This window comes from Streptomyces sp. C1-1 (assembly GCF_050214755.1).
Classification (GTDB): Bacteria; Actinomycetota; Actinomycetes; order Streptomycetales; family Streptomycetaceae; genus Streptomyces.
Map to the genome: position 1 here is coordinate 7,745,001 of NZ_CP189826.1, position 113,878 is coordinate 7,858,878.

Below are 113,878 nucleotides of genomic sequence, written 5' to 3' on the forward strand. Positions count from 1 at the left end.
GAGTGAGAATGCAGGCATGAGTAGCGATACAAACGTGAGAAACGTTTGCGCCGATTGACTAAGGGTTCCTGGGTCAAGCTGATCTGCCCAGGGTAAGTCGGGACCTAAGGCGAGGCCGACAGGCGTAGTCGATGGATAACCGGTTGATATTCCGGTACCCGCTGTGAAGCGTCAAACATTGAATCCAGTGATGCTAAGCCCGTGAAGCCGCCGGCTGAGTCTTCGGACGAGGTCGGAGTGGTGGAGCCGGTGACCCGAGCTGGTAGTAGGTGAGTGATGGGGTGACGCAGGAAGGTAGTCCATCCCGGGCGGTGGTTGTCCCGGGGTAAGGGTGTAGGACGAGTGGTAGGCAAATCCGCCGCTCATGTGTCTGAGACCTGATGCCGAGCCGATTGTGGTGAAGTGGATGATCCTATGCTGTCGAGAAAAGCCTCTAGCGAGTTTCATGGCGGCCCGTACCCTAAACCGACTCAGGTGGTCAGGTAGAGAATACCGAGGCGTTCGGGTGAACTATGGTTAAGGAACTCGGCAAAATGCCCCCGTAACTTCGGGAGAAGGGGGGCCACACTCGGTGATCCGTTTTACACGGTGAGCTGGGGGTGGCCGCAGAGACCAGCGAGAAGCGACTGTTTACTAAAAACACAGGTCCGTGCGAAGCCGTAAGGCGATGTATACGGACTGACGCCTGCCCGGTGCTGGAACGTTAAGGGGACCGGTTAGCTCCATTTCGGTGGGGCGAAGCTGAGAACTTAAGCGCCAGTAAACGGCGGTGGTAACTATAACCATCCTAAGGTAGCGAAATTCCTTGTCGGGTAAGTTCCGACCTGCACGAATGGCGTAACGACTTCTCGACTGTCTCAACCATAGGCCCGGTGAAATTGCACTACGAGTAAAGATGCTCGTTTCGCGCAGCAGGACGGAAAGACCCCGGGACCTTTACTACAGTTTGATATTGGTGTTCGGTTCGGCTTGTGTAGGATAGCTGGGAGACTTTGAAACGCGGACGCCAGTTCGCGGTGAGTCGTCGTTGAAATACCAGTCTGGTCGTGCTGGATGTCTAACCTGGGTCCGTGATCCGGATCAGGGACAGTGTCTGATGGGTAGTTTAACTGGGGCGGTTGCCTCCTAAAGAGTAACGGAGGCGCCCAAAGGTTCCCTCAGCCTGGTTGGCAATCAGGTGTTGAGTGTAAGTGCACAAGGGAGCTTGACTGTGAGACCGACGGGTCGAGCAGGGACGAAAGTCGGGACTAGTGATCCGGCGGTGGCTTGTGGAAGCGCCGTCGCTCAACGGATAAAAGGTACCCCGGGGATAACAGGCTGATCTTCCCCAAGAGTCCATATCGACGGGATGGTTTGGCACCTCGATGTCGGCTCGTCGCATCCTGGGGCTGGAGTCGGTCCCAAGGGTTGGGCTGTTCGCCCATTAAAGCGGTACGCGAGCTGGGTTTAGAACGTCGTGAGACAGTTCGGTCCCTATCCGCTGTGCGCGTAGGAGTCTTGAGAAGGGCTGTCCCTAGTACGAGAGGACCGGGACGGACGAACCTCTGGTGTGCCAGTTGTCCTGCCAAGGGCATGGCTGGTTGGCTACGTTCGGGAGGGATAACCGCTGAAAGCATCTAAGCGGGAAGCCTGCTTCGAGATGAGGACTCCCACCCACTTGATGGGGTAAGGCTCCCAGTAGACGACTGGGTTGATAGGCCGGATCTGGAAGCACGGTAACGTGTGGAGGTGACCGGTACTAATAGGCCGAGGGCTTGTCCTCAGTTGCTCGCGTCCACTGTGTTAGTTCTGAGGCAACGACCGTTGCCGGTACAGAGCAGAACGCATAACAGAAAAGTGTGCTTGTTCGCTCGAAACCATTAGGGTTTCGGTGGTTATAGCGTGAGGGAAACGCCCGGTTACATTTCGAACCCGGAAGCTAAGCCTTACAGCGCCGATGGTACTGCAGGGGGGACCCTGTGGGAGAGTAGGACGCCGCCGAACAATCTTTGGAGGACCCCTGGTCCCAGCGTTCAGCTGGGACCAGGGGTCCTTTTGTTTTTACAATGCTTGCGGTACCGAAGACAGGAGTCACCCATGTCCACCAACTCTCCCGACGACCGACCGGAGCGCGACCAGCGGCGACGGGACAGTGGCGACCGAGGCAGCCGTGGTGGTTACCGCGGCGGCTCCGACCGCGGTGACCGTGGTGGCTTCCGCCGTGACGACAACCGTGGCGGCGGCTACGGCCGGCGCGACGACCGACGCGGTGATGACCGCGGCGAGCGTCGGGACAGTGACCGTGGCGGCTTCCGCCGTGACGACAATCGTGGTGGTGGTGGTTACGGCCGGCGCGACGATCGTCGGGACGACCGGGATCGTGGTTCCCGTCCCGCGTTCCAGCGTGACGACCGCGACCGTGGACCGCGCCGGGACGACCGCGGCGACCGTCCGGCCTTCCGCCGTGACGATCGCCGTGACGATCGTGGCGGCTTCCGCCGTGACGACAACCGTGGTGGCGGGTACGGCCGGCGCGACGATCGGCGCGGCGATGACCGTGGCGACCGTCCGGCCTTCCGTCGGGACGACCGTCGGGACGACCGCCGTGACGACCGTCGTGATGACCGCGGTGGCTTCCGCCGTGACGACAATCGTGGTGGTGGTGGTTACGGCCGGCGCGACGATCGTCGGGACGACCGGGATCGTGGTTCCCGTCCCGCGTTCCAGCGTGACGACCGCGACCGTGGACCGCGCCGGGACGACCGTGACCGCGACCGGGGCTTCCGTCGCGATGACCGTGGCGACCGTCCGACCTTCCGCCGGGACGACCGTCGGGACGACCGCCGTGACGATCGGCGTGACGACCGCCCCGCCTTCCGCCGCGACGACCGCGGTGAGCGTCGGGACAGTGACCGTGGCGGATTCCGTCGCGACGACAACCGCGGTGACCGCGGTGGCTTCCGCGGCCGGGACGACCGCCGTGACGACCGCCGTGACGACCGAGGTGGACGCCCCGGTGGCTTCCGCGGTCGCGACGACCGTCGGGACGACCGCGGCGGACGCCCCGGCGGCTTCCGTGGCCGCGACGACCGCCGGGACGACCGCCGTGGTGGCGGGCGTTTCCGGGACGAGCGGGATCGGGACCGTGGGGACCGGGAGCCCATCAAGAGGCTGCCGATCCCCGAGGACGTCACCGGCGACGAGATCGACAAGGACGTACGGCAGGAGCTGCAGAGCCTGCCGAAGACGCTCGCCGAGGACGTCGCCAAGAACCTGGTGATGGTCGCCCGGCTCATCGACGAGGACCCCGAGGGCGCGTACGCCTACTCCAAGGTCGCCCTGCGGCTGGCGTCGCGCGTGGCCGCCGTACGAGAGGCGGGCGGGTTCGCGGCGTACGCGAACCAGAAGTACTCCGAGGCGCTCGCCGAGTTCCGGGCCGCTCGGCGGATGACCGGCAGTGCCGAGCTGTGGCCGGTCATGGCCGACTGCGAGCGTGGACTCGGGCGGCCCGAGAAGGCGCTGGAGATGGCCGGGGCGCCCGAGGTGCACAAGCTCGACAAGGCGGGGCAGGTCGAGATGCGGCTCGTCGCGGCCGGCGCCCGGCGTGACATGGGCCAGCTCGACGCGGCCATCGTGACGCTGCAGAGCCCCGAGCTCGCCTCCAACTCCGTCCAGCCGTGGACCGCGCGGCTCAGGTACGCCTACGCCGACGCACTGCTCGCCGCCGGTCGTGAGGGCGAGGCCCGCGAGTGGTTCGCGAAGGCCGTCGAGGCCGACCGGGACGGCAGCACGGACGCCTCGGACCGGCTCGCGGAGCTGGACGGCGTCGAGTTCGTCGATGCCTTCGACGACAGCGACGACAGCGACGACAGCGAAGACACCGACGACACCGACGACAGGGACGCGAGCGACGGCGGCGACGCGGAGCGCGTCGAGGTCGAGGACGACAAGGACTGACCTGTGCCAAGGGGCGGGACCGCATGCGGTCCCGCCCCTTCGTGTGTCAGGACTCCAGCGCGCGCAGCACCAGGCCCGAGGCCGGTTTCGGGCCGAACGACGTCGACTTGCGGGGCATCGTCACGCCCTGCCGGGCCAGGTCGCGGACGACCTCCTCGCGGACGGGATGCATCAGGACCGCCGTACCGCCGTCGCGTTCCGCCTTGGCGACCGTCGCAGCCGTGTCGTGGATGTAGGCGATGTGGGCCGGCGAGTCCTCCGGGATGCGCCAGACGTGGTCGAGGAGCGTGGCGTGCAGGACCGTGGCGTCCAGCGTGCGCCAGGCCGCGGGGCGGTCGGCGGGGATCGTACGGGCCAGGAGGCCCGGGTCCGGGCGGTCCAGCAGGTGGAAGGCGCCGTCGCCGGCCAGGAGGAAGGCGTTGCCCGCGCAGGCGGCGTCGGCGAGGACCTCGAGCGCCTCGGCCAGCGGCACGTCGAGCCGTCGTACCCGGAACAGGCCCTCCACGGCGGCCAGCGCGTCCGTGACCGGGAGGGCGTGCAGGAGGCGGTGGATGGCGCGGACGCGCAGCGGGTAGCGGGCCGTGTCGACCAGGAGGACCAGGCCGTAGTCCCAGGGGCTGGGGGAGGGGTGCTCCGCGCGTAGACGGCGGTAGGTCGCCCAGCGGTGGTGACCGTCGGCGATCAGGGCCTGGTGCCGGGCCAGTTCGGACTGGATGCGGGTCACGTCGGACGGGTCGGTGACCGACCACAGGCGGTGGTTGTAGCCGTCCTCGGTGGTGGTGGACAGCAGTGGGGGCTTGTCGGCGAGGCGTTCCACCACGTCGGCCGTGGTGGCCGTCGAGCCGTTGCCGCGGTAGGTCAGGAGCAGGGGTTCCAGGTTCGCGGAGGTGGCGCGCATCAGGGCCGCCCGGTCGGCGACCACGTGCGGCATGACGTCCTCGTGCGGCAGGACCACGCCCTCCGCGGGATCCGAGACGCGCAGGGCGCCGATGATGCCGCGTTGCAGCATGCCGTCGGCGTGCCGCTGTTCGTAGACGTACAGGCCCGGTTCGGGGTCGGTGGTCAGGACGCCCTCGGCCTGCCAGCGGCGCAGGGTGTCGGACGCCTGCTCGTTGCGGTCGGCGGGGGTGGGGGCCTGCGGGAGGATCAGCCGGACGATGTTGTACGGGTCGGCGTCCTGGAGGTGGTGCAGGCCGTCGGGGCGTACGACGACGTCGTACGGCGGGGACGTCACCGCGGAGAGGCTGCCGACCCGGTCCGGGTCGTAGCGAAGGCCTCGGAACGGGGTCAGTTCCAGGCCCCGGCGCGCCGTCGCTTCCGAGTGACCTGCTGTGTTCATCCCGGCATCGTACGTGTGTCGGTGGCATGAGGGATGATCGGGGGAAAGCCGTCGAACGAGGAGCGATGCGGAATGAGCCAGAGCGTCAGGACGAGTCCCGCGGGCAGTGAGCGGGCCCTGAGCGAGGCGTACGACACGGCGCTGCTCGACCTGGACGGTGTGGTGTACGCGGGTGGCGACGCCATCGCGCACGCGGTCGAGTCGCTGGCGACCGCTCGCGCCGGCGGGATGCATCTCGCCTACGTCACCAACAACGCGCTGCGGACCCCGGACTCGGTGGCCGCCCACCTGACCGAGCTGGGGATACCGACGGGGGCCGACGACGTCATCACCTCCGCGCAGGCGGTGGCGCGGCTGATCAGCGAGCAGGTACCGGCCGGCGCGCGGGTGCTGGTGATCGGCGGCGAGGGGCTGCGGGTCGCGTTGCGGGAGCGCGGGCTGGAGCCCGTGGAGTCGGCGGACGACGATCCGGTGGCGGTCGTGCAGGGGTACGGCGGCCCCGAGTTGCCGTGGGGGCGGTTCGCGGAGGCCTCCTACGCCGTCGCGCGCGGAGTGCCCTGGTACGCCTCCAACACCGACCTGACGATTCCGGGCGCCCGCGGGATCGCGCCGGGCAACGGCGCGGCGGTGGAGGTCGTGCGCATCGCGACCGGCGCCGAACCGCAGGTGGCGGGCAAGCCGTTGCCCCCCATGCACCGGGAGACCATCCTGCGGACCGGCGCCGAGCGGCCGCTGGTGGTCGGGGACCGGCTGGACACGGACATCGAGGGGGCGTTCAACGGGGAGGTCGACTCCCTGCTCGTCCTGACCGGCGTCACCGACGGCGCCCAGCTGCTGGCCGCGCCGCCGCAGCACCGGCCGACGTTTGTCGACGCCGATCTGCGCGGGCTGCTGACGGGCCAGCCGGAGGTCGAGGAGGCGGACGGCGGCTTCCGGTGCGGAGGGTGGACGGCAGTCGCCGGTGCGGAGCGCCTCGAACTGGACGGAGAGGGCGAGGCGTTGGACGGGCTGCGGGCGCTGTGCGCGGCGGCCTGGACGGCGGCCGGTGAGGGTGTGTGCGAGCTGGACCCGGGGAAGGCGCTGGCGCGGCTGGGGTTCTGAACACCGGGAATCGATCGGCGATGCGAGGGTAGGCTAACCTAACCTCGTGTTGGTCGACAGTCCTCCAGAGCAGTGCGCGGAGACCGCCCCCGCGCCCCCAACCCGCCGGGTGGTCCGTGTCTTTGGGCTCCTGGTCGCCGTCCTGGTCCTGGTGCTGGTCGCCTCGGCGAGCATCGCGATCGGGGCGAAGGGGCTGTCCGTGGGGCAGGTGTGGCACGGCCTGTTCCAGGACACGGGAACCTACGGGGACGTCGTCGTCGACGAGCGGCTCTCGCGCACCGTCCTCGGACTGCTCGCCGGTGCCGCGCTCGGCCTGTCCGGGGCCGTGCTCCAGGCGCTCACCCGCAATCCGCTGGCCGACCCCGGGCTGCTCGGCATCAACGCCGGCGCGTCGGCCGCGGTCGTCACTGCGATCACCTACCTCGGTGTCACCAGCCTGAGCGGCTATGTGTGGTTCGCGTTCCTCGGGGCCGCGGCGGTCGGGGCGCTCGTCTGGTTCCTGGGCGGCAGCCGGGGCGCCACGCCGGTGCGGCTCGCGCTCGCCGGCACCGCGATCAGCGCCGCGCTCTACGGCTATCTGCAGGCCGTGATGATCACGGACCAGGCGGCGCTGGGCAAGATGCGTTTCTGGACGGTCGGTTCGCTGTCCTCGGCCACCGATTCGACGATCACCCAGGTGCTGCCGTTCTTCGTGGCCGGCACGCTGCTGGCCCTCGGCCTCGCCCGGCCGCTGAACGCCGTGGCGCTGGGCGACGACACCGCCAGGGCCCTCGGCGCCGACCTCAACCGCACGCGGGCGCTGTCCATGCTGGCGGCGACCGTGCTGTGCGGGGCGGCGACCGCCGCGTGCGGGCCGATCGCGTTCGTCGGGCTCATGGTCCCGCACGCCGTACGGTCCTTCACCGGTCCCGACCTGCGCTGGATCCTGCCGTACGCGACGATCCTGTCGCCCGTGCTGCTGCTCGGCGCCGACGTCGTCGGCCGCGTCGTCGCCCGCCCGGCGGAGCTTCAGGTCGGCATCATCACCGCGCTCGTCGGCGGGCCCGTCTTCATCCTTCTGGTACGACGGCGGAGGACGGCCCAGCTGTGAGGAACCACCGTGTGCTCAGGGCCCCGGGCGGGCTCTCCCTGCGCCTGGACGTCCGTGCCGTCACCGTCGTCGTCCTCCTGCTGCTCGCCGCGCTGGCCGCGAGCGTCGTGCTCATCGGCACCGGCGACTTCCCCATCCCGGCCGGCGACGTCGTGAGGACGCTGCTCGGCGACGGCAACGCGGGCCAGGAGTTCATCGTCAACGAGCTACGGCTGCCCAGGGTGCTGGTCGGGCTGCTGGTCGGCGCCTCGCTCGGGCTCGGCGGGGCCCTGTTCCAGGCCGTCACCCGCAACCCGCTGGGCAGCCCGGACGTGCTCGGCCTCGGACAGGGCGCGACGGCCGGGGCACTGGTGATGATCGTGCTGTTCTCCGGCAGCGCGGCCCAGGTCACCCTCGGCGCGCTCGTGGGCGGACTCGCGACCGGCCTCGCCATCTACCTGCTGGCCTGGAAGCGGGGTGTGCACGGCTACCGGCTCGTACTGGTCGGTATCGGCGTCTCCGCGATCGTCACGGCGGTCAACGGCTATCTGCTCACCGTCTCCGACATCGTCGACGCGGCCCGCGCGCTCGTCTGGATGACCGGGTCCCTCAACGGCCGTGACTGGGACCAGGTCTGGCCGCTGCTCGTGCTGTGCGCCGTGCTCGTGCCGCTCGTCCTCGCCAACGGACGCGGCCTGCGGATGATGGAGATGGGCGACGACGTCTCCCACGCCCTCGGGGTGCGCGTGGAGCGCGTACGGGCGTTGCTGATGGTGGCCGCCGTCCTGCTCGTCGCCACGGCGACAGCCGCGGCCGGCCCGGTCGGCTTCGTCTCGCTCACCGCCCCGCAGCTCGCCCGCCGCCTGACCCGCTCACCGGGTCCGAACCTGCTGCCGTCCCTGTGCATGGGCGCCGCCCTGCTGGTCACCGCCGACTGGGCATCCCAGCGGGCCTTCGGCGCCGACCAGCTGCCCGTCGGCGTGGTCACCGGCGTCCTCGGCGGCGGCTACCTGCTGTGGCTGCTGGTCGCCGAGCGCAGGGCGGGGCGGATATGAGCGGCCCGCAGAACACGTACACCCCAAGGAGCACAGTGAACCGCCTGTCCGCCGAGAACGTCACCCTCGCCTACGACCAGCGGGTCATCGCCGAGCAGCTCTCGGTGGAGATCCCCGACCACTCCTTCACCGTGATCGTCGGCCCGAACGCGTGCGGCAAGTCCACGCTGCTGCGGTCCCTGTCGCGGATGCTGAAGCCGAGCCGGGGCCGGGTGCTGCTCGACGGGCAGGTCATCCATGCGATGCCCGCGAAGAAGGTCGCGCGGACCCTGGGGCTGCTGCCGCAGTCGTCGATCGCGCCCGACGGGATCACCGTCGGCGACCTCGTCGGCCGCGGCCGGTACCCGCACCAGGGCCTCCTGCGCCAGTGGTCGGCCGAGGACGAGCGGGTCGTGCGCGAGTCCATGGCGCGCACGGGCGTCGCCGAGCTCGCCGACCGGTACGTGGACGAGCTGTCCGGCGGTCAGCGGCAGCGCGTGTGGATCGCGATGGCGCTCGCCCAGCAGACACAGCTGCTGCTGCTCGACGAGCCGACCACCTACCTCGACATCCAGCACCAGATCGACGTCCTCGACCTGTGCGCCGAACTGCACGAGGAACAGGGGCGGACCCTGGTCGCCGTGCTGCACGACCTCAACCACGCCGCCCGCTACGCCACCCATCTGATCGCGCTCAAGAGCGGCCGGGTCGTCGCCGAGGGCACGCCGAACGACATCGTCACGGCCGAGCTGGTCGAGGAGGTCTTCGGCCTGCGCTGCCAGGTCATCGACGACCCGGAGACGGGGACCCCGCTCGTCGTGCCCGCGGCGCGCAAGGCACGCGCGTCGGTGACTACAGAAGCTTCCTGAGACGGAACAGGTCGACCAGGCTCGCCTCCAGCCTCACCCGGCCCGAACCCCAGGCGCGCGCGAAGTTCAGCTCGCCGTCCACCAGGCCCACCAGGTCGTCGCCTGCCATCGAGAGCCTGATCTGGGCCTTCTCCCGCGGCGGCCCCTGCAGGACCTCGTCGACGGTGATCCGGCCGCCGGTCATCCGGCCGACGAAGGTCACGTCCAGGTCGGTGATCCGGCAGCTCACCGAGCGGTCCAGGGCGGCGGCCGCGCGGACGTCGCCCTCGGCGCCCCGCATGTTGTCCGAGAGCTTCTCGAGTGCCGTACGGCACTCCTCGATCGTTGCCATCGCGATCGACGGTACCCCAGGGCTTCGATGTAGCGTCTGGGCATGAGCGACTCTGTGCCCGAGGCCGTACCGGAGCAGGAGCGGCCCGAGGTCGAACCGGAGTACGACCCCGCCGCCCCCGCCGCCCTGGACGTGCCCCGCACCCCCACCGGCAACGCCGAGGTCGATGCCCTGCTGGAGCGGCTCGGCGACGCCGACCACCTCGCCACGGACGGACACGTCGAGGTGTACGAGGATGTACACCGAGGGCTGCGCGACGCGCTCACCGCGCTCGACGCGCGCCCGGGACCCCCGGCGCCCTCGCCGTCGTACGACACGAGGACGCCTTCACCCTCGTATGGCAACAGGAGCTGAACCGAACGTGGCAGGAGTCGCACGTCGCCGTCTGGACGCGGAGCTGGTCCGCCGTAAGCTCGCGCGCTCGCGTGAGCACGCGAGTCAGCTGATCGCGGCCGGGCGGGTCAGCGTCGGCAAGACCGTCGCGACCAAGCCGGCCACACAGGTGGAGACCGCGGCCGCGATCGTCGTCACCGCCGACGACGGCGATCCCGACTACGTCTCCCGGGGTGGGCACAAGCTTGCGGGTGCCCTGCGGGCGTTCGTGCCGCAGGGGCTCGTGGTGGAGGGGCGGCGGGCGCTCGACGCCGGCGCCTCCACCGGCGGATTCACAGACGTGCTGCTGCGCTCGGGGGCCGCGCACGTCGTCGCCGTGGACGTCGGTTACGGCCAACTCGCGTGGACTCTGCAGAGCGATGAACGCGTCACCGTCAAGGACCGTACGAACGTACGCGAGTTGACGCTTGAAGCGATCGATGGGGAACCTGTGGATCTTGTCGTGGGCGATCTGTCCTTCATCCCGCTGGGGCTGGTGCTGCCGGCCCTCGTGCGGTGCGTGAAGCCGGACGCCGACCTGGTGATGATGGTCAAGCCGCAGTTCGAGGTGGGCAAGGAGCGGCTTGGAAGCGGGGGAGTCGTGCGGAGTCCGCAACTGCGGGCGGAGGCCGTGCGGGGGGTGGCCCACAAGGCGTGGGAACTCGGGCTCGGGGTGCGGGGTGTCACCGCCAGTCCGCTGCCCGGACCGTCCGGGAATGTCGAGTACTTTCTGTGGCTGCGGGCCGGAGCAGCCGAACTGGACCCGGCCGATGTCGACCGAGCAGTGGCGGAGGGGCCGCGTTGAGTCAGAACCGAGCTCGTACTGTTTTCCTCCTCGCCCACACGGGCCGGCCGGCGGCCATCCGCAGTGCCGAGCTGGTGGTGAAGGGCCTGCTGCGCGAGGGCATCGGCGTCCGTGTGCTGGAGTACGAGGCCGCCGACCTGCCGCTGCCGGACGAGGTACAGCTGGTCAAGGAAGCGACTCCGCAGTGCCTCGACGGGTGCGAGCTGCTGATCGTGCTCGGCGGGGACGGGACGCTGCTGCGGGGCGCCGAGTTCGCCCGCGCGTCCGGCGTGCCCATGCTCGGCGTCAACCTCGGGCGGGTCGGCTTCCTGGCCGAGGCCGAGCGGGACGACCTCGACAAGGTCGTCGACCGGGTCGTGACCAAGGCCTACGAGGTCGAGGAGCGCATGACCGTCGACGTCGTCGTTCACCAGAACGGGGACATCGTGCACACCGACTGGGCGCTGAACGAGGCGGCCGTGCAGAAGGCCGGCGCCGAGAAGCTCCTGGAAGTCGTGCTGGAGATCGACGGGCGGCCCGTCACCGGGTTCGGGTGCGACGGGATCGTGCTCTCCACCCCGACCGGGTCGACCGCCTACGCCTTCTCCGCGGGCGGGCCCGTGGTGTGGCCCGAGGTCGAGGCGCTGCTGATGGTGCCGATCAGCGCGCACGCCCTGTTCGCCAAGCCGCTGGTGACCTCGCCGGACTCGGTGCTGGCGGTGGAGGTGCTGCCGCACATCCCGCCGGGTGTGCTGTGGTGCGACGGGCGGCGGACGGTGGAGCTGCCGCCGGGGGCCAGGGTCGAGGTGCGGCGGGGGGCCGTGCCGGTGCGGCTGGCCCGGTTGCACCACGCGTCGTTCACGGATCGGCTGGTGGCGAAGTTCGCCCTGCCGGTCTCGGGGTGGCGGGGCGCTCCGCACTAGGGCCCGGGCGGTGACCGATCGTCGGCGGGTGCGGGTGTTTTGTGGTCGCTCGCGCAGTTCCCCGCGCCCCTCGGGGCGTGACACTCCCCCGGGTGACAAGGGCACCTCGCACTCGCCCGCCCCGACCTCGTAAGGTCTTCATCGTGCTGGAAGAGATGCGGATACGGTCCCTCGGCGTCATTGATGACGCGGTCGTCGAGCTGTCGCCCGGGTTCACCGCTGTCACCGGTGAGACGGGTGCGGGCAAGACCATGGTGGTCACCAGCCTCGGGCTTCTCCTGGGAGGGCGCGCCGACCCTGCGCTCGTGCGGATCGGGGCCGACAGGGCCGTGGTCGAGGGGCGGATCTCGGTGGCCGCGGGTGCCGCGGCCGTCGTGCGGGCCGAGGAGGCCGGGGCCGAACTGGACGACGGTGCGCTGCTGATCAGCCGCACCGTCTCCGCCGAGGGGCGGTCGCGGGCCCATGTGGGCGGGCGGAGCGTGCCGGTCGGGCTGCTCGCCGACCTCGCCGACGACCTCGTGGCCGTGCACGGGCAGACCGATCAGCAGGGGCTGCTGAAGCTGTCCCGGCAGCGGCAGGCGCTGGACCGGTACGCGGGCGACGCGGTCGCCGGGCCGCTCGCCAAGTACGGCGAGGCCTACCGGCGGCTGCGGGCCGTGTCGGTCGAGCTGGAGGAGATCGTCACACGCGCGCGTGAGCGGGCCCAGGAGGCCGACCTGCTGCGCTACGGGCTCGACGAGATCGCCGGGGTCGAGCCGCGGGCCGGGGAGGACGTCGAGCTGTCCGAGGAGGCGGAGCGACTCGGGCACGCCGAGGCGCTGTCGTCCGCCGCCACGGCCGCTCACGCCGCCCTCGCCGGGAATCCCGAGGACCCCGAGGGCATCGACGCCGCGACCCTCGTCGCGGGCGCCCAGCGGGCGCTGGACGCCGTGCGTTCGCACGACCCGGCGCTGTCCGCGCTCGCCGACCGGATCGGGGAGATCGGCATCCTGCTGGGCGACGTGGCGGGGGAGCTGGCCGGGTACGCCGACGACCTGGACGCCGACCCGCTGCGGCTGGCGGCCGTCGAGGAACGGCGGGCCGCGCTCACCGCACTGACCCGGAAGTACGGCGAGGACGTCAACTCCGTTCTGGCGTGGGCCGAGCGCAGCGCCGCGCGACTGACCGAGCTGGACGGCGACGACGAGCGGATCGGCGAACTGACCGCCGAGCGGGACGCGCTGCGGGCAGAACTGGGCGGGCTCGCCCAGGCGTTGACCGACGCGCGGGCGGAGGCCGCCGAACGGTTCGCGGCGGCCGTGACGGCCGAGCTGGCCTCGCTCGCGATGCCGCACGCGCGCGTGTCCTTCGAACTGCGGCAGACCGAGGACCCGGAGGGCGTGGAGGTCGGCGGACGCACCGTCGCCTACGGGCCGTCCGGCGTCGACGAGGTCGAGCTGCTGCTCGCCCCGCACCCGGGGGCGCCGCCGCGGCCCATCGCCAAGGGCGCCTCCGGCGGTGAGCTCTCGCGCGTGATGCTCGCCGTCGAGGTCGTGTTCGCGGGGACGGACCCCGTGCCGACGTATCTCTTCGACGAGGTCGACGCCGGTGTCGGCGGCAAGGCGGCCGTCGAGATCGGGCGGCGCCTCGCCCGGCTGGCGAAGAGCGCGCAGGTCGTGGTCGTGACCCACCTGCCGCAGGTGGCCGCCTTCGCCGACCGGCAGTTGCTGGTGGAGAAGACGAACGACGGCTCCGTCACGCGGTCAGGCGTGAAGGTCCTCGAAGGTGAGGACCGCGTACGGGAGTTGTCCCGGATGCTGGCCGGCCAGGAGGACTCGGAGACGGCTCGGGCACACGCCGAGGAGCTGCTGGCCACGGCCCGCGCCGACGTCTAGCGGGGCCGGACCTGAAGTGGGCCGATCCGCGGGTGGGCGGGGCGGGCGGCCGGGGGCGTGCGCCGGTGCCGTCGGGCGGCGGCGGTGCGCCCGCGCGATCCGCTCGCCGGGGGCATCCGGCCCGACCGGGCGCCCGCACTGGCTCATGTGCTCCCGGCGGCCCCGACACCGTCACGGATCCTTCACCGCCCCACCCGGAACCACCCCGTCCTCACCCGTGTGAGTGACCCCACCCCGGTTTCCGTGCGTTCTCAAGCACTTTCGCGTTGCCGGAACACCCGTACGTACTGGCATCCTTGGCGTAGAGCGTGGAGGAAACCGCGCGGTACATCCCCTCAGCCCGGTCCTTCTGTACCTTCTTCGTGACCGCCCGACGCCGAACCAGGAGCCCCGGCCGCGTGAGCCCCGTGAGCAGCCATCCGCCGCACGGCCAGTCGCCGCTGCGCACCGTGCAGGTGCTGGGCGGCGGCAACGCCGGCAGCAGCGCGCATGTGCGTTCGCTGGCCTCCGGGCTCGTCGCGAGGGGCGTACGCGTCACGGTGTGCGCCCCCGCCGAGGCCGACCGTCTCTACGACTTCACCGGCGCCGGCGCCGAGCACGTGCACGTGCCGCGCAGCAGCGACCCGGCGTCCGTGGCCGTGCTGCGGGAGGCGTGCAGGAACGCCGACCTGGTGCACGCGCACGGGTTGCACGCCTCCTTCCGCGCCGTGCTCGCGCTCGGCGGCCGGCGCACCCCGTTCGTCGTCACGTGGCACAACCGGGCGCACGCCGAAGGCGCCCGGGCCCATTTGCTGCGCCTGCTGGAGCGGCGGGTCGTGAAGGCCGCCACGGTGGTTCTGGGGACCACCTCCGACCTCGTCGACCGGGCCCGCGGCTCCGGCGCCCGGGACGCGCGCCTGGCCGCCGTAGCCCTGCCCTTGCCGCCCCGGCCGGCGGAGCAGGACGACCCGGAGCGGGCCGGCTCCAAGCTTCGGGCCGAACTCGGCGCGACCGGACGCCCGTTGCTGATGGCCGTCGGATCGCTGGACCGGCACCGCGGTTACCGCACCCTCCTGGACGCCGTGCACGGGTGGCGGCGCCTCGACCCGGTGCCGCTCGTCGTGATCGCCGGAGAGGGCCCGCTGCGCGCTGTGCTGCAGCGCCGTATCGAGGACGAGGAGCTGCCCGTCCGGCTCATCGGGCGCCGCGACGACGTGGGCGACCTCCTCGCCGCCGCCGACCTCGCGCTGCTGCCCAGCAGCTGGGAGTCGCGGTCCGTGTTCGCCCAGGCGGCCCTGCACGCGCGCGTGCCGCTCGTCGCGACCCGCGTGGGCGGCATCCCCGAACTCGTCGGCGACGCGGCCGAACTGGTCCCGTACGGCGACGCGAAGGCCCTGGCCGACGCCGTGACCGCGCTCCTCGCCGACCCGAAGCGCTGCGAGCTGCTCAAGGACAACGGCACCCGGCAGGCGGCCACCTGGCCCACCGAGGACGAGACGGTCGCCCAGGTGCTCAGTGTCTACGACGAGTTGACCCAGCCCCGGCCGCTCGTCTGAGCCCCGTCCAGGCGCCGTCCTAGGGCACGTGCCGACGGGCCCGCAGGGCCAGGCTCAATGCCAGTACCGTCTGCGGGTCGTCGAGGTCGGTGCCGAGCAACTCGCCGATCCTGGCGAGGCGGTTGTACAGGGTCTGGCGGTTGAGGTGGAGTTCACGGGCCGTCTCCGCCTTGCGGCCGGCGTGCGCCAGATAGGTCTGCAGGGTGGGCAGCAGAGGCGGCTTCGAACGGTTGTCGTGGTCGCGCAGGGGGCCGATGGCACGGTCCACGAACGCGGCCAGGTCGGGATGGTCGCGCAGCCGCCACAGCAGCAGGTCGATGTCGAGGCGGCGGGCGTCGTACCAGGGCCGGTCCGTGAGCCCCTGGGCCGCCGTGGCCGTCTCCGCCGCGTGCCGCAGCCCCGCCGAGGCCGCCGCCCAGCCGCCCGCGACGCCGACCACCACCACCGGCGGCTGCGCCCCCGGCCGCCGCATGCCCGCCCGCTCCACTCCCGCCCGCAGCGCCGCCGCCACCCGGTCCGCCACCGCCGACCGCTCCGACTCCGACCGCAGGCCCAGCAGCACCAGGACACGGCCCTCCACGGGCCGTACGCCCAGCAGCACCGGCACCCCGACCGCGGCCAGCTCCTCGGACACGGCGCGCGCCAGCACCGCCCAGCCGCCTCCCGGCGACAGCGTGTCGCCCAGCCGCATCACGACCGGCAGCAGCGGGCTGCCGCCGGGCTTGAAGCCCAGCACGCGCGCCTGCGCGGGCGCGTCCTCGGCGGTGATGCGGCCTTCGGCGAGGTCGGTCAGGAAGTCGCCGCGGCCGCGCGCCGCGAGCTCCTCCTCCTGCCTGGCCTGCATCAGCACGACCGCCAGGATGCCCGCCGCCCGTTCGGCCGCCATCCGGTGCACCGTCACCAGCGGCGCCCGCACCGGAAGCAGCACCAGGCGCGCCCGCACCGAGCCCGTTCCCGGCCCGCCCCCGGGCACGTCCACGAGGACCGAGCCCGACGGCGGCGGGGCGTCCTTGTGCTGGCCGCGCAGCCCCTCCCAGACCTGCAGCGGGTCCGCGCCCTCGGGGCCCTCCCCGGCGGCGTACAGCAGCTGGCCGTCCGGGGTCTCCAGGAAGACCGGGTTGCCGCCGAAGTCCGCCAGGATGCCCAGCACCTGGGGGACCCCGCCGCCGCCCAGCAGGGCCTCGGTGCAGCGGCGGTGCACCTCCTCGGCCCGCTGCAGCAGCGCGTAGTGGCCGTTGACGATCTCGGTGTGGATCTCCTCCGTCACCGTGACGAAGGGCACCTCACGGTGCAGCTGCACCAGCGGCAGCCCCATCGCGCGTGCCGTGTCGACGAGCGTGGCGGGCAGCCGGGTGAACCGGGGGCCGAGTTCCACCACGAGGGCCGCGATGCCGCGCTCGGCCAGGGTGCGCACGAACGCCCGCTGGTCGGCCGGGCGGGTGCCGAGCCCGTAGCCCGTGGTCAGCAGCAGCTCGCCGCCCTTCAGCAGCGAGGCGATGTTGGGCACCTCGCCGGCGTGCACCCAGCGCACGGTCCGCCGCAGCCGGTCGGCGCCCGCCAGGACCTCGGGCAGACCGCTGCGCAGACCGGGCAGCTCCAGCGCCCGCTGCACCGTGATCCCGCCGCCCTGGGTGTCGAATCCGCTGTCCATGCCGCTGTCCATGGAGCGGACGCTACCTGCGCGGATGCCGTCGGGACAGCTCAGGGCGCGCCCCGAAGGAGCGCGGGGCTGCGTTCGCTGCGGCCCCGCCGCGTGGGCGCGACCGGCCACGACGTCGCCGCGGACGACCGACGGCCCGTCGCGGGCTTTCCAGCGGAGCGCCTAGCCCCCGTAGGCTCCCGAGGCCGTCAGGCGCAGGGCCGTGTCGATGAGCGGGACGTGGCTGAAGGCCTGCGGGAAGTTGCCGACCTGGCGCTTGAGGCGCGGGTCCCACTCCTCGGCGAGCAGGCCGAGGTCGTTGCGCAGCGAGAGCAGCTTCTCGAACAGCTTCCGCGCCTCGTCCACCCGGCCGATCATCGCGAGGTCGTCCGCCATCCAGAACGAGCAGGCCAGGAAGGCACCCTCGTCGCCGGGCAGGCCGTCTACGCCCTCGCTGTCGCCCTCGGTCGGGTAGCGCAGGATGAAGCCGTCCGCGGTGGACAGCTCGCGCTGGATCGCCTCGATCGTGCCGATCACGCGCTTGTCGTCCGGCGGCAGGAAGCCCATCTGCGGGATGAGCAGCAGCGACGCGTCCAGCTCCTTGGAGCCGTACGACTGCGTGAAGGTGTTGCGCTCCTTGTCGTAACCCTTCTCGCACACGTCCCGGTGGATCTCGTCGCGCAGCTCCTTCCACCGCTCCAGCGGGCCGTCGGCGTCGCCGGACTCGATGAGCTTGATGGTGCGGTCGACGGCGACCCACGCCATGACCTTGGAGTGCACGAAGTGGCGGCGCGGGCCGCGCACCTCCCAGATGCCCTCGTCCGGCTCGTCCCAGTGCTGCTCCAGGTAGCGGATCAGCTTCAGCTGGAGCAGGGAGGCGTAGTCGCTGCGGGCCAGGCCCGTCATGTGGCCCAGGTGCAGGGCCTCGGTGACCTCGCCGTAGACGTCGAGCTGGAGCTGGTGGGCGGCGCCGTTGCCGACCCGCACGGGCGCCGAGCTCTCGTAGCCGGGCAGCCAGTCCAGCTCGGCCTCGCCGAGCTCGCGCTCGCCCGCGATGCCGTACATGATCTGCAGGTTCTCCGGGTCGCCGGCGACCGCGCGCAGCAGCCACTCGCGCCAGGCGCGGGCCTCCTCGCGGTAGCCGGTGCGCAGCAGCGAGGACAGCGTGATGGCCGCGTCCCGGAGCCAGGTGTAGCGGTAGTCCCAGTTGCGGACGCCGCCGATGTCCTCCGGGAGGGAGGTCGTCGGCGCGGCGACGATGCCGCCCGTCGGGGCGTACGTCAGCGCCTTCAGCGTGATCAGCGAGCGGATCACCGCTTCGCGGTACGGGCCGTGGTAGGTGCAGTGCTCGACCCACTCCCGCCAGAAGTCCTCCGTCGCCTGCAGCGAGCCCTCCGGGTCCGGCAGCGCGGGCGGCTGCTTGTGCGAGGGCTCCCAGGAGATCGTGAACGCGATCCGGTCACCCGGGGCGACGGTGAAGTCCGAGTACGTGGTCAGCGACTTGCCGTAGGTCTCGCACTCGGTGTCGTACCAGACCGAGTCCGGGCCGGCCACGGCGACCGTGCGGCCGTCGTGCTTGTGCACCCAGGGCACGACCCGGCCGTACGAGAAACGCATCCGGAGGGCCGAGCGCATGGGCACGCGGCCCGAGACGCCCTCGACGATGCGGATCAGCTGGGGGGCGCCGTCACGCGGGGGCATGAAATCCGTCACTCGGACCGTGCCGCGCGGGGTGTCCCACTCGGATTCCAGGATCAGCGAGTCGCCGCGGTAGCCGCGCCGGGCCGCCGTCGGGGGCTCGGCGTCGGAGGCGTGGGCGGGGCCCAGACGCCAGAATCCGTGCTCCTCGGTGCCCAGCAGGCCGGCGAAGATGGCATGCGAGTCGAAGCGGGGCAGGCACAGCCAGTCCACCGTGCCGTCCCGGCAGACCAGGGCAGCGGTCTGCATGTCTCCGATGAGTGCGTAGTCTTCGATGCGCCCGGCCACGTGCAACTCCAGTCGAACGGCCACGTCACCCCCAGCAGGGGGCTGTCGCTATTGCGGTCAAGGGGTCGTTGTAATGCGTCGTTGAGCGGTGAAGCAAAGCAGTCGTGCCTGCCGTGTGGCAAAACGACAATTGATGCTCAACGAACTGACGAGCTCTCGTTGTTCCGGTGATTACAGGCGGGGGTGGTGCCGTGTACCCGGCCGGGCTCGGCAGCGAGTGTCCGAGCAGGATACGACGCACGTAGATGATCTGTGTGCCGCTCCGGGCAACCCACGTCGGCCGAACGGGTGAGCAACGAGGGGGAAACAGTTGAAAGCGTGTGCGTCCGTGGCGACCCGTGTGCGGAGCGTGCCCGGAAGCCATCGGCTGCCTTCGCTGATACCCTGGTAGCCCGTGGACCGGTGGGCGAGAGAACCCCGGAACCGCAACCCAAACCGCGACCACGGGAGCCCCCTCTTGGCCATGCCGCCCGCTGCTTTTCGAAACAGCACAGCTTCGACGACCAAGCACATCTTCGTCACCGGGGGTGTCGCCTCCTCGCTCGGCAAGGGCCTCACCGCCTCCAGCCTTGGCATGCTGCTCAAGGCGCGGGGCCTGCGCGTGGTCATGCAGAAGCTCGACCCGTACCTGAACGTGGACCCGGGCACGATGAACCCCTTCCAGCACGGTGAGGTGTTCGTCACCAACGACGGCGCCGAGACCGACCTGGACATCGGCCACTACGAGCGCTTCCTCGACCGGGACCTGGACGGCTCGGCCAACGTCACCACCGGCCAGGTCTACTCGACGGTGATCGCCAAGGAGCGGCGCGGCGAGTACCTGGGCGACACCGTGCAGGTCATCCCGCACATCACCAACGAGATCAAGCACCGCATCCGCCGCATGGCGACGGACGAGGTCGACGTCGTGATCACCGAGGTCGGCGGCACGGTCGGCGACATCGAGTCGCTGCCGTTCCTGGAGACCGTCCGCCAGGTGCGGCACGAGGTCGGCCGTGACAACGTCTTCGTCGTCCACATCTCCCTCCTGCCCTACATCGGCCCGTCGGGAGAGCTGAAGACGAAGCCGACCCAGCACTCGGTTGCGGCCCTGCGGAACATCGGTATCCAGCCGGACGCGATCGTGTTGCGCTGCGACCGCGAGGTGCCCACCGCGATCAAGCGGAAGATCTCGCTGATGTGCGACGTCGACGAGGCAGCGGTGGTCGCCTGCCCCGACGCGCGCTCCATCTACGACATCCCGAAGACCGTGCACGGCGAGGGCCTGGACGCCTATGTCGTCCGCAAGCTGGACCTGCCGTTCCGCGACGTGGACTGGACGACCTGGGACGACCTGCTCGACCGCGTCCACAACCCCGACCACGAGATCACCCTGGCCCTGGTCGGCAAGTACATCGACCTGCCCGACGCCTACCTCTCGGTCACCGAGGCGCTGCGCGCCGGCGGCTTCGCCAACCGGGCCCGCGTCAAGATCAAGTGGGTCACCTCCGACGACTGCAAGACCCCGGCGGGCGCCAAGGCGCAGCTGGAGGACGTCGACGGCATCTGCATCCCCGGCGGCTTCGGCGACCGCGGTGTGCTCGGCAAGGTCGGCGCGATCAAGTACGCCCGCGAGAACCGGATCCCGCTGCTCGGCCTCTGCCTGGGCCTGCAGTGCATCGTGATCGAGGCCGCCCGCCACCTGGCCGACATCCCGGACGCCAACTCCACCGAGTTCGACTCGGCCACCGCCCACCCGGTCATCTCCACCATGGCCGAGCAGCTGGACATCGTCGCCGGCGAGGGCGACATGGGCGGAACGATGCGCCTGGGCATGTACCCGGCCAAGCTGGCCGAGGGCTCCATCGTGCGCGAGGTGTACGACGGCAAGGAGTACGTCGAGGAGCGGCACCGTCACCGCTACGAGGTCAACAACGCCTACCGCGCGGAGCTGGAGAAGAAGGCGGGCATCCTGTTCTCCGGCACCTCGCCGGACGGCAAGCTCGTGGAGTACGTGGAGTACCCCCGTGAGGTGCACCCCTACCTGGTCGCCACCCAGGCGCACCCCGAGCTCCGCTCGCGTCCGACCCGGCCGCACCCGCTCTTCGCGGGCCTGGTGAAGGCGGCCGTCGAGCGTCAGCGGGCCGAGGGCGCGCAGGCGAATTCGGACTGACACAAGAGTTGTACGGTGGCCGGGGCGCGCGCATTCAAAAGGTGGGCGTCCCGGCCGCTTCTTTTTGCACATGGGGAAGGACAGGGCATGACCATCGAGGACACCTCCGCGGAGTGGGAGATCCGGTCGACGGAGATCCCGTTCACGGGCGCCAAGACCGCCGTCCGTACGGACGAGGTCGTCATGCCCGACGGCTCGGTCGTCCGCCGCGACTACCAGGTCCATCCCGGCTCGGTCGCCGTCCTCGCCCTCGACGACACCGGGCGCGTCCTGGTCATCCGCCAGTACCGTCACCCCGTGCGGCAGAAGCTGTGGGAGATCCCGGCCGGTCTGCTCGACGTCCCCGGCGAGAACCCGCTGCACGCCGCCCAGCGCGAGCTGTACGAGGAGGCCCACGTCAAGGCCGAGGACTGGCGGGTGCTGACCGACGTCTACACCACGCCCGGCGGCTGCGACGAGGCCGTGCGCATCTTCCTGGCCCGCGATCTGTCCGAGGCGGACGGCGAGCGCTTCGAGGTCGAGCACGAGGAGATCGACCTGGAGTACGAGCGCGTGCCGGTCGACGAGCTGGTGCGGGGCGTCCTGGCGGGCGAACTGCACAACAACTGCCTCGTCGTCGGCGTCCTTTCGCTCGTCGCCGCGCAGAACGGCGAGGGGCTGGACGCGCTGCGTCCGGCGGAGGCGCCGTGGCCCGCGCGTCCGTTCGAGGCCTGAAGCCGCTCGGGCCATCAGAGACGCCACCGGTGTGACCATCTGCTGATCCGATCGGGGGACCTGCCCGCCGCGCTCCACCTGGACCGTTGCAGAGCGTGAACTAGGCTCTGTTACCGCCCGGACCGGAGTCCCGGCGGGCTCTTGCGTGTGGTGGGACGGGAGTGTGCCCGTGACGGATCAGGCGGTGGACCCAGGCGGCGTACGGCTGTCGGAGCGCGGTGCTGCGGAGCGTCAGTTCCTCGGCCGTACAAGGGAGTTGAAGGAACTGCGCGCCGACATCGCGCGTGCGGGCCTGGACACCCTGTCCGGAAAGAAACCTCCACGCGCGCGTGTGCTGCTCATCGCGGGACGGCCCGGCTCCGGGCGCACGGCCCTGGCCGAGGAACTCGTACGGCAGGTCGCGGACCGTTACGACGACGGGGTGCTGCGGGCGCGGCTCAGCGAGCCCGACGGCACCCCTGTCCCCACCGAGCGCACCGCTCGCGACCTGCTGGCGGCGCTGGACCGGCCGACCCCGGCCGGAGCCGCCGCGGACGAGCTGTCCGAGGCGCTGCGCACGGCCCTCGCCGACCGCCGGACGCTGATCCTGCTCGACGACGCGGCCGACGCCGAGCAGGTCGACGCCCTGCTCCCGGACAGCCCGGACTGTCTGGTCGTCGCCGTCTCCGACGGCCCCCTCACCGGCATCTCCGACGTCCGCCCCTGCACCCTCGGCGGCCTCGACACCAAGTCCGCCATCGAGCTGCTGACCGAGTACACCGGCTCCGTCCGCATCACCGTCGACCCGCGGGCCGCCGAGGGCCTGGTCGAGGAGTGCCAGGGCCAGCCCGCCGCGCTTCGGCTGGCGGGCGGCTGGCTCGCCGCGCGTCCCAAGGCCGCCGTCGCCGACCTCGCCAAGCAACTGCGGGCCGACGGCCAGGAGGGCACCCCGCTCGGCCGCGTCTTCCGGCTCTCCTACGCCTCGCTGCCCTCCGCCGCCGCCCGGATACTGCGACTGCTCTCCCTCGCGCCGGGCGGCCTGATCGACCCGCACAGCGCGTCCGCGCTGGCCGGCTGCTCGGTGGGCGGCGCCCGCACCACGCTGGACGACTTCGTCGCCCTCGGCCTGCTGCGCTCCGTGGACTCGCCGCTGCCGCAGTACGAGGTCCCGGGTTGTCTGCACCCCCTGCTCAAGACCCTCGCCGAGACCCAGGAGCGCCCCGCCGAGCTGCAGCTGGCCCGCGCCCGGATGCTGGAGCGGACGGTGCGGCTGCTGCAGTCGTGCCGGGCCATCACCGAGACCGACAGCGCCGAGGCCCGCGAGAAGCTCCAGGGCATGCCCCGCTCCCTGCGCTTTCCGCACCCGCGCGCCGCCGAGGACTGGCTGCGGCTGCGCCGGCCGGCCCTGCTGGCCGCCGCCCGGGCCGCGGTGGCCGACGGGGAGCTGGACACGCTGGCCCGCCGCCTGATGTCCCAGCTGGTCAGGACGATGGTCGCGCACTTCGGCATGCAGGCCGCCGCGCCGGACCTGTACGGCGTCCACGGGCTGGTCCTGGACGTCGCCGAGCGCCGGAAGCTGCCCCGGGAGGCCGCGGCGGCCCTGCTGAACCTGGGGGACCTGGACGCGCAGACGGGGCGCACGGCGGACGCCCTGATGCGCTACCGGGCCGCGCTGGACGCCGGACGGGAGGCGAACGACCCGTACGCGACCGGACGCGCGATGGAATCCGTAGGCGGCGCGCATCTGGAGCTCGGGGACTACGACCGGGCCGCCGACTGGTTCGGCCGGGCCCTCGCCCAGCGCCTGGCCCGGGACGAGCGCGCCGAGGCCGCCCGGCTGTATGGCCGTATCGCCGCCGCGCACACCTACGCGGGCCGCTACGGCGAGGCGCTGCGCAACTGGCGGTCGGCGGCCGCCGGACACCGCAAGAACGGCGATGTGGCCGCCCAGGCACGGGCGTTGAGCGAGACGGCGCGGGTCCAGGAGTACGCCGGACGCCCGGAGGAGTCGCTGCGAACCTGCCACGAGGCGCTGGACCTCGCGCGCCGCGCCGACGACGTACGGCTCCAGGCGGCGCTGCAGCTGCGGCTCGCCGACACGATGGACCACCTCGGCGATCCCGCCGCCGCGCAGCTGCACCGGGGCGACGCCGAGCGGCTGCTCGGTGAGGAGCCGGACCTGCCGGAACCGATCGATGAAACGAAACAAGACGCTGACGCCTGCGAAATCCGTAGTACACCTGCTGAAGATTGATGCAATGAAAGGCTAGACACCGGGAACACCTTCATTAGACTGGCTCTGCCGCACCTTCTCCTGCGGTGTCTCCCGGTGTGCTCATGCATGCCTGGGTATGTGTTGTATTGCCCCACATCCACTGAGCCAAGGACCGTGATCGACGTGAAGGTCGGCATCCCCCGCGAGGTCAAGAACAACGAGTTCCGGGTGGCCATCACCCCGTCCGGCGTGCACGAGCTCGTGCGCCACGGCCACCAGGTCGTCATCGAGCAGGGCGCCGGTGCCGGCTCGTCGATCCCGGACGAGGAGTACGTCGCCGCGGGCGCCCGGATCCTCGGCACCGCCGACGAGGTGTGGGCCACCGCGGACCTGCTGCTGAAGGTCAAGGAGCCCATCGCGGAGGAGTACCACCGCCTGCGCAAGGACCAGACGCTCTTCACCTACCTGCACCTGGCCGCCTCCAAGGAGTGCACGGACGCGCTCATCGAGTCGGGCACGACCGCGATCGCCTACGAGACCGTCGAGCTGCCCTCCCGCGCGCTCCCGCTGCTCGCCCCGATGTCCGAGGTCGCGGGCCGGCTCGCCCCGCAGGTCGGCGCCTACCACCTGATGCGCTCGGTCGGCGGCCGCGGCGTGCTGCCCGGCGGCGTCCCCGGCACCCAGCCCGCGCGGGCCGTCGTCATCGGCGGCGGCGTCTCCGGCTGGAACGCCACGCAGATCGCCGTCGGCATGGGCTTCCACGTCACCCTGCTCGACCGCGACATCAACAAGCTCCGCGAGGCCGACAAGGTCTTCGGCACCAAGGTCCGCGCGATCATGTCCAACTCCCTGGAGCTGGAGAAGGCCGTCCTGGACGCCGACCTCGTCATCGGCGCGGTCCTCATCCCGGGTGCCAAGGCCCCGAAGCTGGTCACCAACGAGCTCGTGGCGCGGATGAAGCCGGGAAGTGTCCTTGTCGACATCGCGATCGACCAGGGCGGCTGCTTCGAGGACTCCCACCCGACCACGCACGCCGAGCCGACCTTCCAGGTGCACGACTCGGTCTTCTACTGCGTCGCCAACATGCCCGGCGCGGTGCCCAACACCTCCACCTACGCGCTCACCAACGCCACGCTGCCGTACATCGTCGAGCTGGCGAACCGCGGCTGGGTGGAGGCGCTGCGCCGCGACCCCGCGCTCGCCAAGGGCCTCAACACCCATGACGGCAAGGTCGTTTACCGCGAGGTCGCGGAGGCGCACGGCCTGGAGCATGTGGAGCTCGAGTCGCTCCTCGGCTGAGTCCCCCGCCGGCCACCGGAGAACTAAGTCACCTTTTCGTAAAGGCGATACGTCAACAAGACGCGTCAACCCTGCACACACGGCCGGACCTTGCCCCACAAGGTCCGGCCGAATGTGTGTATGGTCACTTTGCGACTCTCGCTCAACTCGCCTCGAACGTAACTCTTCGGTCGATTCGCACACCGGTGAAACCTGCCGTGCGACGGCCGTACGCCCTTGACAGTGGGATGTTTCATTGTCGACACATCGAGCCGGGTCCGGCGGATTGTGTTGCTGTGGACGCCCGACACGCCATAGAGTCGCCAACCGTCGGCATGGTGCCACGCTGACCTGTCTAGAAGTTTCCTGGTCACCAAGGAGGTAAGACGACTTGTGAATGAGTCGACATTTTCTCCCGGGGGTGGTCAACCAGGAATGCCTGTACGGGGCCAGGGCCCCGCGGGGTTCGAGGCTGTCGGCTCCGTTGCTGTGCGCACCTTCGCAGCCCACCAGAGCCCCGGTCCGCAACTTGCCGGGACAGCACACCAGAGCATGGATGGCCATCACGTGAACGCCATGGCCGGCGACGGAAGTGGCGCGCCCCACAACCACTTCGCCGACTACGACGAACTGCCCGACGGGCACTTCTACGACCCGGACGCCGAGTACGAACCCGATCCCGAGTACGCGGCCACGCTCGCGCCCGACGCCGCCCGGCAGCGCCGTGAGCGCGTCGGCCCGACCGGTCGCCCGCTGCCGTACTTCCCGATCCCGGGGCCGCTGACCGACCACGGCCCCGCGAAGATCATCGCGATGTGCAACCAGAAGGGCGGCGTCGGCAAGACGACGTCGACCATCAACCTGGGTGCCGCGCTGGCGGAGTACGGACGGCGCGTGCTGCTCGTGGACTTCGACCCGCAGGGCGCGCTGTCGGTGGGTCTCGGCGTCAACCCGATGGAGCTCGACCTCACCGTCTACAACCTGCTCATGGAGCGGGGCATGGCGGCCGACGAGGTGCTCCTGAAGACCGCGGTCCCGAACATGGACCTGCTCCCGAGCAACATCGACCTGTCGGCGGCCGAGGTCCAGCTGGTCTCCGAGGTCGCGCGCGAGTCGACGCTGCAGCGTGCGCTGAAGCCGCTCATGGCCGACTACGACTACATCGTGATCGACTGTCAGCCCTCGCTGGGTCTGCTGACGGTGAACGCGCTGACGGCCGCGCACAAGGTGATAGTGCCTCTGGAGTGCGAGTTCTTCGCCCTGCGTGGTGTCGCGCTGCTGACGGAGACCATCGAGAAGGTTCAGGAGCGGCTCAACCCCGAGCTGGAGCTCGACGGGATCCTCGCCACGATGTACGACTCGCGCACCGTGCACAGCCGTGAGGTGCTCGCGCGTGTCGTCGAGGCGTTCGACGACCACGTCTACCACACGGTCATCGGGCGCACGGTCCGCTTCCCGGAGACCACGGTCGCCGGCGAGCCGATCACCACGTACGCCTCCAACTCCGTCGGCGCCGCCGCCTACCGTCAGCTCGCCAGGGAGGTGCTCGCCCGGTGTCACGCCGAGTGAGTCTGCCGGGGGCCGACGAACTCTTCCGTACGACAGGGGGAATGGCGCTCCAGCCGTCCACGCCGCGGCGTGGGGCCAACGGTGAGGCCAGGGTGCCCGCGCCCGCCGGCGAGAGCGACCCGGCCGTGGTGCCGTCCGAGGACGCGCCGCAGTCGGTGCCCGCGCAGGGCGGCGACGGCGAGGGCGCCGAGCACGTGGCGGCGGAGCCGGAACAGTCGATCGACGCGGGCGAGTCCCGCAGCCGCCCCGCGCGGCGTCAGACGGCGCAGGAAGGTTCTGCCGCGCCGGCGGCCGCCGCACAGCCCCGCAAGCGCGGACGGGCTGCCAACCGGCGCCCCAGCGGGCGGGAGCGGCACGACGAGAAGATCACCGTGTACGTCTCCGCCGAGGAGCTGATGGACCTGGAGCACGCCCGTCTCGTCCTGCGCGGCGAGCACGGGCTGGCGGTCGACCGCGGGCGGATCGTCCGCGAGGCGGTCGCCGTGGTGCTGGCCGATCTGGAGTCCCGTGGGGACGCGAGCATTCTGGTACGTCGGCTGCGCGGGCGGTAGGCGGTAGCCTGCGGGGGCCATGACCTCGAACGACGTTCCCAGCCCCGGCGCAGGCGCCGGCCGTCGGCGTGCGCTGGGGCGGGGACCGGGCACCGCGCCCGCCGAGGCCCCGGAGACCGCACCGGAGGGTGTACCGGCCGTCGTACCGGAGGTCGTACCGGCCGATGTGGAACCGGAGCCGGAACCTGCCGATGTGGAGCCGGAGCGGGAACCGGCCGATGTGCAACCGGAGCCGGAACCGGCCGTTGTGGAGCCGGAGCCGGAGCCGGAGCCGGAGCCGGAGCCGGAGCCGGAGCCGGAGCCGGCCGTTGTGGAGCCGGAGCCGGAGCCCGAGGTGCTCCCCGAGGCCGCTGCCGAGGCACCCGGCGACGGCGTCTTCAAGGTGCGGCTCTCCAACTTCGAGGGCCCCTTCGACCTGCTGCTCCAGCTGATCTCCAAGCACAAGCTGGACGTCACCGAGGTCGCCCTGTCCAAGGTCACCGACGAGTTCATGGCGCACATCCGGGCCATGGGTCCGGACTGGGACCTGGACCAGACGACCGAGTTCCTCGTCGTCGCCGCCACCCTGCTCGACCTCAAGGCCGCCCGGCTGCTGCCGTCCGCCGAGGTGGAGGACGAGGGCGACCTGGCGCTCCTCGAGGCACGGGACCTGCTGTTCGCGCGGCTGCTGCAGTACCGGGCGTACAAACAGATCGCCGACATCTTCAGCGCCCGGCTGGAGGACGAGGCCCGGCGCTACCCCCGTACCGTCGGCCTCGAACCGCACCACGCCGAGCTGCTGCCCGAGGTCGTCATCAGCATCGGCCCGGAAGGCTTCGCCCGGCTCGCGGTCAAGGCGATGCAGCCCAGGCCCAAGCCGCAGGTGTACGTCGACCACATCCACGCGCCGCTGGTCAGCGTGCAGGAGCAGGCCGGGATCGTGGTGGCGCGGCTGCGGGAGCTCGGCGAGGCCAGCTTCCGGGCCCTGGTGGAGGACACCGACGACACGCTCACCGTCGTGGCGAGGTTCCTGGCGCTGCTGGAGCTGTACCGGGAGAAGGCCGTGGCCCTGGAGCAGGAGACGGCCCTCGGGGAACTGCTCGTGCGGTGGACCGGCGGCGAGGGTGAGGCCCAGCCGAAGGTGACCGACGAATTCGACCGACCGCCCGAGCCGCCCAAGGAGGACAAGGCGTGAGCGATGACACCACCGAACTCCCGGCCGGGCTGCGTTCCGTCGCCGGCCTCGACCTCAAGCCCGCCCTGGAAGCCGTCCTGATGGTCGTGGACGAGCCCGCGACCGAGGAGCATCTGGCGAAGATCCTGGAGCGGCCCAGGCGACAGATCGCGAGCGCCCTGCGGGAGCTGGCCGACGACTACACCGTGCAGGGCCGTGGCTTCGAGCTGCGGTTCGTCGCCGGCGGCTGGCGTTTCTACACCCGCCCCGAGTACGCCGCGGCCGTCGAGCGCCTCGTCCTGGACGGCCAGACGGCGCGGCTCACCCAGGCGGCCCTGGAGACGCTGGCCGTCGTCGCCTACCGCCAGCCGGTGAGCCGCAGCCGCGTCTCGGCCGTGCGCGGAGTCAACTGCGACGGGGTCATGCGCACCCTGTTGCAGCGGGGTCTGGTCGAGGAGGCGGGCACGGAACCCGAAACAGGTGCGATCCTGTACAGGACGACGAACTACTTCCTGGAGCGGATGGGCCTGCGCGGTCTGGACGAGCTCCCGGAGCTCGCGCCCTTCCTCCCGGAGGCGGAGGCGATCGAGGCCGAGACCCAGGAGGGCGTGCCGTCGTTCGATCCGGACGCTCCGGATTCCGAGGACGCAGACGACAAGACGGAACTTTGATGCGAAGCAGCAGCGGCAGGAACAGCAGCGGAAACAACGGCGGGAGCCGTGGTGGCAACAGCGGCGGCCGCGGCGGGAGCAGCGGTGGCCGCGGTAACTACCGCGGCGCCGGCAATTCCCGTGACGACAAGCAGGGGGCCGGCCGGCCGAAGAAGCCGCGCCCGGAGGAGCGGCGCTACGACGTGGGCCCCGGCGCCACCCAGGACGGCCCGAAGTCGGGCCGCGGCGGTTCGGCCCGCGGCGGCGCCAAAGGCGGCCCCAGGCAGTCCCAGCAGGGCGGGCGCGGGCGTACTGCCCCCGGCACCTCCCGCGAGTACGAGGCGCGCGCCGAGGAGCGCAACCGGGAGCGGTACGCGGGCAAGAAGGAAGTGAAGCTGCCCAAGACGTTCCCCGGCGCCGAGCAGGAGGGCGAGCGGCTGCAGAAGGTCCTCGCGCGCGCGGGCTACGGCTCCCGGCGTGCCTGCGAGGAGCTCATCGAGCAGGCCCGCGTCGAGGTCAACGGCGAGATCGTCCTCGAGCAGGGCAAGCGCGTCGACCCGGAGAAGGACGAGGTCAAGGTCGACGGCCTGACGGTCGCGACGCAGTCGTACCAGTTCTTCTCGCTGAACAAGCCCGCCGGTGTCGTCTCCACGATGGAGGACCCGGAGGGCCGTCAGTGCCTCGGGGACTACGTCACCAACCGGGAGACCCGGCTCTTCCACGTGGGACGGCTCGACACCGAGACCGAGGGCGTCATCCTGCTCACCAACCACGGCGAGCTGGCGCACCGGCTGACCCACCCCAAGTACGGCGTGAAGAAGACCTATCTCGCCGCCATCGTGGGCCCCATCCCGCGCGACCTGGGCAAGAAGCTCAAGGACGGCATCCAGCTGGAGGACGGCTACGCCCGCGCGGACCACTTCCGGGTCGTCGAGCAGACCGGCAAGAACTACCTGGTCGAGGTGACCCTGCACGAGGGCCGCAAGCACATCGTGCGCCGCATGCTCGCCGAGGCCGGCTTCCCGGTCGAGAAGCTGGTGCGCACCTCCTTCGGGCCGATCACCCTGGGCGACCAGAAGTCGGGCTGGCTGCGACGGCTGTCGAACACCGAGGTCGGCATGCTGATGAAGGAAGTCGATCTCTGATCCCGCCCGCGGGTCTCGGCCGGTTCCGGATTCGTCCGGGCCGGCCGATTCGTTTTGGCGCCCCCGCCGGTCTGTAGAGGGACGGAGGGAGCGCCATGACCACGACGAGGGACTGCGGTGCACTGCTGGAGCGTTCGCTCGCCTACGCGCTGGGGAGCGTCGCAGCGGTGCCGCCCGGGAGCCTGGAGCGGGCCACGCCGTGCGCGGACTGGGATCTCGGGGAGCTGCTCGGGCATCTCGCCGACTCGCTGGACGCGCTGTACGCGGGGCTGACGGGCGGGCGGATCGGGCTGTCGCCCGCGGCTCCCGCGGCCGTCGACCTCGCCTGCGCGTTCCGCACGCGCGCGTGTGCCGTGCTCGGGGCCTGGGCGGCCGGGCCGGGGGAGCGGGTGCTGGTGGGCGAAGTGCCGCTGGACGTGCGGGTGATGGCCGCGGTGGGCGCCGTCGAGATCACCGTGCACGGGTGGGACGTGGCGCGGTCCTGCGGGCGGCCCCGGCCCGTGCCGCGTGCGCTGGCGGCCGAACTGCTGCCGGTGGCGCGGTGCGTGGTCGCGCCCGAGGACCGCGGCGTCCGGTTCGCCGCGCCGGTCACCGTGTCCCCGTACGCGGGTCCCGGCGCCCGGTTGCTGGCCTTTCTGGGGCGCGACGGCTGATCAGCCGCAGCCCGATCCCGTCCGGCCCGCGCCGTCGAGCAGGCGCCGCATCAGCTCGGCGGCCCGGACGGACGCGGTGCCGCAGCAGTTGTTGAACAGGACGTGCAGCCGGTCGACGCGGGCGGCGAGGTCCCGTAACCGCGGGAGCCACTCGGCGAGTTCGTCCTCGTCGTAGTCGTGCCGGAAGCGGTCCTCCTTGCTGCCCGACCCCCAGGCGGGACTGCGCCCGTGGAAGCGGACGACGGACAGCCGCGACGAGGTCACCGGGGTGACCGGCGGAACGGACGAGGGCAGCGTCCGGTTCATGTCGACGGCCACCGCCGTCATGCCGTACCGGCCGAGCAGGGCGCGGGTCGCCTCCGCCCACTCCTCGCGCCACCATCCGGGGTGCCGGAACTCCACGGCGAGCGGCCATCCGGCGGTCCGCTCGGCGCACTCCTTCAGGAACTGCCCCGCCCGTCGGCCGGGCCGGAACCACGGCGGGAACTGGAACAGCACGCCGCCCAGCCGCCCGGCCTCCCGCAGCGGCTCGATCCCCTCGGTGAAACGGGCCCACACCTCGTCGAGCACCTTCGGGTCGTGCGGTCTCGCGGGAATCCCGTCCGGCAGGGCCGCGTCGCGGGCCGGGTGGCCGGTGAGCAGCGAGAAGGCCTTCACGTCGAAGACGAAGCCGTCCGGGGTCCGTTCGGCCCACAGCCGGCTGTTGCGGGCGCTCGGCAGTCCGTAGTACGTCGAGTCGACCTCGACGACCGGGAATCGCTCGGCGTAGTACCGCAGCCGCCCCTCCGGGTCCCTGCGCCCCGCCGGGTACCAGCCGCTGCCCACCAGCGCGCGGTCCGTCCACGAACACGTGCCCACCAGGATCTCACCCATGGCGTGCCGGTTACCCCCGGAGGGCTTGTGAAAGCACCGGTCCCGTGTTTATAGTCGAAGTGACCATTAAGGGGGTGGGGGCATGGAGTACGACAAGTACGCCTACGAACCCTTCGCCGTCACCGTCGACCTCGCCGTCCTGACCATCCGCGACGGCGCCCTGCACGTCCTGCTCGTCGAGCGCGGACAGGACCCGTTCGCCGGTCACTGGGCGCTGCCCGGCGGCTTCGTCGAGCCGGACGAGTCCGCCGAGACGGCCGCGGGGCGCGAACTCGCCGAGGAGACGGGCCTGCAGGACGTCACCGGACTGCACCTGGAGCAACTGCGGACCTACAGCGAACCCGGCCGCGATCCCCGGATGCGGGTGGTGTCCGTCGCGTTCACGGCGCTGCTGCCGAACGCGCCCGAGCCGCACGGGGGCAGCGACGCGGCGGACGCGCGGTGGGTGGAATGCGACACGGCGCTGCCTCTCGCCTTCGACCACGACCGCATCCTCGCCGATGCCCGCGACCGCGTCGGCGCCAAACTCGAGTACACCTGCCTCGCCACCGCCTTCTGCCCGCCCGAGTTCACCCTCGGCGAGCTGCGGCAGGTCTACGAGACGGTCTGGGGCACCGCGCTGGACCGGCCCAACTTCCGCCGCAAGGTGCTCGCCACACCGGGCTTCGTCGAGCCCGTCGCGGGCGCCGCGCGCCTGACCGGCGGGCGCGGCAAACCCGCCGCCCTCTACCGCGCGGGACCGGCCACCAGCCTCTCTCCGCCCCTCCTCCGACCGTCCCGGGAAGGACGCCCCGCATGACCGCAACCATCGTCGACAAGCGCGCCGCCACCGGGGCGTTGACCGGGCTCGCCCTCGGGGACGCGCTCGGCTTTCCCACCGAGTTCAACGACGTCCCGGCGATCCTCGCCAAGTGCGGGCCCTGGCGGCAGATGCCGCTGCCGACGCCCGCGATCGTCACCGACGACACCCAGATGACGCTGGCGGTCGGGCGGGCCCTGCGGACGGCCATGGACCGCGGAGTCCTCGCGCCGCAGCTGCTTCAGCGACCGCTGCGCCAGGAGTTCGTGGACTGGTACCAGTCGCCGGAGAACAACCGGGCGCCCGGCAACACCTGTCTGCGCGCCTGCGAGCTGCTCAAGGACGACAACCGGGCCTGGCAGGACGCCAGCCAGATCGGATCCAAGGGCTGCGGCGCCAACATGCGCGTCGCGCCGATCGGACTCGTCCCCAACCTGAGCGACGAACAGCGCTCGGGCGCCGCCCAGTTGCAGTCCGCGCTGACCCACGGACACCCCACGGCCCTCGCCGCCTCCGACCTCACCGCCCGTGCCGTACGCCTGCTCGCCCAGGGCGCCGAGCCCACCGGACTCGTCGGACAGCTGCGGTCGTACGCCCTGGAGAACCGCAGCAACTACCGCCACCGCTGGCTCGGTGACCTGTGGGAGCGCAGCCAGGATCCGAGCCCCGAGCACTTCATCGCGCGCGGCTGGGACGAGTGCCTGGAGGTCCTCGGCCGCCTTCAGGACGCGGTGCGCACGGTCTCGCCGGAGACCGACCCGTGCCTGGCCACCGGCGCCGGCTGGATCGCCGAAGAGGCCCTCGCCACCGGCCTGTTGTGCTTCCTGATGTTCGTCGACGAGCCCGTCACCGCGATCCGGCGGGCCGCCTGCACCTCCGGCGACTCGGACTCCATCGCCTGCCTCACGGGCGCCTTCGCCGGCGCGTACCTGGGCGCCGGCGCCTGGCCGACGGAGTGGGCGGACCGCATCGAGTACCGGGGCGACCTGATGACCCTCGGTGCCCTCTGGGACGCTTGAGCGGTGATCGACACCCTGGACATCGACCTGACGCCCGTGGTGGCCGAGCAGCCCGACCCCGTGCTGTTCGCCACCGTCTCCGGTGCGCACCTGTACGGCTTTCCCTCCCGCGACTCGGACGTGGACCTGCGCGGCGTGCACCTGCTGCCCACGGCCGCCCTCGTGGGGCTGCGGGAGCCGGCGGAGACCCGGTCCAGGATGTGGGACCGGGACGGCGTCGAGATGGACCTCGTCACCCACGACCTGCGCAAGTTCGTACGGCTGATGCTCCGGCGCAACGGCTATGTGCTGGAGCAGCTGCTGTCGCCGCTGGTCGTGCACACCACCGACGCGCACCGGGAACTGGCCGCACTCGCGCCGGGCGTGCTCACCGGCCATCACGCGCACCACTACCGGGGGTTCGCGAACACGCAGTGGCGGCTGTTCGAGAAGACCGGTGAACTCAAGCCGCTGCTCTACACGTTCCGGGTGCTGCTGACGGGCGTGCACCTGATGCGCAGCGGCGAGGTGCAGGCCCATCTGCCCACCCTGCTCGGCGAGGTGGACGCCCCCGCCTACCTGCCGGAACTGATCGAGGCGAAGGCGCGGCGGGAGCACGGGGACGCCGACGTCGACCACGCGCGCGTGCGGGCCGACGTGGAGCGGTTGCACGCCGTGCTGGACGAGGCGCAGCAGGCGTCGCCGCTACCCGACGCCCCGACCGTGTACGACGCCCTCCACGACTTCGTCGTACGGACCCGCCTGGAGGGCTGAGGCACGGCGGACGCGGACGAGGAAGTCCTCCACCCGGCGCCGGTCCGGCTCCTCGGGCAGCGGGCTGCGGTGGGCCGCCTCGTCCGCCTCGTCCGCCAGGCGGCCCATCCAGGACTCCACCTCGGCCCACGGGACCTCCCCGCGCTTGACGGCCAGCAGCGGCTCGCGCAGGTCGCCGACGTCGACGGTGAGGGCGCCCGTGCGCAGCAGATCGCGGGAGCTCGTCAGCAGGCGCAGCAGGTGCATGGCGTGCTTCCAGCGCGGGGCGCCGTGGGCGCGGACGTCCGCCTCCAGCTTCTTGCGCTGGCCGAGCGCGTAGCGGGCGAAGGTCTCGTGGGCGCGGCGGGAGAGGAACGCCCCGCGCAGTGCGAGGAGTTCGCGGCCCGTGTCGTCGGCGTACTCGACGAGCGGGGAGTGCAGGCACTCCAGGATGTTCGGGTTGGCGCGCAGCGCGAGCTCGCAGAAGCGCTCCAGTTCCCAGCTGAACTGCTCCTCCGCCGGCCCCTCGACGTGGGTCGGCGGCTTCTCGAAGCGCCAGAACAGGGGAGTGGGGGCGAGGAACACGCCCCGGCGGTCGGTGTCGCTGCCGTCCGTCGCCAGACCGAAGGCGCGCGAACCCATCACGCAGGCGTAGATCGTGTGGTCGCGTACCAGGGTCTCGGGGTGCATGGACCGGAGCGTACGCGGCACCTCACGCCAGGCGGATCGAATTTCCCTTCACCTCGATCTGCTCGGCGGGCAGCGGTTTGGGCGCGGGACCGCCGGCCACCGAGCCGTCGGCGATGCGGTACTTGCTGCCGTGGCACGGGCAGTCGATCGTGCCGTCCGCCACCGTGCTCACCGTGCAGCCGAGATGGGTGCAGATCGCCGAGAAGGCCTTGAACTCGTCCTTCTGGGGCTGGGTCACCACGACCTTCTGCTGGTCGAAGATCTTCCCGCCGCCGACCGGGATGTCGGAGGTCTTCGCCAGCTCCTGACCGGCGGAGGCCTTCGCCGAGGACGATCCGGAGCCGTTGCCGTCGCCGTACTTGCTGCAGCCCGAGGCGAGCGCCGCCGCGCCCGTCGCGAGGATCACCGTGCGCCGAGTCGAGCGGTGGGTCATGTCGTCACTCCGAACGTGCGGAAGAACCAGAAGGCGGACGTCAGCCAGAGGAGGGTGAGGGCGGTGAAGACCAGCCCGCCGACGAGGGGCAGGAGCCAGCCGGGCAGCCGCTCCGAGCGCAGCAGCAGCATCTTGGCACTGAAGACACCGAAGAAGAAGCAACCCAGGAGGGAGTGCCACATGACCCGTGTCGAGTAGCTCTGGTAGCCGAGCGCGTAGAGGCAGTGCACGGCGACCGGGACCGCCACCAGGAAGGCGACCCGGCCCGACCAGCGGTGCAGCGTCGCCGACCAGCGCGGTCCGGGCAGCTTGCCGTACACCATGAAGGCGCTGACCAACTGGACGAGGGCGAAGAAGAACGCGGTCGAGGCCAGCCAGGACTTCACCGCGCCCGTGCTGCTGAACCCGGCGAGGTTGAAGGCGATGCCGCTCGGGTGGTGGGTCCTGCCGTACACGCCGAGGGCGACCGCCACCGCGGCCGCGACCAGGGCCGGGACGAGATAGCGGGCCGGCCCCGGGGCACGGCGGGCCGGCTCCGGTGGCGGGAAGCTTTGCGTGGCGGCGTTCGGGTCGACGGTCATGTCGGCTCCCTGGGCAGGAGAGGCGGGCGGGGGATCAGGGCGTTACGGGACGGGCCGTGAGCTGCTGTCCGTCGACCGTCACCGCACCGGTCCGAGGGTCGATGGCGGGGGCGGCCGAGGGCTTCCCGTCGCGGGTGACCAGACCGACCTGCCGGCCGCTCGGCAGCACGATCCAGCCGCCGACGATCCTGGCGCCGGCCACCTGGCTGTTCGCCCGGTAGAGCCCGGAGGGCTTCTTGGCCCTGGCCAGGGTGAACGTGTAGTGCCCGCCGCCGACGTCGGCCGTGCCGGTCAGCTTCCCGCCGCCCTTCAGGGTGCCGTTCAGCCGTGCGCCGTTCGCGCCGGTCAGCCGCATGCCACCGGCACCTCGTACGTCGCCCTTGAGCCACGACTCGATGTTGTGGCCGTCGCAGAAGTACGCGATCGCCTTGCCGCCGCGCAGCGAGACGGCGACGGCGGAGGAGTCGTCGTCGGTACGGCCCGTGTAGACGCCGGCCGGCGCGGCGGACCGCTTCGGGGTCGGCGACGGGACGGCCGACGTGGAAGCCGCGGACGGCGACGGCTTCCGGGACGACGGCTTCTCGTACGTGGACGAGGCGCTCTTCGTGCCCGTCGTCGAGTCGAGCGTGAGCATGAAAACGGCGAGCAGCAGCCCTGCGAGCAGGGTCAGCAGTGGTCCAGGACGCTTCATGACGGGCCTCCCCCGAGGCGGGTTTCCTGTCATCAGAGCGGACCGGCGGGTCCGGCGTAAAGAGGCGCACGGGGTGTTCACACCCGAAGTGGCAGAACAGAGACAATCGGGTGACATCGCCGTGGATCGCCGGGCCGTCTCAGCGGGCGGGCGGCGAGGACCCCCGCGGCGTGGTCTGACTAGGCTGGACGCTCTCAGAGCCGATACATGAGCAAGGAGCAGCGCCGTGGCGGTACGAGCGGTCCGGGGAGCCGTCCAACTGGAACGGGACGAGGCCGGACACATGGACGAGCAGGTCGGCGCCCTGCTCACCGCCGTCCTGGAGCGGAACGACCTGACCGCCGACGACCTGATCAGCATCTGGTTCACGGCCACGCCCGACCTGCACAGCGACTTCCCGGCGGCCGCGGCCCGCAAGCTCGGCATCGTGGACGTCCCGCTGATCTGCGCCCAGGAACTCGACATCCAGGGCGCCATGCCCCGGGTCGTGCGCGTCCTCGCGCACATCGAGACCGACAAGCCCCGCACCGGGATCAACCACGTCTACCTCGGTGCCGCGGCCGCCCTGCGCAAGGACATCGCCCAGTGAGAACCGCACTCGTCATCGGCACCGGCCTCATCGGCACGTCCGCCGCGCTCGCCCTGTCCCAGCGTGGCGTCGTCGTCCACCTCACCGACCACGACCCCGAGCGGGCCCGCACCGCCGCCGCGCTCGGCGCCGGCACGGACGAGGCGCCCGACGGCCCGGTCGACCTCGCGATCGTCGCCGCCCCTCCCGCGCACGTGGCGACGGTGCTGGCCGACGCCATGCGCCGGGGCCTGGCCCGCGGCTACATCGACGTGGCCAGCGTCAAGGGCGGCCCGCGCCGCGAACTGGAGGCGCTGGGCCTGGACCTGGCGTCCTACATCGGCACGCACCCCATGTCCGGCCGTGAGAAGTCCGGCCCGCTCGCCGCCACCGGCGACCTCTTCGAGGGCCGCCCCTGGGTGCTCACGCCCACCCGGGACACCGACACCGAGGTCCTCAACCTCGCCCTGGAACTGGTCTCGCACTGCCGGGCCGTGCCGGTGGTCATGGACGCCGACGCCCACGACCGCGCCGTGGCGCTCGTCTCCCACATGCCCCACCTGGTCTCCAGCATGGTCGCCGCGCGGCTGCAGAACGCCGAGGAGGCCGCCGTACGGCTGTGCGGGCAGGGCATCCGGGACGTGACCCGGATCGCCGCCTCCGAGCCCGGCATGTGGATCGACATCCTCTCCGCCAACCCCGGGCCGGTCGCAGACCTCCTCTCGGACGTCGCCGCGGACCTGGACGAGACGGTGCGGGCGCTGCGGGCCCTGCAGTCCTCCGACGAGGACAAGCGGCACGAGGGCACGTCCGGCATCGAGGACATCCTGCGGCGCGGGAACGCCGGACAGGTCCGGGTCCCGGGCAAGCACGGTTCGGCCCCGCGGGCCTACGAGGTCGTGGCGGTGCTCATCGACGACCAGCCGGGCCAGCTGGCCCGCATCTTCGCCGACGCCGGACGGGCCGGGGTCAACATCGAGGACGTACGCATCGAGCACGCGACCGGGCAGCAGGCCGGTCTCGTGCAGCTGATGGTCGAGCCGCAGGCGGCGCCCGTGCTGACGGCGGCGCTGCGGGAGCGGGGCTGGGCCATCCGGCAGTGATCTTCCCGATCATCCGCCTGTAAGAGGGGACCCGGGAGGCCGGTAACCTTGTGCGGGGCGCGCTCGCGCCCGAACACCACCCGCCACACGCACCAGGAAGGTGTCCCCCTGTGGAAAACGGCGCCGCCAAGCCCGTGATCGTCGCCATCGACGGTCCCTCCGGCACGGGCAAGTCGAGCACGTCGAAGGCCGTCGCCGCAGAGCTCGGCCTGAGCTACCTGGACACCGGCGCCCAGTACCGGGCGATCACCTGGTGGATGGTCACCAACGGGATCGACATCGACGACCCCTCCGCGATCGCCGCCGTGGCGGGCAAGCCGGAGATCGTCTCCGGCACCGACCCGGCGCAGCCCACGATCACGGTCGACGGCACCGACGTGGCCGGCCCGATCCGCACCCAGGAGATCACCTCCCAGGTCAGCGCGGTCAGCGCGGTGCCCGAGGTACGCGCCCGGATCACCGAGCTGCAGCGCTCGGTGGCCGCCGCCGCCGAGAACGGCATCGTCGTCGAGGGCCGGGACATCGGTACGACCGTGCTGCCGGACGCCGACCTGAAGATCTTCCTCACCGCCTCCCCGGAGGCCCGCGCGGCCCGCCGCAGCGGCGAGCTCAAGGGCGCCGACGTGCACGCCACCCGCGAGGCCCTGATCAAGCGGGACACCGCCGACTCCTCCCGCAAGACCTCGCCGCTCGCCAAGGCGGACGACGCGGTCGAGGTCGACACCACCGAGCTCACCCTCCAGCAGGTCATCGAGTGCGTCGTCACCCTCGTCGAGGAGAAGCGGGCCGGGAAGTGACCACCGTCCCCGTCGCCTCCGAGCGCGGCGCCGAGGTCGGCCGGCGCATCGGCGTCGGCCTGATGTACGGGCTGTGGAGACCGCGTGTGCTGGGCGCCTGGAGGATGCCCGCCACCGGCCCGGTGATCCTCGCCGTGAACCACTCGCACAACATAGACGGCCCGATGGTCATGGGCGTGGCGCCCCGGCCGACGCACTTCCTGATCAAGAAGGAGGCGTTCGTCGGCCCGCTGGACCCCTTCCTGACCGGGATCGGCCAGCTGAAGGTCGACCGCTCGGTCGCCGACCGCGGGGCGATCACGCAGGCGCTGGACGTGCTGTCGGCCGGCGGGGTCCTCGGCATCTTCCCGGAGGGCACCCGGGGCGAGGGCGACTTCGCATCCCTGCGCGCCGGGCTCGCCTACTTCGCCGTCCGCAGCGGCGCCCCGGTGGTGCCGGTCGCGGTGCTGGGAAGTTCCGGGCGCGGCGGACGGTTGATAAAGGGGCTGCCTCCGCTGCGCAGCCGTATCGACGTCGTCTTCGGCGACCCCTTCGAGGCGGGCGACAGCTCCGGACGGCGCACGCGCAAGGCGCTCGACGAGGCGACCGAGCGCATCCAGAAGCAGCTCACCGCGCACCTGGAAAACGCCAGGCGGCTGACCGGTCGCTAGGCGACACTGAGTAGTGGATCAAACCGGGCGACACCGGACGGTCCACCGATCACCACGATGAACGAGGTACGGACTTCATGAACGACCACATCCACTCCGAGGGCTCTGCCGAAGAGCACGACCACGGAGAGCTTGGCGACGCCGAGTACGCGGAGTTCATGGAGCTCGCCGCGGAAGAGGGCTTCGACCTCGAGGACGTCGAGGGTGCCATCGAGGCGGCCGGTCACGGCCCGCTGCCGGTGCTCGCCGTCGTCGGCCGGCCGAATGTCGGCAAGTCGACCCTGGTCAACCGCATCATCGGCCGCCGCGAGGCCGTCGTCGAGGACAAGCCGGGCGTCACCCGCGACCGCGTGACCTACGAGGCCGAGTGGGCGGGCCGCCGCTTCAAGGTCGTCGACACCGGCGGCTGGGAGCAGGACGTCCTCGGGATCGACGCCTCCGTGGCCGCCCAGGCCGAGTACGCCATCGAGGCCGCCGACGCCGTCGTCTTCGTCGTCGACGCCAAGGTCGGCGCGACCGACACCGACGAGGCGGTCGTACGACTGCTGCGCAAGGCGGGCAAGCCCGTGGTGCTGTGCGCCAACAAGGTCGACGGGCCCAGCGGCGAGGCGGACGCCTCCTACCTGTGGTCCCTCGGCCTCGGTGAGCCGCACCCGGTCTCGGCCCTGCACGGCCGCGGCACCGGCGACATGCTGGACGCCGTCCTGGAGGCGCTGCCGGACGCGCCCGAGCAGACCTTCGGCGGCACGGGGATCGGCGGACCGCGCCGCATCGCCCTCATCGGCCGCCCCAACGTCGGCAAGTCCTCCCTGCTGAACAAGGTGGCGGGCGAGGAGCGGGTCGTCGTCAACGAGATCGCGGGCACCACCCGCGACCCGGTCGACGAGCTCATCGAACTCGGCGGCGTCACCTGGAAGTTCGTCGACACGGCGGGCATCCGCAAGCGCGTCCACCTGCAGCAGGGCGCCGACTACTACGCCTCGCTGCGCACCGCGGCCGCCGTCGAGAAGGCCGAGGTGGCGGTCATCCTGATCGACGCCTCCGAGTCCATCTCGGTGCAGGACCAGCGGATCGTGACCATGGCCGTCGAGGCCGGCCGCGCGATGGTCATCGCCTACAACAAGTGGGACACCCTCGACGAGGAGCGCCGCTACTACCTGGAGCGGGAGATCGAGACCGAGTTCGGCCAGGTGGCGTGGGCGCCGCGGGTGAACGTCTCGGCGCGTACCGGGCGGCACATGGAGAAGCTGGTCCCGGCGATCGAGGCCGCCCTGGCGGGGTGGGAGACCCGGGTTCCGACGGGCCGGCTCAACGCCTTCCTCGGCGAGCTGGTCGCCGCCCACCCGCACCCGATCCGCGGCGGCAAGCAGCCCCGCATCCTCTTCGGCACCCAGGCGGGCACCAAGCCGCCGCGGTTCGTGCTCTTCGCCTCCGGCTTCATCGAGGCGGGCTACCGGCGCTTCATCGAGCGCCGGCTGCGCGAGGAGTTCGGCTTCGAGGGAACGCCGATCCATATCTCGGTGCGGGTGCGCGAGAAGCGCGGCAACAAGAAGAAGTAGCGCCGACGGGCCAGAAGAAGTAGCGCCGACCGGCAAGCGGAAAGGGCGGCCCCGACCGGGGCCGCCCTTTCGCTTTCCTCAGCTGTTTCTCAGCGGGCCCGGTGGCAGGGCCGCCGGCACATGGTGCATCCCCGTGTGGCCCTGCTGGCCGATGTGCCCGACACGCTGCCACTGCGACTGTTGCCGGGCACTGTGGGCCCCCGCGCTGTACGCGCCGTACGAGCTGCTGAACGACCCCGGGCGGTGCGCGCTGAACTCCCCGGAGCTGTGCGGGATGTTTCCGAAGGAGATGAAGCCCAGCTCCTCCTCGCCGCTGCGGTCACCCGGCAGCGTGCGGAAGGACTTGACGTACTCCGCGTAGAGCGCGTCGTAGATCGGCGTGGCCGATGGGCCGCCCGGGAAGTCCGGAGCCGACGACCGCGAGGACGGGATCGGCGGATAGGACGAGCGGCGGGGAACGTCGTAGGTGTGCACGTACGTCCAAACGACCTCAGGCCACTTGGGATGCGGCTTCCCCCGCCGGGCGCGCTCAGGTGCCCGCGAGCGGCATGGCCGCGGCGACCAGTTTCCCGTTCGCCGCCGCCTTGTCCAGCGCGTCCCGCAGCAGGTCCTCGCGGGGCTGACGCCCGATCGACCCCACCGGCGCGGCGAACATCAGCACCTGCTGGTGCTTGTTCGCGGCGGCCCGCCAGCTCTCCGTGACCTGGAGCGGCTGGTGCGCCTGCCACCAGGCCACCGGCTGCCCGCCGTTGGCGTTCGGCTGCAGTACGGCGTGCAGCTGGCCCACGGCGAGCAGCACCGACCAGCCGTGCAGCACCGGAGGGACCTCGGTGATCTGCGTCAGCGGCATGAACCCCTGCTCGATCAGCAGCGGCAGGAAGTCGTCACCGAGCCCCGTCGCGCCCGGACGGACGATCGGCCCCGTCGGCTCGACCACCAGCGCCGGGTGCAACTCCCCGGCGATCAGCACGAGTCCGCTGGTCACGCCGAGCACGGCCTGCTCGGGGACGACCTTGTCGGGGTCCATGTCGACCGTGGCGCCGGAGATGGACCTCACGGCGCCCTGGAGCTGCTCCTCGGTGACCTGGACGACCTGCGAGGGCAGGCAGGTGGCGTGGGCGAAGGCGAGGACCGCGGTCTCGTCGCCGATGAACAGGACGGTGCTGGTGCGCTCCTGTTCGGAGTCGCCCGGGGTGCGGCAGGACGTGCAGTCGTAGCTGCCGGGGGCGTTCTCGCCGGCGAGCAGCCGGTCGGCCTCTTCGTCGCCGATCTCGGCGCGTACCTCGTCGCTGACATCGAGCATGCGCGGCACGGGTGGCTCCCCTCGGGAAGTGGTGAACCGGGCGGGTCCCGGGCTCATGAAGAAGACAACGGGCGATCTGTGGCGAGAGTCACGCTCCAGGGCGAAGGGAATCAATCCGTCCGACGCGCATGGTCACCACTCGTGCGGAATTGGTCACTCATGGTCAAATGCTCGGAAGTGCAAGGGAGTTGGTTGCGTGAAGTGAGTCACAGATCAAAGGAGCCACTGGTCGACAAATCCTGAAATCAGGGAATGAAGTGGGTGTCCCAAATTCACTGATACCCGCGGTAACAGCGAACTGGCCTGGAATGACGAGGAGTTGGTTGCTGACGCCTCGACAGGCTCTTTAGATTCCTCGGCCGTGTGCAACGAGCACCGCTCGGGAACGTCCGCCGATCGCGCCGGCCGGCCATGCAAGGCCGGTGCGAGCACGGCGGACGGGACGGAGCGCGGCGACCGGCCCAAGTGCCGCGAGCGCGCCCCGTCCTGGGGGACCCCGGGTGTCGGGAGAGGGAATTACATGTCCGAGTGTGCCGATACCAACCGCCACAACGGTCGCAAGACGCGTACGACGGTGGCCCTCGCCGGGGCCGCACTGCTCGCCGCCCCGCTGGGACTGCTGGCCGCGTCCGGCAACGCAGCCGCGGCCGACGGCGGAGTCTGGGACCGCATCGCCCAGTGCGAGAGCGGCGGCAACTGGCACATCAACACCGGCAACGGCTACTACGGCGGGCTCCAGTTCTCCGCCGGCACCTGGCGCGCGTACGGCGGCTCCGCCTACGCCTCGACCGCCGACAAGGCCTCCAGGGAAGCGCAGATCGCCGTGGCCACCAAGGTCCAGCACGCCCAGGGCTGGGGCGCCTGGCCGGTCTGTTCGGCTCGGGCCGGCGCGTCCGGAAGCGCCCCGGCCTCCTCCGGCTCGGTGACGACGAAGTCCGCCGAGACGACCAAGTCCACCAAGGCGGCCCCGTCGAAGAAGGCGCCGACGCGTTCTTCGGGCCACACCAACCGCAGTGCCTCCCGCGGTGACTACACCGTCCGCGAGGGCGACACGCTGAGCAAGATCGCCGCCCGGCACGGGACCACCTGGCAGCGGCTGTACGCCGCCAACAAGGCCGTCATCGGCGGTGATCCCGACATGATCCTGCCCGGGCAGCGGCTCGTCGTCTGAGGCGCTCCCGGTCACGCCCTGGGGCCCCGCCCGGTCGTCCGACCGGGCGGGGCCCCGCCGTCATCCCGGGAACTGCCGCCGCCCCCCGCGACGGCCCGGCGGTGTCCGTCGTCCCAGCTCGCCCGCCTGTCCGCCGAACGCCACCGAACCGCGCCGCAGTTCGTACACGAAGACGGCGTCACGGCCCTCCAGCGCAGGCGGCAGGCGCTGCTCGGCGACGACCACGCACGCGTCGAGACCGGCCAGCAGCTCATACGTACGGGCGGCGACCGGCGGTGCCATGCCCTGCGCGGGTTCGTCGACGAGCACCACGCGCGCGGGTGCCAGCAGGGCGCGGGAGAGCGCGAGCATGCGCTGCTCGCCGCCGGAGAGGGTGCCGGCGCGGCGCGGCAGCAGGCTCTCCAGCGGGGGGTAGGCCTCCAGGGCGAGGGCGAAGTCCCGCGCGGCCAGTTCGAGGTTCTCGCGGACGGTGAGGGAGCCGAAGACCGCCTGCCGCTCGGGGACCAGGCACAGGCCACGCCGGGCCCGTTCGTACGCCGGCAGCCGGGTCACGTCGGTGCCGTCCCACACCACCGCCCCACCGGACAGCGGCACGGCTCCGGCGATCGCGCGCAGGACGGTCGTACGGCCCGAACCGTTGCGCCCCAGCAGCACGGTGAGGCCGGGGCCGGGGGCGGCGAGGGTGACGCCGTGCAGGGCCTCCAGGGGGCCGTAGCGCACGCGCGCGTGGCGCAGCGAGATGCCGGCGCTCATGGGCCCGCCTCGTCCAGGACGTGGCCGGGCGGCCCGGAGGCGACGATGCGGCCCGCGGTCATGACGTGCACGACGTCGGCGAGGTCGGCGACCAGGTCGAGGTCGTGCTCGACGACCAGCAGGGCGGTGCCGTCGGCGGCCAGGGCTTTGAGGACGCGGGCCATCGCGGTGACCTCGGCGCTGTCGAGACCGGCGGCGGGTTCGTCGAGGAGCAGGAGGCGCGGGCCGCGGGCGAGGGCCCGGGCCAGCTCGACCCGGCGCAGGGTGCCGGTGGGCAGGGCAGCGGCGGGGAGCGTGCGGAGGCCGTCGAGGTCGAACAGGCGCAGGGCGCGGTCCACGGCGCCGGGGTCGGTGACCCGGCCCTGTTCCGCACCGACGCGGACGTTCTCGGCCACGGTCAGGGACGGGAAGACGGACAGCTGCTGGAAGGTGCGGGCGATCCCGAGGCGGGTGCGGGTGTGGGCCGGCAGGCGCGTGATGTCCCGGCCCGAGAGGAGAACCTGTCCGTGTGCGGGGCGCAGGGTGCCGGCCAGACAGTCGAAGAGGGTGCTCTTGCCGGCACCGTTGGGCCCGATGACGGCGGTGACCTGCCCCGGGCGGACGTCGAGCGAGACGTCGTCGAGAGCGGTGAAGCCGCCGTAGCGGGCCCGAAGCCGACGCACCACGAGAACGGCCGGGACCGCCCGCCGACGCCCCGAGGGCCCCGCCGCACCACCGGTTCCCGGCGCCCCCTGCAGGGACCGCCCGCCAACGGCCGCACGCCGCCCACGTGGGGCCGCGGGATCTCCTACGGCCGAGCGGGGGGACGCCAGGCCCTCCCCGGCCGGCGTCGCGACAACCCCCGCGACCCCAATGCCCGTGCCGGGACCAGGCGTTGCCGTCGCCCCCACCGGCATCCGTCGCCCGGCCGTCGGCGGCGTCCAGGGACGTGCCCTCGCCCGTACTCGAGCCCCCAGCTCCGTCGGTTCCGTCGGCCGCCGCGACCGCAGGTGCCGCGTCGCCGTTCGCCAGGCCTCGTACGGGCCTCCGGGGAAGCGGCCGATCAGTACCGCCAGGACACCGATCAGGGCCGCCGCCACCCCGCCCCGCGCGCCCGCGTCCAGGCCGACCAGCAGTGCCGCCGCGGCCAGGGCGCCCAGGGTGCTGTCCGCGCCCAGGACCACCACCGCCGCGAACCACAGCAGGCCGCGTACGGGGTCGTAGGCGCCGGGGTCGAACGCGCGCAGGCCCATGCCGAGCATGCCGCCGCCGAGCGCGGCCAGCGCGGCGCCCGCGACGAAGGCCAGGAGCTTCAGGGACGGGACCCGCACGCCCGCCGCCGACGCCCCGGCCTCGTCGTCGCGCATGGCGGCCAGGGCACGGCCCGTACGGCCTCTGCGCAGGGCCCGGGTCGCCAGCAACGCGGCGAGGAGCAGGACGAGTTCGAGGACGTAGTAGGCGCGGTCGCCGTCGAAGCCGGCCGGGCGGCCCAGGCCCAGGTCCGAGGTGGCGTACGGCTGGGCGAAGACGAAGCGGCTCACCCCGACGCCCACCGCGAAGGTCGCCAGCGCAAGGGCGAGCCCCCGGCGGCTGATCGCCGGCCAGCCGGTCAGCAGGCCCAGGGGGGCGACCAGGACCACCGAGACGGCGAGCGCGGCCAGTCCCGGCAGGCGCGGCAGGCCCGGGAAGCGGCCCGCCGCCAGCAGGGCGGTGAACAGGGCGCCCAGGCCCGCGTAGGCCGCCTGGCCGAGGGAGATCTGACCGCTCCGGCCGGTGACCACCACCAGGGACAGCAGGACCACGCCCAGCGCCGGCACCTGGACGGAGGTGTGCAGGTCCGAGCCGGCGAAGCCCAGCGGCAGCAGGAACAGGACGACCGCCACGATCCACGCGCCCGGCGGCGTCGCCACGCGCGCGCTCGCCGTGCGCGGCAGGGCGTCCCGGGTGCCGACGCGCGGCAGCGCCAGGGCCGCGACCAGCAGCGCCACCACGAACAGGTTCGCGCCCGCCGTCTGCAGCAACGGCCCGCCCCAGCCCGAGGGATGCAGCCGCGTCAGCTGACTCTGCGCCACCCCGACGCCCAGCGCGACCAGCACCGCGACCGGCAGACTGCGCATGCGTGCCGCGACCGCCACGGCAACGACCTCCATGACCAGCAGCGGCAGACCGTACGGGTCGAGACGGACGTACGGCGCGAGCAGCACGCCCGTCAGCCCCGCCGTGAAGGACCCGAACGCCCACCCCGCCGCCGCCACCCGGTCCGCGTCGATCCCGCCGAGCACCGCCAGCCGCCGGTCGTCCACGACGGCCCGCAGCTCCCGCCCGAACCGCGTCCAGCGGATCACCGCGCCGACCCCCGTCGCCAGGACCAGCACGACCGCGAGCTGCCCCCACGGATCGGCCGAGACCAGCTCCGGCGCGTCGTCGCGCGCCCCCTGCCCCCACAGCAGCGCCGCCCCGCCGACCAGCAGCACGAACACCCCGATGGACGCGACGAGGGTCTGCGCCGGGTCGCCGCCCCGGACGGCGAGGGGACGGAAGACGAGCCGCTCCAGCGCCACGCCGATCGCGGGGGCCAGGAAGACCAGCGTCAGCGCCGCCGCCGGCCACAGCGGCCAGCCCCACTCGACCACGCACTGCCGCAGCACGAAGGCGCACACCATGGCGATCGCCCCGTGCGCGAAGTTGAGCACACCGGTCGCCCGGTACGTCACGATCAGGCCGATCCCGGTGAGCGCGGCGGCGCTGCCGACCGACAGACCGGCCAGCGTCAGGTCGTACGTGAGCGAGGACATCAGTCGGTTTCTTCGGACGGCTCACAGATGGGGCACGGGCCCAGCTCGCCGCCCGCCAGGACCTTGGCGTCCACCGGGACCGCCTCCGCCTTCCCGGCGACCAGCGGGCAGTCGGCGCGGTGCCACAGCGTGCCGCCCGGCACCATCCGCAGCTCCCCGCTGACCGCGAGGGGCGCGGTGACCGCCTGCCCGGACTCGCCGTCCTCCTCGGGTTCGGCGACGAGGAGGCCGTAGAGCTCCTCCACGCGCGCGGCGGCGAGGGCGCCCCGGCCGTGGGTGAGCAGCACCGCCCCGGCGACGATCAGCGCCGCGCCGGGGATCGTGCAGGAGGCCAGGTAGGGAAGCTGCCGCTCGGCGTAGCGCTCGCCGGAGACGCCGTACCAGCCGATGACGCACAGCACCGCGCCCGCGGCGAGCGCGGCCCAGCCGGCCCACAGGACGGGGTGCACGGTCCGCAGTCGCGCTGTCCGCATCTTCGGCTCCTCGTCCGTTCACACACGTCGTGTGTCTGTCCATGTCAGCCAATGGCTTGCACTATGCCTTTTGGAAGCTGACCCTGAAAGCACCGGGCGCACCCTGCCCGGATGGACACCCGGTGGTGAGCCAGATGGTTCTCGGGAGCGACCTCAGGCGGGGGAACGCGGCGAGGGGGCACGGCCCACGGGCGGCGGGACGGGGGACGGCGGTACTGGCCGCCCTCGTTCTCATCTTCGCCCCGGTCCTCGCCGCCTGCAGCGACAAGAGCGGCGGCGGCAGCTCCAGCCCGCCCCCCACGCCGTCCGCGCAGAAGACGGCGAGCGCGCCGGCCACCGCGCCCGCCGACCCCGCGGTGGCCAAGCAGCAGATCAGCGGCAACTGGCAGAAGTTCTTCGACCCCAGGACGTCCCTGGCCGAGAAGCAGAAGGTCCTGGAGAACGGCACCAGGATGGCCCCGGTGCTGAAGGCCTTCAGCGGTGACAAGCGCGGCGGGCAGGTCCAGGCGAAGGTCCAGAAGATCGAGTTCACGTCGCCGAGCCAGGCGACGGTGACGTACGCGCTGACCCTGAACGGCGCCACCGCCCTGCCGAACGCCTCCGGTACGGCAGTCCTGCAGGGCGGCACCTGGAAGGTGTCCGTCAACACGCTGTGCGCGCTGGTCAAGCTGAGCGGCGATGCGTCCGGCTCGCCGGCGCCGGGCTGCTGAGCGCGCGGCCGCCGCGGCGCTGCTCCTCGTCGTCGGCACCGCCTGCGGCAGCCGGCTGCCCGAGAGCGACTTCGAACACGACACCCGCACCCCGACGCCGGGCGGCGGCGCCCCGATCCCCGTCGGCATCGTCACCAGCGCCACCAGCCCCGTCGGCGGCGACACCTTCACCGGCCCGGGCCAGGGCGCCAAGGCGTACTTCGACCGCCTCAACGCGCGCGGCGGCATCGACGGCCGCCGCGTCGAGGTGCACGAGTGCGACGACGGCGGCAGCGGCGTCGGCGACAACACCTGCGTGCACAGACTGATCGAGGAGGACGGGGTCGTCGCCCTCGTCGCCACCACCGCCCTTGACTACGCGGGCGCCCCCCGCGTCTCCCAGGCGCGCGTGCCCGACATCGGCGGCCAGCCCATCGGCGCCGCCTACGACACCTGGCCGCACCTGTACGGCATCTACGGCAGCTCCGCGCCCCGCGACGGCACCCCAGGGTGGGGCGGCAAGCTGTACGGCGGCACGGAGGTCTACCGCTACTTCAAGCGCGTCAAGGGCGCCCGTACGGCCGCCGTCGTCTCCTACAACCAGGCCGCCTCCGCCGCCTACGCGCGGCTCGTGCAACGGGGCCTGCGGGCCGAGGGCTACAAGGTGGTCACCGAGCAGGTCGACTTCGCCCTGCCCAACTTCCGCGCGGCCGCGGCCGATCTGAAGGAGCAGGGCGCCGACCTGGTCTTCGACGCCATCGACGGCCACGGCAACGCCCAGCTGTGCAGGGCGATGGACGAGGTCGGCGCGAAGGTCGTCGCCAAGGTGACCAACGTGCAGAACTGGACGTCCACCGTCCCCGACGACTACAAGGACTCCCCGCGCTGCCGCAACGCCCTGTGGGCGACCGGCGCCAGCCGCGACTACGACGACACCCGCAACGCGGCCGTAAGGGAGTTCCGGGACGCCACCAAAGGCCTCAAGACGCACTCCCAGTGGCAGCTGGAGGGCTGGGCGGCAGCCATATGGTTCACGGACGCCGCCAGGTCCTGCGCCGGCACGGGCATCACGCGCGCGTGCGTCGACACCTTCGTGAACCGCAGCCGGGACTACACCGCCGACGGCCTCCTCCTCCCCGTCTCCTTCGAGCCCCTGCCGCAGCCGCCGAAGACCCGCAGGACCTGTCTGTCGGTGGCGCGCTGGCAGGACGGCAGGGGATGGGTGGCCCAGGGAGACATGAACAGCACGTGTTTCGAGGTGCCGCAACTGCCGTACGAACCCTGATACGGGCTGTGCCCGTGCCACAGACCTCGGCACGAGTCCTGCGCCTGCTCCCGCTGCCGCAGGCGCACCGCCGGCATCTTCGGCGGGTGCGTGACGTCCTGCCGCCGCGCGTGCGCGGTCCGGGTCGGTCGCGGCGCGCCCTCGGCAGGGGTGTGCGGCGGTTCTGTGCCGGATCCGCGCATTTCCTATGCGGTGTCAGCTCCCGCGGCCCGGGTCCGGAATGGGGCCGGATTCGAATCCTCGGGCGTCCGCTGGCGGTTCTCACGGAGCTTTCCGACGGGCTATTCGACAAGGCCTCGCGGCACGCGGGAATTACGGTCGAATGCCTGCGTAAGGCGTAGGGAACCGCTCGTACGTGTGACGCAGCGCGGTCGAAACACGTGTCGTGATCCTGTGACAGAAGTGTGACCGCGGGGGGATGTGCGACTCCTGGGACCGGCCCGGCCTTCCCCGGCCGGGAGGCAGCGCCTAGCGTGGCCGTATGGCACCGAATCCCGCTCCGCATGCGGAGCCCCAGGACAGTCCGGAGGCGTACGTCGGCCTCGACGCGGCGGACGCCGAGCGGCGCGCGCGCGAGCGCGGGTGGACCACGGTGCGCCCGCTGCCGCCGGGGGCGATCATCACCATGGAGTACCGCGCCGGCCGGCTGAATTTCGAGGTGCGGGACGGCCGCGTGGTGCGGGCCTGGAAGGGCTGACACGGCACGAGGGCCCCGATTCCCATGGGAATCGGGGCCCTCGTGCCGAGCGGGGGGTGGCTGTGCGTACCGGACCCCGCCGTCCTCGGCCGGTCAGCCGCCCGTCAGGGGGCGGGCCGGTGTCGGCGCGCCGCGCGGGACGCGGTCGGAGTGCGGTGGCCGGCGGCTGCCGATCGGGGTGACCGGCGTGCGTTCCGAGCGGGCCGTGTGCGGGCCGGGGGCCAGGTAGGCGGGCGCCGCCCGCGGGGCGCGGGCCGGGTCGCGTGCCGCGGCCTCCTCCGTCGCGTTCGCGCGCGGCTTGAGCAGCACCGGTGACCCCACGGGCGCGGGTGCGGGCGCCGGGACGCCGCCACGGGCGCGTCGGCGGTCGCGCAGATCGAGGATGCGGGCCTCGGCCAGGGCGATCAGCGGCTCGCACCAGGGCAGGGCCAGCAGGATCAGCAGGCCGGCGGCCCAGCCCAGCAGGACGTCGCTCAGCCAGTGCGTACCGAGATAGACGGTGGCCATGCCCACGCCCAGCGAGGTCACCGCGGACACCGCCGACAGCCAGCGGCGGGCTCTCGGGGTGGAGGCCAGGTAGGCCAGAATGCCCCAGGTCACGACGGCGTTGGCGGTGTGGCCGCTGGGAAATATATCGCCGCCCAGACCCATCTCGTTCGAGCCGATGACGGTGGCGTAGTGCGGCCCGAGGCGGCCCATGCCGTACTTGGCGGCGCCGACCGTGATGTTCAGCAGCAGCAGCGCGACGCCCAGCGTCAGCAGCGGGCGCAGCGTGTGCTGCCGCCAGGAGCGCCAGCCCAGCCAGGCGGCGACCATCACCGCGGTCGGGCCGCGCTGGCCCAGAACGACGTAGTAGTCGACGAACCAGTGGATGCCCGACCACTGCTGGTACGGGCGGAAGAACATGACCTGCCAGTCCAGCCGGACCAGCCACGAGGTGGTCACCACGGCCCACACGATCGCCAGGTAGAACGCCAGGGTCCCGGTGAGCAGCGCCACCCGGTGCCGGCTCATCCTGGGCACATCGAGGTGGGCCGGTCGTTCCGGCTCCCTGTCGAGTCTGGCGAACACCCGGTCCAGACGGGTGAGCTTTCGTTCGGTACGCACCCAATCGACGTTACAGCGAGTGAGGTCGGTTCTCCCTCGATACCGCGTCTTTGTGATGACGATGTGATGTGGGATTCCTCTCAGGAGTGGCCTGAATTCCGAGGAATCCGCAATGCCGACCGGCCGCCTCCTTCAATTCCTTTGATCATTCCGCGAACCAGTTCTGTTGCACTTTTGAATTCGTTCACCGAATGCTGGGGCGGATTTGCCCCGGGGCTCACCGGGACCCGCGAGTCGATCATGGCGGGCCGGTGCCGTTCAGCCAGAACGCTCCGTAACCGGCCGACAGCACCGCCGCACCGGCCACCACCAGCACCGCCCTGGACGCACGAGAGCGGGCGAGGATCAGGGCGAGCGGCAGCAGCAGCGGGAACGCGGGCAGCAGCAGACGCGGTTTCGAGCCGAAGTAACTCGACGCGCACAGGGCGAGCGCGGTGACCGCGCCGGCGTACACCAGCAGCGCGAGCGGCTGGCGCTGTCGGACGCAGACGGCGTACAGCCAGAGCACCAGCGTGACCCCGGCGATGATCGCGGCGCCCGCGAAGGCGCCCGGAACCGACTGGAACCTGTCGGCGACGAAGCGGGCGAACGCGGCGCCGCCGTCGAAGCCGTTGCGCCAGCCCGCCTGGACGTCCAGATAGCCCAGGGGACCCTTGCCGGTGCGGTGGCCCACCCAGAGGACGTAACCGGCGGCGCCCAGCGGGGCCAGCACCATCCCCAGGGCGACGGGGACGACCGCGGGGGCGCGGGGCGTGCCCGGTGCGCCCTCGGATGATCCGACGCGCTCCGTGCGGGCGTCACGGGGCGACGCGGGGGCGTGTGCGCCCGCACGGGCGCCGTGCGGGTCCGGCGCGCTTCGCCTGTGCACGAAAGAGACGATCCCGGCCGCCCACACGGCCGCGACGACCGCGAGCCCCACCGGCCGGGTCAGCCCCGCCAGCGCGGCCAGCGCCCCCGCCGCCGGCCAGCGGCCGGTCAGCACCGCGTACAGCGCCCAGGCCGCCAGCGCGGTGAACAGCGACTCGCTGTACGCCATGGACTGCACGATCCCGACGGGCAGCACGGCCCACAGCAGTACGGCGTACACCGCCGTCCCGCGGTCGTACACCAGCTCCACGACCGCGAAGATCCCCCAGGCCGCGGCGAGCGAGGCGACGAGACTCACACCGAGGCCCGCGCCCGCGTACGACAGCGGCGTGACCGCGTGCAGCAGCCGCTCCAGCCAGGGCAGCAGCGGGAAGAAGGCCAGGTTGGAGTGCACGTCGCCGTTCGGCAGCCGTACCTCGTAGCCGTATCCCAGCTCGGCCACCCTCGTGTACCACAGCGCGTCCCAGCGGGCCGTCAGCAGCGTGTACGCGCTCTTGCCGCGCGCGGCGGTCCACACCGCCAGGACCGCCAGGCCCAGGGCGCGCACGGCCACGTACCCGAGCAGGGCCGGGGCCGCGCGGCGCAGGGCCGGCGCACGGGGCTGCGCAACGCGCGTCACAAGGTCGGTCACGGGCTCGATTATCGACGGCCGGCGCAACCGGGGAGCCGGACTGCGCGTCGTCCCCCGCGCGGGGGAGTGGTGTACGCCACACGGATTCTCTGCGCGTGTGAGAGGTCCGCCACGTGACCGTGGCGTGAACTCGCGTACGCTGACGAGTCACTCGCCTTCGTTTGCGCGGGCCGGAGACAGCCGCTCCTCTCCGGCCGAGATCATGGGGAGTCCCCACCCCATGTGCCCGCCGAACGCGAGGAAGCATCTGGGAGGTACGTACATGTCCGGGACGACCACGGCCGCCGTCGCGCTGCGCCGTCGGGCGGCCGGGGCCGGTGCCAACCGCTGGGTCGTCCTCGTCGTCCTCTGTGTGAGCCTGCTGCTGGTCGCGCTCGACGCGACCGTGCTGCACGTGGCGGTCCCCGCCGTCACCGAGGACCTCAGGCCCGGCGCGATAGAACTGCTCTGGATCGTCGACGTCTACCCCCTCGTCTGCGCCTCGCTGCTGATCCTCTTCGGCACGCTGGGCGACCGGGTCGGCCGCAGACGGATCCTGCTCCTCGGCTACACCCTCTTCGGCCTCGCCTCCGGCGTGGCGGCGCTCGCCCACGACCCGCAGGTCCTGATCCTCGCCCGCGCGCTGCTCGGCGTCGGCGGCGCGATGATCATGCCCGCCACGCTGTCGATCCTGCGCCAGGTCTTCCCGGACCGGCGCGAGAGGGCTCTCGCGATCGGCGTCTGGAGCGCCGTCGCCGCGGTCGGCGCCGCGGTGGGGCCGCTGCTGGGCGGCTTCCTGCTGGAGCACTTCTGGTGGGGCTCGGTCTTCCTCGTCAACATCCCGCTGATGCTGGTCAGCCTGCCGGTCGGACGGCTGCTCCTGCCCGAGTCGCGGGGCGCGGTCGACGGCCCCTGGGACGTGGTCGGCGCGCTGATGGCGGCGGCCGGGCTGTTCGGCGTGGTGCTGGGCGTCAAGCGCCTGGGCGGCGGGGAGCCGCCGCTCAGCGTCTTCACGCTGGTACCGCTGGTGGTCGGCGCGGTGCTGCTGGTCCTCTTCGTACGGCGGCAGCGGCGGCGTACGCATCCGCTGGTGGATCTCGGGATGTTCGCCCGGCCGGCGTTCAGCACGTCGGTCGGCTGCATCGTGCTGGCGATGCTCGCGCTGGTGGGCCTCGAACTGATCGCGGCCCAGTATCTGCAGCTCGTGCTCGGGCTCTCCCCGCTTCAGACGGGCCTGCGGCTGCTGCCGCTGACCTTCGCGGCGATGGCGGCGGGGCTCGCGGGCGCCCGCATGCTGCGCCGCTTCGGGCCGCGCCGCATGGTGTCGTTCGGGTTCTGCCTGACGGCCGGCGCGGTGCTGCTGCTGACGATGATGGGCGGCACGGACAACGCGGGGCTGCTGGTGTCCGGGTTCGTCCTGCTGGGCTTCGGTCTGGAGACCACGCTCTTCGGCGCCTACGAGTCGATGCTCAGCGAGGCGCCGCCGGCTCAGGCCGGCGGGGCGGCGGCCATCGGGGAGACGTCGTACCAGCTCGGAGCCGGCATCGGTATCGCGCTCCTCGGCAGCGTCATGAACGCGGCCTACGCGCCCGGCCTGTCGTCCGTCCCCGGTGTACCGGCGTCGGCGTCGGCCGCGGCGGCGCACTCGCTGGGCGAGGCGTACGACGTCGCCGGGCGGCTGGGCGGACCGGTCGGCGTGGCCCTGCGCCGGGCGGCCATGGACTCCTTCGTGCACGGACTGCACGTGACCCTGCTGGTGAGCGCGGGCCTGTTGCTGCTGGGCGCGCTGATGGCGCTGCGCCTGCCGCGGACCATGCAGTGCGCGGAGCTCCCGGCACCGGTGGAGCTGCCCGCGCCACGGGAGGTCGCCGAGTCCCGCGTCTCCGCGTAGGGCCGGCCGGTCCTGGGCCGGTCACTGGACGTGCGGGACACTGCGTCGTAACGTCGGCCCCAGAGTCGTAACTAGCGCTGCTAGTTTTTCGCGTGCCGGAGGGTGTTCTGATGTCCGCGTCCTCGAAGTTGCCCCCGTTCGATCCCGCCGATCCCCTCGGCATCGACGACCTGCTGGAACCGGAGGACCTCGCCGTACGGGACACCGTGCGGGCCTGGGCCGCGGACCGGGTGCTGCCCCATGTCGCCGACTGGTACGAGAAGGGTGAACTGCCCGTCATCCGTGAGCTCGCCAAGGAGCTCGGGGGCATCGGGGCCCTCGGGATGTCGCTCGACGGGTACGGCTGCGCGGGCGCGAGCGCCGTGCAGTACGGGCTCGCGTGTCTGGAGCTGGAGGCCGCCGACTCCGGGATCCGGTCCCTCGTGTCCGTGCAGGGCTCCCTCGCCATGTACGCCGTCCACCGGTTCGGCAGCGAGGAGCAGAAGCAGACGTGGCTGCCGCGGATGGCCGCCGGCGACGTCATCGGATGCTTCGGCCTGACCGAGCCCGACCACGGGTCCGACCCCGCCTCCATGCGGACCTACGCCAAGCGCGAGGGCTCCGACTGGGTGCTCAACGGGCGCAAGATGTGGATCACCAACGGCTCCGTGGCCGGGGTCGCCGTGGTGTGGGCGCAGACCGACGAGGGCGTCCGGGGGTTCGTGGTGCCCACGGACAGCGCCGGGTTCTCCGCCCCCGAGATCAAGCACAAGTGGTCCCTGCGGGCGAGTGTGACCAGCGAACTCGTGCTCGACGACGTGCGGTTGCCCGCCGACGCGGTGCTGCCGGAGGTCGTGGGGCTCAAGGGGCCGCTGAGCTGTCTGTCCCACGCGCGGTACGGGATCGTGTGGGGGGCGATGGGAGCCGCCCGGTCCTGTTTCGAGACCGCCGTCGACTACGCGAAGGCACGCGAGCAGTTCGGCCGGCCCATCGGTGGCTTCCAGCTCACCCAGGCCAAACTCGCCGACATGGCCGTCGAACTGCACAAGGGGATTCTGCTCGCCCATCACCTGGGGCGGCGCATGGACGCCGGCCGCCTGCGTCCCGAGCAGGTCAGCTTCGGCAAGCTCAACAACGTACGGGAGGCCATCGAGATCTGCCGGACGGCCCGGACGATCCTCGGGGCCAACGGGATCTCCCTCGAATACCCCGTCATGCGGCACGCGACCAACCTCGAGTCGGTGCTGACGTACGAGGGCACCGTCGAGATGCACCAGCTCGTGCTGGGCAAGGCGCTCACCGGGCTCGACGCCTTCCGGTGAACCCTGCGCGGGGGCAGGGCCGGTGAGCGGCCCTGCCTCAGCTCTGGTTGAAGAACCCGTCCTCCCGGCGCCCGGCCGGCTCACCGCTGACGATCTCGGTGTTGGCGGGGGTCAGCAGGAACACACGGGTCGCGACCCGCTCGATGGTGCCGCGCAGGCCGAAGGTCAGCCCGGCCGCGAAGTCGACGACGCGCTTGGCGTCGGCGGCCTCCATGGCCGTGAGGTTCACGATGACCGGCACGCCCTCGCGGAACAGCTCGCCGATGGCGCGCGCGTCCCGGAAGCTGTCCGGGGTCACCGTGCCGATGCGGCGGCCCTTCTCCTCGGCGACGTCCGAGGCCACCTTGACCCGCGGGTCGGTGACCCAGGCATCCCCGGGCTGCTCGGTCCCCTCGGAGTAGTCGTCGTCGTAGTAACGCTCGTCATCGTTGTCGTCGACGAGGCCAAGCCAGGCGCTCGCCTTGCGTACCGATCCCATGGACGCCTCCTCTCACAGCGGTCTTTCTTGCTTCCGCATCCCTATCGTCATCCATGATGCGGATGCCGCGCCAAGTGGATAGACGCCGCGCGGGGGGTTTGTGACGGTACTGGTGCACAGCGAATACGTCGAGAGCCCGGGTGCCCCAAGGGTCCTGCGGTAAACGGCTGCTGACTGTGAGTGAAATATGATTCTTCCCGGCGTACGGGTGACGAGCGGTGCGTACGGGTGAACGAGCGGCCGCTACGATGCGGCAGCTCACGCATATCGGATGGCACACGCGCCACGGGGGGAACGTCGTGTTCGGAATCGTCAGGCCCTGTATCCATCGGCTCGGGGAGAGCCTGAAAGTCCAGTGGACAGCGCATTTGTGCGGACTGTGTCTCGCTCTGCGCAAGGATCACGGGCAGTTCGCTCGGCTCGTGACGAACTACGACGGGCTGCTCATATCGGTTCTGACGGAGGCTCAGGCCGAGCGCTCGGGCAACCGGCGGCGGACGGCCGGGCCCTGTCCGTTGCGCGGGATGCGCACCGCCTCCGTCGCTCAGGGTGAGGGCGCCCGGCTCGCGGCCGCCGTCTCGCTGGTGCTCGCCTCGGCCAAGGTGCGTGACCATGTCGCCGACGGCGACGGACTGCTGGCGCGCGGGCCGGTGGCGTTCGCCGCCCGCCGGGTGGCCGCCAACTGGGATGCCGCGGGGACCCGCAGCGGCTCCGGCGTCGGCTTCGACACGGCGGTGCTGACCGAGGCCGTGGACCGGCAGGCGGGCATCGAGGCGCTCGCCGGACCCGGAACGCCGGTCCTGACGGTCACCGAGCCGACCGAGACCGCGACCGCCGCCGCCTTCGCGCACACGGCGGTGCTGGCCGGGCGCCACGAGAACGCCGTACCGCTCGCCGAGGCCGGACGGCTCTTCGGCCGGCTCGCGCATCTGCTGGACGCCGTGGAGGACCGGGAGGCCGACGCCGCGTCAGGCGCCTGGAACCCGCTCACCGCGACGGGGACCCCGCTCACCGAGGCCCGGCGGCTGGCCGACGACGCCCTGCACGGGATACGGCTCGCCCTGCGGGAGGCGGAGTTCACCGACGGCAGGCTGGCGCACCGGCTGCTCGTGCACGAGCTGCGCACCTCCGTCGACCGGGCCTTCGGGACGGCGTCCTGCGCACACGGCGCGGCGCCCTCGCTCGCCGGGCCGTACGCGCCGCCCGGTGGTCCGGGCGGTCCGCCCCCCGGGCCGCCCCGGCGCGACCGCCGCGGGCTGCTCGCCGGATGCGCGGTGTGGGCGGGGCTGGCCTGCACGTGCCAGTTGTGCTGCGGCCAGTACGAGGACCCGTGGAGCCGCGAGCGCAAGGACGGTCTGTGCACCGGCACCGACTGCGGTGACTGCTGCAACTGCTGCAACTGCTGCGACTGCGACTGCTGTGATGGGTGCGACTGCTGCGACTGCGGCTGCGACTGCTGACTGGTCGACAACTTCGGCCGCTACGGCTGCGACTGCTGACTCGTCGACAACTGCGCCGCTACGGCTGTGACTGCCGAGTCGTCGACGACTGTGACTGCTGTGACCGCCGGGTCCTCGGCGGCTGTGGTGAACGGCGGCGCGCCCGCGGACGTACAACTCGTCGGGGGGCGGGCGACGCTGACGTTCGAACGGCGGCACATGGAGGATCAGGGATCATGTCCGGGCGCTGTGACAGGGCCGTGCCGCTTGCCGTGAAGATCGTGGTCAGTGGGGGGCTCGGGGCCGGCAAGACCACGTTCATCGGGGCGATCTCGGAGCTCGAGACGGTGGACTCGGAGGCGGCGATCACCCAGGTCTCGGTCGGCGTCGACTCACTGGACGGGGTCGAGTCCAAGACCACCACGACCGTCGCACTGGACTTCGGTCGCATCACCCTCGATCCGACCATCGCGCTGTATCTGTTCGGGACGCCCGGGCAGGGCCGGTTCTCCTTCCTGTGGGACGACCTGGTGGAGGGCGCGCTCGGCACGGTCGTCCTCGCCGACCCCCGCCGGATCGAGGAGAGCTTTCCGGCGGTCGACTACTTCGAGACCCACGGCACGCCCTTCGTGCTGGCGGTCAACCGCTTCGACGGCGCCGAGCGGTTCGAACTGGAGGATGTACGGGAGGCGCTGGGCCTGCACGTCGAGGTGCCGGTCCTCGAATGCGACGCACGCGAACGCGCGTCGGTGCGCAATGTGCTGGGGGCGTTGATGGACGAGGTGGTCGGGTCCCGGGCCGCGCCCTTGGGAAGGCAGGCGGCCGCGGGGGACGGGGCACGCGCCGTGACGACGAGGTGAGGTGCGGACGAACCGGAAAGCGGATCCGGACGGGCGACTTCCGGACATCCCCGGGTATCTGAAGAGCCACAGTGCCGACGGTCGACGGGGCACACGCCGCCCGGGTACCGCCGGCCTCCCCGACTCCACCTGCGGCAAAGGCAGTTGACGCCCCACAAGCCCCCGCTCCTCCGGGGTCGCCGCCGAGCGGGGTACGACGGTCGGCCGTTCCCCGCCCAACTGCCCCTCGCCCGCCCCACCTGGCCTTTCCGGTCTCCGGACGACATCCGGGACGCGGCGATCGAGGCAGGGCGGCGCAACCTGGTCTGAACCAGGGCGCGCGTGGCCAAAAGGCATGGTCCGTACACCGTTCGACGGCCGAAAGGCGCCCTTGCGGCTACCGGTCGTTCGGCCGAATACTCCCGGCAAGCGCTTGTCAGGGGCATGTGTGTCCGCAATCCGGACGACGGTCCCGGGCTGCGCCTCACGGGGCCCCGACCCCACGCGGGCCCCCCGACTTCCCCTTGGGAGGAACGAACGTGAGGATCAAGCGCACCACCCACGGCATTTCGAGACGGAGCCGGCTGATCGCCGTCACCACCGGCCTCGTGGCCGCCGCAGCGTTCGCGGTCCCCAGCGCGAACGCCTCCGAGACCCCCACCACCTTCAGCGCCTCCGCCCTCAAGGGCGTGAGCGGCTCGGTGCTCAAGGCAGACGTCCCGGGTACCGCCTGGGCCGTCGACAGCACGACCAACCGTGTCGTCGTCACCGTCGACAGCACGGTCTCCAAGGCGGAGATCGCCAAGATCAAGCGTGAGGCCGGCGGCAACGCCGGGGCCCTCACCATCAAGCGCTCGGCCGGGCAGTTCAAGCCGCTGATCTCCGGCGGCGACGCCATCTACGGCGGCTCCTACCGCTGCTCGCTCGGCTTCAACGTGCACAGCGGCAGCACCTACTACTTCCTGACCGCCGGTCACTGCGGCGAGGTCGCATCCACCTGGTACTCCAACTCCGGTCACACCACGGTGCTGGGCAGCAACGTGAGCTACAGCTTCCCGGGCAACGACTTCGCCCTGGTGCGCTACACCAACACCTCCATCTCGCACCCGAGCACGGTCGGCAGCCAGACCATCACCAGCGCGGCCACGCCGAGCGTCGGCACGACCGTCTACCGCCGCGGCTCCACCACCGGCACGCACAGCGGCCGGGTCACCGCGCTGAACGCCACCGTCAACTACGGCAGCGGTGACATCGTCTCCGGTCTGATCCAGACCACGGTCTGCGCCGAGGGCGGCGACAGCGGCGGTCCGCTGTACGCGGGCACCGTGGCCTACGGTCTGACCTCCGGCGGCAGCGGCAACTGCACCTCCGGCGGCACGACCTTCTTCCAGCCGGTCACCGAGGCGCTGAGCTACTACGGCGTGAGCGTCGGCTGACGTCCCCCCTTCCAGTGGCCCCCGTACGCAAACGGCGTGCGGGGGCTCCCTCTTGTCCGGGCCCGGAGTTACCGTCGAGTGACGGGTAGGGCTCAGCTCAGTCCCCTGGGGGGCCGGCATGGTCGAGGCGCTGGTGGCGGCGGGAGTGACCCTCGCGTCCGCCGGAGCGGTGTACGTGATGGCGGCGGCGCGGGTCGTCAAGCAGTTCGAACGGGGTGTGGTCTTCCGGCTCGGGCGGCTCAGGCCCGAGGTGCGCGGACCCGGGTTCACGATGATCGTGCCGTTCGTGGACCGGCTGCAGAAGGTCAATATGCAGGTCGTGACCATGCCGGTGCCCGCGCAGGAGGGCATCACCCGGGACAACGTCACGGTGCGGGTGGACGCCGTCGTCTACTTCAAGGTGACCGGGCCGGCCGAGGCGGTCGTCCGGGTGGAGGACTACCGGTTCGCGGTCTCGCAGATGGCGCAGACCTCGCTGAGGTCCATCATCGGCAAGAGCGAGCTGGACGATCTGCTCTCCAACCGCGAGAAGCTCAACCAGGGGCTGGAGCTGATGATCGACAGCCCGGCCATCGAGTGGGGCGTCACCATCGACCGCGTCGAGATCAAGGACGTGTCCCTGCCGGAGACGATGAAGCGCTCCATGGCCCGGCAGGCCGAGGCCGACCGCGAGCGGCGGGCCCGGGTCATCAACGCGGACGCGGAGCTGCAGGCGTCGAAGAAGCTCGCCGAGGCGGCCAAGGAGATGTCCGAGCAGCCCGCCGCGCTGCAACTGCGGCTGCTGCAGACCGTGGTGGCGGTGGCCGCCGAGAAGAACTCCACGCTCGTCCTGCCCTTCCCGGTGGAGCTGCTGCGGTTCCTGGAGAGGGCGCAGCAGGCGGTGCCGACGGCTCCCGCGCAGCCACCGCAGTCGGCACCGCAACCGGTGCAGGAGCAACTCCCGCCCGCCGAGCCCCGGATGGAACCGGACTCCGAAAGGTCGGTTTCAGGACAGGACTAGACCTCACGGAGTGCGCACGGGTCACTCGCTCGTGGTGTTTGCACTGCGAAGGCCTGGGGTGACCGTGGACTGTCAAGCAGGGAGGGGGCGTGCGAAGCGCGTTCTACGCGCGTCCGGAACACGCCCTTGTGTGCTCCCCGTCGGCCTCGGAATAGTGAACGCCGTTCAACGCCTTCCGGCCCGCCGCGGTCCCCACAACCTCGGCCGGGTCCATCCCCCCACAGGAGGACGTGAGTTGAAGCACCGACGCATATCCAGGCGGCGTGCGGCCCTGACCGGGGCGGGCATCGCCGCGCTGGTGGCCGCGGGAGTCACCTTCCAGACTGCGAACGCCAGTGAGCCCGCGAAGAGTTCCGCGCCGCGGACACTGTCGCTCGCCGCGGCCGGAAAGCTCGCCTCGACACTCGGCGACGACCTCGGTTCGGCGGCCGCGGGAACGTATTACGACGCGAAGACCAAGAGCCTCGTCGTCAACGTCCTCGACCGCGGTGCCGCAAGCACGGTCGAGGCAGCCGGCGCCAGGGCCAGAGTCGTCGAGCACTCCCTCGCCCAACTCGACGCCGCCCGCACGACACTGACGAAGGACGCCTCCATCCCCGGTACGTCCTGGTCGACCGACCCGGTCGGCAACAAGGTCGTCGTGACCGCCGACAGGACGGTGTCGGGCGCCGCGTGGGCCAAGCTGTCCAAGGTCGTCGACGCTCTCGGGCCCAAGGCCGAACTCAAGCGCTCCAAGGGGGAGTTCAAGCCCTTCGTGGCCGGAGGAGACGCCATCACCGGCTCGGGCGGGCGCTGCTCGCTCGGCTTCAACGTGACCAAGGGCGGCGAGCCGTACTTCCTCACCGCCGGGCACTGCACGGACGCGATCTCGACCTGGTCGGACTCCAGCGGGAAGCAGATCGGCACCAACGCCGACTCGCAGTTCCCGGGCAACGACTTCGGGCTGGTCAAGTACGCGGCAGGCGTGGACCACCCGAGCGCGGTCGACCTCTACGACGGCTCCACGCAGGCCATCACGCACGCCGCCGAGGCCACGGTGGGCGAGAAGGTGACGCGCAGCGGCTCCACCACCCAGGTCCACACCGGCACGGTCACCGGTCTGAACGCCACCGTCAACTACTCCGAGGGCACGGTCAGCGGGCTCATCCAGACCGACGTGTGCGCCGAGCCCGGCGACAGCGGCGGCTCGCTGTTCGACGGCGACGCGGCGATCGGGCTGACGTCCGGGGGCAGCGGCGACTGCACCTCGGGCGGCGAGACGTTCTTCCAGCCGGTCACCGAGGCCCTGTCGGCCACCGGGACGCAGATCGGCTGAGCGCGGCCGCACGTGAGGTCCCGCCCCCTGTGCGAGGGGGCGGGACCTCGCGTTTTCCCCCGGCGCCCACCGGGACCTTCCGCCACACCTGCAGGGACCTTCGTCCTTTCATTGGGGCCGTTCTCGTATCGATGATCGATCGCCGCCGATATCGAATGGAGGTGTCGGAGAAGGCTGGGACGAAGGAGGCCTGACATGCAGGTCGTGGACCGGGTGAACGAACTGGTGGAGAGCGCCCTCGACGCGCTGGGCCGGTTCGAGTCGTACGACCAGGAGCAGGTCGACCACATCGTCAAGAAGGCGTCCCTCGCGGCGCTCGCCGCTCACGGGCAGCTGGCGAGCGCGGCGGTCGAGGAGACCGGGCGCGGACTGTTCGAGGACAAGGCGGTCAAGAACATCTTCGCCTGCGAGCACGTCACCCACTCGATGCGCGGTCTGCGCACGGTGGGCGTCGTCCACCGCGACGAGCTCACCGGCGTCACCGAGATCGCGGAGCCGGTCGGTGTCGTGTGCGCGATGACGCCGGTCACCAACCCGACCTCCACCACCGTCTTCAAGGCCCTCATCGCCCTCAAGACGCGCAACCCGATCATCTTCGCCTTCCACCCCAACGCCCAGAAGTGCTCGCGCGAGGCCGCCCGCATCGTGCGGGACGCGGCGATCGCCGCCGGTGCGCCGGAGGGCTGCGTGCAGTGGATCGAGGAGCCGTCGATGGAGGCGACGCGGCTGCTGATGAACCACGACGGCGTCTCCACCATCCTCGCCACCGGCGGCAACTCGATGGTCCGGGCCGCCTACTCGTGCGGCAAGCCCGCCCTGGGCGTCGGCGCCGGAAACGTGCCCGCCTATGTCGCCGCCGACGCCGACCTCGCCCGGGCGATCCACGACATCGTGCTGTCCAAGGCCTTCGACAACGGCATGATCTGCGCCTCCGAGCAGGCGATCGTCCTGGACGCCGAGGTGTACGAGGCGGGTGTCGCCGAGATGAAGCGGCTCGGTGCCCATGTCGTCACCGCGGCGGAGAAGGAGAAGCTGGAGGAGTTCCTCTTCGGTGTCGCGGCCCACGGCGCCAACTGCGCCACCGCCAGGCTGAATTCGACGGCGGTCGGCAAGTCCGCCTCCTGGATCGCCGAACAGGCCGGGTTCGCCGTGCCCGAGGGCACCTCGATCCTGGTCGCCGAGTGCGCGGAGGTCGGCGAGCGCGAACCGCTGACCAGGGAGAAGCTGTCCCCGGTGCTGGCCGCGCTGAGGGCCGAGGACACCGAGCACGGAATCCGGCTGGCCATGCAGATGGTCGAGTTCGACGGACTCGGGCACTCCGCCGCCATCCACACCGAGGACGAGGAACTGGCGGAGGAGTTCGGCAAGCGGGTCAAGGCGATCCGCGTCATCGTCAACGCGCCGACCAGCCTCGGCGGCATCGGCGACGTCTACAACGCCTTCCTGCCCTCGCTCACCCTCGGCTGCGGCTCGTACGGGCACAACTCGGTGTCCAACAACGTCTCCGCGGTCAACCTGCTCAACATCAAGCGGATCGGGCGGCGCAACAACAACATGCAGTGGTACAAGGTGCCGCCGAAGATCTACTTCGAGAAGGGCGCCCTGCGCTATCTGAAGGCCATGCCCGACGTGCACCGCGTCACGATCGTCACCGACCGCACCATGGAGCGGATCGGCTTCGTCCGGCGGGTCACCGAGATCCTCAACTCCCGTGAGGAGCCGGTGCTGCTGCAGTACATCGACAACGTCGAGCCCAACCCGGAGCTGGCCACCGTACGGGCGGGCGCGGCCGAGATGCGGGAGTTCCGGCCGGACACCATCATCGCGCTCGGCGGCGGCTCGCCGATGGACGCGGCGAAGGTCATGTGGCTGATGTACGAGCGGCCGGAGGTGGAGTTCGCGGACACCAAGGAGAAGTTCTTCGACATCCGCAAGCGCGCCTACCGCTTCCCCCAACTCGGCGACAAGGCCAAGCTGATCGCCATCCCCACCACGTCGGGCACCGGCTCCGAGGTCACCCCGTTCGCGGTCATCTCCGACCCCTCGGCCGCCCAGAAGTACCCCCTCGCCGACTACGCCCTCACCCCGCACGTGGCGATCGTCGACCCGGTCCTGGCGATGAACCTCCCGCCGACCGTCACCGCCGACTCCGGCTTCGACGCCCTGACCCACGCGACGGAGGCGTACGTCTCGGTGTACGCCTCGGACTTCACCGACGGCCAGTGCCTGCAGGCCATCAAGCTGATCTTCGAGAACCTGGAGGCCTGTGTGAAGGAGGGGGCCCGGGCGCCCAAGGCGCGGGAGCGGATGCACAACGCGTCGACCATCGCCGGCATGGCCTTCGCCAACTCCTTCCTCGGTCTCGTCCACGCCATGGCGCACACCCTGGGCAACACCTTCCACGTCGCCCACGGCCGGACGAACGCGCTGCTGCTGCCGCACGTCATACGGCACAACGGCGAGGTGACCCACAAGGCCACCCCGTGGCCGAAGGCCGAGACCTACCGCGCCCCGGAGCGCTACCAGGACATCGCCCGCATGCTGGGTCTGCCGGCCGCGACCCCCGAGGAAGGTGTGGAGTCGTACGCCCGCGCGGTCGAGGACCTCCGCGAGCGCTGCGGAATCCCGGCCTCCTTCCAGGAGGAGGGAGTCGAAGAGGAGGCCTTCCTCGCCGCGATCCCGCAGCAGGCCCTGAACGCCTACGCCGACCAGTGCGCGCCCGCCAACCCGCGGATGCCGATGATCGACGACATGCGGGAGCTGATGCGCAGGGCGTATTACGGCGCCTGAGCCGGCCGGGGCCCGCCCCGACGTCTCGTCCGCAGCACCGCCGCCACCAGCGTGATCGCGATCCCGGCCGCCGCCCATGCAGAGAGCACCAGCAGGGCGGCGGTCGTGTCGTTGCCGTCGAAGTAGGCGATGGACCGGGCCACCCAGGTGCCCGCGCCCGGCGGCAGCGCCGGGCCGATCGCCTTCCAGAACGGCGGCAGCATCGGCAGCGGGAAGGCGCCGCCCGCGCTCGGGTTGCCCGCGATCACCACGAGCAGGATCGCCAGACCGATGCCGACGATCCCGAAGACCCCCTGGAGCGCGAGCGTCGCCGCCCCCACCGCGAAGGTCACCAGCGCGCCCAGCCCCCACAGGGCCGCCACACTCCCCGGCAGCGCGCCCAGGATCGGTCCCACGATCACCGCGCCCCCGAGCCCCCCGACCACCGACACCAGCACCATCACGGCCAGCCGGATCGCCGCCCGGCTCGCGTTGGCGGGCCGGGCGCCCGTGCTGATCGCCAGGATCGAGGCGCACAGATAGCCGCCCACGCACCAGCCCACGACCAGGTAGAAGGACGTGAGCCCGTCGAAGTCCTGGGAGGACGCCGGTGCCACGTCCACCGTCCGGACCGTCCGCTGCTGGGAGGCCTCCAGGACGGTGAGGTACTTCTCCAGGGTGGTCGCGAGGACCGTGCCGCCGCCGGAGGCGACCAGGAGCGTGTCGGTGGTCCGGGCCGGGTGGACGATCAGCGCCCCGTCGAGGTCCCGGTTCATGATCTTCTTCCGGGCCGTCGCCTCGTCGGCCACCGCGCGCGGGTCCAGCGGCGAGCCCGGCAGCCTCTGAAGCCGGGCCACCGCCTGCTGGGACGCGGCCGGCGGCGCGACGACCCCGAAGGGCACGTCCCTGGGCTTGGGATCGTGCAGCGCGCCCACGTAGGAGGCGATGAACAGCAGCTGCAGGGCGATCACACCGATGACCAGCAGGGTGGCCCGCGGGGTGACGGCGTCCTTCACCTCGGAGAGGAAGGAGGACGAGCGGGGAGCTGGGGGAACGCCGGCACCGGTGGTCTGCGTCATGCCCCCAACGTCGAGGCTGCCGGACGTTTCCGCAGGTGGGACACGCCCGAACGGATGCCGTACAAGTGTTCGAGAATGGGGGTATGGTGGGTGTGTCGTCGGGAACTGATGTTCGAGAGCCGTTCGGGGCTCGCGAGTGCGGGAGGTGCGTGTGCCGGGTTTCACGCATCTGCACACCGTCTCCGGGTTCTCCCTGCGCTACGGCGCCTCCCACCCGGAGCGGCTGGCCGAGCGCGCCGCCGAGCGGGGCATGGACGCCCTCGCCCTCACCGACCGTGACACCGTCGCCGGCACCGTCCGCTTCGCCAAGGCCTGCGCGAAGGCGGGTGTCCGTCCGCTGTTCGGCGCGGAACTGGCGGTGGAGCCGCCCGCCCGGGTGCGGGGGGACGATCCGGTACGACGGGACAGGCGCCGTACCCCCGTACGCGGCGGCGCCTTCATCGACGAGTCGACGCCCCGCGTCACCTTCCTGGCCCGCGACGGCGCCCGCGGCTGGGCCGACCTGTGCCGTCTGGTCACCGCCGCCCACACCGCCGAGGCCCTGCCCCTGCTGTCCTGGGACGCCAACCACGCCGACGGTCTGACCGTCCTGCTCGGCCCCGCCTCCGACGTCGGCCGGGCACTGGCCGCCGGCCGCCCCGACCGCGCGGAAAGGCTCCTCGCCCCCTGGCGGGAGATCTACGGCGACGCCCTGCGCCTGGAGGCCGTCTGGCACGGCCGCACGGGCACCGGACCCGGCTCCCTGCGCCTGGCCGCCCGTACCGTCGGCTTCGCCGCCGAGCAGGGCGTCCGGCCGGTGCTCAGCAATGCCGTCCGCTACGCCGACCCGGGCCTCGGCCCGGTCGCCGACGTCCTGGACGCGGCCCGCCGGCTCGTCCCGATCGACCCCGCCGGGGAGCTGGACTCCGGTGCGGCCTGGCTCAAGGGCGCCGACGACATGTCCCGGGTCGCCGAGCACGTCGTCGAGGCCGCGGGCTTCCGGCGCGAGACCGCCCGCAGGCTGCTGGAGCAGACGCGGGTCACGGCCGCCGAGTGCCTGGTGGACCCCGAGGACGACCTCGGCATGGGCTCCGTCCACTTCCCCGAGCCGCACCTGGTCGGCGCGGGCCGCCGCACCGCCCAGCGGGCGCTCGCCTCCCGGGCGGCAGCCGGGATGGTGCTGCGCGGCCACGCGGGAAAGCGTGAGTACTGGGAGCGGATGCACCACGAGCTGGACATCATCGCCCACCACGGCTTCGCCTCCTACTTCCTGACGGTCGCTCAGGTCGTGGACGACGTACGGGACATGGGCATCCGGGTCGCCGCGCGCGGCTCCGGGGCCGGTTCCCTGGTCAACCACCTCCTCGGCATCGCGAACGCCGATCCGGTCGAGCACGGGCTGCTGATGGAGCGCTTCCTGTCCAAGGAGCGGGTCGTGCTGCCCGACATCGACATCGACGTGGAGTCCGCGCGCCGGCTGGAGGTCTACCGCGCGATCATCGACCGGTTCGGCGAGGAACGGGTCGCCACCGTCGCGATGCCGGAGACCTACCGTGTCCGTCACGCCATCCGGGACGTGGGCGCGGCCCTGTCCATGGACCCCGCCGAGATCGACCGGGTCGCCAAGTCCTTCCCGCACATCCGGGCGCGCGACGCCCGCGCGGCGCTGGCGGAGCTGCCCGAACTGCGGCGGCTGGCGGGGGAGCAGGAGAGGTACGGCCGGCTCTGGGAGCTGGTCGAGGCTCTGGACGCCCTTCCGCGCGGGGTCGCCATGCATCCGTGCGGGGTGCTGCTGTCCGACGCGTCCCTGCTCGGCCGTACGCCGGTCATGCCGACCAGCGGTGAGGGGCTGCCCATGTCGCAGTTCGACAAGGACGACGTGGAGGACCTCGGCCTGCTCAAGCTCGACGTCCTGGGCGTGCGGATGCAGTCGGCGATGGCGCACGCGGTCGCCGAGGTGGAGCGGGCGACGGGGGAGCGGATCGACCTGGACGCACTGGCGCCGGACGACCCGGAGACGTACCGGCTCGTCCGGTCCACCGAGACGCTGGGCTGCTTCCAGATCGAGTCGCCGGGCCAGCGGGACCTGGTGGGGCGGCTGCAGCCGGCCACCTTCCACGACCTCGTCGTCGACATCTCCCTCTTCCGGCCCGGACCGGTCGCCGCCGACATGGTGCGGCCGTTCATCGAGGCGCGGCACGGGCGGGCGCCGGTCAGGTATCCGCACCGGGATCTGACGGAGCCGCTGAAGGGGACGTACGGGGTCGTCGTCTTCCACGAGCAGATCATCGACATCGTCGCCGTCATGACCGGCTGCGGGCGCGGCGAGGCGGACCGGATCCGGCGCGGGCTGTCCGACCCGGAGTCGCAGGGGCGGATCAAGGTGTGGTTCGCTCAGCACGCGGCGGCGAACGGATATGACGCAGAAACGATTCAGCGCACCTGGGGGATCGTCGAGGCCTTCGGGTCGTACGGCTTCTGCAAGGCGCACGCGGTCGCTTTCGCCGTGCCGACGTACCAGTCGGCGTGGCTGAAGGCGCATCACCCGGCGGCCTTCTACGCGGGGCTGCTCACCCACGACCCCGGGATGTACCCGAAGCGGCTGCTGCTGGCGGACGCGCGGCGGCGCGGGGTGCCGGTGCTGCCGCTGGACGTGAACAAGTCGGCGGTCGCCCACCGTATCGAACTGGTGTCTGAATCTGAGGGGGTGTGGGGTCTGCGGCTGGCGCTCTCCGACGTGCACGGCATCAGCGAGGCCGAGGCCGAGCGGATCGCCCAGGGGCAGCCGTACGCCTCACTGCTGGACTTCTGGGAGCGGGCCCGGCCGAGCCGGCCGCTGGCCGGGCGGCTCGCCCAGGTCGGCGCCCTGGACGCGTTCGGCGCCAACCGCCGTGATCTGCAGCTGCATCTGACCGAGCTGCACCGGGGCGCCCGGAGCGGGGGCGGCGGCCAGCTCCCGCTGGCGGGAGGGCGCAAGACCGCTCCGGCCGGGCTCCCGGACCTGTCGGAGGCGGAGAAGCTCAGTGCCGAACTGGGGGTGCTGTCGATGGACGCCTCGCGCAACCTGATGGACGACCACCGGGCGTTTCTCGACGAGTTGGGCGTGGTCTCGGCGCGCCGGCTGCGGGAGGCGCGGCACGGGGAGACGGTGCTGGTCGCGGGCGCGAAGGCGGCCACCCAGACACCGCCGATCCGGTCCGGCAAGCGGGTCATCTTCTCGACCCTGGACGACGGCACGGGCCTGGTCGACCTCGCCTTCTTCGACGACTCCCACGACACCTGCGCCCACACCGTCTTCCACTCCTGGCTGCTGCTGGTGCGCGGGGTCGTGCAGCGGCGCGGGCCGCGCAGCCTGAGCGTGGTGGGCGCCGCCGCCTGGAACCTCGCCGAACTGCTGGAGGTGCGCGAGGAGGAGGGGCTCGACGGCGTCGCGGCCCGGCTCGCGGAGCCGCCCGCCGGGGACGGCTCCGCCTCGGCGGACGGCGGTGGTTCCTCGTCGGCGCGGCTCGCCGGTTCGGACGGGCGGCCGGCGGCCGCGGGCTCCGCGGCCCGCGACTCGATGGAGGACCGGAGGATCCGCATGCCCACGGGGTACGAGATGCACCCCTGGGCGGATCTGCGCCCCGCGGGCGAAGGGCCCGCGGTGGGAAGGAAGTTGTGGCACCAGAGTCCGGGGAGTGCGGGATGACCGTTCTGTGCGTACGTTTCCAGCTGCCGCCGGCGCGCGAGGCGGCTCTGCCGGGGCTGCTCGGCCTGCTGGAGGAGTTCACCCCGGTCGTGGAGGCGCTCCCGCCGGACGGGGCGCTGGCCGATCTGCGGGGCGCGGAACGGTACTTCGGGCGCAGCGCCGTCGAGCTGGCCTCGGTGATCCGCGTCCGCGCCCTCGCCCTGCACGGCGTCGACTGCGTGATCGGGGCCGGGCCGGGGCCGATGCTCGCCCGCGTGGCCCAGCGCGACGCCCGGCCCGGGGAGACCTGCGCGGTGCCCGAGCACGCCGTGGTGGATTTCCTCGCGGACCGGCCGGTGGCCGCGCTGCCCGGTGTCGGTACGGCGACGAGCCGCACCCTGTGCGAGTACGGCCTCGACACCCTGGGCCGGGTGGCGGCCGCCCCCCTCTCCACGCTCCAGCGCCTGATCGGCGCGCGGGCGGGCCGCGAACTGCACGAGAAGGCGAACGGCGTCGACCGCGGCCGGGTCGTCCCGAACGGCGTCTCGCGCTCCCTGGCCACCGAACGCCCCTTCCCTCTCGACGAGTTGGACCCGGACCGCCATCGCCGTGCCCTGCTGTCGGCCGCCGAGGAGCTGGGCGCCCGGCTCCGCGCCCTCGACAAGGTCTGCGGCACCCTCACCCTCACCGTGCGCTACGCCGACCGCACCGCGACGACCCGCACCCGCACCCTGCGCGAGCCGACCGCGCATTCGGCCGCCCTGACGAGGGCGACGTACGACATGTACGAGGCGCTCGGTCTGCAGCGCGCCCGTGTGCGCGCCCTCGTCCTGCGCGCCGAGTCCCTCACCCCCGCCGAACAGGCCTCCCACCAGCTCACCTTCGACCCCGTGGACGAGAAGGTACGCCGCGTCGAGGAGGCCGCGGACCGGGTGCGGGCGAAGTTCGGGCCGGGGGCGGTGATCCCGGGGGCGCTGGCGGCGTGACGTCCCCCGGGCGGAGGGTCAGTTGGCCCACGGCGGAGTGAGCCGGGTGCCGTCGGCCAGCTCCGCCTCCAGGCCGATCGACGTGGTGACCCAGGAGATCGCCGTCTGGTCGGTCGGGTTCTCCACGGTCAGGGTCGCTCCGGGGTTGACGATCAGCGTGTCGCCCGCGCTGATCCGGTCGGTGCGGTCGTCGAGCGTGACGAGCAGTTCGCCGACGAGGAGGTGGAAGATCTCCTCGCGGCTGACGGTGTGGGCGGGGGCCCTGGTGCCGGGCGGGATCTCGCCGCGCCAGGCGCACAGCTCCTTGCTGCCGGTGCGCGGGGTGGCGTACGAGACGAAGCGGGCGCCGTGGATCTCGTGGGTGACGGCTTCGGACGTGCGGACGACGGGCATGGGTCTCCTTCGACAGAAGATGGTCAAGCTGCTTGACCATCTGGGATGACTCTATGGTCAAGCTGCTTGACCAATTCGTCAAGGGTGTTTCAATGCCTCCGTGCACAACTCCGAGGCCATGGCCCTGTCCGCCGCCCTGCTCGCCGTCGCCGGCGAGCTCACTCAGCGCATCAACGAGGGCGTCGTCGCCCGCGGCTTCGAGGGGATGCGGCCCGCGCACGGTTTCGCCTTCACGCGGCTCGCCCCGGACGGGGCGACGGTGACCGAACTCGCCGTCCATCTCGGCGTCACCAAGCAGGCCGCCAGCCAGCTCGTCGACGAGGTCGTGCGCAAGGGGTACGCCGAGCGGCGGGCGCATCCCGCCGACGCGCGGGCGCGGCTGATCGTGCTGACCGAGCGGGGGTGGGCCTGCACCCGGGCCGCGGAGGCGGCCGCGGCGGAGGTGGTGCGGGAGTGGGCGGACGTACTCGGTGAGGGTGAAGTGCGGGTGTTGCGCGAGCAATTGGGGCGCATCGCACCCTATGGTCCGATCAGGCCCGCCTGGTGACGGTTCATCGGCAGCTACCGGCGAGTCGGTTATCACTGGAAGTTTTTACTGACGCGTAACTTCACACTTCCACTACTCGTCCGTAACTTGACGAGTGAACAGCATCCTTCGTGATCCGGATCACAGGGCGTAAGGCCATCGCAACTCCCTTGAGCCGCAAGGAGATCACACGATGCTGCCCTGGAAACGAGTGCTCAGACCCCTGGCCGCGGTGCTGCTGACCGCCGCGGTCGCCCTCGTCCCCGCCACCACCGCCCACGCCGCCACGGCACCCTCCAGCGGGTGGAACGACTACTCCTGCAAGCCCTCCGCCGCCCACCCCCGCCCCGTCGTCCTGGTCCACGGCACCCTCGGCAACTCCGTCGACAACTGGCTGGGCCTCGCGCCCTACCTGGAGGACCGCGGCTACTGCGTCTTCTCCCTGGACTACGGCCAGCTCTCCGGCGTCCCCGTCTTCTACGGCCTCGGCCCCATCGACAAGTCGGCCGGGCAGCTCTCCGCCTTCGTCGACAAGGTGCTCACCGCCACCGGCGCCGCCAAGGCCGACCTCGTCGGCCACTCGCAGGGCGGCATGATGCCCCGCTACTACCTCAAGTTCCTCGGCGGAGCCGCCAAGGTGAACGCCCTGGTCGGCATCGCGCCCGACAACCACGGCACCGACCTCGACGGACTGATCAAGCTGCTGCCCTACTTCCCGGGCGCCGCCGACCTCATCTCCGCCGCCACCCCGGGCCTCGCCGACCAGATGGCCGGTTCCGCCTTCCTCACCAAGCTCAACGCCGGCGGCGACACCGTCCCCGGCGTCCACTACACGGTCATCGCCAGCAAGTACGACGAGGTCGTCACGCCGTACACGAGCCAGTACCTGAGCGGCTCCGACGTGCACAACGTCCTCATCCAGAACCTGTGCTCGCTGGACCTCTCCGAACACGTTCTGATCGGTCTCACCGACCGGATCGCCTTCCACGAGGTGGCCAACGCGCTCGACCCCGCGCACGCCACCGCGACCACCTGCGCGTCGGTACTGAGTTGACGCACGAGCGGGGCTCGTCCGGCCTGAGCCGCCGGACGGGCCCCGCTCTTTCGTGGCCGTACTAGCGGCCGTGCCGTCCGCCGTCGTTCGCGCGGCGGCGGACCGAGGCGAACAGGGCGGCCGAACCGAGCGCCAGAGCGGCCGCACCGCCCACGGCGAGGTACGGGGTCTCGCCGCCGCCTCCCGTCTCGGCGAGGCGCTCCGAAGCACCGGCCGCCTGCGGGGCGTTGACCGCGGTGGGCTCCGCGGACGTCGCGGCGTCCTGGTCGCCGTGCCCGTGATGCTCCACCGTCGACTTGTCGGCACCCGCCTCGATCTGCTCGTCGGAGGGCGCGGAAGCGGTGGGCGCGGGCGATGAACTGTTCGTCGTACCCCCGCCGGCCGGCTTCGCCGCATTCCCGCCGAAGGTCACGTCGGAGCAGGAGTAGAACGCCTCCGGGCTGTCCGAGCGCTGCCAGATTGCGTACAGCAGCTGCTTGCCGGCACGCTCGGGGAGCGTGCCGGAGAAGGTGTAGAAGCCGCCCGAGGGAGCCGGGTCGGTGGCCGTCGCGACCGGGTGCTCCAGATCCAGGTCGGACCAGGCCAGGGGCTTGGCCGGGTCGTATCCCGCCTTGGTGACGTACACCTTGAAGGTGCCCTTGTGCGGGGCCGTCACGCGGTACTTGAAGGTGTACGACCCGCTGTGCACGCTCGTCGCCGGCCAGTCCGCGCGCGCCAGGTCCAGGCCCTTGAACTCCTCGTTGTTCGCGCTGCACAGCTTGCCGTCCGGAATCAGTTCCTGGTGGCGGCCGTTCGCGTCACCGATGCGGATGCCGTTCCAGTCGTAGAGCGCCTGGGTGCCGCCGGCCGCGACAGCCGCCTTGCAGGCGTCCGACTTCGGGCTCTCCGGGTTCTCCGCGTAGCACTGGGCGACCCGGCTGACCGGGTCGCCCATCGTCCCGTGCGCCGACGCCGGGGTGGCGGCCAGGGCGGTCAGGGCGAGCGGAGCGGCGCCGAGGGCGGCGATCGTGGCGACCGTGCGGCGGCGTGCGGGCATGCGGAATCTCCTCGGAACGGTTCCGGTCTGGTCGGCACCGATCACAAGCGATCGGGAGCCGTATCCAAGAAACCGTGAAATCACCTGCTGGGGGCGGGTGCGAGAGATCCTTATGCTCGCGTTAAGGGAGTGCTGAGACGGAGATCAGGTAGGTACCGTGTCGGCATGGGAGATGAGCGGATCCGGGCGGCCGTCGACTCCGACGTGGCGGCCGTGAAGGCCGTGACCGACGCCGCGTACCACCGCTACATCGAACGGATCGGGGTGGTGCCGGTGCCCATGGAGGCGGACCACGCCGCGAACGTCGCCGCGGGAAAGGTGTTCGTGACGGGAGAGCCCGTCATCGGCCTCGTCGTCCTGGAGGAACACGACGACCACCTGTTCCTCGACAGCATCGCCGTCCACCCCGACGCGCACGGCAGGGGCGTGGGGCGACGACTGCTGCACTTCGTGGACGCACGCGCGCGTGCGCTCGGTCTTCCCGAGGTCAGGCTCTACACGAACGCCCTGATGCACGAGAACCAGCAGATCTACCCGAAGTTCGGCTACGAGGTCGTGGGGCGGTGGGCAAGCGGCCCGTACGACCGCATCCACTACCGCAAGCGGCTGGACTGACGACCGGCACCGCCGGGCGGCCTCAGCCGTCCGGCCACCACGTTCGCGCGATGTCCTTGCGCACCTCCGGGCGTCCCGCGGGACGCTCGTCGGCCTCTTCCCGGACCCTGCGCGAGTCCGTCTTCTTCAGGGGCTTCTGCACAGTGGTCCGGCGCATGGCTGCCTCCTTCAGTGCCTACCAAGTTCCGCGTTCTCACGGAGGTAGACCTTTCCCGGGAGGGTGACTCATCGGTGCGGGTCTGTCAGTGGCGGCTGTCACGATTCGACTGTCAGTGGCGGGTGTCACTCTTGGGCTCATGACGGATCACAGTGAAGGTCTGAACAGGGCGTCGACCGGGACGGACACGGCCGCCGGCGTGGACTGGGACGCGCAGGCCGCCTCCTTCGACGACGAGCCGGACCACGGCCTGCGCGACCCGGAGGTGCGGCGGGCATGGGCGCGGCGGCTGAGCGCCTGGCTGCCGCAGCGCGCCTGCGACGTCCTGGATCTCGGCTGCGGCACCGGCAGTCTGTCGCTCCTCGCGGCCGAGCAGGGACACCGCGTCACCGGCGTGGACGGTTCTGCGGCCATGGTCGGTCTCGCGCGGGCCAAGCTGGCCGGCCGTGACGCGGTGTTCCTCCTCGGTGACGCGGCGGCGCCCCCGGTGGGCGAGCAGCGCTTCGACGTCGTCCTCGTACGGCACGTGCTGTGGGCCCTGCCCGACCCGGGCCGGGCCCTGCGGCACTGGCGCGGCCTGCTGCGTCCGGGCGGCCGGCTCGTGCTGGTCGAGGGGGTGTGGGGGACGGTCAGCCCCGCCGGCATACCCGCCGACGACCTCACGGCCCTTCTCGCGCCGCTCACCGGGCACGTCCGGCTGGAGCGGCTGTCGCAGGAGACGGCGCTGTGGGGCAAGGAGGTCGAGGACGAGCGGTACGCGGTGGTGGCGGTCCCGGAGTAGGACTCAGGCCAGAAGCGCGCCGAAGCCGTCGCCGCGGGCCAGCGCCTCCAACTCCTCCAGGGCGGCCACCGCGGCGGCCGCGGCCGCCGGGTCCGTATCCCGCAGGCCGCTGTCCGCGAACTCGTCCTCGTCCAGACGGCGCACGTCCGTGCCGTCGGCGGACCGCCACAGGTCCAGGTCGAGGTCCTCGACGACCAGCTCCGAGCCGGAGAGGACCGCCGGGCGGGTGATGTCGCAGTACCAGCCCTTCAGCGCCCCCGCGCCGTCCCGGACCTCCTTCACCGCGTACCACCGGTCCCGCCAGTAGTACTCGGTGAAGACGTCACCCTCCTCGAAGCGTACGAAGCCGAAGTCGCGGGTGCCGGTGCCCGCCCAGGCGGCGCGCACGGCGATCCGGTTGCCGTCGTCACCGAGCAGCCCGGCGTCGTAACGGATCTTCGTACGGCCCGCCTTGACGAGGACGACGGTCAACCGGCCCTCGGGATCAGCCGAGTTCGCGGACATAGCGCACCTCCGACGCGACGATCTCGTACCCGAACCACTTGTTGATCGCGAGCATCGGGCCGTTGTCGGTGTCGTTGCCCGTGTGGGCCTCCCGGAAGCCGGCCGCACGGGCGCGGTGCAGCGAGGCGTTCTTGGCGAGCTTGGCCAGTCCCCGGCCGCGGTGGGCGCGGGCCGTGCCGGTCATCGCGGTGGCGTAGCGGCCGGTCGCACGGTCCGTGTAGGCGATGCTGAAGGCGGCGGGACGTCCGTCGACGAACGCGACCGACGTCAGCTCCCGGTCGAGCGAGGGGTGGTTCCAGGTCTGCTCGACCCAGGCCTCGTAGTCCGTCAGCTCGGTGTCGACGTCGCTCGGCTCGTCCGACACCGTCTCCGCGTCCAGTTCGAACAGCGGCCGCGGATCGTCCGCGAAGTCGGCCGCCGAGCGCAACTCCACGCCCGGCGGCGGCGACTGCAACGGCGGCAGCGTGCCGGTGGTGAGGTCGAGCCGCAGGAAGTGGGCGGAGCGGCTGGGCCGGTAGCCGTGCCCCTCGGCGAAGGCGCGGTTGGCCGGCTCGTCCAGCACCCAGGCCAGCAGCTTCGTGGCGCCGTGTTCCGTCAGGTGCCGCTCCGCCGCGCGCACCAGGTGCGTGCCCGCGCCGCGGTGGACGCGGTCGGGGCGTACGTAGATGTTGAGCATGCCCTGGCCCGGCTCCGGACTCTCGTGCGCCAGGTGCACCTGGGCCGTGCCGATCACCTCGCCCTCCTCCTCCGCCACCAGGGACCTGAAGCGGGCCTCGGCGGGGGTGTGGGCGAGGTTGTGGAGGATGGCGGCCGGAGTCCACAGGATGTACGGCAGGGCGAGGTGCCGCACCCGGGAGAAGGCCTCGACATCGGTGGGGTCGTCGGGACGCAGGTCGCGCACGTTCACTGTCATGTGGGCGCACGCTACGTGGGGGACACCACCGGCGCGCCCCATTTTCCGGCGGGTGCGGGACAATCGGGGACGTGACATTGAAGATCCACATCGACGACAGCGCGCCGCCGTTCGAGCAGGTGCGGGTGCAGATCTCCGAGCAGGCCCGCTCGGGGGTGCTGCCGGTGGGGTACCGGCTGCCGACCGTGCGGGGGCTCGCCGAGTCGCTGGGGCTGGCGGCCAACACGGTCGCCAAGGCGTACCGGGCGCTGGAGAGCGACGGAGTGATCGAGACGCGCGGGCGCAACGGAACGTATGTGGCCGCCGCCGGCTCGGCCGCGGAACGGGAACTCGCGTCGGCCGCGCAGGCGTACGTCGAGCGTGCCCGCCGGCTGGGGCTCGCGGAGGCGGACGCCCTGGCGGCGGTGCGGGATGCCTTGCGGGCCGGGTACGGGGAGGGCTGAGGCGGGTTCGGCACCGCCGGAGTACGCCGTCGTGCCGGAGAGTTCAGGGGGTGCGGGTGACTGCCAGTTCCCTCGCGCGCGCCACCCTCGCGAACGTCGCCGCGTCCTGCACCGCCGCTCCCGTCGGGTCGTTGTTGAAGTACGCGTAGACGTCGTCGTCCGGCGGCCAGGTCGCGGCGATGCGGTCCACCCAGGTCTCCAGCGCCCGCCGTCCGTAGTGCGGCCACGCCCGGGCGCGGCCCTGGTGGAAGCGGACGTAGCCCCAGTCGGCGGTGCGCCACAGCGGGGTCGACGGGCGGGAGAGCACGTCCGCCCAGCACAGGGCCGCGCCGCGCGCCTGAAGCACCTTGCGCACCTCCGGCGTCCACCACGACTCGTGCCGTGGCTCCACGGCCACCCGGGTGCCCGGCGGGAAGCAGTCCAGACAGGCGTCCAGCAGCCCTGCGTCGGCCTTCAGCGTCGGCGGGAGCTGCAGGAGCACCGGGCCCAGCCGGTCGCCCAGGCCCGCCGCGTGCGTCATCAGGCGCTCGACCGGTTCCTCCGGGTCACGGAGCCGCTTGATGTGGGTCAGGAAGCGGCTGGCCTTGACCGCGACCACGAAGTCCGGCGGGACGCGCTCGCGCCAGGCGGCGAAGTTCTCCCGCGTCGGCAGGCGGTAGAACGCGTTGTTGATCTCCACGGTGGCGAAGTGCCCGGCGTACTCCTCCAGCCACAGCCGCGTCGGACACCCGGCGGGGTAGAGCACACCCCGCCAGTCCCTGTACTGCCACCCCGACGTTCCGACCAACAGGGTCATACGTCCATCAAAACACTAGAGGTACAGACCCGCGTCGGCTCCGTCCCGCTGGTCCGGCAGGGACGTCGGGGACGTCCCGCGGCGCAGTGCGTACAGCTCGGCCAGGGTCGCGCCCTCACGGCCCACGCCCTCCTCGGTGCCCAGCCAGCCGACCGCCTCGCGGTGGGTCAGCCGGCCGACCTCGATACGGGCCAGACAGCGGCCGGGGCGCACCACGGCGGGGTGCAGACGCTCCAGGTCCTCGTTGGTGGTGACGCCGACCAGGACGTTGCGGCCCTGGCCCAGCAGACCGTCGGTCAGGTTGAGCAGGCGCGACAGGGCCTGGCCCGCCGTGTGCTTCGCCTCGCCGCGGATCAGCTCGTCGCAGTCCTCCAGGAGCAGCAGCCGCCAGCGGCCCTTGCCCGTCCCGTCCTCCTCGCCGATGGCGATGTCCATCAGATAGCCGACGTCGCTGAACAGCCTCTCGGGATCCAGGACGCAGTCCACCTGGCACCAGTCCCGCCAGGAGCGGGCGAGGGTGCGCAGCGCGGAGGTCTTGCCCGTGCCGGGCGGGCCGTGCAGCAGGAGCAGGCGGCCCGCGATGTCCTCCGGCGTCGTCTTCATCAGACGGTCCATCGCGTCGGCCACCGGCGCGGTGTAGTTCTCCCGGACCTCCTCCCAGGTGCCCGCGGAGATCTGCCGGGTCGTGCGGTGCGGGCCGCGCCGGGGGGAGACGTACCAGAAGCCCATCGTCACGTTCTCCGGCTGGGGTTCGGGCTCGTCCGCCGCACCGTCGGTCGCCTGGTCCAGGACCTGCTCGGCCAGGTCGGCGCTGGTGGCCGTGACGGTGACGTCGGCACCCCGGTTCCAGCGGGAGATCAGCAGGGTCCAGCCCTCACCCTCCGCCAGGGTGGCGCTGCGGTCGTCGTCGCGGGCCACCCGCAGCACACGGGCGCCCGGCGGCAGCAGTGTGGCGCCGGAGCGGACACGGTCGATGTTCGCCGCGTGCGAGTACGGCTGCTCGCCCGTCGCGAAGCGGCCGAGGAACAGCGCGTCGACGACGTCGGACGGCGAGTCGCTGTCGTCGACGTTGAGCCGGATCGGCAGCGCGTCGTGTGGGTTCGCAGACATGGCGCCCATGATCCGGCACGGGGCCGCCCCGTGCACCCGGTTTCCGTGGTGCGTCGGGTGTGTCGCGAGTGATCCGAGGGGGTCGTTGTGTCGCTTCCGTCCTGTTACAGGGCTGTGGATTCACGACATCTGCCCCAGGTGGCGTTCATCCCGTTACTGTTGCCCTCGATGGGACGTCATGGGTGGACTTCGGGGGCTCGGCGGTGGCGGCTCACCGCGCTGCTCGGCGTGGGCGTGGCCGCACTCGCGCTGATCGTCACCCTGATCAACACGCTTCCGGACAGCGGCGGCAGCACCAAGGGCACCTCGAAGAACGGCGCCACGGTGCACGGCACCCCGGTGACCCCGAAGAACCGGGACGACCCCGCGGTCGGGTGGGGCTTCACCCACACCCAGTACAGCGCCGACGAGGGCAGTTCGACGGCCACGGACCGGGTCGAGAAGCTGATCTCGAACGCCGGGGGACTGCCCCAGGACCAGGCCCTGATGGGCTGGGGGGCGGACAACCCCGAGCCGGTGGAGGGCCGTTACGACTTCGGCGCCATGGACCGCCGTATCGACTTCATCCGCAGGTCGGGCGGCACCCCGGTCGTCACCCTGTGCTGCTCCCCGGACTGGATGAAGGGCGGCAGGGCCGGCGTCGACAACACGGACTGGAGCCGGTCCGCGCTGGAGACCGCACCGCTGCCCGAGCACTACGCCGACTTCGCCGCGCTCGCCGCGACCGTCGCCCAGCGCTATCCCGACGTACGCCACTTCGTCGTCTGGAACGAGTTCAAGGGCTTCTGGAACGACGCCGAGGGCCGCTGGGACTACGAGGGTTACACCAAGCTCTACAACCTCGTCTACAAGGCCCTGAAGAAGGTCGACAAGGACATCATGGTCGGCGGTCCGTACCTGGTGATGGACAGTGTCGACCCGCGTGCCGGCGAGGCATCCTCGACAGTCAAGGGCAGTTGGGGAGCCATGGACCAGCGGGTCCTGGACGCCTTCGACTACTGGAACAAGCACAAGGCCGGCGCCGACTTCGTCGTGGTCGACGGCTCCAGCTACACCAACGACGACGACATGCTGCCGAACGAGTTCGGGGCCACCGACAAGTTCACCGCCGTCGGCCGGTGGGTGCGGCAGCGGACCCACGACCTGCCGCTGTGGTGGGCCGAGTACTACGTCGAGCCCGCCGACGGCAACGACGAGCGCAAGGGCTGGTCCGAGACCCGCCGCGTCGCCGTCCAGGCCGCCGGGATGATCGCCATGGTCAAGGGGGGCGCCTCCTCCGGCTTCTACTGGAACCCGGAGGACGAAAAGGGCGACGGCTGCGCGGGGTGCCTGTGGACACCGACGGACAGCGGGAGCGGGGGCGCGAAACTCCCCATGTTCGATCTCGTCTCCCGCTTCGGCCAGGAGTTCCCGCCCGGCACGACGTACACGAGCGTGTCCGTCGCCCCGGACGACGTGCCCAACGTCCGCGTCCTCGCCACCGGCCGGTCCGTTCTGGTGGTCAACACCCTGGGCCGGTCCATCAGCGCGAAGATCGACGGCAAGCGGTTCGACATGCAGGCCTACGAGGTGCGGTGGCTCGGGCGCTGAGCCACCGCACGGTCACTTCATCGTCAGGAACCGCTGGACCAGCGAGGCCAGCAGCACCGCCAGCAGCGGCAGCGAGAACCAGAAACTGCTCTGCAGCCGTCGCAGTTGGCGCACGCTCGGCCGCGTCGCGACCCGGACGACCTCGCGGGCCGTCAGCAGCACGATCAGCGCCAGGGCGGCCAGGGCGCCGACGATCGACCACGGCGTCCAGGTGATCTGCGGCCCGATCGGACCCGGGTCGGGCTTCGGCACCGCGCCCGCGGGCTGCTTGCCGAGGGCGTAGACGGTGGCGTCGGAGTTGACGTACACCTTCTTCAACTCGGGCCGTTGATCGAGGTTCTGGATCAGCCGGGGCCCCCAGGTGGGGGAGTAGCCCACGTCCATCCGCAGGTACGTCAGCTGGCTCTCGTTGATCATCAGATACGAGTTCGGGCCCGCGTCCTTGAGCGCCTTGACCAGACCGGACACCAGGACCGGGTCGGCCGGTGCCGGCGTCGGCACGTAGTTCACCCGTTCCATGTCCTTCGTGCCCCACGGCATCGCGGGCGTCACGTCGTTGACGGTGTCGTTGCTCAGCCACAGCAGGCGCACGGTCGGCTTGTCGTGCGCGTACACGTAGTCCATGGCCGCGACCTCGCCGGGCCGCACCCGCTCGAACGGCTCGTTGCCCCAGCGGGCCACCAGGAAGCCGCCCATCAGCAGCAGGCCCGCCATCAGCGCGGCCAGCGGGGCCAGGCTCACCCGGTCCTTGTCCCGCTCCTCGGCGGTGACGCCGGTGCGCGGGAACAGGGCGAGACCGGCCAGCAGGGCGGCGCCGGGCACGGCGAACATGAAGACGCGCAGCGCCATCTCACCGCCGTAGGACTGCATCCCGAAGCCCAGGAACGGCACGAACGTCAACACCAGCAGCGACCGTTCGCGGTACTTGTGGTCGCGCCGGCGCCACCAGCCCCAGCAGGCGAACGTCATCACACCGCCGGCCAGCAGCACCCGCGTGTACAGGACCAGCTTGTGCGTGGAGTCTCCGCCCTGGATACGGCCGGAGACGGACGTGGACACATTGCTGCCGACGCCGCCGACGCCGCCGAACAGGTCGTCGAAGTGCCCCGACCAGTAGGGCTCGGCCATGAAGCCCACCCAGACGGCGACCAGCACGGCGAACAGCACGGGCAGGCCGCGCAGTTCCGACCTGCCGATGAGGACGAGCGCCGCGAGCACGCCCAGCATCACGAACGGGGTCAGCTGGTGGGCCGGGACGCTCGCCGCGAACAGGCCGATCAGCACCCCGAGCAGGACCGCCTTCTGACGGCGGTCCGTCGGCTCGACCTCCGCCTCGCCGGGCCGCTTCTTCGTCCAGATCACGCGCGGCGCGCGGAACCAGACGAGCAGGATCGCGACGAAGGCCAGGTAGAGGAGGTACGTGAAGCCCTGCGGGGAGAAGTAGTCCTGGCCGACCCAGCCGCTGAGCACGAAGATCCAGATACCGGTCCACTTGGCCCGCCAGCTCGCCCGCATCGAGCGCACCAGCAGGAACATCGGCGCCAGATAGAGGAGTTGTATGGTCAGCGGCCACCAGCGGATGACCTCGGTGAAGTCCGTGACCCCGCAGGCCCGGCCGACGAACGCGGCCACCGCGAAGAAGCCCGGCCAGCTCCAGCGGGCGTCCAGGTCGGGCACGGCCGAACCGGTGCGGTCGATGTAGTCCAGGAAGCCCAGGTGCTGGTAGGCCGTCGGGAAGCGCGGCTCGGTCTCGAGCACCGCGGGCAGCGCGTGCAGGGACACGACGGTCGCCAGCAGCGTGATCAGCAGCAGCGCCTTGTGCTCGCGGCCCAGCCACAGCAGGGAGGCGAACACCGTGACCAGCAGGGCGGCCCCGACGAGGGTCGGCAGGGGCAGGACCGAGATCAGGCCCAGTCCGCCCATGCCGTCCAGGTCCGCCTCGCCGAGCCCCAGCGCGGGCACCCAGTACAGCAGCAGCGCGGCGACCAGCGCGCCACCGAGGACGAGCCCGACGCGGCTGGGGTGCAGGCGCTCGCGCCAGGGGAGGGCAGGCGGTCGGGGCGCCCGCGCCGACGGCTCCTCCCGTGCGGCCCGCTCGGCCGCCTGCGCCGCGAACGCCGCCCCGAACGGCGCGTCCACCTCCACCTCGGCCGGCCCCACCGAGGCCTCCGAACCGGGCTCCCTGCCCCACGCCCGGCTCGGCTCGCCCGCAGGGGCCCCCGGCTCCACCGGCGGCCCGACTTCCGGCGTCCTCGCCCAGGTCGGCCGGTGATCGGCCCGCGCCACGGGCGTCCCCGTCGGCGGTGTCCCCGGCCCCGGCCGCACGTCCGGCCGGCGCTCCTGGTGGTCGAAGTCGACGTGGATGCCGAGCGCGAGGGTGTCGGTGTCGAGGGCCCAGGCCGGGCCGCGCCGGCGCGGCTTCTCGCCGACGGGGACCTCGCGGGCTCCCAGGTCGGCGAGGTCCCCGTCGGGCGCCGCGTCCTCGGGCACGTCGGCGGCCGGTCCCGCCTTCAGGGTGCGGTACAGCTTCGGCGCGGCGATCGTGACGATCACCGCGAGCGAGGAGATCTCGGCGACACCGGCGCCGGTCAGCCCCATGCGGGGCAGCAGGAGCAGCGTCAGGCTCAGCACCAGGACGCACAACAGGCCCTGCATCCAGGCCAGTCCGGCGGTGCGGCTCTGCGCGCGCAGGACCGCGAAGTACGTCTCCATGACGACCCGCAGCAGCGCGCCGACCGCGAACCAGCGCAGCAGCGGGGTGGCGGCGTCCGCGTAGCCCTGTCCGAAGACGCCGAGGATCCACGGCGCCCCGACGAACATCAGGCCGCAGATCGGCAGCATGATCCGCGCCATCCGCTTGAGTGCCGCACGGGTGTTGAGGGCCAGCCGGGCCGGGTCGTGCGAGCCTTCGACGGTCAGCGAGGCGCCCATGTTGATGGCGAGCAGGTTGACCGTGCCGCCGATGGTGGTGGTGATGTAGAAGTAGGCGTTGTCCTTGGAGCTGACCTGCGAGGCGATGATCACCGGGACGAGGTAGACTACGGCGAGCGAGAACAGCGAGCCCGTGTAGTCGCCCGCGAGGAACCTGCCGATCTCCTTCACGGACGGCGGACGGGCGTGGTCCTTCGTCGTCTCGATGTGCCGGGGCACCAGACGGCGGAAGACCAGCCAGCCCAGTGGCACCACAGAGAAGGCGATGGCCGCGACCCAGGAGGCGAAGACACCGGTGGTGGGGATCGCCGCGGCGAGGCCGACCAGCAGGACCAGCTTCACCCCGGAGAACACGGTGTTGCCCACCGGCACCCAGGGCGCGCTGCGCAGACCGGTCAGCACACCGTCCTGCAGCGTGAGCACGTTCCAGGCGACGACGGCCGCGATGAAGCCGAGGCCGTGGACCGGTCCGTGCAGGAAGCGGTAGGACGGTCCCCAGATGTTCAGCGTGAGCAGGAAGACGATCGCGGCGAGCGAGACGACCAGCGAACTGCCCGCGTAGGTACGGAAGATCAGGCGGCCGGTGCTCCGGCCGGCCACGGGGATGAAGCGGGCCAGGGCGCCCGTCAGGGTCACCGCGGTCAGGCCCGCGAGGAGCTTCATCGCGGCGATCGCGGCCGAGCCCTGCCCGACGGCGGAGTCGGAGTAGTAGCGCGCGGCGATCAGCCAGTAGCCGAGGCCCAGGACGGCGGAGATGCCCGTGTTCAGCATCAGCGCGTAGGCGTTGCGGAACAGTTGGCTGCCACCGCCCCTGCCCATGCCGGGCAGGCGAAGACGGCGCCCCGACTGCTCGGGCGCCTCGCTCGCGGACTGCGGCTCGGTTGTCGTGGTCGTCGTGTCAGACACGGGAACGGCTGGCCTTCCGGCGGACCTGGCGTGCTCTGCGGACCATGGCGTACCCCTTGGTGAGGGCACGGTCCCTGGCGAAGGTGCGGGCGATCGAACGGCCTTCGACCAGCCGCTCGAACTCCTCGATCCCGGTGCCGCGGCGCACGGTGACCCGCTGCAGGGCGTACGGGCCCTGGCGGCGGCGCGCGAGGCCGTTGCCGACGGCGAGTGCCTGGGCGTACCCCGTCTCCCGGACGGCCTCGCGCACCCGGCGGCTGGAGTAGCCGTAGGGGTAGGCGAAGGAGACCGGGGCGGCGCCCAGTTCGTCGGTCACGATGTCCCTGCAGTGGATCAGCTCGTGCCGCAGCCGCTCGTCGTCGAGCTGGTCGAGCTGCGGGTGGGTGTGGCTGTGGCCGCCGATCTCCACACCCGCGGCGGCGAGTTCGCGGACCTGGTCCCAGCCGAGCATGGTGTCGAGGGCGCCCCCGGTGTCGTACGCGCCCCTGATCCAGCCCGTGGAGACGAACAGGGTGGCGGCGAAGCCGTGTTTTGCGAGCACGGGCAGCGCGTGCCGGTGCACGCCCTCGTAGCCGTCGTCGAACGTGATCAGCACCGGATGCGGCGGCAGTGAGCGCCCCGAGCGCCAACCCGCCGCCAGATCACCGGTGTCGACCGGAGTCAGTCCCAGGTCGTCGATCAGCGCCATCTGCTCGGCGAACGCCTCGGGCGCCACCGACAGGGCGCGGGTGGCGTCGTTCGGCGCGGTGGCGACCGAGTGGTACATGAGAATCGGCACGGGCCCTTCGGTCATGAGCTCCCCCCTCGGTCATCGTCCGCTCCCTCGATCGCGGCGACGGTGAAGGCCGCCCCACCGCGCCTGGCGCGCACGCTGCCCACCACGTACCCCCCGGCCGCGGTCAGCACCCCGGCGACGATCGCCCCCGCCCGGCCGGCGCCGCCCGGCCTGGCCAGCGCGGCGTCGCGCAGCCCGCGCGCCACCCCGGCCGGCAGCACGCGCGTCGCGTACCGGCGTTCGGACTCCAGTCCCTTGTCCGCGCCCACACTTCGCGCCACGAGCGCCTTCGACAGGCCCTCGGCGTACGCGCGCGTGCGGAAGTACCCGAAGTGCTCGCGCGCCTCGGGCACCCGGTGATGGATCACCGCACGGTCGTCGATCAGCAGGATCGCGTCGGGTCTGGCCCTGGTGAGCCGGATGCACAGCTCCGTCTCCTCGCAGCCCAGCGGGCGCTTGTCGCCGTCGCGTCCGATGCCGGTGGCGAAACCGCCCGCCGCGTCGAACGCCGTTCGACGGAACGAGGCGTTGCCGCCGAGGACGTTGCGCACCCGGACCAGGCCCGCCGGCAGACCCTTGTACGTGCAGCCCACCACCCAGTCGAACTCCTCGGGGAACCAGGCCGGCCGCCGCCCCGACGCCCATATGGGCATCGTCCGGCCGCCGACGGCCATCACCCGGGGATCGGCGTATCCCTCGGTGAAGCGGCGCAGCCAGTCCCGTTCGGCGACGGCGTCGTCGTCGAGGAAGGCGATCACCTCGCCGTGCGAGGCCGCGATACCGGTGTTGCGGCCGGCGGACAGCCCACGGGGGCCCGCGTTGGCGAGCACCCGCACCTCGTCGGCCTCCTTGTACTCCTTGGCCAACCGCTCCAGCAGGGCCGGATTGTGGTCGACGACCAGCAGGGTCTCCAGAGCGGGCCGGGACTGCGCCCGCACCGACGAGACCGCGGCGAGGATGTCCTCCCAGCGGTCCTCGGTGTAGACGCAGATCACGACGGAGACGCCGAGATCGCTCAAGACACCTCTCCCCGCTCCGAGTCGAGCAGCGGCGAGTGGTGCTCCTGCCGGCGCAGCTCCCGGCGGTTGGACCGCTCCTTGAGGATCACCTTCAGCACCCGGATCCCGTCCCGCACGGCCCGCAGATTGCTGGTGCCGTGGATGCGGAGGTACTCGTGGCTGGGTATCTCCTGCACCTTCAGGCCCGCCTTGACCACCCGGATGTTGATCAGGGTCTCGATCTCGAAGCCGGTGCAGTCGAGGGAGATCTTGTCGAGGCAGTGCCGCCAGAACGCGTTGTAGCCGTAGCAGAGGTCGGTGTAGCGGGCGCCGAACTTGCGGTTGACGATGGTGCACAGCGCCCAGTTGCCGAGCTTGCGGATGAAGGTCATGTCGTCGGTGCCGCCGCCGTTGGCGAAGCGCGAGCCCTTGGCGAAGTCCGCGCCGGAGACCAGGGCGGAGACGTACGACACGATCTCGTTGCCGTCCGCCGAGCCGTCCGCGTCGACCATCACGATGATGTCGCCGCTGCACGCCTCGAACCCGGTGATCAGGGCATCCCCCTTGCCCTTGCCCCGCTGCTCGACGACCTTGACCTTGGGCCACAGCTCGCGGGCCACTTCGACGGTGCGGTCCGTGGAGTTGCCGTCCACGAGGACGACCTCGTGGATCCAGTCGGGAAGCGTCTTGAAGACGTAGGGAAGGTTCTCCGCCTCGTTCATGGCGGGGATCACCACGCTCACCGGTGGCGCGATGGCCAGGTGAGTGGAGATCGGCCGGTACTTGTCGGCGGTTGACGGCCCGTGATTCGTGGCCGCCGGCCGAAGAACAGAACTCATGAGTCTTGGTCCCTCTCGTCCGGTGGACCGCCCGCCCCCGGGCGGCCCGGCTATGTATCCGGTTCGAAAGGGGGGTTCACGCCTGTGGCATGACGAGATGGATCTACGTGCACGCCGAGGCGAGCTGGCAAAGCTGGCCGCCTGCCGCAGGGCAGCAGCCGGTCGCGCGGCACGACTCGGTCACAGTTCGCGGTCACCGAGCACGGCACCCCCCTACCGCGCCCCACGCCGGCAGCCATCGCGGTCCTTGAGCCCTCCCCTAGAGCCGCTTGATGATGGTCCGATGCGGGTGAGATGTACGACGGTATTGATGATTGAACCCCTATGGCAAGGCCTGGAACCAAGCCTCACGTTTTTGTTGGTTTGACCGTTACACAACTTAGAAGGAGAAGAAGACAGCTGATCACGGTTACGGCGATGATCCCGCCGCGCCAGGACCAGCGATGGACGGCCAACATGCCCTGTGATACGAGCATGTCGAGGACGACCGCGCCCGCGAGAGCGGTGAGGACACGGCCGAAGGGTTCCAGCCCGCGCAGCGCCGCCCAGATGGCGGTCGCGGGTGCCGCGAGCAGGAAGAACAGGGTGCACGGGCCACGCAGGGGTGAATCCGCGTCGACGAGTGCGAGCAGCGCACCGAAGCCCCCCACGGCCGTCGCGGCGCCCGCGAGCAGCGGTGTCAGGTCCCCCTCCGGGCCCTGCCGCACCTGCTCGGCGCCGTCGGACGAAGGCGTCTTGACGCGTCTTCTGATGTGAATCGTCTGCATTGGCGACTTCGCCCCCCAGCGCGCCGGATGCCGGTCTTCAATGTCGCGCAGCGCAAGAGGGGGCGTCAAGGGACCAAACGGCCTACAGCCGTTTCTCGTCCATTCTTGAACAAATTCCCTCGGAACCGTTCAGGCACGGAAGTTGAGGGTTCTTCAACAGGTTTGACATGGACACTTCCCATCAACACGCGTAGTTGGTACGACGGTTATGGCAGAGATCCTGCTAAAGGGAGGTTCCATGAGACGTTCCCGAATTGCGGTTTTCGTGAGCTCCATCCTCCTCGCCGTCGGCACGGCCCTCACCGGGGCCACGGCGGCGCAGGCGTCCCAGCAGGCCGCCACGGGCGGCTATGTGGCCCTCGGCGACTCCTACTCCTCCGGGGTCGGCGCGGGCAGCTACCTCAGCGCCAGCGGCGACTGCAAGCAGAGCACCAAGGCCTACCCCTACCTGTGGGCGGCCGCGCACTCACCCTCGACGTTCGACTTCAAGGCCTGCTCGGGCGCCCGTACGGGTGATGTCCTGGCCAACCAGCTCGGCACCCTCAGCTCCGCCACCGCCCTAGTCTCCATCACGATCGGCGGCAACGACGCCGGCTTCGCCGACGTCATGACCACCTGCGTCCTCCAGTCCGACAGCACCTGTCTGTCCCGTATCAACACCGCCAAGGCGTACGTCGACTCGACGCTGCCGGGCCAGCTCGACAACGTCTACTCGGCGATCAGCGCCAAGGCCCCGAACGCCCGCGTCGTCGTCATCGGCTACCCCCGCTTCTACAAGCTCGGCACCACCTGCCTCGGCCTGTCCGAGACGAAGCGGACGGCCATCAACGGCGCGGCCGACTACCTGGACACCGCGATCAACAAGGCCGCGGCCAACCACGGCTTCGCCTTCGGCGACGTCCGTACGACCTTCACCGGTCACGAGATCTGCTCCGGCAGCTCCTGGCTGCACAGCGTGAACTGGCTCAACATCGGCGAGTCGTACCACCCGACCGCGTCCGGCCAGTCCGGCGGCTATCTGCCGGTCCTCAACGGCGCGGTCTGATCACCCGGAGGGTGATCCCGAAGTACTGGGGGAGGCCCCGCCCGACGGGGTCTCCGCCTGGCAGGTCAGCGAGAACGGCACCGAGTTGGACGTGGCGTGCACGGGATCGCGGACCTCCACACCGATCACGTCCTGGAACGTGCCGCTGCTGTCGCGCGTGGTGATGAAGTTCCTCTCCTGCTGCGTCCGGCCGCCATTGGCCGGGAAGGACAGCGTCTTCCACTCCCCGGACAGCGAGCCGTTCTTCGTCACCCAGCGGTACGTCACCGTCGCCGGTACCCGGCCCACCGTGAACGTGGCCGTGAACGTCGGCGCCTGCGACCTGTCCGGCGGACAGGTCCCGGAGTACGTGGTGTTCGCCCCCGCCAGCGAGACGCGCACGGACTGGGGCGTGCTCGAACTGCTCGCGCTCGCGCTCGGCGTCGGGCTCGTCGGGCTCGTGCCGGGCCCGGTGTCCGTGGCGGGCGCCGAGGTCCGCGTCCCCGAGCGGGGACTGCCCGAGTTGTCCGGGCTCTTGCCGCCGCTGTCGTGGTTGAGCAGGGCGTACGTCAGCCCCGCAATGGCCAGCGCCAGGACGGCCACGCCGACGACCAGCACGAGGCCGGCACGGCGGTTGCGCTCCGGCGGCCGGGTGTCCGCGGCCGTGGTGTCCGGCCCGGGCACCGGCCCGGTTCTCGCCGCCGTCGGATAGGGCATCGCCGGGGTCGGCGACACCGGCTGCGGGAAGGCCGCGATCGTCGGCGCGTACGGCGACGCCTGGGCGCCGGCGCTCGGCGTGCCCCCGGCCGCGACGATCCGCAGGTCCTGCTCGGCCCGGTCGGCCGCGATCCGCTCGGCCGGCTCCTTGCGCAGCAGACCCTCGATCACCGGGGCGAGCGGCCCGGCCCGGTGCGGCGGCGGCAGCTCCTCGTCGACAATGGCGCGCAGGGTGCTCAGCGGGGTGGCCTGGCGGAAGGGGGAGTTGCCCTCGACGGCGGCGTACAGCAGCACGCCGAGCGACCACAGGTCGGACTCGGGGCCCGGTGTGCGGCCGAGCGCCCGCTCCGGCGCCAGGAACTCGGGCGAGCCGATCACCTCGCCGGTCATGGTCAGTGCCGAGCTGCCCTCGACCTGTGCGATGCCGAAGTCGGTGAGCACCACCCGGTCGTCGTTGGACAGCAGCACGTTGGCGGGCTTCACGTCCCGGTGCAGCACACCGGCCTCGTGCGCGGCCCGCAGCGCGGACAGCACCTCGGCACCGATGTGCGCCGCCCGCCGGGGCTCCAGCGGGCCCTCGGCGTCCAGGAGGTCGGCCAGCGAGATGCCGCGGACCAGCTCCATGACGATCCAGGGTCGGCCGTCCTGCGTGGCCACGTCGTACACCGTGACGACGTTGCGGTTGGCGACCCGCGCGGCCGCCCACGCCTCGCGTTCCAGCCGGGCGTACATCCGCTCCACGTCCGAGGCCGCCAGCCCGGCGGGCGCGCGCACCTCTTTGACGGCGACCTCGCGGTGCAGCACCTCGTCGCGGGCCCGCCACACCGTCCCCATGCCGCCCTCGCCGAGGGGGGACAGCAGACGGTAGCGGCCCGCGATCAGACGGTCACTGCCAGGAACTTCGGACACCGACGCCCCCCACGGCATCTCACCTGAGTCATTCACAAAGTAACTCATCCGAGTGCCGAAGCCGCCCCCTTGAGGACCAGACCGGCCCCCAAGGCCACCACGACCAGCGCCGACGCCAGCGGTGCGCTCCTGCGCACCAGGGCCGCCACGGGATGCGTGGTCCAGCGCGGACGGTTGTCCAGCACCCGACTCATTCCCGTACCCAGCTTCACGACGGCGAACCCGGCCGCGGTGAGGGTCAGCGCCAGCCCGACGCCGTAGGCGACGACGAGCAGCAGACCGAACCACGCCTGGCCGAGGGCCGCGGCGCCGACCAGGACGACGACGGCGGAGGGGCTGGGCACCATGCCGCCGGCGAAGCCGAGCAGGAGGGTGCCGCGGAGGGTGGGAGCGGTGGAGTGGGTGTGGGTGAACCCGCCGTGGGTGTGCTCGACCTCGTGCGAGTGGTGGGGGTGGTGATCGTGACGGTGACCGTGGTCGTGGTCGTGACCCTCGCCGTGGTCGTGACCGTGGTGATGGTGGTGCCCGTCCCCGTGCTCGTGCTCGGGTCCGTGCGCGTGGTCGTGCCCGGGGCCGTGATCGTGCGCGTGGCCGTGATCGTGGTGCCCGTGCCCGTGCCCGTGCCCATGCCCGTGCTCGGCCGGGGCCGGCGCGCCGTGGGCGCCCACCAGCTCCAACTGCCGTTCGGGGGACGCCTCTCGATGGGCATGGTGGTGGTGTGCGTGCCCGTGCGCGCGGTTGCGCCAGGCCCGGCGTACGAGGTTCACGCCCGCCGCCAGCACCAGGACACCGCTGGCCAGGCCCAGCCAGGCGATCACCGAGGGCGTCGCCGCAGAGCCGGCCGTGACCAGCAGGCCCAGGGCGACCACGCCCAGGGTGTGGGTGACGGTCACCGAGGCGGCCAGTGGGAGGACGTCCTTCAGGCGGGCCCTGCCGCCCCGGGCCGCCGCGGTCGCCGCCATCAGGGTCTTGCCGTGGCCCGGGGCGAGCGCGTGCATCGCGCCCAGCACGATCGCGATCAGCAGGGAGAGCGCGGCGAAGCCGGCGGTGAGGTGGTGGCGGGCGACGAGGTTGTTCAGGGCCTCGGTCCAGCGGTCGGCGCCGCGGGGCAGCACGGAGGCCGCGGGCGCGTCCTGCCGGTCCGCGGCCAGGGCCGGCCCGCCGGGCCGCACCCGCAGGGTGGCGGACGAGGTGTCGGCGGGGGAGGAGAGCAACTGCTTCGGGTACGTGGTGAGCTCGTGCGAGACGGACTTCTTCGGTACGTCCGTCGCGGTCAGCGTCATCCGGTCCCCGCGCGCGGTGATCTCCCGCCAGCCGGGGCCGGTGGAGGCGCCCGCGCTGTGGAAGCCGAGGCTCACCGTGTCGCCCTTGGGCAGCGGCGCGGTCAGCCGGCACTCCACACGCAGGGTGTGCAGGCCCGCCTGGCCGGGCCGCAGCCGGGCCGTGGCGCTCCCGCTCGTGAGCGTGGTGGCTCGGCCGTCGACGACGACCCTGCTGCCCTCGGCCGCCTTCGCGCACCGCTCCTTCGCCCACTCGGCCATGCCGAGCCGCGCGATGTCGGGCTTGGCCTGGGTCGCCGGGATCTCGGCGAGGTCCTCGACGTGGTCGACGCGGAGCTCGCCGGGGGCGGCGACGAGGCCGTCGTAACGGTTGACGGTGAAGTTGCCGAGGGGGTGCGCGCTCGCGCCGGTGGAAGGAACCAGCGCGAGCGCGCATGCCGCCGTGAGGACGGCGGCACCGGAGGCGAACAGACGACGGCAGTTCACTTGGTCGCCTCCAGGTCCTTGAGCGCCTTACGGGCCTCGCGGGAGCCCAGGGGCGAGAAGCCGGGGTTCAGCCTCAGCGCCGCCTTCAAGGAGGAGCGGGCGTCCTTCGCGTGGCCGGCGGCGCGTTCGATCATGCCGCGGTGGTAGAGGAACGAGGCGTTGCGGTAGCCCGTCGCGGTGGCCTGCCTGGCGTAGGGCAGTGCCTGCGCGTCCTTGCCGTTGACGTGCAGTGCCCAGGCCAGGGCGTCCGCGGTGTGCACGGTGTGGCGGCGGGCCCACTCGGCGCGGGCGGCGCGCAGGGCCGCGGCCCGGTCGCCGTGGTCGGCGGCCGCGAGGGCGGTGTCGAGGTCGGCGTTGACGCCGTTGGCGCGGGCGAGGGCGATCCAGGCGTCGACGAGGGCGTACTGGTCGTGGGCCTTGGCCCGGTCGCCCTTGGCGTCGCGGTCCTCGTACAGCTCGCCGAGCTGGACGAGGGGCTGTGGCAGCGGGTAGCGGGCGACGACCTGCTCCATGCCCTCGATCGCGGCCGCCCGGTCCCCGCTGCCGTACTGGGCGAGAGCGCGGCCCTCGAGCGCGGGGAGGTAGTTGTCGTCGGCGGCCAGGGCACGGGCGTAGTACGTGAGCGCCGTCTTGTAGTCGCCCTGGTTCCATGCGAGTTGGCCCAGCTGGGCGGCGACGTAGGAGATGTCGCCGGGGGTGCTGGAGGTGGCCAGGGCCTGCTCCAGGACCCGCCGGGCCGTCTTCACGTCCCCGCGCAGTTCGTGGACGTAGGCGTACCGGGTGAAGACCGGGACGCCCGGGCGGCGGGAGTCCGCGGTGTCCGCGGCCTTCGACGCGTCGGCGTAGCGGCCGAGTTCGACGAGGGCGTCGATACGGGAGGAGAGGGCGTTCTGGCTGTAGGGGTTCTCCTTCAGCACCTGGTCGGCGTACTTCAGGGCGTCCTTGAAGTCGTGCCGGGCGGCGGCGAGGGCGGCCTGTCCGGTGACGGCCTGCTCGTTGCCGGGCTTCAGGGCCAGGGAGCGCTTCAGCGCCTTGCCGGCCTGCGGATAGCGGGAAGGGTCGCCCTTGGTGCGGGCCTGCTCCACATAGGCGAGGCCGAGGGTGGCCCAGCTGCCGTAGTCCCGTGGCTGCGCCCGCAGTTGGGTCTGCAGGGCGGTGATGCTGGAGTCGATGTCCCCGCTGTTCAGCAGCGCCGGTGACATGGCGTTCGGCGCGGCGGCGACGGTCGTTCCGCCGTGGTCCCGGATGGCGCCGTAGGCGATGGAACCACCGGTGAGTGCCACGGCCAACAGGGCGGCGACACCGGCGACTTGCGCCGAGCGCCAACGCCGGCCGGCGGCGGCGACCCGGCGCAGGGCGGTGACCCGCTCATCACCGGACGCCTCCGCGGAGGGGCCACTGCCGTTCCCGGCGCTCTCCGCGGAGCGGTCCGTGTCGTTCGTGTGCGGGGCCATGCCCTCTCCTCAGGTGCCGTGCGGTGAACGGAAGTCGTGGGGCGGCGCGGCCCGCACCGTGGGGGATGAGTTGTGCGGGCCGCGCCAGTCGGTGGGCGGGCCGCGGACCGGGCGGGGCCGCTCCGAAGAACCGCCCGGTCCGCCGTAGAGGGTGGCCTAGTAGACCCGGCTCCGCATCCGGCGCCACCACATCAGGCCGGCGCCGATCAGTGCGATGCCCGCCGCGCCGCCGCCCGCGGAGGCGGCGATCAGACCGGTGTTGCTCATCCCGCCGGCCCCGGCCGGCTGCAGCGCGTCGCCGAGTTGGTTCTTGACGTCGCTGCCGCTGCTGACACCCTTGGCGGTGGCCCCGCGGGAACCGGCGGTCGGGTTGGCCAGGTACGGGAAGTACTTGCCGAAGCCCTTGTCGTTCGCGTTCACCGCGTCGCCCAGGTCGTTCTTGGACCCGACCAGTTCGCCCTCCACGACCTGCAGGGCCTCGTCGATCACGTCGTCGGTGAGACGACGGCCGTTCGGGAAGCCCGCGTTGTCGCCGTCGAGGACACCGAGCCGCTTGGGGCTGGCGGCCGGCTTGATCGAGGTGTTCAGGCGCAGCTCCTCCGCCGGCTTCACGTACGGCGGCTGGTTGAGGCCCTTGACGCCCTTGAGGAACACGTCGACGAGGTCGTTGCGCGGCTCGGACGGCGCCTTGATCTTGTAGATCGACTCGATGAGCTTCGGCAGCTCCGGGTTGGTCACGTTCTTCAGGAACTGCCCGTCCTCCCACGGCGAGGACGCGTTGAACTTGTCCTTGTCCTTCAGCGGGTTGACGACCTCGTTGACCAGCGGGTTGCCCAGGCGGGAGACCTGCTCGTAGTAGCCCTGGGCGTTCCTGCGCTGGGTCGTCGCCCAGACGCCGATCACCGGCTGGTTCTTGGACTCGGTGAGCATGTCGGTGGGCAGCTGCAGGGCGATGGAGTTGACGTTGTAGCCCTTGAGCGTGTCGCGGCCGACCTCGGAGAGGTTTCCGCCGTACAGCAGGTCGAAGACGCGCAGGTCCGCGAAGAACGGGTCGTCGGCCTGGCCGGCGAAGGTCTGACCGCCGTTGGAGAGCTTGTAGATCGCCTGCTCGCGCAGCTTGTTGTAGTCGGGCATGGACGCCTTGCCGACGTCCGAGGGGGCCACCGGGATGTCGTCGGCGAGCCTGGTCTTCGACACGGCCCTCTGGTGCTTCAGCTTGACCAGGTCGATGTCGTACGTCTGCGTGATGTTGAGGTCGGGGTCGGTCAGGTTGCTGACCACGCCCGTGTTGTAGAGGAACGACTTCTTGTTCTTCGTCTGCGTGTGGAAGGTGTAGCGCAGCAGCAGCTCGCCCTGCGCGTCACCGTTGTTGTCGATGTGGATGTCGTACTGGGCGTCGTCGGCGAACTGGTAGAAGTTCGGGCCGCCGGCCGGATCCTCGAAGGGGATGAAGTTGGCGATGATCGTCGTCGTGTCCGGCTTGTCCGGGCTGACGAACGCGTACAGGTCGGTGTTGTCGTACTGCGGCTGCCCCGAGATCAGTGGGGCCTCTCGGTGGCTGGAGGCGGAGGCCGCCCCCGGTTCCAGCGTGGCCACGCCGGCGGCCGCGAGCCCGCCGGCGGCCAGCGCACCAGCTATGAGGGTCGCGATGCCCCTGCGTCCCGCGCCGCTCCTGGAGTCAGTTGTCATGCCGTCCGTCCTCAGTCCCAACTTGCCTGACGAACGCTGATTCGGAGCGATCGCCAGGGTGGATTGGTCGAATCCCAAACGTCTTTACGGCAAACCCCTGATCTTGTTTCAGTCGAACCACGATTCTTGTTCCGTGACGTGCCGACCCGCGTTTCGGGGCTGTTGATCCGTAACCCCATCCGGAGGTGCGTTCGTTGCGAATGCCTGGTGTGACGGGACGGGGCCCTTGCGGCCGGGGAGGGGACCGAGTGGAGGCGGACGAGCTTCTGGTACTCGTGGCAGGCGGCGACCAGAAGGCATTCGAGGAGCTGTACGGCCTGGTGTCCGGTCCGGTGTTCGGACTGGTGCGCCGGGTCGTGCGGGATCCGGCGCAGTCGGAAGAGGTGGCGCAGGAGGTGTTGCTCGAACTGTGGCGGTCCGCCGCGAAGTTCGACCCCGGCCGGGGCAGTGCCCTGTCCTGGATCCTCACCGTGGCCCACCGCCGGGCCGTCGACCGGGTGCGCAGCGCCCGCGCGGCCGTCGACCGCGAGCAGCGCGAGGCCCGCCGGGCCCACCACCCCGCCTTCGACCACGTCACCGAGGAGGTCGAGGCGGGGCTCGAACGCGAGTGGGTGCGCCGCTGCCTGGACCGCCTCACCGCGCTGCAGCGCCAGTCCGTCACCCTCGCCTACTACGACGGCTACACGTACCGTGAAGTGGCCGAACGGCTCTCCCTGCCACTGGGGACCGTCAAGACCCGGATGCGCGATGGACTGACCCAGCTGCGCAAGTGCCTGGGAGGTGTCGCATGAGTCTCCTCGACCGTATGCTCCGTCGCGAGGACCTGCACTCGCTCGCGGCGCCCTACGCGCTCGACGCGCTGGAGCCGGCCGAGCGGATCCGCTTCGAACGGCACCTCAGGACCTGCGCCGCCTGCGCCGCGGAGGTGCGCGTCCTGTCCGAGGACGCCGTCCGGCTCGCCTGGTCCACGGCCGCCCCGCCGCCGGCCGCGATGCGCGACCGCGTGCTGGCCGCCGTACGCACGACCCCGCAGGAGTCGGCGCCGATGCCGGAGCACACCCCCCAACTGCCCCCGCACGTCTGGGGCACGCAGCCACCGCCGGCACGCACCCGTGCGCCCCGCGAGCGCCGCCCGTTCTTCGTCCCGCTCGCCACGGCGACGGCCGCCGCGGCCCTCGTGGTCGCCTCCCTCTTCGCCGTGCAGGCCAGGCACACCCAGGACAGGCTGGACGCCGCACAGTCCCAGTCACGTGAGATCAACCACGTTCTCGCAGCTCCCGACGCCCGCGCGACGACCGGTCAGGACGCTCAGGGCCGCAGTATCGGAGTGATCGCTTCCGCATCCCGGGGCCAGGCGATCGTCACCCTCAGCGGATACGCCGCTCCGACGGGTGGACGGGTGCACCAGCTGTGGCTCATGCGCCCCCATGCGCAACCACGCTCCTTGGGCCTGTTCAAGGGCGGCGACACGCCCTTGGTCGCGAACGGTCTCGGCAGGTCCGCCACGTCACTCGCTGTGACCGTCGAACCCGACGGGGGCTCACCACAGCCCACCAGCCAGCCGATTGTCCAACTCGCCCTGAAATCGGTCGGATTCGGAGAGTGATCGAGGAGGGGTCGTCAACGCCCTTACGGGGAAGGTGAATCCTGTGACCGCGATACACGAGTGCCCGGTTGGGACGATAGGGTTACCCTGCCCGGGCCGGGTGGACTCGTACGGGTGGGGAGTGACATGGAACAGATAACAGTGCGCAGCAGGGCGAGGGTCCCTGCGATCACCTGCGGGAGCAGCGCGACCAGTTCGCGCCTCGACCGCCATCTCTCGGTGCTGGCGGGTCCCGCCGTGCCGCAGCAGAAGACGGCCGAGGCCACCTCGCTGATGCGTGAGCTGACCGCGCGTGACACCACGCAGAACCGCAGCGACAGGGGTGCGCGCGTCCGCCGCGTCTCACTCTTCGCGCCGCTGCGCCGGCTGACCCGTTCGCTGTTCGGCGGGCGCTGAGCCGTACCGGCGTTCCCGCGTCCGGTGCGGTGCCGCGCCTCGATGGAGGGCGTCTTCGGTACGTTCCACCCGCTCGGTACCGAAGACAACCCCCGCCCACCACTCGCGGTCGTTGAGGTCACCGCTCCCCGTAGGTGTATCTCCGCACCGCGAGCGGCATGAACACGGCGATCAGCACGAGGCACCACGCCAGTGATCCGGCGACCGGATGCGTCACCGGCCATGCGCCGTCCGTCGGCACCGGCGCGTTGCCGAACAGGTCCCGCAGGGCCGTGGCGACCGCGCTGATCGGGTTCCACTCGGCCGCCGTGCGCAGCCACCCGGGCAGGCCGTCGGTCGGGATGTAGGCGCTGGACAGCAGCGGCAGCAGGAACGTCGCGCCGCCCAGCTGGCCGGCCGCCTCCTCGTTCCGGGTGAGCAGCCCGAGGAAGATGCCGATCCACGTCGTGGCGAACCGGAACAGCAGCAACAGCCCCACGGCGCCCACCGCTTCGAGCGCGCCGCCCTCGACGCGCCAGCCCACCGCGAGCCCCACCAGCAGGAACGGCACCGTCCCGGCCGCCGTCACCACCAGATCCGCCGCCGCCTGCCCGAGCGGCACGGCCGACCTGCTGATCGGCAGCGTCCGCAGCCGGTCCATGACGCCCCGGTGGGTGTCCTGGGCCGCCTGGAACATCCCGGTCATGATCCCGCCCGCGGCGGTCGCCACCAGCAGCCCCGGCACCAGGAAGGACCGGTACTCGCGGCCCGGCACCGCCAGCGCGCTGCCGAAGACGTAGCCGAAGAACAGCAGCATGCTGATCGGCATCGTCTGGGTCAGGATCAGCAGCCCCGGGTTGTTCCGCATCCGCCGCAGCTGCCGGCCCAGCAGCGCCGTCCCGTCGTACGCCACCGTGCTCATGCCGCGCGCTCCTCGTCCTTCTCGGTCAGTCGCAGAAAGGCCTCGTCCAGCGTCGGCGGCCGCAGGCTCACGTCGAGCAGCGGCACACCCGCCCCGTCCAGCTCCCGCACCAGGCGCGGCAGCGTGAGCGTGTCGTCGCGGGTGACGGCGCCGACCGCGCCCCGCTCCGGGTCGAACGACGGTTCGGCGCCGGTGAGCCGGTCGAGGACCGCGGCGGCCCGCACCATCACGTCCGCGTCGGCGACGACGACCTCGACATAGGCCCCGACGAGCGCCTTGAACTGCGCGGGCGACCCCGTGTGCGCCACCCGCCCCCGGTCCACCAGGGCTATGTCGTCCGCGAGCCGGTCGGCCTCCTCCAGGTACTGCGTGGTCAGCAGCACGGTGGTGCCGTCGGCGGTGAGGTCGCGCACGGCGTCCCAGATCAGCGCGCGGCTGGCCGGGTCGAGCCCGGTCGTCGGCTCGTCCAGGAACAGCACCTCGGGGCGGCGGATCAGGCTCGCCGCGAGATCCAGCCGGCGGCGCATCCCGCCCGAGTAGGAGGACGCGGGCCGGTCGGCCGCCTCGGCCAGCCCGAACCGGTCGAGGAGCTCGCCGGCCCGCCGTCCCGGCGCGCGCACCCGGTGCAGCCGCCCGAACAGGCAGAGGTTCTCCCGGCCCGTGAGGTCGCCGTCGACCGACGCGTGCTGTCCGGTGACGCCGATGCTGCGGCGTACGGCCGCCGCCTCCCGCACCAGGTCGTGCCCGGCGATCCGCGCCGAGCCGGCGTCCGGCCGCAGCAGCGTCGTCAGCAGCCGCACGGCGGTCGTCTTGCCCGCCCCGTTCGGCCCGAGGACACCGCAGACCGTGCCCTGGGCCACCACGAGATCCAGCCCGCGCACCGCGCGCACGTCGCCGAACCTCTTCTCCAGACCTTCACTAAGTACAGCGTACGTAGTTGCCATGCCCCGACCATAGCGCACTACGTACGGTGTACGTAACTACGATGGTGGGCGAGGTGATGATCGATGGCGGGCCGAGCGGCGGTACCCGAAGTGATCTGGGCCCGGCCCGAGCGGGCGGGGCGCGGGCCGAGGCCGGCGTTCACGCGCGCCGACATCGCGGCGGCGGCGGTGCGGATCGCCGACGAGGGGGGCCTGGACGCGGTGTCGATGCGGCATGTCGCGGCCGAACTGGGCTGCGGCACCATGTCGCTGTACAACTACGTCCCCCGTAAGGAGGACCTGTACGAGCTGATGGTGGACGCGGTCAGCGCGGAGCACGAGAAGTGGGAGCCGTCGGGGGACTGGCGGGCCGACATGATGCGGGTGGCCCGGCAGACCCGTGAGCTGATGCACCGCCACCCCTGGCTGCCCCGCCTGATGTCACCCGTCTACGGGTTCAGCCCCAACGCGCTGCGCTACCTGGAGCACTGCCTGGCCTGTCTGGACCCGCTCGAGGACATGAAGTACGGCATGAAGATGCAGCTCGTCGGGCTGCTCAACGGTGTCGTGACGATGTACGTCGTCAACGAGCTGGCCACGGCCGAGCGGACCCGGAACCTGCCGTGGTCGGAGGAGCAGGAGAACGCGGCGCGCATCGCGTATCTGGGCAGTCAGGTCGCGACCGGCGCCTACCCGCGCATGGCCGCGGCGTTCATGGAGGACCCGGGACCGATCGACCTGGACGCCGTCTTCGACCTGGCACTGGAGAGGGTCCTCGACGGCTTCGACCCCGAGCGGTAGCGCTCCCCGCGCCCCTTTTGGGGCGTTCAGATCAGCGTGAACTGGCCCTCGGGGCCCTCCTCGTGGTGGTCCAGTACCGAAGCGGGTCTGCGTGCGGCCTCCGGTACCGGAAGGACGCCCGCCTTGCGCAGCTCTGTCGCCGTGATCGGGTCCGTCACCGTCAACTCCTGCTGCTGTGGCCGCAGTTCCGCCAGCAGGGCCAGGACCGTGATCAGCTCCAGCAGCTCCGAGGTCCAGGTCTGCGGCCAGGTCGCCGGGCGGATCGCGGCCAGGGTGCCGGGCTCGGCCGGCGCGGTCCGGGCGGTGAACCAGTGCTCCAGGACCCGGACGCCCCCCGCCTCGAAGTCCCAGGCCTCGGGCGGCACCGGGGAGATGCGGCCCTCGTCGAGCAGCAGGGTCTCCTCGTCGCGGTCGTAGTCGAGGGTGAGCGGGCGTGAGGGCAGCGGGGCGCGGACGTACGGGCGGCGGCCGCCCGGCAGCTTGGGGCGGTCGCCGTCGCGGCGCATCAGCCACAGCAGGCGGCGCCCCAACTCCACACCGTGCCACCACAGTTCCGGATCCGCCGTGAGGGGGACGGTCAGGTCCGGCCGGACGGTCGCCGTGATCCAGGCGAGCGTGTCCGGCGGGGTCGGCGCATGGCCGAGACGGGTGCCCAGCCGGTCCAGCAGCCCCGGCGTCAGATTGGGCTCCGTGCCGCCGGGGCGGCGGTACAGGGGCCGGATGCGTCCGGGGCGCAGAAGCGGGAGGCGGGAGGTGGCCGTCAGGGGCGATCCGCCCGTCTCCGAAGGCGTCTCGACCACGAAGACCTGCTGCTCGTCCGCCACCCGCCACAGTTCGGGGCGGGCCGTGTCGATCAGGCGGTGGTCGGGGATCAGCCACTGCTCGTCGAAGGGGGCGTGCAGGACGCGCACCGGCTCGGGACAGGGCCCCGTCGCCCGCAGGAGCTTCTCCGTACCGCTCGACTGGCCCGGGAGCTGTCCCACCGCGGAGTGCAGCGTGCGGGAGCGCGTCGGCTCGAACAGGGCTTCCCGGTCCGGTCCGTCGGCCTTGAGCAGGGCGTCCCAGCGGGCCTTCAGGGATGCCGCGTCGGGGCCCGCCGGCCACCCCCGGCCGAGCCGCGGCGGTGCGACGGACCACGGCATGAGGTCCGCCAGCGGCGGAGCGTCGTCGTGCGTCACGCTGGGCATCGTACGACCTGCGGCCGAAGGGGAGGTCACGTGGCGTCCAGAGTCACCGTGAAGGAGAAGCGGTCCCCGCGGTAGTGGATGACCGCCACGTCCAGGACCCGTCCGGCGGCGTCGTACGTCACCCCCGTGTAGTGCAGGATCGGGCTGAGCAGCGGGACTTGGAGCAGCCGGGCCGTCTCGGGGTCGGCCAGCCGGGCCTCGACGGTGTCCGTGATACGGCTGATGTCCGCCTGGACGACGTCCCGCAGCACCTTGGTCATGGGCCAGCGCACCAGGTCCGCAGGGTCGACGCGCGCGGCCACCTCCGGACGCACCCAGTTGCGGGCGTGGTTGGTCGGCTCACCGGTCTTCTCGTCGCTGCGCAGCCGGTGGTACGCGGCCACCTCGTCGATCTCCGGGAAGTACTCGACGAGTTCGGGCGGCACGGGGGCGCCGCCGTGCTCCAGCAGCTCGGTCGTCATGCCGGACTGCTGGGCCACGATCGCGTCCACCGAGCCCAGCAGCCGCACCGGGGCGCCCCGGCGGGCGTCGGGCTCGATGAAGGTGCCCCGGCGGCGGTGCCGGGTGATCAGCCCCTCGTCCTCCAGCTCCTTCAGCGCCTGCCGCATGGTCAGCACGCTCACCCCGTAGTGCTCCGCCAACCGCTCCTCGGTGGGCAGGCGGAGGGGGTCCTGGGGCGAACGGCCGAGTATCGAGGCCCGCAGGGACTGCGAGACCTGGTACCAGAGCGGCAGCTTGCGGTTCAGGACGATCGAGTCCGGGGCGAAGGAGGTCACGGGACCATCCGTACCGGTCGGCCGCGATCAGTGCAACGGGCGGAAGTGGCGTTCGAGCCCGTTCCACACGTCGTCGTAGTGCGGTTGCAGGTGTTCCGCCTGGGCCGCGTGCGCGCTGAGGGTGACCGGCCAGCGGGTCTCGAACATGAACGCCAGCCCGTCGTCGATCTTCTGCGGCTTCAGCTCGGCGGCGCTCGCCCGGTCGAACGTCTCCCGGTCCGGGCCGTGCGCGGACATCATGTTGTGCAGCGAGCCCCCGCCCGGCACGAAGCCCTCCGCCTTCGCGTCGTAGGCGCCCTCGATCAGCCCCATGTACTCGCTCATCACGTTCCGGTGGAAGTACGGCGGCCGGAAGGTGTCCTCGCCCACCAGCCAGCGCGGTGCGAAGACCACGAAGTCGACGCCGGCCAGTCCGGGGGTGTCCGACGGGGACGTCAGCACCGTGAAGATCGACGGGTCGGGGTGGTCGTAGGAGATGGTGCCGATGACGTTGAAGCGGCGCAGGTCGTAGACGTACGGGACGTGGTTGCCGTGCCAGGCGACGACGTCGAGGGGGGAGTGGCCGTACGTCGCCCGCCACAGGTTGCCGCAGAACTTGTTCACCACCTCCACCGGGCCCTCGACGTCCTCGTAGGCGGCGACCGGTGCCCGGAAGTCGCGGGCGTTGGCGAGGCCGTTGGCGCCGATCGGGCCGAGGTCGGGGAGGCGGAAGGGCGCCCCGTAGTTCTCGCACACATATCCGCGGGCGGAATCGTCCAGCAGCTCCACACGGAAGCGCACCCCGCGGGGGATCAGCGCCACATGTGCCGGCTCCACATGGAGCATCCCGAACTCCGTGTGCAGCAGCAGCCCGCCGCGCTCCGGGACGATCAGCAGCTCGCCGTCGGCGTCGCTGAAGACCCGGTCCATGGAGGCGTTGGCGTGATACAGGTGCACGGCCATGCCGGTGCGCTGGGTCGCGTCGCCGTTGCCGCCGAGGGTCCACAGGCCGGCGAGGAAGTCGGTGCCGTCGGCCGGCTCCGGGAGGGGGTTCCAGCGCAGGCGGTTGGGGTCGGGGACGGACTCCGTGAAGGGCGCGGTGCGGATCCAGCCGTTGTGCGTCTCCGTGAACGGCGGGTGCGCCGCGGAGGGGCGGATGCGGTAGAGCCAGGAGCGGCGGTTGGTGGCGCGCGGCTCGGTGAAGGCGGAGCCGCTCAGCTGCTCCGCGTACAGGCCGAGGGGTGCGCGCTGCGGCGAGTTGCGTCCCTCGGGCAGAGCGCCGGGCACCGCCTCGGAGCCGTGCTCGTTGCCGAAACCAGAGAGATAGGTCAGTCCCTCGGCGGTCTTCCGCGCTCCCCCGCGCTCGAACCCGCTCGCGCGGGTGGTACCCCCATCGCTCATGATCGCTCCCTTGCGACTTCGATTCCTATGTATCACCGTAGGATTGCGGTTTCCCGTGCGCAAGGGGTACACCGCTCCTCCTCATCAGGGAGGAAGCAGAACCAGCCTTCAGGGGGATCCGCCTGTCGGACCGGTGTTCTAGTCTCCGGACATGTCGTGGACGCGGGGACTTCTCGCCGTGCTCGCGGTCTGTGTCCTGTTGCTGGCCGGATCCGTGGGCTGCGGCACCAGTGATGCGCATGAGGGCAAGAACGGGGAGTCGACGTCCCCCGTGGGCAAGGTCCTCGACGACACCGACCAGGAGGGGCGGCATCTGCGCGAGGTGGAGAAGAAGGGCGCGCCCGAGGTCGGCATCGAGGTGCAGCCGGACGCCGACGACACCTGGGACGTACGCCTGAGCGTGCACCACTTCCGCTTCTCGGCGGCCGGCGCGAAACGGCAGGCGGTGGCCGGCCGCGGCTATGTACGCCTGTACGTCGACGACCGTCCGGTGACCCGGCTGCGCTCGACCGCCTACCGCCTCCCGGCCCGGCTCGTCCCGCGCGGCACCCACCACGTCACCGCCCGGCTGTACGCCGACGACGGCACGGCCTGGGCCGTGAAGGGCCGGCCCGTGCAGAGCACAGCCGACATCACGGCGTCGGAATCCTCGCCGAGCGGCACGGCCCGGCCGGGCGCCACCTCCGGCGCCACGACGGACACGACCGGAATGAGTGCACCAGGCATCGATCTCCGTACCTGGGGGCGAGGTTCACCGGACCGCGTCGGAAAGGCATCATGAAGCCCGTGCCCCACGCGACATCGCTACGCCGAGCGCCCGTGCAGCGGCGCAGCGCCGAACGGCTCACCAGAATCCTCGACGCCTGCGCCGAGCTCCTCGACGAGGTCGGCTACGACGCCCTCAGCACCCGGGCCGTCGCCCTGCGCGCCGGCGTCCCCATCGGCTCGGTCTACCGCTTCTTCGGCAACAAGCGGCAGATGGCCGACGCCCTGGCCCAGCGCAACCTCGAACGCTTCACGGAGCATGTCACCGAGCGCCTGAAGGACTCCGGCGAGGGCGGCTGGCGCACCGCGATGGACGCCGTCCTCGACGAGTACCTGTCGATGAAGCGCACCGCGCCCGGCTTCTCACTCGTCGACTTCGGCAACCAGATCCCGGTCGGCGCCCGTGACGCCGAACCCAACCACCGCGTCGCCGACCGCCTCACCGAACTGCTCTCCGGCTACCTCGACCGCGAGCCGGACGAGGACCTGCGCCGCTCCTTCCTCATAGCCGTCGAAACCGCCGACACCCTGGTCCACCTGGCCTTCAGGATGGCACCGGAGGGAGACGCGAAGATCATCGAGGAGGCACGGGAGATGCTGCGGGCGTATCTGGCGAGAGTGCTGGACTGACGCCCGCGGCGTGCGCGCCCCCGGCCGGCCCCGCGGAATTCCGACCTCACCCCCCGGAGGGCCTCCCCTCCGTCCATACCGGTCGGTATGCTCACCCTCGTCCATGAGCGCCACCCCCGCCCCCGGGAGGACCCGTGTCCCGCACCGCCCTGCGCATCTGCCCCCTCTGTGAGGCCACCTGCGGGCTGACCCTCACCATCGAGGGCACCCGGGTCACCGGCGCCCGCGGTGACCGCGACGACGTGTTCAGCAAGGGCTTCATCTGCCCCAAGGGCGCCTCCTTCGGCGCCGTGGACGGCGACCCCGACCGGCTGCGCACCCCGCTCGTGCGCCGGGACGGCGAGCTGCGCGAGGCCACCTGGGAGGAGGCCTTCGACGCGGTCGCGGCCGGCATCCGCGCCGTCGTGGACCGCCACGGCCCGCACGCCGTGGGCGTCGTCCTGGGCAACCCCAACGTCCACACCGTGGCCGGCGGCCTCTACCCGCCTGTGCTGCTCGCCGGACTCGGCACCCGCAGCATCTTCACCGCGTCCACGGTCGACCAGATGCCCAAGCACGTCTCCAGCGGGCTGCTGTTCGGCGACGCCAACGCCATCCCCGTGCCGGACCTGGACCGCACCGACCACCTGCTGCTGATCGGCGCCAACCCCCTGGAGTCCAACGGGAGCCTGTGCACCGCACCCGACTTCCCCGGCAAGCTCAAGGCCCTCAAGGCGCGCGGCGGCACCCTGGTCGTCATCGACCCGCGGCGCACCCGCACCGCCAAACTCGCCGACCGCCACATCCCCATCCGGCCCGGCACCGACGCGCTGCTCCTCGCCGCGATGGCGAACGTGCTCTTCGACGAGGGCCTGGTCGACCTCGGCGCACTGGCGCCGCACGTCGACGGCGTCGACGAACTCCGCGCCGAACTGCGGGACTTCACTCCCGAGGCCGTCGCCGGCGCCTGTGATGTCGAGCCCGCCCTGATCCGCACCCTGGCCCGCGACCTCGCCGCCGCCCCGACCGCCGCCGTGTACGGGCGGATCGGCAGCTGCACCGTGCCGTACGGCACCCTCGGCAGCTGGCTCGTCGACGTCCTCAACATCCTCACCGGCAACCTCGACCGGCCCGGCGGCGCCCTCTTCCCGCAGGCCGCCACCGATCGCACGCCGCGGCCCGCCGGGCCCAGCCACGGTTTCGCGCTGGGCCGTTGGCACTCGCGGGTGAGCAAGCACCCCGAGGCGAAGGGGGAGTTGCCGCTCTCCGCGCTCGCCGAGGAGATCGACACCGCGACCGAGGAGGGCGAGCCGGTCCGCGCCCTGATCGCGGTGGCCGCCAACCCGGTGCTGTCCGCGCCCGACGGCGACCGGCTCGACAAGGCCCTGGACGGCCTGGACTTCATGGTCAGCGTCGATCCCTACCTGAACGAGACCTCGCGCCACGCGAACGTCGTGCTGCCGCCGCCCCCGCCCTCCCAGAGCCCGCACCACGACTTCGCCTTCAACACCCTCGCCGTGCGCAACCAGGTCCGCTACACCCGCCCCGCGGTCCCGCTGGAGCCCGGCCGCATGGCCGAGACCGAGATCCTCGCCCGGCTGGTCCTGGCCGCGACCGGCATGCACGGCGCCGACCCGTCGGCCGTCGACGACCTGGTCGTCGGCCAGACCCTCGGCAAGGCGGTCAAGGAGCCCCACTCACCCGTCCACGGCCGCGACCCGAAGGAGCTCGCCGCGCTCCTCACCGGTGAGAACGGCCCCGAGCGTCGGCTCGACATGATGCTGCGCCTCGGCCCCTACGGCGACGGCTTCGGCGTACGACCGGACGGGCTGTCGCTTCAGAAGCTGCTCGCGCACCCGCACGGCATCGACCTCGGACCGCTGGCCCCCCGCCTCCCGCAGCCGCTGAAGACCCGCAGCGGCAAGGTCGAACTGCTGGCGCGGCCCATCGCCGACGACCTGCCCCGGCTCAGGCGCGCCCTCGACGAACTCCCCGACGGCCTGGTCCTCGTCGGCCGCCGGCACCTGCGCTCCAACAACAGCTGGATGCACAACGTCCCGGCCCTGACGGGCGGTTCCAACCGCTGCACCCTGCACATCCACCCCGAGGACGCCGAGCGGCTCGGGGTGCGCGACGGGGACCCCGTGCGGGTGAAGGGCGCCGGGGGAGAGGTGACCGCGCCGGCCGAGGTCACGGACGCCGTGCGCCGGGGTGTGGTCAGCCTGCCGCACGGCTGGGGCCACGACCGGCCCGGCACCCGGATGACCCACGCCGCCACCGATCCCGGAGTCAACGTCAACCAGCTCCTCGACGGCAGCCTCCTCGACCCCCTGTCCGGCAACGCCGTCCTCAACGGAGTGCCGGTGGAAATCGCCGCCGCGCTGCCCGCCTGACCTGAGCAAAGCCGTGACCTGCGGTTTCGCGCTTATTGCTCACAGGTCAACCACTTGTTAACGCCGATTGAACGGACCTAACGTCATCGCACCGCCTGCCCGGTGGGATGTTCAAGGGCGAACGTTAGGTATCCATTCATGCTGACCATCCTCGGCTTCGCCATGATCGCGACCTTCCTGGTCCTGATCATGCTGAAGAAGATGTCGCCGATCGCGGCGCTCGTGCTGATTCCCGCGCTGTTCTGCGTGTTCGTCGGCAAGGGCGCCAAGCTCGGTGACTACGTCATCGACGGCGTCACCGGCCTCGCCCCCACCGCGGCGATGCTCATGTTCGCGATCGTCTACTTCGGTGTGATGATCGACGTCGGCCTCTTCGACCCGGTCGTGCGCGGGATTCTGAAGTTCTGCAAGGCCGACCCGCTCCGGATCGTCGTCGGTACGGCGGTCCTCGCCGCGATCGTCTCGCTCGACGGCGACGGCTCCACCACCTTCATGATCACCGTCTCGGCGATGTACCCGCTGTACAAGCGCCTGAAGATGAGCCTGGTCGTGATGACCGGTGTCGCCGCGATGGCCAACGGCGTGATGAACACGCTGCCCTGGGGCGGCCCGACCGCACGCGCGGCCACCGCGCTGAAGCTCGACGCGAGCGACATCTTCGTGCCGATGATCCCGGCGCTCGCCATGGGCCTGCTGTTCGTCTTCGCCCTCGCCTACGTCCTCGGCCGCCGCGAGCGCAAGCGGCTCGGCGTGCTGACGCTGGACGAGGTGCTCGTGGAGGAGCCCGCCGAGCAGGAGACGGTGCTGGTCGGTGCGGGTACCGGCAAGGGCCCCAAGGGCGGCGGCGGTTCGGGCGCCGGGGCCGGCCTGCCCGACGCGCCCGAGGACGAGGGCTTCCAGGGCCTCGACCCCGACCGGCCCACCCTGCGCCCGAAGCTGTACTGGTTCAACGCGCTGCTCACGGTCGTCCTGCTCACCGCCATGATCATGGAGTGGCTGCCGATCCCGGTGCTGTTCCTGCTCGGCGCGGCCCTGGCCCTCACCGTCAACTTCCCGCACATGCCCGATCAGAAGGCCCGTATCGCCGCGCACGCCGAGAACGTCCTCAACGTCTCCGGCATGGTCTTCGCGGCCGCCGTCTTCACCGGCGTCCTGCAGGGCACCGGCATGGTCGACCACATGGCCACCTGGCTGGTCGACAACATCCCCGACGGCATGGGCCCGCACATGGCCTTCGTCACCGGCGTCCTGAGCATCCCGCTCACCTACTTCATGTCGAACGACGGCTTCTACTTCGGCATCCTCCCCGTCCTCGCCGAGGCGGGCCAGGCACACGGCGTCTCCTCCCTGGAGATCGCCCGCGCCTCCCTCGTCGGCCAGCCCCTGCACATGTCCAGCCCGCTCGTCCCCGCCGTCTACGTCCTGGTCGGCATGGCCAAGGTGGAGTTCGGCGACCACACCAGGTTCGTGGTCAAGTGGGCCGCGCTCACCTCGCTCGTGGTCCTGGGCGCGGGCATCCTCTTCGGCATCGTCTGACCGCACCGACGGAGGTTCGTCCCATGAGGCCCGGTGGGAACCGAGGCTGGCTGCTCCGCCTCGTCATCGCCTTCTCCTTCGCGCAGGGGGCGGTGTCGATGGCACGGCCCGCCGTGTCCTACCGGGCCCTCGCGCTGGGTGCCGACGAGCGGGCGGTCGGCGTCATCGCGGGCGTCTACGCCCTCCTCCCGCTCTTCGCCGCCGTACCGTTGGGCCGTCGCACCGACCACGGCCGCTGCGCGCCCCTGCTGCCCGTCGGCGTCGCGCTGATCGCGGGCGGCTGCGCCCTGAGCGGGCTCGCCGGCTCCCTGTGGGCGATGGCGGTGTGGAGCGGTGTGATGGGCCTAGGCCACCTCTGCTTCGTGATCGGCGCCCAGTCCCTGGTCGCCCGCCAGTCCGCGCCACACGAACAGGACCGCAACTTCGGCCACTTCACCATCGGCGCCTCCCTCGGCCAGCTCGTCGGCCCGATCGCGGCGGGCGCGCTGATCGGCGGCCCCGACATGGCGGGCACGAGCGCGCTGGCGCTACTCGTGGCGGGCGCGGGCGCCGCGGCCGCGTTCACCTCGCTGTGGCGCATCGAGGACCGTACAGCGGTCAACTCCCTTACAGCGCAAGGGGACCGGGTCGCCGTGGGCAGCATCCTGCGCGCCCGGGGCGTCCCCGCCGGCATGCTCATCAGCCTCTCCGTGCTGTCCGCCACCGACATCCTCACCGCCTATCTCCCGGTGGTCGGCGAGCACCGCGACATCGCGCCCCCGGTGATCGGCGTGCTGCTCAGCCTGCGGGCGGGCGCCACCATCGCCTGCCGCCTCGTCCTGACCCCGCTGCTGCGCCTGCTCGGCCGGCCGGCGCTGCTGACCGTGACGTGCCTGCTGGCCGCCGTACTGTGCGCGGGCATCGCGCTGCCCGTGCCGGTGTGGGCACTCGGCCTGATGCTGACCGCGCTCGGCTTCTGCCTGGGCGTGGGCCAGCCGCTGTCCATGACGACCGTCGTCCAGGCCGCCCCCGACGCCGCCCGCTCCACCGCCCTCGCCCTGCGGCTGACCGGCAACCGCCTCGGTCAGGTCGCCGCTCCCGCGACGGCGGGCCTGGTCGCGGGCCTGGTCGGCGCGGCCGCGCCCTTCGTCATGCTCGGCGGGCTGCTGTTGCTCTCGGCCGGGGTCGCGCTGCGCTCGCCCGCCCCGGGCGGAGGAAGGGTGACGGGGCGTCGGGCGACGCTCCCACAGTCCTCGCGCCGTATGTGAAAGAGAGCCAGAAGAACTTCGGTTCATTCGAAGATCATCCGACTCGGAGGACTCGCATGCCCACCATGCCTCCGCAGCGCCGTGCGGGAGCGCGCACCACCGCGGCGGCGGCCCTGACCCTCGCCGGGAGCGCGCTCCTCGGCTCTCCGGCGCTCGCCGCGCCCACCCCGGTCCCGGGCGACAACGGCGACGTGAAGATCCACATCGACGGGGGCCGGACGTACGAGAAGGAGCACTTCCACAACGCCGAGGTCTACGGCGCCCGCGGCCGCCCCGAGCTGCGGCTCATCACCTGCGGCGGCGCCTATGACCGCCGGACCGCCTGCGCGGGCGACACCGTTGTCTTCGCGCACCTCACACGCACCCGATGAGCGCGGACAGCGCACTGAACGGGATCGTCCGCTTTCTCACTGGCTGAACACCGGCGTCCGGACTCTTCCCTCGACCGGGCACATTCCGTTAATTTCCGTGACCCACAGGCCTCGCGCGAACCGCACGAGGTGTTCGGCATCGCGGAGCACCAGCGCCCAGCAGCCCCCGGGGGCATCAGTCATGACACGCGCCATCTCCCTGCAGGACGTGAGCAAGACCTACACGCGAGGCGTTCGCGTGGTGGACCGGCTGTCGCTGGACATCGAGCCCGGCGAGTTCCTCGTCCTGCTCGGGCCCTCGGGCTGCGGCAAGTCCACCGTGCTGCGCATGATCGCCGGGCTGGAGGAGATCACCGAGGGCACGCTGCTGCTCGACGGTGAGGAGGCCAACGACCTGCTTCCGTCGGAGCGGAACATGGCGATGGTCTTCCAGAACTTCGCCCTCTACCCGAACATGACGAGCCGCGGGAACATCGGCTTCCCGCTGCGGGTGGAGAACCCGGGCGAGGACCCGCGCCCCCGTGTCGACGCCACCGCCCGCATGCTCGGCATCGAGGACCTCCTGGACCGCTTCCCCGGTCAGCTCTCCGGCGGCGAGCGGCAGCGCGTCGCCATGGGCCGGGCCATCGCCCGCCACCCGTCCGCGTTCCTGATGGACGAGCCCCTGTCCAACCTCGACGCCAAGCTCCGCAACCACCTGCGCGCCGAGATCTCCAAGCTCACCCGGGAACTGGGCGTCACCACGATCTACGTCACCCACGACCAGGCCGAGGCCATGTCGCTCGGCGACCGGGTCGCCGTGCTGCGCGGCGGGGTCCTGCAGCAGCTCGGCACCCCGCGCGCGGTGTACGCCCTGCCCCGCAACGTCTTCGTCGCCGCCTTCATCGGCACCCCGCGCATCAACCTGCTGCGCGGCCTGGTCCGCGCCCCGCTCGACGGCGCGATGACCATCAGCCTGGGCAAGCAGTTCCTGCGACTGCCCGAACCCCTCTCCCTGGACCACCAGTTGCTCCGCGTCCAGCAGGGGCGCGAGGTGATCGTCGGGCTGCGCTCGGAGGCCATCCGCATCGCCAAGCACAGCTCCGCCCGGCCCGGCGAGGTGCCGCTCACCGGTCTGGTGGAGCACGTGGAGTTCCAGGGGCACGAGATCCTGGTCCACTTCGACACCGGCTCCCAGCCCGCCGTCGTACCGGACCTGGAGGCGCCGCGTCCCGGCTCGCGGCCGTCCCGGCGGCGGCGCAGGGACGGCGGGGCGACGGTGCTGGGGCGGCTGCGGGAGCGGGCGGGCGCGATGCGGGCCGGACCGGTGGTGGTCCTGGACGAGCCGGCCGAACCGGACCCGGCGGCGACGCCCTCGGAGCCCCGGCTCCCCGGCGACCTGGTGGTCCGCACCACCCCCGACATCGACCTCCGCCGCGGCCTGCAGGTTCCCCTCCTCGTCGACATCGCCCACCTGTTCGTCTTCGACCAGCACGGCGAGAGGATCTGCCCGGCTCCGGCGCGGCTGCCCGACCTGGGCGAGTGACGGGTCTTCCGCGGCCTCCGCAGGGGGCGTCTGGCGTCCGAAAACTATCGCCGCTAGTTTATGTGGCTGTCGGTAGGTTGTGAAGCGGACGACGCCCCGCCCGAAGGAGCACCATGAAGGCACACGACGGCATGTACATCGACGGCGCCTGGCGCCCCGCCGCGGGTACGGACGTGATCGAGGTCGTGAACCCGGTCGACGAGCAGGTCATCGGCCACGTGCCCGCGGGCACCGCGGCCGACGTCGACGCCGCCGTGCGGGCCGCCCGGGCCGCGCTCCCGGCCTGGTCGGCCACTGCGCCCACCGAGCGGGCCGCCCGGCTCACCGCCCTGAGGGACGCCCTGCTGGCCCGCAAGGACGAGATCGCGGAGACCGTCACCGCGGAGCTCGGCGCGCCCCTGCAGTTCTCGCAGAACGTGCACGCGGCCGTACCCATCGCGGTCGCCGGCTCGTACGCCGAACTGGCGGCGACCTACGCCTTCGAGGAGAAGGCCGGCAACTCGACCGTCTACCTGGAGCCGGTCGGCGTGGTCGGCGCGATCACGCCCTGGAACTACCCGCTGCACCAGGTCGTCGCCAAGGTCGCCCCGGCGCTGGCGGCCGGCTGCACGATCGTCCTCAAGCCCGCCGAGGACACCCCGCTGGTCGCCCAGCTCTTCGCCGAGGCGGTCCACGAGGCCGGCGTACCGGCCGGTGTGTTCAACCTGGTCACCGGGCTCGGCCCGGTCGCGGGACAGGCCCTCGCCGAGCACCCGGACGTCGACCTGGTGTCCTTCACGGGCTCCACGGCCGTCGGCCGGCGGATCGGCGCGACCGCGGGCGCGGCAGTGAAGCGGGTCGCCCTGGAGCTGGGCGGCAAGTCCGCCAACGTCATCCTGCCGAGTGCCGACCTCGCCAAGGCCGTCAACGTCGGCGTCGCCAACGTGATGTCCAACTCCGGCCAGACGTGCAGCGCCTGGACCCGGATGCTGGTGCACCGGGAGCGCTACGAGGAGGCGGTCGAGCTGGCCGCCGGCGCCGCCGCGAAGTACGGCCCGCGCATCGGCCCGGTCGTCAACGCCAAGCAGCTCGCACGGGTGCGCGGTTACATCGACAAGGGGGTCGCGGAGGGCGCGAGGCTGGTGGCCGGCGGCACCGAACCTCCGCACGAGCAGGGCTACTTCGTCGCCCCGACCGTCTTCGCCGACGTGACCCCCGAGATGACGATCGCCCAGGAGGAGATCTTCGGCCCGGTCCTGGCGATCCTCCCGTACGAGGACGAGGAGGACGCCCTGCGCATCGCCAACGGCACGGTCTACGGCCTCGCGGGCGCCGTCTGGGCGGGCGACGAGGCGGAGGCGGTGGCCTTCGCCCGCCGCATGGACACGGGCCAGGTCGACATCAACGGCGGCCGCTTCAACCCCCTTGCCCCCTTCGGTGGTTACAAGCAGTCCGGCGTCGGCCGGGAACTCGGCGCGCACGGGCTCGCCGAGTACCTCCAGACCAAGTCCCTGCAGTTCTGAGGAGCGTTCACAC

General features: G+C 71.7%; 101 protein-coding genes and 2 rRNA genes (1 of these 103 running past the window's edge). 64 read left to right on the top strand and 39 right to left on the bottom strand.

Annotated elements, in window-relative coordinates; genetic code table 11:
* The 4 genes from ACQF4J_RS35200 to ACQF4J_RS35215 form a co-directional block, all read left to right on the top strand.
* Positions 1-1,762: ribosomal RNA gene (locus ACQF4J_RS35200) — 23S ribosomal RNA — on the top strand (it extends 1,360 nt beyond the left edge of the window).
* A 104-nt stretch (positions 1,763-1,866) separates the two neighbouring features.
* Positions 1,867-1,983 (top strand): 5S ribosomal RNA (gene rrf / locus ACQF4J_RS35205).
* Positions 1,984-2,131: 148 nt separating this feature from the next.
* The gene (locus tag ACQF4J_RS35210) at positions 2,132-3,259 is read left to right on the top strand and encodes a hypothetical protein (protein WP_427168659.1); all 1,128 of its coding nucleotides are present in this window, start codon (positions 2,132-2,134) and stop codon (positions 3,257-3,259) included.
* Positions 3,151-3,936 (top strand): hypothetical protein, encoded by a 786-nt coding sequence (locus ACQF4J_RS35215; RefSeq protein ID WP_427168660.1) that lies wholly within the window; start codon positions 3,151-3,153, stop codon positions 3,934-3,936. Before ACQF4J_RS35210 ends, ACQF4J_RS35215 begins: the two co-directional genes overlap by 109 nt.
* 46 nt (positions 3,937-3,982) lie before the next feature.
* Here ACQF4J_RS35215 and ACQF4J_RS35220 read toward each other — a convergent pair whose 3' ends face one another.
* The gene (locus ACQF4J_RS35220) at positions 3,983-5,275 is read right to left on the bottom strand and encodes a DUF1015 domain-containing protein (RefSeq protein ID WP_427167627.1); all 1,293 of its coding nucleotides are present in this window, start codon (positions 5,273-5,275) and stop codon (positions 3,983-3,985) included.
* 72 nt (positions 5,276-5,347) lie between these two features.
* On the opposite strand from ACQF4J_RS35220, the gene ACQF4J_RS35225 reads away from it, so the two are divergent.
* The 4 genes from ACQF4J_RS35225 to ACQF4J_RS35240 are packed head-to-tail and all read left to right on the top strand — an operon-like array spanning position 5,348 to position 9,348.
* Positions 5,348-6,376 carry an HAD hydrolase-like protein gene (locus ACQF4J_RS35225; protein WP_351574434.1) on the top strand — a complete coding sequence of 343 codons (1,029 nt, stop codon included), beginning with the start codon at positions 5,348-5,350 and terminating at the stop codon, positions 6,374-6,376.
* Between the two features lie 46 nt (positions 6,377-6,422).
* Positions 6,423-7,466 carry a FecCD family ABC transporter permease gene (locus ACQF4J_RS35230; RefSeq protein WP_427167628.1) on the top strand — a complete coding sequence of 348 codons (1,044 nt, stop codon included), beginning with the start codon at positions 6,423-6,425 and terminating at the stop codon, positions 7,464-7,466.
* An 11-nt stretch (positions 7,467-7,477) separates the two neighbouring features.
* A complete protein-coding gene (locus tag ACQF4J_RS35235) occupies positions 7,478-8,500 on the top strand; it encodes a FecCD family ABC transporter permease (RefSeq protein WP_427167629.1) in 1,023 nt (340 codons plus the stop codon).
* Entirely contained in the window at positions 8,497-9,348 is an 852-nt protein-coding gene (locus ACQF4J_RS35240; protein ID WP_427167630.1) for an ABC transporter ATP-binding protein, read from the top strand. Before ACQF4J_RS35235 ends, ACQF4J_RS35240 begins: the two co-directional genes overlap by 4 nt.
* On the opposite strand, the gene ACQF4J_RS35245 is transcribed toward ACQF4J_RS35240, so the two are convergent.
* Complete coding sequence (locus tag ACQF4J_RS35245; protein ID WP_351574446.1) at positions 9,332-9,679, bottom strand: SCP2 sterol-binding domain-containing protein; 348 nt, start codon at positions 9,677-9,679, stop codon at positions 9,332-9,334. The two genes, ACQF4J_RS35240 and ACQF4J_RS35245, sit on opposite strands and share 17 nt — an antisense overlap.
* Positions 9,680-9,721: 42 nt before the next feature.
* Here ACQF4J_RS35245 and ACQF4J_RS35250 point away from each other — a divergent pair, with 42 nt between their 5' ends.
* The 5 genes from ACQF4J_RS35250 (at position 9,722) to ACQF4J_RS35270 (ending at position 15,167) form a co-directional block, all read left to right on the top strand.
* Positions 9,722-10,033, top strand: a complete 312-nt coding sequence (locus ACQF4J_RS35250) for a hypothetical protein (RefSeq protein ID WP_351574449.1) — start codon at positions 9,722-9,724, stop codon at positions 10,031-10,033.
* Between the two features lie 7 nt (positions 10,034-10,040).
* On the top strand, positions 10,041-10,856 hold the full coding sequence (locus tag ACQF4J_RS35255) for a TlyA family RNA methyltransferase (RefSeq protein WP_351574452.1): 816 nt from the start codon (positions 10,041-10,043) through the stop codon (positions 10,854-10,856).
* Positions 10,853-11,758, top strand: coding sequence for an NAD kinase (locus tag ACQF4J_RS35260; RefSeq protein ID WP_058926191.1), 906 nt, complete (start codon positions 10,853-10,855; stop codon positions 11,756-11,758). The genes ACQF4J_RS35255 and ACQF4J_RS35260 overlap by 4 nt, the downstream gene beginning before the upstream one ends.
* Before the next feature lie 155 nt (positions 11,759-11,913).
* Entirely contained in the window at positions 11,914-13,632 is a 1,719-nt protein-coding gene (gene recN / locus ACQF4J_RS35265; protein WP_351574662.1) for a DNA repair protein RecN, read from the top strand.
* 398 nt (positions 13,633-14,030) lie between these two features.
* Entirely contained in the window at positions 14,031-15,167 is a 1,137-nt protein-coding gene (locus ACQF4J_RS35270) for a glycosyltransferase family 4 protein (RefSeq protein WP_351574455.1), read from the top strand.
* 19 nt (positions 15,168-15,186) lie between these two features.
* Here the strand turns inward: ACQF4J_RS35270 and ACQF4J_RS35275 are convergent, their stop codons facing one another.
* Both ACQF4J_RS35275 and ACQF4J_RS35280 read right to left on the bottom strand, forming a co-directional pair.
* Positions 15,187-16,830: a PucR family transcriptional regulator gene (locus ACQF4J_RS35275; RefSeq protein ID WP_351803561.1), complete on the bottom strand. Its 1,644-nt coding sequence runs from the start codon at positions 16,828-16,830 to the stop codon at positions 15,187-15,189.
* Positions 16,831-16,989: 159 nt separating this feature from the next.
* A complete protein-coding gene (locus tag ACQF4J_RS35280) occupies positions 16,990-18,792 on the bottom strand; it encodes a glycoside hydrolase family 15 protein (protein WP_351574665.1) in 1,803 nt (600 codons plus the stop codon).
* Between the two features lie 463 nt (positions 18,793-19,255).
* Here ACQF4J_RS35280 and ACQF4J_RS35285 point away from each other — a divergent pair, with 463 nt between their 5' ends.
* The 10 genes from ACQF4J_RS35285 to ACQF4J_RS35330 all read left to right on the top strand — a co-directional run bounded on the left by ACQF4J_RS35285 (position 19,256) and on the right by ACQF4J_RS35330 (position 30,851).
* Positions 19,256-20,944, top strand: a complete 1,689-nt coding sequence (locus ACQF4J_RS35285; protein WP_351574668.1) for a CTP synthase — start codon at positions 19,256-19,258, stop codon at positions 20,942-20,944.
* 87 nt (positions 20,945-21,031) lie between these two features.
* Positions 21,032-21,658: an NUDIX hydrolase gene (locus tag ACQF4J_RS35290; protein WP_351574461.1), complete on the top strand. Its 627-nt coding sequence runs from the start codon at positions 21,032-21,034 to the stop codon at positions 21,656-21,658.
* Positions 21,659-21,827: 169 nt separating this feature from the next.
* Positions 21,828-23,891 (top strand): tetratricopeptide repeat protein, encoded by a 2,064-nt coding sequence (locus ACQF4J_RS35295; RefSeq protein WP_351574464.1) that lies wholly within the window; start codon positions 21,828-21,830, stop codon positions 23,889-23,891.
* A gap of 144 nt (positions 23,892-24,035) precedes the next feature.
* Positions 24,036-25,151, top strand: a complete 1,116-nt coding sequence (gene ald / locus ACQF4J_RS35300; RefSeq protein ID WP_351574670.1) for an alanine dehydrogenase — start codon at positions 24,036-24,038, stop codon at positions 25,149-25,151.
* A gap of 414 nt (positions 25,152-25,565) precedes the next feature.
* Positions 25,566-26,699 carry a ParA family protein gene (locus ACQF4J_RS35305; protein ID WP_079078189.1) on the top strand — a complete coding sequence of 378 codons (1,134 nt, stop codon included), beginning with the start codon at positions 25,566-25,568 and terminating at the stop codon, positions 26,697-26,699.
* Entirely contained in the window at positions 26,684-27,250 is a 567-nt protein-coding gene (locus tag ACQF4J_RS35310) for a hypothetical protein (RefSeq protein ID WP_351574467.1), read from the top strand. Before ACQF4J_RS35305 ends, ACQF4J_RS35310 begins: the two co-directional genes overlap by 16 nt.
* 19 nt (positions 27,251-27,269) lie before the next feature.
* Complete coding sequence (locus ACQF4J_RS35315) at positions 27,270-28,424, top strand: segregation and condensation protein A (RefSeq protein ID WP_427167632.1); 1,155 nt, start codon at positions 27,270-27,272, stop codon at positions 28,422-28,424.
* Positions 28,421-29,074, top strand: coding sequence for an SMC-Scp complex subunit ScpB (gene scpB, locus ACQF4J_RS35320; protein ID WP_351574473.1), 654 nt, complete (start codon positions 28,421-28,423; stop codon positions 29,072-29,074). Before ACQF4J_RS35315 ends, scpB begins: the two co-directional genes overlap by 4 nt.
* A complete protein-coding gene (locus ACQF4J_RS35325) occupies positions 29,074-30,198 on the top strand; it encodes a pseudouridine synthase (RefSeq protein WP_351574475.1) in 1,125 nt (374 codons plus the stop codon). Before scpB ends, ACQF4J_RS35325 begins: the two co-directional genes overlap by 1 nt.
* Positions 30,199-30,293: 95 nt before the next feature.
* Entirely contained in the window at positions 30,294-30,851 is a 558-nt protein-coding gene (locus tag ACQF4J_RS35330) for a TIGR03086 family metal-binding protein (protein WP_351574478.1), read from the top strand.
* Here the strand turns inward: ACQF4J_RS35330 and ACQF4J_RS35335 are convergent, their stop codons facing one another.
* On the bottom strand, positions 30,852-31,724 hold the full coding sequence (locus tag ACQF4J_RS35335) for a DUF72 domain-containing protein (RefSeq protein WP_351803554.1): 873 nt from the start codon (positions 31,722-31,724) through the stop codon (positions 30,852-30,854).
* Between the two features lie 82 nt (positions 31,725-31,806).
* On the opposite strand from ACQF4J_RS35335, the gene ACQF4J_RS35340 reads away from it, so the two are divergent.
* Genes ACQF4J_RS35340 through ACQF4J_RS35350 form a run of 3 tightly spaced genes read left to right on the top strand, consistent with a single transcriptional unit; the run spans position 31,807 to position 34,295 of the window.
* A complete protein-coding gene (locus ACQF4J_RS35340; protein WP_351574484.1) occupies positions 31,807-32,523 on the top strand; it encodes an NUDIX hydrolase in 717 nt (238 codons plus the stop codon).
* Entirely contained in the window at positions 32,520-33,542 is a 1,023-nt protein-coding gene (locus ACQF4J_RS35345; RefSeq protein WP_351574487.1) for an ADP-ribosylglycohydrolase family protein, read from the top strand. The genes ACQF4J_RS35340 and ACQF4J_RS35345 overlap by 4 nt, the downstream gene beginning before the upstream one ends.
* A gap of 3 nt (positions 33,543-33,545) precedes the next feature.
* Positions 33,546-34,295: a nucleotidyltransferase domain-containing protein gene (locus ACQF4J_RS35350; protein ID WP_427167634.1), complete on the top strand. Its 750-nt coding sequence runs from the start codon at positions 33,546-33,548 to the stop codon at positions 34,293-34,295.
* Here the strand turns inward: ACQF4J_RS35350 and ACQF4J_RS35355 are convergent.
* The 4 genes from ACQF4J_RS35355 to ACQF4J_RS35370 are packed head-to-tail and all read right to left on the bottom strand — an operon-like array spanning position 34,227 to position 36,669.
* Positions 34,227-34,964 carry a nucleotidyltransferase domain-containing protein gene (locus ACQF4J_RS35355; RefSeq protein ID WP_427167635.1) on the bottom strand — a complete coding sequence of 246 codons (738 nt, stop codon included), beginning with the start codon at positions 34,962-34,964 and terminating at the stop codon, positions 34,227-34,229. The genes ACQF4J_RS35350 and ACQF4J_RS35355 overlap by 69 nt on opposite strands.
* Before the next feature lie 22 nt (positions 34,965-34,986).
* Positions 34,987-35,397 carry a Rieske (2Fe-2S) protein gene (locus tag ACQF4J_RS35360; RefSeq protein WP_351574496.1) on the bottom strand — a complete coding sequence of 137 codons (411 nt, stop codon included), beginning with the start codon at positions 35,395-35,397 and terminating at the stop codon, positions 34,987-34,989.
* Entirely contained in the window at positions 35,394-35,978 is a 585-nt protein-coding gene (locus ACQF4J_RS35365) for a DUF6529 family protein (protein WP_351574499.1), read from the bottom strand. Before ACQF4J_RS35365 ends, ACQF4J_RS35360 begins: the two co-directional genes overlap by 4 nt.
* 34 nt (positions 35,979-36,012) lie before the next feature.
* Positions 36,013-36,669, bottom strand: a complete 657-nt coding sequence (locus ACQF4J_RS35370; protein WP_351574502.1) for a hypothetical protein — start codon at positions 36,667-36,669, stop codon at positions 36,013-36,015.
* 226 nt (positions 36,670-36,895) lie between these two features.
* On the opposite strand from ACQF4J_RS35370, the gene aroH reads away from it, so the two are divergent.
* The 5 genes from aroH (at position 36,896) to der (ending at position 41,346) form a co-directional block, all read left to right on the top strand.
* Positions 36,896-37,258, top strand: a complete 363-nt coding sequence (gene aroH, locus ACQF4J_RS35375; RefSeq protein ID WP_351574505.1) for a chorismate mutase — start codon at positions 36,896-36,898, stop codon at positions 37,256-37,258.
* The gene (locus tag ACQF4J_RS35380) at positions 37,255-38,340 is read left to right on the top strand and encodes a prephenate dehydrogenase (protein ID WP_351574507.1); all 1,086 of its coding nucleotides are present in this window, start codon (positions 37,255-37,257) and stop codon (positions 38,338-38,340) included. The genes aroH and ACQF4J_RS35380 overlap by 4 nt, the downstream gene beginning before the upstream one ends.
* A gap of 110 nt (positions 38,341-38,450) precedes the next feature.
* On the top strand, positions 38,451-39,137 hold the full coding sequence (cmk, locus tag ACQF4J_RS35385; RefSeq protein ID WP_351574510.1) for a (d)CMP kinase: 687 nt from the start codon (positions 38,451-38,453) through the stop codon (positions 39,135-39,137).
* Positions 39,134-39,787, top strand: a complete 654-nt coding sequence (locus ACQF4J_RS35390) for a lysophospholipid acyltransferase family protein (protein ID WP_427167636.1) — start codon at positions 39,134-39,136, stop codon at positions 39,785-39,787. The genes cmk and ACQF4J_RS35390 overlap by 4 nt, the downstream gene beginning before the upstream one ends.
* Positions 39,788-39,864: 77 nt before the next feature.
* Positions 39,865-41,346, top strand: coding sequence for a ribosome biogenesis GTPase Der (gene der, locus ACQF4J_RS35395; RefSeq protein WP_351574515.1), 1,482 nt, complete (start codon positions 39,865-39,867; stop codon positions 41,344-41,346).
* A 78-nt stretch (positions 41,347-41,424) separates the two neighbouring features.
* On the opposite strand, the gene ACQF4J_RS35400 is transcribed toward der, so the two are convergent.
* Both ACQF4J_RS35400 and ACQF4J_RS35405 read right to left on the bottom strand, forming a co-directional pair.
* Positions 41,425-41,820: a hypothetical protein gene (locus ACQF4J_RS35400; RefSeq protein ID WP_351574517.1), complete on the bottom strand. Its 396-nt coding sequence runs from the start codon at positions 41,818-41,820 to the stop codon at positions 41,425-41,427.
* A gap of 55 nt (positions 41,821-41,875) precedes the next feature.
* Entirely contained in the window at positions 41,876-42,658 is a 783-nt protein-coding gene (locus ACQF4J_RS35405; protein WP_351574520.1) for a hypothetical protein, read from the bottom strand.
* A gap of 511 nt (positions 42,659-43,169) precedes the next feature.
* Here ACQF4J_RS35405 and ACQF4J_RS35410 point away from each other — a divergent pair.
* Positions 43,170-43,820, top strand: coding sequence for a transglycosylase family protein (locus ACQF4J_RS35410; protein WP_351574523.1), 651 nt, complete (start codon positions 43,170-43,172; stop codon positions 43,818-43,820).
* Between the two features lie 60 nt (positions 43,821-43,880).
* Here ACQF4J_RS35410 and ACQF4J_RS35415 read toward each other — a convergent pair whose 3' ends face one another.
* The 3 genes from ACQF4J_RS35415 to ACQF4J_RS35425 are packed head-to-tail and all read right to left on the bottom strand — an operon-like array spanning position 43,881 to position 47,820.
* Positions 43,881-44,573 (bottom strand): ATP-binding cassette domain-containing protein, encoded by a 693-nt coding sequence (locus ACQF4J_RS35415; protein WP_427167637.1) that lies wholly within the window; start codon positions 44,571-44,573, stop codon positions 43,881-43,883.
* Positions 44,570-47,347 (bottom strand): ABC transporter permease subunit, encoded by a 2,778-nt coding sequence (locus ACQF4J_RS35420; RefSeq protein ID WP_427167638.1) that lies wholly within the window; start codon positions 47,345-47,347, stop codon positions 44,570-44,572. Before ACQF4J_RS35420 ends, ACQF4J_RS35415 begins: the two co-directional genes overlap by 4 nt.
* A complete protein-coding gene (locus ACQF4J_RS35425; RefSeq protein WP_351574532.1) occupies positions 47,347-47,820 on the bottom strand; it encodes a hypothetical protein in 474 nt (157 codons plus the stop codon). The genes ACQF4J_RS35420 and ACQF4J_RS35425 overlap by 1 nt, the downstream gene beginning before the upstream one ends.
* Before the next feature lie 134 nt (positions 47,821-47,954).
* Here ACQF4J_RS35425 and ACQF4J_RS35430 point away from each other — a divergent pair, with 134 nt between their 5' ends.
* The 3 genes from ACQF4J_RS35430 (at position 47,955) to ACQF4J_RS35440 (ending at position 50,491) form a co-directional block, all read left to right on the top strand.
* A complete protein-coding gene (locus tag ACQF4J_RS35430; RefSeq protein ID WP_427168661.1) occupies positions 47,955-48,530 on the top strand; it encodes a hypothetical protein in 576 nt (191 codons plus the stop codon).
* Positions 48,499-49,794, top strand: coding sequence for an ABC transporter substrate-binding protein (locus tag ACQF4J_RS35435; protein WP_427167639.1), 1,296 nt, complete (start codon positions 48,499-48,501; stop codon positions 49,792-49,794). The genes ACQF4J_RS35430 and ACQF4J_RS35435 overlap by 32 nt, the downstream gene beginning before the upstream one ends.
* Before the next feature lie 481 nt (positions 49,795-50,275).
* Positions 50,276-50,491, top strand: coding sequence for an I78 family peptidase inhibitor (locus tag ACQF4J_RS35440; protein WP_427167641.1), 216 nt, complete (start codon positions 50,276-50,278; stop codon positions 50,489-50,491).
* A gap of 93 nt (positions 50,492-50,584) precedes the next feature.
* Here ACQF4J_RS35440 and ACQF4J_RS35445 read toward each other — a convergent pair whose 3' ends face one another.
* Positions 50,585-51,598 carry a phosphatase PAP2 family protein gene (locus ACQF4J_RS35445; protein ID WP_351574544.1) on the bottom strand — a complete coding sequence of 338 codons (1,014 nt, stop codon included), beginning with the start codon at positions 51,596-51,598 and terminating at the stop codon, positions 50,585-50,587.
* A gap of 238 nt (positions 51,599-51,836) precedes the next feature.
* Positions 51,837-53,096, bottom strand: a complete 1,260-nt coding sequence (locus tag ACQF4J_RS35450) for a mannosyltransferase family protein (RefSeq protein WP_351574546.1) — start codon at positions 53,094-53,096, stop codon at positions 51,837-51,839.
* Between the two features lie 262 nt (positions 53,097-53,358).
* Between ACQF4J_RS35450 and ACQF4J_RS35455 the strand changes: the two genes are divergently transcribed.
* Positions 53,359-54,966 carry an MFS transporter gene (locus ACQF4J_RS35455; RefSeq protein ID WP_351574549.1) on the top strand — a complete coding sequence of 536 codons (1,608 nt, stop codon included), beginning with the start codon at positions 53,359-53,361 and terminating at the stop codon, positions 54,964-54,966.
* Positions 54,967-55,076: 110 nt separating this feature from the next.
* A complete protein-coding gene (locus tag ACQF4J_RS35460; RefSeq protein WP_351574552.1) occupies positions 55,077-56,267 on the top strand; it encodes an acyl-CoA dehydrogenase family protein in 1,191 nt (396 codons plus the stop codon).
* A gap of 37 nt (positions 56,268-56,304) precedes the next feature.
* Here the strand turns inward: ACQF4J_RS35460 and ACQF4J_RS35465 are convergent, their stop codons facing one another.
* Positions 56,305-56,745, bottom strand: coding sequence for a cell division protein SepF (locus ACQF4J_RS35465; protein WP_200699766.1), 441 nt, complete (start codon positions 56,743-56,745; stop codon positions 56,305-56,307).
* Between the two features lie 299 nt (positions 56,746-57,044).
* Here ACQF4J_RS35465 and ACQF4J_RS35470 point away from each other — a divergent pair, with 299 nt between their 5' ends.
* The 6 genes from ACQF4J_RS35470 (at position 57,045) to adhE (ending at position 65,564) form a co-directional block, all read left to right on the top strand.
* Entirely contained in the window at positions 57,045-58,205 is a 1,161-nt protein-coding gene (locus ACQF4J_RS35470; protein ID WP_427167642.1) for a DUF5685 family protein, read from the top strand.
* Between the two features lie 215 nt (positions 58,206-58,420).
* Positions 58,421-59,044: a GTP-binding protein gene (locus ACQF4J_RS35475; protein WP_427167643.1), complete on the top strand. Its 624-nt coding sequence runs from the start codon at positions 58,421-58,423 to the stop codon at positions 59,042-59,044.
* A gap of 518 nt (positions 59,045-59,562) precedes the next feature.
* The gene (locus ACQF4J_RS35480) at positions 59,563-60,459 is read left to right on the top strand and encodes a S1 family peptidase (RefSeq protein ID WP_351574576.1); all 897 of its coding nucleotides are present in this window, start codon (positions 59,563-59,565) and stop codon (positions 60,457-60,459) included.
* Positions 60,460-60,577: 118 nt separating this feature from the next.
* On the top strand, positions 60,578-61,459 hold the full coding sequence (locus ACQF4J_RS35485; RefSeq protein ID WP_351803534.1) for a slipin family protein: 882 nt from the start codon (positions 60,578-60,580) through the stop codon (positions 61,457-61,459).
* Positions 61,460-61,694: 235 nt separating this feature from the next.
* Positions 61,695-62,774: a S1 family peptidase gene (locus tag ACQF4J_RS35490; RefSeq protein WP_427167644.1), complete on the top strand. Its 1,080-nt coding sequence runs from the start codon at positions 61,695-61,697 to the stop codon at positions 62,772-62,774.
* 195 nt (positions 62,775-62,969) lie between these two features.
* The gene (adhE, locus tag ACQF4J_RS35495; RefSeq protein ID WP_427167645.1) at positions 62,970-65,564 is read left to right on the top strand and encodes a bifunctional acetaldehyde-CoA/alcohol dehydrogenase; all 2,595 of its coding nucleotides are present in this window, start codon (positions 62,970-62,972) and stop codon (positions 65,562-65,564) included.
* On the opposite strand, the gene ACQF4J_RS35500 is transcribed toward adhE, so the two are convergent.
* Positions 65,552-66,622, bottom strand: coding sequence for a DUF3533 domain-containing protein (locus ACQF4J_RS35500; protein ID WP_351803530.1), 1,071 nt, complete (start codon positions 66,620-66,622; stop codon positions 65,552-65,554). The genes adhE and ACQF4J_RS35500 overlap by 13 nt on opposite strands.
* A 151-nt stretch (positions 66,623-66,773) precedes the next feature.
* On the opposite strand from ACQF4J_RS35500, the gene ACQF4J_RS35505 reads away from it, so the two are divergent.
* Both ACQF4J_RS35505 and ACQF4J_RS35510 read left to right on the top strand, forming a co-directional pair.
* A complete protein-coding gene (locus tag ACQF4J_RS35505) occupies positions 66,774-70,289 on the top strand; it encodes a DNA polymerase III subunit alpha (RefSeq protein WP_351574590.1) in 3,516 nt (1,171 codons plus the stop codon).
* On the top strand, positions 70,286-71,254 hold the full coding sequence (locus ACQF4J_RS35510) for a DNA polymerase Y family protein (RefSeq protein ID WP_351803526.1): 969 nt from the start codon (positions 70,286-70,288) through the stop codon (positions 71,252-71,254). Before ACQF4J_RS35505 ends, ACQF4J_RS35510 begins: the two co-directional genes overlap by 4 nt.
* Positions 71,255-71,272: 18 nt before the next feature.
* On the opposite strand, the gene ACQF4J_RS35515 is transcribed toward ACQF4J_RS35510, so the two are convergent.
* Positions 71,273-71,647 (bottom strand): cupin domain-containing protein, encoded by a 375-nt coding sequence (locus tag ACQF4J_RS35515; protein ID WP_351574595.1) that lies wholly within the window; start codon positions 71,645-71,647, stop codon positions 71,273-71,275.
* A 100-nt stretch (positions 71,648-71,747) separates the two neighbouring features.
* Between ACQF4J_RS35515 and ACQF4J_RS35520 the strand changes: the two genes are divergently transcribed.
* On the top strand, positions 71,748-72,194 hold the full coding sequence (locus ACQF4J_RS35520) for a MarR family winged helix-turn-helix transcriptional regulator (RefSeq protein ID WP_427167646.1): 447 nt from the start codon (positions 71,748-71,750) through the stop codon (positions 72,192-72,194).
* Between the two features lie 172 nt (positions 72,195-72,366).
* The gene (locus tag ACQF4J_RS35525; protein ID WP_351803524.1) at positions 72,367-73,227 is read left to right on the top strand and encodes an esterase/lipase family protein; all 861 of its coding nucleotides are present in this window, start codon (positions 72,367-72,369) and stop codon (positions 73,225-73,227) included.
* Positions 73,228-73,288: 61 nt separating this feature from the next.
* Here ACQF4J_RS35525 and ACQF4J_RS35530 read toward each other — a convergent pair whose 3' ends face one another.
* The gene (locus tag ACQF4J_RS35530; protein ID WP_427167647.1) at positions 73,289-74,263 is read right to left on the bottom strand and encodes a lytic polysaccharide monooxygenase auxiliary activity family 9 protein; all 975 of its coding nucleotides are present in this window, start codon (positions 74,261-74,263) and stop codon (positions 73,289-73,291) included.
* Between the two features lie 165 nt (positions 74,264-74,428).
* Between ACQF4J_RS35530 and ACQF4J_RS35535 the strand changes: the two genes are divergently transcribed.
* Positions 74,429-74,878, top strand: a complete 450-nt coding sequence (locus tag ACQF4J_RS35535; RefSeq protein ID WP_351574605.1) for a GNAT family N-acetyltransferase — start codon at positions 74,429-74,431, stop codon at positions 74,876-74,878.
* 22 nt (positions 74,879-74,900) lie between these two features.
* Here the strand turns inward: ACQF4J_RS35535 and ACQF4J_RS35540 are convergent, their stop codons facing one another.
* Positions 74,901-75,035 (bottom strand): hypothetical protein, encoded by a 135-nt coding sequence (locus tag ACQF4J_RS35540; RefSeq protein WP_351574608.1) that lies wholly within the window; start codon positions 75,033-75,035, stop codon positions 74,901-74,903.
* 139 nt (positions 75,036-75,174) lie between these two features.
* Between ACQF4J_RS35540 and ACQF4J_RS35545 the strand changes: the two genes are divergently transcribed.
* A complete protein-coding gene (locus ACQF4J_RS35545; RefSeq protein ID WP_427167648.1) occupies positions 75,175-75,816 on the top strand; it encodes a class I SAM-dependent methyltransferase in 642 nt (213 codons plus the stop codon).
* A 3-nt stretch (positions 75,817-75,819) separates the two neighbouring features.
* Here ACQF4J_RS35545 and ACQF4J_RS35550 read toward each other — a convergent pair whose 3' ends face one another.
* Together ACQF4J_RS35550 and ACQF4J_RS35555 are read right to left on the bottom strand one after the other, a co-directional pair.
* Positions 75,820-76,320, bottom strand: a complete 501-nt coding sequence (locus ACQF4J_RS35550) for a DUF402 domain-containing protein (protein WP_351574614.1) — start codon at positions 76,318-76,320, stop codon at positions 75,820-75,822.
* A complete protein-coding gene (locus tag ACQF4J_RS35555) occupies positions 76,301-77,233 on the bottom strand; it encodes an N-acetyltransferase family protein (RefSeq protein WP_427167649.1) in 933 nt (310 codons plus the stop codon). The genes ACQF4J_RS35550 and ACQF4J_RS35555 overlap by 20 nt, the downstream gene beginning before the upstream one ends.
* A 71-nt stretch (positions 77,234-77,304) precedes the next feature.
* Here ACQF4J_RS35555 and ACQF4J_RS35560 point away from each other — a divergent pair, with 71 nt between their 5' ends.
* A complete protein-coding gene (locus tag ACQF4J_RS35560) occupies positions 77,305-77,676 on the top strand; it encodes a GntR family transcriptional regulator (protein WP_351574620.1) in 372 nt (123 codons plus the stop codon).
* Positions 77,677-77,719: 43 nt separating this feature from the next.
* Here ACQF4J_RS35560 and ACQF4J_RS35565 read toward each other — a convergent pair whose 3' ends face one another.
* Together ACQF4J_RS35565 and ACQF4J_RS35570 are read right to left on the bottom strand one after the other, a co-directional pair.
* Positions 77,720-78,472 carry a DUF72 domain-containing protein gene (locus ACQF4J_RS35565; RefSeq protein ID WP_351574623.1) on the bottom strand — a complete coding sequence of 251 codons (753 nt, stop codon included), beginning with the start codon at positions 78,470-78,472 and terminating at the stop codon, positions 77,720-77,722.
* 15 nt (positions 78,473-78,487) lie between these two features.
* Entirely contained in the window at positions 78,488-79,582 is a 1,095-nt protein-coding gene (locus ACQF4J_RS35570; RefSeq protein WP_351803517.1) for a DUF5925 domain-containing protein, read from the bottom strand.
* A 168-nt stretch (positions 79,583-79,750) separates the two neighbouring features.
* Here ACQF4J_RS35570 and ACQF4J_RS35575 point away from each other — a divergent pair, with 168 nt between their 5' ends.
* Complete coding sequence (locus ACQF4J_RS35575) at positions 79,751-81,172, top strand: GH39 family glycosyl hydrolase (protein ID WP_351574627.1); 1,422 nt, start codon at positions 79,751-79,753, stop codon at positions 81,170-81,172.
* Positions 81,173-81,184: 12 nt separating this feature from the next.
* On the opposite strand, the gene ACQF4J_RS35580 is transcribed toward ACQF4J_RS35575, so the two are convergent.
* The 5 genes from ACQF4J_RS35580 to ACQF4J_RS35600 all read right to left on the bottom strand — a co-directional run bounded on the left by ACQF4J_RS35580 (position 81,185) and on the right by ACQF4J_RS35600 (position 88,388).
* A complete protein-coding gene (locus ACQF4J_RS35580; RefSeq protein WP_427167650.1) occupies positions 81,185-85,009 on the bottom strand; it encodes a lipopolysaccharide biosynthesis protein in 3,825 nt (1,274 codons plus the stop codon).
* On the bottom strand, positions 85,002-85,802 hold the full coding sequence (locus ACQF4J_RS35585; RefSeq protein ID WP_427167651.1) for a polysaccharide deacetylase family protein: 801 nt from the start codon (positions 85,800-85,802) through the stop codon (positions 85,002-85,004). Before ACQF4J_RS35585 ends, ACQF4J_RS35580 begins: the two co-directional genes overlap by 8 nt.
* Positions 85,799-86,803 (bottom strand): glycosyltransferase family 2 protein, encoded by a 1,005-nt coding sequence (locus tag ACQF4J_RS35590; protein WP_351574636.1) that lies wholly within the window; start codon positions 86,801-86,803, stop codon positions 85,799-85,801. The genes ACQF4J_RS35585 and ACQF4J_RS35590 overlap by 4 nt, the downstream gene beginning before the upstream one ends.
* Positions 86,800-87,621, bottom strand: a complete 822-nt coding sequence (locus tag ACQF4J_RS35595) for a glycosyltransferase family 2 protein (RefSeq protein ID WP_351574639.1) — start codon at positions 87,619-87,621, stop codon at positions 86,800-86,802. Before ACQF4J_RS35595 ends, ACQF4J_RS35590 begins: the two co-directional genes overlap by 4 nt.
* Before the next feature lie 347 nt (positions 87,622-87,968).
* A complete protein-coding gene (locus ACQF4J_RS35600) occupies positions 87,969-88,388 on the bottom strand; it encodes a hypothetical protein (protein WP_351803509.1) in 420 nt (139 codons plus the stop codon).
* 238 nt (positions 88,389-88,626) lie between these two features.
* Between ACQF4J_RS35600 and ACQF4J_RS35605 the strand changes: the two genes are divergently transcribed.
* Entirely contained in the window at positions 88,627-89,433 is an 807-nt protein-coding gene (locus ACQF4J_RS35605) for an SGNH/GDSL hydrolase family protein (protein ID WP_351574644.1), read from the top strand.
* Here the strand turns inward: ACQF4J_RS35605 and ACQF4J_RS35610 are convergent, their stop codons facing one another.
* From ACQF4J_RS35610 to ACQF4J_RS35625, 4 genes are all read right to left on the bottom strand, one after another.
* Positions 89,434-91,038, bottom strand: coding sequence for a protein kinase domain-containing protein (locus tag ACQF4J_RS35610; protein WP_427167652.1), 1,605 nt, complete (start codon positions 91,036-91,038; stop codon positions 89,434-89,436).
* Between the two features lie 44 nt (positions 91,039-91,082).
* A complete protein-coding gene (locus ACQF4J_RS35615; protein WP_427167653.1) occupies positions 91,083-92,804 on the bottom strand; it encodes a sulfite exporter TauE/SafE family protein in 1,722 nt (573 codons plus the stop codon).
* Positions 92,801-94,258 (bottom strand): tetratricopeptide repeat protein, encoded by a 1,458-nt coding sequence (locus ACQF4J_RS35620; RefSeq protein WP_427167654.1) that lies wholly within the window; start codon positions 94,256-94,258, stop codon positions 92,801-92,803. Before ACQF4J_RS35620 ends, ACQF4J_RS35615 begins: the two co-directional genes overlap by 4 nt.
* A 156-nt stretch (positions 94,259-94,414) precedes the next feature.
* A complete protein-coding gene (locus tag ACQF4J_RS35625) occupies positions 94,415-95,947 on the bottom strand; it encodes a DUF4331 domain-containing protein (protein ID WP_351577324.1) in 1,533 nt (510 codons plus the stop codon).
* Positions 95,948-96,195: 248 nt separating this feature from the next.
* On the opposite strand from ACQF4J_RS35625, the gene ACQF4J_RS35630 reads away from it, so the two are divergent.
* The 3 genes from ACQF4J_RS35630 (at position 96,196) to ACQF4J_RS35640 (ending at position 97,949) form a co-directional block, all read left to right on the top strand.
* Positions 96,196-96,738 (top strand): sigma-70 family RNA polymerase sigma factor, encoded by a 543-nt coding sequence (locus ACQF4J_RS35630; RefSeq protein ID WP_142150967.1) that lies wholly within the window; start codon positions 96,196-96,198, stop codon positions 96,736-96,738.
* On the top strand, positions 96,735-97,553 hold the full coding sequence (locus ACQF4J_RS35635; RefSeq protein WP_351577318.1) for an anti-sigma factor: 819 nt from the start codon (positions 96,735-96,737) through the stop codon (positions 97,551-97,553). Before ACQF4J_RS35630 ends, ACQF4J_RS35635 begins: the two co-directional genes overlap by 4 nt.
* A gap of 126 nt (positions 97,554-97,679) precedes the next feature.
* On the top strand, positions 97,680-97,949 hold the full coding sequence (locus ACQF4J_RS35640) for a hypothetical protein (protein WP_351577316.1): 270 nt from the start codon (positions 97,680-97,682) through the stop codon (positions 97,947-97,949).
* A 118-nt stretch (positions 97,950-98,067) separates the two neighbouring features.
* Here the strand turns inward: ACQF4J_RS35640 and ACQF4J_RS35645 are convergent, their stop codons facing one another.
* Both ACQF4J_RS35645 and ACQF4J_RS35650 read right to left on the bottom strand, forming a co-directional pair.
* Positions 98,068-98,850: an ABC transporter permease gene (locus ACQF4J_RS35645; protein WP_427167655.1), complete on the bottom strand. Its 783-nt coding sequence runs from the start codon at positions 98,848-98,850 to the stop codon at positions 98,068-98,070.
* Positions 98,847-99,794: an ATP-binding cassette domain-containing protein gene (locus tag ACQF4J_RS35650; RefSeq protein WP_351577310.1), complete on the bottom strand. Its 948-nt coding sequence runs from the start codon at positions 99,792-99,794 to the stop codon at positions 98,847-98,849. The genes ACQF4J_RS35645 and ACQF4J_RS35650 overlap by 4 nt, the downstream gene beginning before the upstream one ends.
* A gap of 63 nt (positions 99,795-99,857) precedes the next feature.
* On the opposite strand from ACQF4J_RS35650, the gene ACQF4J_RS35655 reads away from it, so the two are divergent.
* Positions 99,858-100,574, top strand: coding sequence for a TetR/AcrR family transcriptional regulator (locus ACQF4J_RS35655; protein WP_351577308.1), 717 nt, complete (start codon positions 99,858-99,860; stop codon positions 100,572-100,574).
* A gap of 26 nt (positions 100,575-100,600) precedes the next feature.
* On the opposite strand, the gene ACQF4J_RS35660 is transcribed toward ACQF4J_RS35655, so the two are convergent.
* From ACQF4J_RS35660 to hmgA, 3 genes are read right to left on the bottom strand one after another with little or no spacing between them, the layout of a single operon-like run.
* Positions 100,601-101,761: a type ISP restriction/modification enzyme gene (locus tag ACQF4J_RS35660; protein ID WP_351803499.1), complete on the bottom strand. Its 1,161-nt coding sequence runs from the start codon at positions 101,759-101,761 to the stop codon at positions 100,601-100,603.
* A gap of 26 nt (positions 101,762-101,787) precedes the next feature.
* Positions 101,788-102,537 carry a GntR family transcriptional regulator gene (locus tag ACQF4J_RS35665; protein WP_351803497.1) on the bottom strand — a complete coding sequence of 250 codons (750 nt, stop codon included), beginning with the start codon at positions 102,535-102,537 and terminating at the stop codon, positions 101,788-101,790.
* A 27-nt stretch (positions 102,538-102,564) separates the two neighbouring features.
* The gene (gene hmgA / locus ACQF4J_RS35670; protein WP_351577299.1) at positions 102,565-103,917 is read right to left on the bottom strand and encodes a homogentisate 1,2-dioxygenase; all 1,353 of its coding nucleotides are present in this window, start codon (positions 103,915-103,917) and stop codon (positions 102,565-102,567) included.
* A 151-nt stretch (positions 103,918-104,068) separates the two neighbouring features.
* Here hmgA and ACQF4J_RS35675 point away from each other — a divergent pair, with 151 nt between their 5' ends.
* From ACQF4J_RS35675 to ACQF4J_RS35710, 8 genes are all read left to right on the top strand, one after another.
* Complete coding sequence (locus ACQF4J_RS35675) at positions 104,069-104,698, top strand: hypothetical protein (RefSeq protein WP_351577296.1); 630 nt, start codon at positions 104,069-104,071, stop codon at positions 104,696-104,698.
* Positions 104,695-105,312, top strand: coding sequence for a TetR/AcrR family transcriptional regulator (locus tag ACQF4J_RS35680; RefSeq protein WP_351577293.1), 618 nt, complete (start codon positions 104,695-104,697; stop codon positions 105,310-105,312). The genes ACQF4J_RS35675 and ACQF4J_RS35680 overlap by 4 nt, the downstream gene beginning before the upstream one ends.
* Before the next feature lie 134 nt (positions 105,313-105,446).
* The gene (locus tag ACQF4J_RS35685; RefSeq protein WP_351803495.1) at positions 105,447-107,684 is read left to right on the top strand and encodes a molybdopterin oxidoreductase family protein; all 2,238 of its coding nucleotides are present in this window, start codon (positions 105,447-105,449) and stop codon (positions 107,682-107,684) included.
* Positions 107,685-107,822: 138 nt separating this feature from the next.
* Positions 107,823-109,220, top strand: coding sequence for a CitMHS family transporter (locus tag ACQF4J_RS35690; protein ID WP_351577287.1), 1,398 nt, complete (start codon positions 107,823-107,825; stop codon positions 109,218-109,220).
* Positions 109,221-109,243: 23 nt separating this feature from the next.
* Positions 109,244-110,467, top strand: a complete 1,224-nt coding sequence (locus tag ACQF4J_RS35695) for an MFS transporter (RefSeq protein WP_351577284.1) — start codon at positions 109,244-109,246, stop codon at positions 110,465-110,467.
* Positions 110,468-110,523: 56 nt separating this feature from the next.
* Positions 110,524-110,838: a hypothetical protein gene (locus ACQF4J_RS35700; RefSeq protein WP_427167656.1), complete on the top strand. Its 315-nt coding sequence runs from the start codon at positions 110,524-110,526 to the stop codon at positions 110,836-110,838.
* Between the two features lie 181 nt (positions 110,839-111,019).
* Complete coding sequence (locus tag ACQF4J_RS35705) at positions 111,020-112,363, top strand: ABC transporter ATP-binding protein (protein ID WP_351577278.1); 1,344 nt, start codon at positions 111,020-111,022, stop codon at positions 112,361-112,363.
* A 113-nt stretch (positions 112,364-112,476) separates the two neighbouring features.
* Positions 112,477-113,865, top strand: a complete 1,389-nt coding sequence (locus tag ACQF4J_RS35710) for an aldehyde dehydrogenase family protein (protein ID WP_351577275.1) — start codon at positions 112,477-112,479, stop codon at positions 113,863-113,865.
* The last annotated feature ends 13 nt before the right edge of the window (positions 113,866-113,878 follow it).

Coding starts and splice junctions, on each gene's coding strand:
- ACQF4J_RS35335 (WP_351803554.1), bottom strand. CDS start 31,724: ATGGGTGAGATCCTGGTGGGCACGTGTTCGTGGACGGACCGCGCGCTG.
- ACQF4J_RS35510 (WP_351803526.1), top strand. CDS start 70,286: ATGACCGTTCTGTGCGTACGTTTCCAGCTGCCGCCGGCGCGCGAGGCG.
- ACQF4J_RS35340 (WP_351574484.1), top strand. CDS start 31,807: ATGGAGTACGACAAGTACGCCTACGAACCCTTCGCCGTCACCGTCGAC.
- ACQF4J_RS35655 (WP_351577308.1), top strand. CDS start 99,858: ATGGCGGGCCGAGCGGCGGTACCCGAAGTGATCTGGGCCCGGCCCGAG.
- ACQF4J_RS35535 (WP_351574605.1), top strand. CDS start 74,429: ATGGGAGATGAGCGGATCCGGGCGGCCGTCGACTCCGACGTGGCGGCC.
- ACQF4J_RS35625 (WP_351577324.1), bottom strand. CDS start 95,947: ATGACAACTGACTCCAGGAGCGGCGCGGGACGCAGGGGCATCGCGACC.
- adhE (WP_427167645.1), top strand. CDS start 62,970: ATGCAGGTCGTGGACCGGGTGAACGAACTGGTGGAGAGCGCCCTCGAC.
- ACQF4J_RS35700 (WP_427167656.1), top strand. CDS start 110,524: ATGCCCACCATGCCTCCGCAGCGCCGTGCGGGAGCGCGCACCACCGCG.
- ACQF4J_RS35430 (WP_427168661.1), top strand. CDS start 47,955: ATGGTTCTCGGGAGCGACCTCAGGCGGGGGAACGCGGCGAGGGGGCAC.
- ACQF4J_RS35365 (WP_351574499.1), bottom strand. CDS start 35,978: ATGACCGTCGACCCGAACGCCGCCACGCAAAGCTTCCCGCCACCGGAG.
- ACQF4J_RS35690 (WP_351577287.1), top strand. CDS start 107,823: ATGCTGACCATCCTCGGCTTCGCCATGATCGCGACCTTCCTGGTCCTG.
- ACQF4J_RS35460 (WP_351574552.1), top strand. CDS start 55,077: ATGTCCGCGTCCTCGAAGTTGCCCCCGTTCGATCCCGCCGATCCCCTC.
- ACQF4J_RS35240 (WP_427167630.1), top strand. CDS start 8,497: ATGAGCGGCCCGCAGAACACGTACACCCCAAGGAGCACAGTGAACCGC.
- ACQF4J_RS35530 (WP_427167647.1), bottom strand. CDS start 74,263: ATGCCCGCACGCCGCCGCACGGTCGCCACGATCGCCGCCCTCGGCGCC.
- ACQF4J_RS35570 (WP_351803517.1), bottom strand. CDS start 79,582: ATGTCTGCGAACCCACACGACGCGCTGCCGATCCGGCTCAACGTCGAC.
- ACQF4J_RS35545 (WP_427167648.1), top strand. CDS start 75,175: ATGACGGATCACAGTGAAGGTCTGAACAGGGCGTCGACCGGGACGGAC.
- ACQF4J_RS35515 (WP_351574595.1), bottom strand. CDS start 71,647: ATGCCCGTCGTCCGCACGTCCGAAGCCGTCACCCACGAGATCCACGGC.
- ACQF4J_RS35705 (WP_351577278.1), top strand. CDS start 111,020: ATGACACGCGCCATCTCCCTGCAGGACGTGAGCAAGACCTACACGCGA.
- recN (WP_351574662.1), top strand. CDS start 11,914: ATGCGGATACGGTCCCTCGGCGTCATTGATGACGCGGTCGTCGAGCTG.
- ACQF4J_RS35465 (WP_200699766.1), bottom strand. CDS start 56,745: ATGGGATCGGTACGCAAGGCGAGCGCCTGGCTTGGCCTCGTCGACGAC.
- ACQF4J_RS35330 (WP_351574478.1), top strand. CDS start 30,294: ATGACCACGACGAGGGACTGCGGTGCACTGCTGGAGCGTTCGCTCGCC.
- ACQF4J_RS35220 (WP_427167627.1), bottom strand. CDS start 5,275: ATGAACACAGCAGGTCACTCGGAAGCGACGGCGCGCCGGGGCCTGGAA.
- ACQF4J_RS35650 (WP_351577310.1), bottom strand. CDS start 99,794: ATGGCAACTACGTACGCTGTACTTAGTGAAGGTCTGGAGAAGAGGTTC.
- ACQF4J_RS35680 (WP_351577293.1), top strand. CDS start 104,695: ATGAAGCCCGTGCCCCACGCGACATCGCTACGCCGAGCGCCCGTGCAG.
- ACQF4J_RS35585 (WP_427167651.1), bottom strand. CDS start 85,802: ATGACCGAAGGGCCCGTGCCGATTCTCATGTACCACTCGGTCGCCACC.
- ACQF4J_RS35635 (WP_351577318.1), top strand. CDS start 96,735: ATGAGTCTCCTCGACCGTATGCTCCGTCGCGAGGACCTGCACTCGCTC.
- ACQF4J_RS35565 (WP_351574623.1), bottom strand. CDS start 78,472: ATGACCCTGTTGGTCGGAACGTCGGGGTGGCAGTACAGGGACTGGCGG.
- ACQF4J_RS35620 (WP_427167654.1), bottom strand. CDS start 94,258: ATGGCCCCGCACACGAACGACACGGACCGCTCCGCGGAGAGCGCCGGG.
- ACQF4J_RS35370 (WP_351574502.1), bottom strand. CDS start 36,669: ATGAAGCGTCCTGGACCACTGCTGACCCTGCTCGCAGGGCTGCTGCTC.
- ACQF4J_RS35455 (WP_351574549.1), top strand. CDS start 53,359: ATGTCCGGGACGACCACGGCCGCCGTCGCGCTGCGCCGTCGGGCGGCC.
- ACQF4J_RS35420 (WP_427167638.1), bottom strand. CDS start 47,347: ATGTCCTCGCTCACGTACGACCTGACGCTGGCCGGTCTGTCGGTCGGC.
- ACQF4J_RS35605 (WP_351574644.1), top strand. CDS start 88,627: ATGAGACGTTCCCGAATTGCGGTTTTCGTGAGCTCCATCCTCCTCGCC.
- ACQF4J_RS35245 (WP_351574446.1), bottom strand. CDS start 9,679: ATGGCAACGATCGAGGAGTGCCGTACGGCACTCGAGAAGCTCTCGGAC.
- ACQF4J_RS35435 (WP_427167639.1), top strand. CDS start 48,499: ATGCGTCCGGCTCGCCGGCGCCGGGCTGCTGAGCGCGCGGCCGCCGCG.
- ACQF4J_RS35250 (WP_351574449.1), top strand. CDS start 9,722: ATGAGCGACTCTGTGCCCGAGGCCGTACCGGAGCAGGAGCGGCCCGAG.
- ACQF4J_RS35305 (WP_079078189.1), top strand. CDS start 25,566: ATGCCTGTACGGGGCCAGGGCCCCGCGGGGTTCGAGGCTGTCGGCTCC.
- ACQF4J_RS35290 (WP_351574461.1), top strand. CDS start 21,032: ATGACCATCGAGGACACCTCCGCGGAGTGGGAGATCCGGTCGACGGAG.
- ACQF4J_RS35475 (WP_427167643.1), top strand. CDS start 58,421: ATGTCCGGGCGCTGTGACAGGGCCGTGCCGCTTGCCGTGAAGATCGTG.
- ACQF4J_RS35355 (WP_427167635.1), bottom strand. CDS start 34,964: ATGCACCCCGAGACCCTGGTACGCGACCACACGATCTACGCCTGCGTG.
- ACQF4J_RS35575 (WP_351574627.1), top strand. CDS start 79,751: ATGGGACGTCATGGGTGGACTTCGGGGGCTCGGCGGTGGCGGCTCACC.
- ACQF4J_RS35525 (WP_351803524.1), top strand. CDS start 72,367: ATGCTGCCCTGGAAACGAGTGCTCAGACCCCTGGCCGCGGTGCTGCTG.
- ACQF4J_RS35550 (WP_351574614.1), bottom strand. CDS start 76,320: ATGTCCGCGAACTCGGCTGATCCCGAGGGCCGGTTGACCGTCGTCCTC.
- ACQF4J_RS35425 (WP_351574532.1), bottom strand. CDS start 47,820: ATGCGGACAGCGCGACTGCGGACCGTGCACCCCGTCCTGTGGGCCGGC.
- der (WP_351574515.1), top strand. CDS start 39,865: ATGAACGACCACATCCACTCCGAGGGCTCTGCCGAAGAGCACGACCAC.
- ACQF4J_RS35710 (WP_351577275.1), top strand. CDS start 112,477: ATGAAGGCACACGACGGCATGTACATCGACGGCGCCTGGCGCCCCGCC.
- ACQF4J_RS35315 (WP_427167632.1), top strand. CDS start 27,270: ATGACCTCGAACGACGTTCCCAGCCCCGGCGCAGGCGCCGGCCGTCGG.
- ACQF4J_RS35540 (WP_351574608.1), bottom strand. CDS start 75,035: ATGCGCCGGACCACTGTGCAGAAGCCCCTGAAGAAGACGGACTCGCGC.
- ACQF4J_RS35410 (WP_351574523.1), top strand. CDS start 43,170: ATGTCCGAGTGTGCCGATACCAACCGCCACAACGGTCGCAAGACGCGT.
- ACQF4J_RS35275 (WP_351803561.1), bottom strand. CDS start 16,830: ATGGACAGCGGCATGGACAGCGGATTCGACACCCAGGGCGGCGGGATC.
- ACQF4J_RS35695 (WP_351577284.1), top strand. CDS start 109,244: ATGAGGCCCGGTGGGAACCGAGGCTGGCTGCTCCGCCTCGTCATCGCC.
- ACQF4J_RS35675 (WP_351577296.1), top strand. CDS start 104,069: ATGTCGTGGACGCGGGGACTTCTCGCCGTGCTCGCGGTCTGTGTCCTG.
- ACQF4J_RS35485 (WP_351803534.1), top strand. CDS start 60,578: ATGGTCGAGGCGCTGGTGGCGGCGGGAGTGACCCTCGCGTCCGCCGGA.
- ACQF4J_RS35660 (WP_351803499.1), bottom strand. CDS start 101,761: ATGCCCAGCGTGACGCACGACGACGCTCCGCCGCTGGCGGACCTCATG.
- hmgA (WP_351577299.1), bottom strand. CDS start 103,917: ATGAGCGATGGGGGTACCACCCGCGCGAGCGGGTTCGAGCGCGGGGGA.
- ACQF4J_RS35600 (WP_351803509.1), bottom strand. CDS start 88,388: ATGCAGACGATTCACATCAGAAGACGCGTCAAGACGCCTTCGTCCGAC.
- ACQF4J_RS35595 (WP_351574639.1), bottom strand. CDS start 87,621: ATGAGTTCTGTTCTTCGGCCGGCGGCCACGAATCACGGGCCGTCAACC.
- ACQF4J_RS35360 (WP_351574496.1), bottom strand. CDS start 35,397: ATGACCCACCGCTCGACTCGGCGCACGGTGATCCTCGCGACGGGCGCG.
- ACQF4J_RS35555 (WP_427167649.1), bottom strand. CDS start 77,233: ATGACAGTGAACGTGCGCGACCTGCGTCCCGACGACCCCACCGATGTC.
- ACQF4J_RS35225 (WP_351574434.1), top strand. CDS start 5,348: ATGAGCCAGAGCGTCAGGACGAGTCCCGCGGGCAGTGAGCGGGCCCTG.
- ACQF4J_RS35500 (WP_351803530.1), bottom strand. CDS start 66,622: ATGACGCAGACCACCGGTGCCGGCGTTCCCCCAGCTCCCCGCTCGTCC.
- ACQF4J_RS35285 (WP_351574668.1), top strand. CDS start 19,256: ATGCCGCCCGCTGCTTTTCGAAACAGCACAGCTTCGACGACCAAGCAC.
- ACQF4J_RS35415 (WP_427167637.1), bottom strand. CDS start 44,573: ATGAGCGCCGGCATCTCGCTGCGCCACGCGCGCGTGCGCTACGGCCCC.
- ACQF4J_RS35345 (WP_351574487.1), top strand. CDS start 32,520: ATGACCGCAACCATCGTCGACAAGCGCGCCGCCACCGGGGCGTTGACC.
- ACQF4J_RS35645 (WP_427167655.1), bottom strand. CDS start 98,850: ATGAGCACGGTGGCGTACGACGGGACGGCGCTGCTGGGCCGGCAGCTG.
- ACQF4J_RS35440 (WP_427167641.1), top strand. CDS start 50,276: ATGGCACCGAATCCCGCTCCGCATGCGGAGCCCCAGGACAGTCCGGAG.
- ACQF4J_RS35640 (WP_351577316.1), top strand. CDS start 97,680: ATGGAACAGATAACAGTGCGCAGCAGGGCGAGGGTCCCTGCGATCACC.
- ACQF4J_RS35325 (WP_351574475.1), top strand. CDS start 29,074: ATGCGAAGCAGCAGCGGCAGGAACAGCAGCGGAAACAACGGCGGGAGC.